At 72.3% G+C, this 115,343-nt stretch carries 98 protein-coding genes and 1 tRNA gene (2 of these 99 running past the window's edge); 54 read left to right on the top strand and 45 right to left on the bottom strand.

Features of this window, described 5'->3' with window-relative positions:
• Together ACIRSU_RS28890 and pepN are read left to right on the top strand one after the other, a co-directional pair.
• Positions 1–158, top strand: partial view of an asparaginase gene (locus tag ACIRSU_RS28890; RefSeq protein WP_403798071.1) — the 3' portion only. It extends 838 nt beyond the left edge of the window; the window shows 158 of its 996 coding nt (coding positions 839–996); its start codon lies off the left edge, out of view; it ends in the stop codon at positions 156–158.
• An 81-nt stretch (positions 159–239) separates the two neighbouring features.
• Positions 240–2,732, top strand: coding sequence for an aminopeptidase N (pepN, locus tag ACIRSU_RS28885; protein WP_403798067.1), 2,493 nt, complete (start codon positions 240–242; stop codon positions 2,730–2,732).
• 16 nt (positions 2,733–2,748) lie between these two features.
• On the opposite strand, the gene ACIRSU_RS28880 is transcribed toward pepN, so the two are convergent.
• Positions 2,749–3,648, bottom strand: a complete 900-nt coding sequence (locus ACIRSU_RS28880; protein WP_403798064.1) for a LysR family transcriptional regulator — start codon at positions 3,646–3,648, stop codon at positions 2,749–2,751.
• Positions 3,649–3,764: 116 nt separating this feature from the next.
• Between ACIRSU_RS28880 and ACIRSU_RS28875 the strand changes: the two genes are divergently transcribed.
• From ACIRSU_RS28875 to ACIRSU_RS28860, 4 genes are all read left to right on the top strand, one after another.
• On the top strand, positions 3,765–4,130 hold the full coding sequence (locus ACIRSU_RS28875; protein WP_403798061.1) for a hypothetical protein: 366 nt from the start codon (positions 3,765–3,767) through the stop codon (positions 4,128–4,130).
• Positions 4,123–5,748, top strand: a complete 1,626-nt coding sequence (locus tag ACIRSU_RS28870; protein ID WP_403798058.1) for a multicopper oxidase family protein — start codon at positions 4,123–4,125, stop codon at positions 5,746–5,748. Before ACIRSU_RS28875 ends, ACIRSU_RS28870 begins: the two co-directional genes overlap by 8 nt.
• Before the next feature lie 143 nt (positions 5,749–5,891).
• Positions 5,892–7,277 carry a pyridoxal phosphate-dependent decarboxylase family protein gene (locus ACIRSU_RS28865; protein WP_403798055.1) on the top strand — a complete coding sequence of 462 codons (1,386 nt, stop codon included), beginning with the start codon at positions 5,892–5,894 and terminating at the stop codon, positions 7,275–7,277.
• The gene (locus tag ACIRSU_RS28860) at positions 7,274–8,734 is read left to right on the top strand and encodes a lysine N(6)-hydroxylase/L-ornithine N(5)-oxygenase family protein (RefSeq protein WP_403798052.1); all 1,461 of its coding nucleotides are present in this window, start codon (positions 7,274–7,276) and stop codon (positions 8,732–8,734) included. The genes ACIRSU_RS28865 and ACIRSU_RS28860 overlap by 4 nt, the downstream gene beginning before the upstream one ends.
• Before the next feature lie 3 nt (positions 8,735–8,737).
• Here the strand turns inward: ACIRSU_RS28860 and ACIRSU_RS28855 are convergent, their stop codons facing one another.
• The gene (locus tag ACIRSU_RS28855) at positions 8,738–10,537 is read right to left on the bottom strand and encodes a bifunctional metallophosphatase/5'-nucleotidase (RefSeq protein WP_403798049.1); all 1,800 of its coding nucleotides are present in this window, start codon (positions 10,535–10,537) and stop codon (positions 8,738–8,740) included.
• A gap of 113 nt (positions 10,538–10,650) precedes the next feature.
• Between ACIRSU_RS28855 and ACIRSU_RS28850 the strand changes: the two genes are divergently transcribed.
• The gene (locus tag ACIRSU_RS28850) at positions 10,651–11,325 is read left to right on the top strand and encodes an SIMPL domain-containing protein (RefSeq protein WP_403798047.1); all 675 of its coding nucleotides are present in this window, start codon (positions 10,651–10,653) and stop codon (positions 11,323–11,325) included.
• A gap of 157 nt (positions 11,326–11,482) precedes the next feature.
• Positions 11,483–12,913 (top strand): pyruvate kinase, encoded by a 1,431-nt coding sequence (gene pyk, locus ACIRSU_RS28845; protein WP_403798045.1) that lies wholly within the window; start codon positions 11,483–11,485, stop codon positions 12,911–12,913.
• Positions 12,914–12,919: 6 nt separating this feature from the next.
• Here the strand turns inward: pyk and ACIRSU_RS28840 are convergent, their stop codons facing one another.
• Positions 12,920–13,708 (bottom strand): helix-turn-helix domain-containing protein, encoded by a 789-nt coding sequence (locus tag ACIRSU_RS28840; protein ID WP_403798042.1) that lies wholly within the window; start codon positions 13,706–13,708, stop codon positions 12,920–12,922.
• 85 nt (positions 13,709–13,793) lie between these two features.
• Positions 13,794–13,876 (bottom strand) — tRNA-Leu (locus ACIRSU_RS28835).
• 95 nt (positions 13,877–13,971) lie between these two features.
• Between ACIRSU_RS28835 and ACIRSU_RS28830 the strand changes: the two genes are divergently transcribed.
• A complete protein-coding gene (locus ACIRSU_RS28830; protein ID WP_403798039.1) occupies positions 13,972–14,634 on the top strand; it encodes an ANTAR domain-containing response regulator in 663 nt (220 codons plus the stop codon).
• Between the two features lie 75 nt (positions 14,635–14,709).
• Here the strand turns inward: ACIRSU_RS28830 and ACIRSU_RS28825 are convergent, their stop codons facing one another.
• From ACIRSU_RS28825 to ACIRSU_RS28780, 10 genes are all read right to left on the bottom strand, one after another.
• Positions 14,710–15,426 carry an ABC transporter ATP-binding protein gene (locus ACIRSU_RS28825; protein ID WP_403798036.1) on the bottom strand — a complete coding sequence of 239 codons (717 nt, stop codon included), beginning with the start codon at positions 15,424–15,426 and terminating at the stop codon, positions 14,710–14,712.
• A complete protein-coding gene (locus ACIRSU_RS28820) occupies positions 15,423–16,568 on the bottom strand; it encodes an ABC transporter ATP-binding protein (RefSeq protein ID WP_403798034.1) in 1,146 nt (381 codons plus the stop codon). Before ACIRSU_RS28820 ends, ACIRSU_RS28825 begins: the two co-directional genes overlap by 4 nt.
• A gap of 5 nt (positions 16,569–16,573) precedes the next feature.
• Positions 16,574–18,328, bottom strand: a complete 1,755-nt coding sequence (locus ACIRSU_RS28815; RefSeq protein ID WP_403798032.1) for a branched-chain amino acid ABC transporter permease — start codon at positions 18,326–18,328, stop codon at positions 16,574–16,576.
• A gap of 5 nt (positions 18,329–18,333) precedes the next feature.
• On the bottom strand, positions 18,334–19,266 hold the full coding sequence (locus ACIRSU_RS28810) for a branched-chain amino acid ABC transporter permease (RefSeq protein WP_403798029.1): 933 nt from the start codon (positions 19,264–19,266) through the stop codon (positions 18,334–18,336).
• A gap of 122 nt (positions 19,267–19,388) precedes the next feature.
• On the bottom strand, positions 19,389–20,624 hold the full coding sequence (locus ACIRSU_RS28805; protein WP_403798026.1) for a branched-chain amino acid ABC transporter substrate-binding protein: 1,236 nt from the start codon (positions 20,622–20,624) through the stop codon (positions 19,389–19,391).
• Positions 20,625–21,073: 449 nt separating this feature from the next.
• Positions 21,074–21,565: a hypothetical protein gene (locus tag ACIRSU_RS28800; protein ID WP_403798023.1), complete on the bottom strand. Its 492-nt coding sequence runs from the start codon at positions 21,563–21,565 to the stop codon at positions 21,074–21,076.
• A complete protein-coding gene (locus tag ACIRSU_RS28795) occupies positions 21,562–22,446 on the bottom strand; it encodes a trypsin-like serine protease (RefSeq protein ID WP_403798021.1) in 885 nt (294 codons plus the stop codon). Before ACIRSU_RS28795 ends, ACIRSU_RS28800 begins: the two co-directional genes overlap by 4 nt.
• Before the next feature lie 274 nt (positions 22,447–22,720).
• Positions 22,721–23,230: a PaaI family thioesterase gene (locus ACIRSU_RS28790; protein WP_403798019.1), complete on the bottom strand. Its 510-nt coding sequence runs from the start codon at positions 23,228–23,230 to the stop codon at positions 22,721–22,723.
• 97 nt (positions 23,231–23,327) lie between these two features.
• Positions 23,328–24,362, bottom strand: a complete 1,035-nt coding sequence (locus tag ACIRSU_RS28785; RefSeq protein WP_403798016.1) for a hypothetical protein — start codon at positions 24,360–24,362, stop codon at positions 23,328–23,330.
• Between the two features lie 280 nt (positions 24,363–24,642).
• A complete protein-coding gene (locus ACIRSU_RS28780; protein WP_403798013.1) occupies positions 24,643–26,928 on the bottom strand; it encodes an FdhF/YdeP family oxidoreductase in 2,286 nt (761 codons plus the stop codon).
• Positions 26,929–27,068: 140 nt separating this feature from the next.
• On the opposite strand from ACIRSU_RS28780, the gene polA reads away from it, so the two are divergent.
• Complete coding sequence (gene polA, locus ACIRSU_RS28775; protein WP_403798010.1) at positions 27,069–29,789, top strand: DNA polymerase I; 2,721 nt, start codon at positions 27,069–27,071, stop codon at positions 29,787–29,789.
• A gap of 310 nt (positions 29,790–30,099) precedes the next feature.
• Here the strand turns inward: polA and ACIRSU_RS28770 are convergent, their stop codons facing one another.
• The gene (locus ACIRSU_RS28770) at positions 30,100–30,981 is read right to left on the bottom strand and encodes a DUF4184 family protein (protein ID WP_403798008.1); all 882 of its coding nucleotides are present in this window, start codon (positions 30,979–30,981) and stop codon (positions 30,100–30,102) included.
• Positions 30,982–31,185: 204 nt separating this feature from the next.
• Between ACIRSU_RS28770 and ACIRSU_RS28765 the strand changes: the two genes are divergently transcribed.
• From ACIRSU_RS28765 to ACIRSU_RS28755, 3 genes are all read left to right on the top strand, one after another.
• Complete coding sequence (locus ACIRSU_RS28765; protein WP_403798006.1) at positions 31,186–32,964, top strand: lytic murein transglycosylase; 1,779 nt, start codon at positions 31,186–31,188, stop codon at positions 32,962–32,964.
• A 219-nt stretch (positions 32,965–33,183) separates the two neighbouring features.
• Positions 33,184–33,324, top strand: a complete 141-nt coding sequence (locus tag ACIRSU_RS28760; protein ID WP_403798003.1) for an SPW_0924 family protein — start codon at positions 33,184–33,186, stop codon at positions 33,322–33,324.
• A 9-nt stretch (positions 33,325–33,333) separates the two neighbouring features.
• Positions 33,334–34,326 (top strand): DUF3068 domain-containing protein, encoded by a 993-nt coding sequence (locus ACIRSU_RS28755; protein ID WP_403798000.1) that lies wholly within the window; start codon positions 33,334–33,336, stop codon positions 34,324–34,326.
• On the opposite strand, the gene hrpB is transcribed toward ACIRSU_RS28755, so the two are convergent.
• Both hrpB and ACIRSU_RS28745 read right to left on the bottom strand, forming a co-directional pair.
• Positions 34,310–36,910 carry an ATP-dependent helicase HrpB gene (hrpB, locus tag ACIRSU_RS28750; RefSeq protein ID WP_403797998.1) on the bottom strand — a complete coding sequence of 867 codons (2,601 nt, stop codon included), beginning with the start codon at positions 36,908–36,910 and terminating at the stop codon, positions 34,310–34,312. The genes ACIRSU_RS28755 and hrpB overlap by 17 nt on opposite strands.
• A 94-nt stretch (positions 36,911–37,004) precedes the next feature.
• Positions 37,005–37,838, bottom strand: a complete 834-nt coding sequence (locus ACIRSU_RS28745) for a class I SAM-dependent methyltransferase (protein WP_403797995.1) — start codon at positions 37,836–37,838, stop codon at positions 37,005–37,007.
• Between the two features lie 361 nt (positions 37,839–38,199).
• Here ACIRSU_RS28745 and rpsA point away from each other — a divergent pair, with 361 nt between their 5' ends.
• From rpsA to ACIRSU_RS28725, 4 genes are all read left to right on the top strand, one after another.
• The gene (rpsA, locus tag ACIRSU_RS28740; RefSeq protein WP_389216473.1) at positions 38,200–39,693 is read left to right on the top strand and encodes a 30S ribosomal protein S1; all 1,494 of its coding nucleotides are present in this window, start codon (positions 38,200–38,202) and stop codon (positions 39,691–39,693) included.
• A gap of 178 nt (positions 39,694–39,871) precedes the next feature.
• Positions 39,872–40,810, top strand: coding sequence for a PAC2 family protein (locus ACIRSU_RS28735; protein ID WP_403797992.1), 939 nt, complete (start codon positions 39,872–39,874; stop codon positions 40,808–40,810).
• A gap of 31 nt (positions 40,811–40,841) precedes the next feature.
• The gene (gene coaE, locus ACIRSU_RS28730; protein ID WP_403797990.1) at positions 40,842–41,447 is read left to right on the top strand and encodes a dephospho-CoA kinase; all 606 of its coding nucleotides are present in this window, start codon (positions 40,842–40,844) and stop codon (positions 41,445–41,447) included.
• Positions 41,448–41,594: 147 nt separating this feature from the next.
• On the top strand, positions 41,595–41,981 hold the full coding sequence (locus tag ACIRSU_RS28725) for a tetratricopeptide repeat protein (RefSeq protein ID WP_403797987.1): 387 nt from the start codon (positions 41,595–41,597) through the stop codon (positions 41,979–41,981).
• A 22-nt stretch (positions 41,982–42,003) separates the two neighbouring features.
• Here the strand turns inward: ACIRSU_RS28725 and ACIRSU_RS28720 are convergent, their stop codons facing one another.
• The gene (locus ACIRSU_RS28720) at positions 42,004–42,303 is read right to left on the bottom strand and encodes a DUF6343 family protein (RefSeq protein WP_403797984.1); all 300 of its coding nucleotides are present in this window, start codon (positions 42,301–42,303) and stop codon (positions 42,004–42,006) included.
• A 145-nt stretch (positions 42,304–42,448) separates the two neighbouring features.
• Here ACIRSU_RS28720 and ACIRSU_RS28715 point away from each other — a divergent pair, with 145 nt between their 5' ends.
• Positions 42,449–43,159 (top strand): class I SAM-dependent methyltransferase, encoded by a 711-nt coding sequence (locus ACIRSU_RS28715; protein WP_403798591.1) that lies wholly within the window; start codon positions 42,449–42,451, stop codon positions 43,157–43,159.
• Here the strand turns inward: ACIRSU_RS28715 and ACIRSU_RS28710 are convergent.
• Positions 43,149–43,484 carry a hypothetical protein gene (locus ACIRSU_RS28710; RefSeq protein WP_403797981.1) on the bottom strand — a complete coding sequence of 112 codons (336 nt, stop codon included), beginning with the start codon at positions 43,482–43,484 and terminating at the stop codon, positions 43,149–43,151. The genes ACIRSU_RS28715 and ACIRSU_RS28710 overlap by 11 nt on opposite strands.
• A gap of 194 nt (positions 43,485–43,678) precedes the next feature.
• On the opposite strand from ACIRSU_RS28710, the gene ACIRSU_RS28705 reads away from it, so the two are divergent.
• From ACIRSU_RS28705 to ACIRSU_RS28690, 4 genes are read left to right on the top strand one after another with little or no spacing between them, the layout of a single operon-like run.
• Positions 43,679–46,663: a DEAD/DEAH box helicase gene (locus tag ACIRSU_RS28705; protein WP_403797978.1), complete on the top strand. Its 2,985-nt coding sequence runs from the start codon at positions 43,679–43,681 to the stop codon at positions 46,661–46,663.
• Positions 46,660–47,955 carry an SWIM zinc finger family protein gene (locus ACIRSU_RS28700; protein WP_403797975.1) on the top strand — a complete coding sequence of 432 codons (1,296 nt, stop codon included), beginning with the start codon at positions 46,660–46,662 and terminating at the stop codon, positions 47,953–47,955. The genes ACIRSU_RS28705 and ACIRSU_RS28700 overlap by 4 nt, the downstream gene beginning before the upstream one ends.
• A 44-nt stretch (positions 47,956–47,999) precedes the next feature.
• Positions 48,000–48,458, top strand: coding sequence for a hypothetical protein (locus ACIRSU_RS28695; protein ID WP_403797972.1), 459 nt, complete (start codon positions 48,000–48,002; stop codon positions 48,456–48,458).
• Positions 48,455–50,566 (top strand): tetratricopeptide repeat protein, encoded by a 2,112-nt coding sequence (locus tag ACIRSU_RS28690; RefSeq protein ID WP_403797969.1) that lies wholly within the window; start codon positions 48,455–48,457, stop codon positions 50,564–50,566. Before ACIRSU_RS28695 ends, ACIRSU_RS28690 begins: the two co-directional genes overlap by 4 nt.
• On the opposite strand, the gene ACIRSU_RS28685 is transcribed toward ACIRSU_RS28690, so the two are convergent.
• Positions 50,563–52,410, bottom strand: a complete 1,848-nt coding sequence (locus ACIRSU_RS28685; protein ID WP_403797966.1) for a hypothetical protein — start codon at positions 52,408–52,410, stop codon at positions 50,563–50,565. The two genes, ACIRSU_RS28690 and ACIRSU_RS28685, sit on opposite strands and share 4 nt — an antisense overlap.
• Positions 52,411–52,607: 197 nt before the next feature.
• Between ACIRSU_RS28685 and ACIRSU_RS28680 the strand changes: the two genes are divergently transcribed.
• A complete protein-coding gene (locus tag ACIRSU_RS28680) occupies positions 52,608–53,381 on the top strand; it encodes a chaplin (RefSeq protein ID WP_403797963.1) in 774 nt (257 codons plus the stop codon).
• A gap of 156 nt (positions 53,382–53,537) precedes the next feature.
• On the opposite strand, the gene ACIRSU_RS28675 is transcribed toward ACIRSU_RS28680, so the two are convergent.
• The 3 genes from ACIRSU_RS28675 to ACIRSU_RS28665 form a co-directional block, all read right to left on the bottom strand.
• Positions 53,538–54,197, bottom strand: a complete 660-nt coding sequence (locus ACIRSU_RS28675; protein WP_403797960.1) for a DUF2293 domain-containing protein — start codon at positions 54,195–54,197, stop codon at positions 53,538–53,540.
• Between the two features lie 90 nt (positions 54,198–54,287).
• Entirely contained in the window at positions 54,288–54,746 is a 459-nt protein-coding gene (locus tag ACIRSU_RS28670) for a hypothetical protein (RefSeq protein WP_403797957.1), read from the bottom strand.
• 85 nt (positions 54,747–54,831) lie between these two features.
• A complete protein-coding gene (locus ACIRSU_RS28665) occupies positions 54,832–56,043 on the bottom strand; it encodes a pyridoxal phosphate-dependent aminotransferase (RefSeq protein ID WP_403797954.1) in 1,212 nt (403 codons plus the stop codon).
• Positions 56,044–56,127: 84 nt separating this feature from the next.
• Between ACIRSU_RS28665 and ACIRSU_RS28660 the strand changes: the two genes are divergently transcribed.
• The gene (locus ACIRSU_RS28660) at positions 56,128–56,796 is read left to right on the top strand and encodes a winged helix-turn-helix transcriptional regulator (RefSeq protein WP_403797952.1); all 669 of its coding nucleotides are present in this window, start codon (positions 56,128–56,130) and stop codon (positions 56,794–56,796) included.
• A gap of 93 nt (positions 56,797–56,889) precedes the next feature.
• Here ACIRSU_RS28660 and ACIRSU_RS28655 read toward each other — a convergent pair whose 3' ends face one another.
• Positions 56,890–57,249 carry a MerR family transcriptional regulator gene (locus ACIRSU_RS28655; RefSeq protein WP_403797950.1) on the bottom strand — a complete coding sequence of 120 codons (360 nt, stop codon included), beginning with the start codon at positions 57,247–57,249 and terminating at the stop codon, positions 56,890–56,892.
• A 26-nt stretch (positions 57,250–57,275) separates the two neighbouring features.
• Positions 57,276–58,040 (bottom strand): SDR family NAD(P)-dependent oxidoreductase, encoded by a 765-nt coding sequence (locus tag ACIRSU_RS28650; RefSeq protein ID WP_403797947.1) that lies wholly within the window; start codon positions 58,038–58,040, stop codon positions 57,276–57,278.
• 153 nt (positions 58,041–58,193) lie between these two features.
• Here ACIRSU_RS28650 and ACIRSU_RS28645 point away from each other — a divergent pair, with 153 nt between their 5' ends.
• Positions 58,194–58,829: a uridine kinase gene (locus ACIRSU_RS28645; RefSeq protein ID WP_403797944.1), complete on the top strand. Its 636-nt coding sequence runs from the start codon at positions 58,194–58,196 to the stop codon at positions 58,827–58,829.
• Here ACIRSU_RS28645 and ACIRSU_RS28640 read toward each other — a convergent pair.
• Genes ACIRSU_RS28640 through ACIRSU_RS28625 form a run of 4 tightly spaced genes read right to left on the bottom strand, consistent with a single transcriptional unit; the run spans position 58,819 to position 62,686 of the window.
• Positions 58,819–59,742 (bottom strand): carbohydrate kinase family protein, encoded by a 924-nt coding sequence (locus tag ACIRSU_RS28640; RefSeq protein WP_403797941.1) that lies wholly within the window; start codon positions 59,740–59,742, stop codon positions 58,819–58,821. The two genes, ACIRSU_RS28645 and ACIRSU_RS28640, sit on opposite strands and share 11 nt — an antisense overlap.
• A complete protein-coding gene (locus tag ACIRSU_RS28635; RefSeq protein ID WP_403797938.1) occupies positions 59,739–60,650 on the bottom strand; it encodes a pseudouridine-5'-phosphate glycosidase in 912 nt (303 codons plus the stop codon). Before ACIRSU_RS28635 ends, ACIRSU_RS28640 begins: the two co-directional genes overlap by 4 nt.
• A 49-nt stretch (positions 60,651–60,699) precedes the next feature.
• Complete coding sequence (locus tag ACIRSU_RS28630) at positions 60,700–61,794, bottom strand: hypothetical protein (protein ID WP_403797935.1); 1,095 nt, start codon at positions 61,792–61,794, stop codon at positions 60,700–60,702.
• Positions 61,795–61,816: 22 nt separating this feature from the next.
• Positions 61,817–62,686 carry a hypothetical protein gene (locus ACIRSU_RS28625; protein ID WP_403797932.1) on the bottom strand — a complete coding sequence of 290 codons (870 nt, stop codon included), beginning with the start codon at positions 62,684–62,686 and terminating at the stop codon, positions 61,817–61,819.
• Positions 62,687–63,148: 462 nt separating this feature from the next.
• Between ACIRSU_RS28625 and ACIRSU_RS28620 the strand changes: the two genes are divergently transcribed.
• A complete protein-coding gene (locus ACIRSU_RS28620; protein WP_403797929.1) occupies positions 63,149–63,505 on the top strand; it encodes a cupin domain-containing protein in 357 nt (118 codons plus the stop codon).
• Between the two features lie 128 nt (positions 63,506–63,633).
• Here the strand turns inward: ACIRSU_RS28620 and ACIRSU_RS28615 are convergent, their stop codons facing one another.
• Entirely contained in the window at positions 63,634–64,932 is a 1,299-nt protein-coding gene (locus ACIRSU_RS28615) for an MFS transporter (protein ID WP_403797926.1), read from the bottom strand.
• Positions 64,933–65,026: 94 nt separating this feature from the next.
• A complete protein-coding gene (locus ACIRSU_RS28610) occupies positions 65,027–65,590 on the bottom strand; it encodes a methylated-DNA--[protein]-cysteine S-methyltransferase (RefSeq protein ID WP_403797923.1) in 564 nt (187 codons plus the stop codon).
• A 156-nt stretch (positions 65,591–65,746) separates the two neighbouring features.
• Between ACIRSU_RS28610 and ACIRSU_RS28605 the strand changes: the two genes are divergently transcribed.
• The 5 genes from ACIRSU_RS28605 (at position 65,747) to ACIRSU_RS28585 (ending at position 72,851) form a co-directional block, all read left to right on the top strand.
• Positions 65,747–66,655: an MHYT domain-containing protein gene (locus ACIRSU_RS28605; protein WP_403797921.1), complete on the top strand. Its 909-nt coding sequence runs from the start codon at positions 65,747–65,749 to the stop codon at positions 66,653–66,655.
• Positions 66,656–66,757: 102 nt separating this feature from the next.
• The gene (gene uvrB / locus ACIRSU_RS28600) at positions 66,758–68,890 is read left to right on the top strand and encodes an excinuclease ABC subunit UvrB (RefSeq protein WP_403797918.1); all 2,133 of its coding nucleotides are present in this window, start codon (positions 66,758–66,760) and stop codon (positions 68,888–68,890) included.
• 148 nt (positions 68,891–69,038) lie between these two features.
• On the top strand, positions 69,039–69,617 hold the full coding sequence (locus tag ACIRSU_RS28595) for a TerD family protein (RefSeq protein ID WP_403797916.1): 579 nt from the start codon (positions 69,039–69,041) through the stop codon (positions 69,615–69,617).
• A 55-nt stretch (positions 69,618–69,672) separates the two neighbouring features.
• On the top strand, positions 69,673–71,631 hold the full coding sequence (locus ACIRSU_RS28590) for a TerD family protein (protein ID WP_403797914.1): 1,959 nt from the start codon (positions 69,673–69,675) through the stop codon (positions 71,629–71,631).
• 233 nt (positions 71,632–71,864) lie between these two features.
• The gene (locus tag ACIRSU_RS28585) at positions 71,865–72,851 is read left to right on the top strand and encodes a TerC family protein (RefSeq protein WP_403797912.1); all 987 of its coding nucleotides are present in this window, start codon (positions 71,865–71,867) and stop codon (positions 72,849–72,851) included.
• 76 nt (positions 72,852–72,927) lie between these two features.
• On the opposite strand, the gene ACIRSU_RS28580 is transcribed toward ACIRSU_RS28585, so the two are convergent.
• From ACIRSU_RS28580 to ACIRSU_RS28570, 3 genes are all read right to left on the bottom strand, one after another.
• The gene (locus ACIRSU_RS28580; protein WP_403797910.1) at positions 72,928–74,214 is read right to left on the bottom strand and encodes an MFS transporter; all 1,287 of its coding nucleotides are present in this window, start codon (positions 74,212–74,214) and stop codon (positions 72,928–72,930) included.
• A 148-nt stretch (positions 74,215–74,362) separates the two neighbouring features.
• Positions 74,363–75,019, bottom strand: coding sequence for an MBL fold metallo-hydrolase (locus ACIRSU_RS28575; protein ID WP_403797907.1), 657 nt, complete (start codon positions 75,017–75,019; stop codon positions 74,363–74,365).
• A 47-nt stretch (positions 75,020–75,066) separates the two neighbouring features.
• The gene (locus tag ACIRSU_RS28570; protein WP_403797905.1) at positions 75,067–75,759 is read right to left on the bottom strand and encodes a maleylpyruvate isomerase family mycothiol-dependent enzyme; all 693 of its coding nucleotides are present in this window, start codon (positions 75,757–75,759) and stop codon (positions 75,067–75,069) included.
• A gap of 213 nt (positions 75,760–75,972) precedes the next feature.
• On the opposite strand from ACIRSU_RS28570, the gene uvrA reads away from it, so the two are divergent.
• Complete coding sequence (gene uvrA / locus ACIRSU_RS28565) at positions 75,973–78,996, top strand: excinuclease ABC subunit UvrA (RefSeq protein ID WP_403797902.1); 3,024 nt, start codon at positions 75,973–75,975, stop codon at positions 78,994–78,996.
• Positions 78,997–79,197: 201 nt separating this feature from the next.
• Here uvrA and ACIRSU_RS28560 read toward each other — a convergent pair whose 3' ends face one another.
• Complete coding sequence (locus ACIRSU_RS28560) at positions 79,198–80,091, bottom strand: carbohydrate kinase (protein WP_403797899.1); 894 nt, start codon at positions 80,089–80,091, stop codon at positions 79,198–79,200.
• A gap of 252 nt (positions 80,092–80,343) precedes the next feature.
• Between ACIRSU_RS28560 and ACIRSU_RS28555 the strand changes: the two genes are divergently transcribed.
• Entirely contained in the window at positions 80,344–80,769 is a 426-nt protein-coding gene (locus ACIRSU_RS28555) for a Rieske (2Fe-2S) protein (protein WP_403797896.1), read from the top strand.
• 151 nt (positions 80,770–80,920) lie between these two features.
• Here ACIRSU_RS28555 and ACIRSU_RS28550 read toward each other — a convergent pair whose 3' ends face one another.
• A complete protein-coding gene (locus ACIRSU_RS28550) occupies positions 80,921–81,847 on the bottom strand; it encodes a hypothetical protein (RefSeq protein WP_403797893.1) in 927 nt (308 codons plus the stop codon).
• Positions 81,848–82,080: 233 nt separating this feature from the next.
• Here ACIRSU_RS28550 and ACIRSU_RS28545 point away from each other — a divergent pair, with 233 nt between their 5' ends.
• Both ACIRSU_RS28545 and ACIRSU_RS28540 read left to right on the top strand, forming a co-directional pair.
• Positions 82,081–82,659, top strand: a complete 579-nt coding sequence (locus ACIRSU_RS28545) for a papain-like cysteine protease family protein (protein WP_403797890.1) — start codon at positions 82,081–82,083, stop codon at positions 82,657–82,659.
• A gap of 16 nt (positions 82,660–82,675) precedes the next feature.
• On the top strand, positions 82,676–83,467 hold the full coding sequence (locus tag ACIRSU_RS28540) for a hypothetical protein (protein ID WP_403797887.1): 792 nt from the start codon (positions 82,676–82,678) through the stop codon (positions 83,465–83,467).
• A gap of 246 nt (positions 83,468–83,713) precedes the next feature.
• Here ACIRSU_RS28540 and ACIRSU_RS28535 read toward each other — a convergent pair whose 3' ends face one another.
• Positions 83,714–84,535 carry an SDR family NAD(P)-dependent oxidoreductase gene (locus tag ACIRSU_RS28535; RefSeq protein ID WP_403797884.1) on the bottom strand — a complete coding sequence of 274 codons (822 nt, stop codon included), beginning with the start codon at positions 84,533–84,535 and terminating at the stop codon, positions 83,714–83,716.
• Here ACIRSU_RS28535 and uvrC point away from each other — a divergent pair.
• The 13 genes from uvrC (at position 84,534) to ACIRSU_RS28470 (ending at position 100,694) form a co-directional block, all read left to right on the top strand.
• Complete coding sequence (gene uvrC, locus ACIRSU_RS28530) at positions 84,534–86,540, top strand: excinuclease ABC subunit UvrC (protein ID WP_403797881.1); 2,007 nt, start codon at positions 84,534–84,536, stop codon at positions 86,538–86,540. The two genes, ACIRSU_RS28535 and uvrC, sit on opposite strands and share 2 nt — an antisense overlap.
• 53 nt (positions 86,541–86,593) lie before the next feature.
• Positions 86,594–87,517 carry an RNase adapter RapZ gene (gene rapZ, locus ACIRSU_RS28525; RefSeq protein WP_403798589.1) on the top strand — a complete coding sequence of 308 codons (924 nt, stop codon included), beginning with the start codon at positions 86,594–86,596 and terminating at the stop codon, positions 87,515–87,517.
• Entirely contained in the window at positions 87,514–88,539 is a 1,026-nt protein-coding gene (gene yvcK, locus ACIRSU_RS28520; protein WP_403797879.1) for a uridine diphosphate-N-acetylglucosamine-binding protein YvcK, read from the top strand. The genes rapZ and yvcK overlap by 4 nt, the downstream gene beginning before the upstream one ends.
• Entirely contained in the window at positions 88,530–89,519 is a 990-nt protein-coding gene (gene whiA / locus ACIRSU_RS28515) for a DNA-binding protein WhiA (protein WP_030205188.1), read from the top strand. The genes yvcK and whiA overlap by 10 nt, the downstream gene beginning before the upstream one ends.
• A 175-nt stretch (positions 89,520–89,694) precedes the next feature.
• Positions 89,695–92,646, top strand: a complete 2,952-nt coding sequence (locus tag ACIRSU_RS28510) for a M14 family zinc carboxypeptidase (RefSeq protein WP_403797876.1) — start codon at positions 89,695–89,697, stop codon at positions 92,644–92,646.
• A gap of 248 nt (positions 92,647–92,894) precedes the next feature.
• Complete coding sequence (gene gap / locus ACIRSU_RS28505) at positions 92,895–93,902, top strand: type I glyceraldehyde-3-phosphate dehydrogenase (RefSeq protein ID WP_403797874.1); 1,008 nt, start codon at positions 92,895–92,897, stop codon at positions 93,900–93,902.
• A 119-nt stretch (positions 93,903–94,021) separates the two neighbouring features.
• Positions 94,022–95,233 (top strand): phosphoglycerate kinase, encoded by a 1,212-nt coding sequence (locus ACIRSU_RS28500; protein ID WP_403797871.1) that lies wholly within the window; start codon positions 94,022–94,024, stop codon positions 95,231–95,233.
• A 7-nt stretch (positions 95,234–95,240) separates the two neighbouring features.
• A complete protein-coding gene (gene tpiA / locus ACIRSU_RS28495) occupies positions 95,241–96,020 on the top strand; it encodes a triose-phosphate isomerase (RefSeq protein WP_403797869.1) in 780 nt (259 codons plus the stop codon).
• A 107-nt stretch (positions 96,021–96,127) separates the two neighbouring features.
• The gene (secG, locus tag ACIRSU_RS28490; RefSeq protein ID WP_030205174.1) at positions 96,128–96,358 is read left to right on the top strand and encodes a preprotein translocase subunit SecG; all 231 of its coding nucleotides are present in this window, start codon (positions 96,128–96,130) and stop codon (positions 96,356–96,358) included.
• Between the two features lie 77 nt (positions 96,359–96,435).
• Complete coding sequence (locus ACIRSU_RS28485) at positions 96,436–96,771, top strand: RNA polymerase-binding protein RbpA (protein WP_362533382.1); 336 nt, start codon at positions 96,436–96,438, stop codon at positions 96,769–96,771.
• Positions 96,772–96,979: 208 nt separating this feature from the next.
• On the top strand, positions 96,980–98,632 hold the full coding sequence (gene pgi, locus ACIRSU_RS28480; protein ID WP_403798586.1) for a glucose-6-phosphate isomerase: 1,653 nt from the start codon (positions 96,980–96,982) through the stop codon (positions 98,630–98,632).
• Positions 98,633–98,637: 5 nt separating this feature from the next.
• The gene (locus tag ACIRSU_RS28475) at positions 98,638–99,150 is read left to right on the top strand and encodes a PH domain-containing protein (RefSeq protein ID WP_403797866.1); all 513 of its coding nucleotides are present in this window, start codon (positions 98,638–98,640) and stop codon (positions 99,148–99,150) included.
• Positions 99,147–100,694 carry a PH domain-containing protein gene (locus ACIRSU_RS28470; RefSeq protein WP_403797864.1) on the top strand — a complete coding sequence of 516 codons (1,548 nt, stop codon included), beginning with the start codon at positions 99,147–99,149 and terminating at the stop codon, positions 100,692–100,694. The genes ACIRSU_RS28475 and ACIRSU_RS28470 overlap by 4 nt, the downstream gene beginning before the upstream one ends.
• A 22-nt stretch (positions 100,695–100,716) precedes the next feature.
• Here the strand turns inward: ACIRSU_RS28470 and pgl are convergent, their stop codons facing one another.
• The 5 genes from pgl to tkt are packed head-to-tail and all read right to left on the bottom strand — an operon-like array spanning position 100,717 to position 107,370.
• On the bottom strand, positions 100,717–101,499 hold the full coding sequence (gene pgl, locus ACIRSU_RS28465; protein WP_403797861.1) for a 6-phosphogluconolactonase: 783 nt from the start codon (positions 101,497–101,499) through the stop codon (positions 100,717–100,719).
• Entirely contained in the window at positions 101,496–102,593 is a 1,098-nt protein-coding gene (opcA, locus tag ACIRSU_RS28460; RefSeq protein ID WP_403797858.1) for a glucose-6-phosphate dehydrogenase assembly protein OpcA, read from the bottom strand. Before opcA ends, pgl begins: the two co-directional genes overlap by 4 nt.
• Positions 102,590–104,122 carry a glucose-6-phosphate dehydrogenase gene (zwf, locus tag ACIRSU_RS28455; RefSeq protein WP_403797856.1) on the bottom strand — a complete coding sequence of 511 codons (1,533 nt, stop codon included), beginning with the start codon at positions 104,120–104,122 and terminating at the stop codon, positions 102,590–102,592. The genes opcA and zwf overlap by 4 nt, the downstream gene beginning before the upstream one ends.
• Positions 104,123–104,127: 5 nt before the next feature.
• A complete protein-coding gene (tal, locus tag ACIRSU_RS28450) occupies positions 104,128–105,246 on the bottom strand; it encodes a transaldolase (protein WP_403797854.1) in 1,119 nt (372 codons plus the stop codon).
• Between the two features lie 36 nt (positions 105,247–105,282).
• The gene (gene tkt / locus ACIRSU_RS28445; protein ID WP_403797851.1) at positions 105,283–107,370 is read right to left on the bottom strand and encodes a transketolase; all 2,088 of its coding nucleotides are present in this window, start codon (positions 107,368–107,370) and stop codon (positions 105,283–105,285) included.
• 351 nt (positions 107,371–107,721) lie between these two features.
• Between tkt and ACIRSU_RS28440 the strand changes: the two genes are divergently transcribed.
• The 3 genes from ACIRSU_RS28440 to ACIRSU_RS28430 all read left to right on the top strand — a co-directional run bounded on the left by ACIRSU_RS28440 (position 107,722) and on the right by ACIRSU_RS28430 (position 110,319).
• Complete coding sequence (locus ACIRSU_RS28440) at positions 107,722–108,675, top strand: heme o synthase (RefSeq protein ID WP_403797848.1); 954 nt, start codon at positions 107,722–107,724, stop codon at positions 108,673–108,675.
• A 93-nt stretch (positions 108,676–108,768) separates the two neighbouring features.
• Positions 108,769–109,089: a hypothetical protein gene (locus ACIRSU_RS28435; protein ID WP_403797845.1), complete on the top strand. Its 321-nt coding sequence runs from the start codon at positions 108,769–108,771 to the stop codon at positions 109,087–109,089.
• A 99-nt stretch (positions 109,090–109,188) separates the two neighbouring features.
• A complete protein-coding gene (locus ACIRSU_RS28430; protein WP_403797842.1) occupies positions 109,189–110,319 on the top strand; it encodes an amidohydrolase family protein in 1,131 nt (376 codons plus the stop codon).
• Here ACIRSU_RS28430 and ACIRSU_RS28425 read toward each other — a convergent pair.
• The 3 genes from ACIRSU_RS28425 to ACIRSU_RS28415 form a co-directional block, all read right to left on the bottom strand.
• Positions 110,316–111,284: a heme A synthase gene (locus tag ACIRSU_RS28425; RefSeq protein WP_403797839.1), complete on the bottom strand. Its 969-nt coding sequence runs from the start codon at positions 111,282–111,284 to the stop codon at positions 110,316–110,318. The genes ACIRSU_RS28430 and ACIRSU_RS28425 overlap by 4 nt on opposite strands.
• 122 nt (positions 111,285–111,406) lie before the next feature.
• Positions 111,407–112,171, bottom strand: a complete 765-nt coding sequence (locus ACIRSU_RS28420) for an ABC transporter permease (RefSeq protein WP_403797836.1) — start codon at positions 112,169–112,171, stop codon at positions 111,407–111,409.
• A gap of 88 nt (positions 112,172–112,259) precedes the next feature.
• Complete coding sequence (locus ACIRSU_RS28415; RefSeq protein WP_403797834.1) at positions 112,260–113,195, bottom strand: ABC transporter ATP-binding protein; 936 nt, start codon at positions 113,193–113,195, stop codon at positions 112,260–112,262.
• A gap of 57 nt (positions 113,196–113,252) precedes the next feature.
• Between ACIRSU_RS28415 and ACIRSU_RS28410 the strand changes: the two genes are divergently transcribed.
• The 3 genes from ACIRSU_RS28410 to sufB form a co-directional block, all read left to right on the top strand.
• Positions 113,253–114,008 carry a DUF72 domain-containing protein gene (locus ACIRSU_RS28410; RefSeq protein ID WP_403797831.1) on the top strand — a complete coding sequence of 252 codons (756 nt, stop codon included), beginning with the start codon at positions 113,253–113,255 and terminating at the stop codon, positions 114,006–114,008.
• Between the two features lie 167 nt (positions 114,009–114,175).
• Positions 114,176–114,913, top strand: a complete 738-nt coding sequence (locus ACIRSU_RS28405; protein WP_403797828.1) for a helix-turn-helix transcriptional regulator — start codon at positions 114,176–114,178, stop codon at positions 114,911–114,913.
• Positions 114,910–115,343 carry the 5' portion of a Fe-S cluster assembly protein SufB gene (sufB, locus tag ACIRSU_RS28400; RefSeq protein ID WP_403797825.1) on the top strand. 982 nt of this gene lie beyond the right edge of the window, so 434 of the gene's 1,416 nt are visible here — the first part of the coding sequence; it begins with the start codon at positions 114,910–114,912; its stop codon lies off the right edge, out of view. Before ACIRSU_RS28405 ends, sufB begins: the two co-directional genes overlap by 4 nt.

The raw sequence follows: 115,343 nt of genomic DNA, 5'->3' as shown, positions 1-115,343 counted from the left end.
TGCACCGCGGCCTCATCCCCGCCGGACCGCTCGCCCCCGCCAAGGCCCGGCTGCTCCTGCACGCCCTGCTCTCCAGCGGCGCCAAGGGACCCGCCGGCTACGACCGGCCGCGGATCACCGCCGCCTTCGCGCACCTGGACGGCGCCGGACTCGCCTGAGACCCTCCCTCGCGGTCCCCGGAAATCGGGCCTGAGCTGTCGGTGAACTCCCCTCCCCCCGGGAGGTGAGCATCGGGCAGCATGGGCCCCATGTCCGTACTGACGCGCGACGAAGCGCAGACCCGTGCCCAGCTCCTCGACGTCCACCACTACGCCGTGGACCTCGACCTCACCACCGGCGACGAGACCTTCGGGTCCACCAGCCTCATCCGGTTCACCGCCCGCACCGCCGGGGACACCTTCGTCGAACTCAAGCCGGAAACCCTGCACTCCGCCGTCCTCGACGGCGAGCCGCTCGACACCGCCCGCCTGGACGGCAACCGGCTCCCGCTCACCCTCACCGAGGGCGAGCACACCCTGCGGATCGCCACCACCATGCGCTACTCGCGAACCGGCGAGGGCATGCACCGCTTCACCGACCCCACGGACGGCGAGGCGTACGTCTACACCCAGCTGTTCATGGAGGACGTCCAGCGCGTCTTCGCCGCCTTCGACCAGCCCGACCTCAAGGCCGTCTTCGACGTCTCCGTCACCGCCCCCGAGGGCTGGACCGTCCTCGCCAACGGCATCACCGAGCAGCAGGCCGACGGGAGTTGGCAGGCCGCCACCACCCCGCTGCTCTCCACCTACTTCGTCTGCGTCGCCGCCGGCCCCTGGCACTCCGTGCGCACCGAGCACGCCGGACTGCCCTTCGCCATCCACTGCCGCCGCTCCCTCGCGCCGCACCTCGACGCCGACGCCGACGAGATCCTCGACATCACCAAGGCGTGCTTCGACCGCTTCCACGAGAAGTTCGACGAGCCGTACCCCTTCGACTCGTACGACCAGGCGTTCGTGCCCGAGTTCAACGCCGGCGCCATGGAGAACCCCGGACTCGTCACCTTCCGCGACGAGTTCGTCTTCCGCTCCGCCGTCACCGACACCGAGCGGATGACCCGCGCCATGGTCATCGCCCACGAGATGGCCCACATGTGGTTCGGCGACCTCGTCACCCTGCGCTGGTGGGACGACATCTGGCTGAACGAGTCCTTCGCCGAGTACATGGGCTACCAGACCGTCAACGAGGCCTGCGCCGACCGCTTCGCCGACACCTGGATCGACTTCGGCGTCACACGGAAGTCCTGGGGCTACGAAGCCGACCAGCGGCCCTCCACCCACCCCGTCGCCCCGGACCCGGACGCCGTCCCCGACACCGCCTCCGCGCTGCTCAACTTCGACGGCATCTCCTACGCCAAGGGCGCCTCCGCGCTGCGGCAGCTCGTCGCCTGGCTCGGCGAGAAGGACTTCCTCGCCGGCATCAACATCCACTTCAAGCGCCACAGGTTCGGCAACGCCACCCTCGCCGACTTCATCGACAACCTCGCCGCCGCCACCGACCGCGACGTGCACGGCTGGGCCGACCAGTGGCTGCGCACCACCGGCGTCGACGTCCTCACCCCGCGCCTGGAAGGCGAAGGACAGCAGTGGCGGCTCACCGTCGACCGCGACGGCAGCCGGCCGCACCGCGTGTCGGTCGGCGTCTACGACCGCGACGCCGCCGGCGACCTGGTGCTCCGCGAGCGCACCTGGGCCGACGTGCCGCAGGCCGCCCCGCTCGACCTGACCGGCCCGCGCCCGGCGCTCGTGGTCCTCAACGAGGACGACCTCACCTACGCCAAGATGCGCTTCGACGAGGTGTCCGAGGAGACCGCGCTGCGCTCCCTCTCCCGGATCCCCGGCGCGCTCACCCGCGCGGTCGTCTGGAACGCGCTGCGCGACATGGTCCGCGACGGGCAGCTCGCACCGCTCGACTACCTGGAGACCGCCGCGGCCCACCTGCCCGGGGAGACCGAACTCGCCGTCGTCCAGGGCGTCCTCGGCTTCGCCCGTACGCAGATCGCCGACCGCTACGTCTCCGAGGCCGACCGTCCCGCCGCCCTCGCCACCCTCTGCGGCATCGCCCGCGACATGCTGCGCCGCACCGAGGACGGCGAGGCCCCCGGCCTGCGCCTCACCGCCGTCCGCACGTACATCGACAGCGCCACCACCCCGGACAAGATCGCCTCCTGGCTGGAGGAGGGCACCGTGCACGGCGGCCCCGAGCTCGACCCCGAGCTGCGCTGGCGGATCCTCGCCCGGCTCGCCGTCCTCGGCGCCACCGACGAGGCCGCCATCGCCGCCGAGCTGGAGCGCGACCCCAGCGCCACCGGCCAGGAGGGCGCGGCCCGCTGCCGTGCCGCGCTGCCGACGCCGGAGGCGAAGGAGGCCGCCTGGGCCGCCATGTTCGACACCGACGACCTGTCGAACTACCTGTTCACGGCCACCGCCTCGGGCTTCTGGAAGCCCGAGCAGGCCGAGCTCGTACGCGACTATGTGGCCCGCTACTACCCGGCGGCCGTCGCCATGGCCGGCCGACGCGGCCCCGCCATGGCCGAGGCGGCCGGCCGCTCGGCCTTCCCGCACCACGCCGTCGACGCCGACTCCCTCGCCCTCGGCGAGCGGCACCTCGCCGAGGACGACATGATCCCCGCGCTGCACCGCAAGCTCGTCGACCAGCTCGACGACCTGCGCCGGGCACTGCGGGTGCGGGGCTGATCCCCTTCCGGGCCGGCTAGACCGGCCCGGCCGTCCAGTCCCAGCCGGTGAGCGTGGCGTGCAGCAGGCGCGCCGCGCTCGTCGGCCGGGTGGAGGCGCCGCGGAGCAGGGTGAGCGTGCGCAGACAGTCCGGGCTGTCGACGCGGAGCCAGGCGACCGGGGCGCGGGTGGCGCTGCGGCGGGCCATGTCCGGGATGAGGGCGATGCCGAGCCCGGCGGCCACCAGGATCGCGGTGGCGCTGGGCTCGTCGCCCTCGCAGACGATCCGCGGGGCGGGCAGGCCGTGCCCGGAGAACAGCCGGTCCAGGAGCCGGCGCTGCCAGTGGCCCGCGCGGGTGGTGACGAACGGCTCGTCGGCGAGGTCGGCGACGGCGACCGGGCCGCGCTCCGCGAGCGGCGCGAGGTGATGGTCGAGCGGGGTGATCACCCACACCGGCTCGTCGAGCAGCCGCACCGCCTCCAGACCGTCGGTCGGCACCGGCTGCGAGGCCACGCACAGGTCCACCTCCTGCGCGCGCAGCCGGCGGGCCATGTCCTCGGCCTCCAGCTGGTGCAGCTCGACCTCGACGGACGGATGGGCCCGCTTGAAGGCCGCCAGCGGACCCGTCAGGGTCAGGAACGTCTCCGACGCGAGCCGTACGGTGCCGAACCCCTCGCCCGCCCGCTCGGCCAGCGTCCGCCGCCCCGCGTCGAGCTCGCCGAGAGCGCGCTCGACATGGCCGAGGAAGAGCCGCCCGGCGTCGTTCAGCCGCAGCCGCCCGGCCCGGTCGAACAGCGGCGTGCCGAGCTCGTGCTCCAGACGCGCGATCGTACGGCTCAACGAGGGCTGCGCGACCCGGAGTTCCTCGGCGGCGTGGCTCAGGTGCTCCAGGCGCGCGACGACGACGAACTGGCGGAGTGCGTGGAGATCCATCATGCCCCCCGAGGCATAGCGCCATAGCAATATTGATCTTGGACAGGATATCGCTCGGCTCATAGCGTCGAGGAGTCCGCAGGGAAGCGCACAAGAGGGGGCGACTCATGGTTCGAGGTGTGTGGCGAGGGGCCGTCACGGCGCACGTGACGGCGATCCTCGCGCAGCCGGTCTTCGCGGGCGTGTACCTGAGCGGTGACTACGACGGCCTGGGCCTGCACGAGACCGGCGCGAACGTCGTCACCTCGCTGTGCCTGGTCCAGCTGGCCGTGGCCACCGTGCTGTGGGTGCGGCTGCGCCGGTCCTGGCCGTTCCTCGTCACCCTCGCCCTTGCGGTGGCCGAGACGGTGCAGTACTTCGCCGGGACGGGCGGCGCGCTCTGGCTGCACATCCCCCTCGGCGTGTTCACCATCGTGGCCGCCGCCCTGCTGTTCGTCGCGGCGTGGGCGCGGCCGCTCGTACGGCAGGAGACCGCCGATGCGTGAAGGCATGAGCCGGCGCCGGATACTCGGCATCGGCGGCGCGCTGGGAGCGATGGCCGTCACCGGTCTGTCGGCCGCGGCCGCGCTGTCCCGCCACCCCGCGGCCACCGGAGCCGAACTCCGCAGCGCCGTACCGCTCCCGCGCCCCTTCCAGGTGCCGCTGCCGCTGCCGTCCGTGCTCGCGCCGGTCAGCCGCGCGGGCGGAGTCGACCGGTACGCGATCACCCAGCGCGAGGTCACGGCGGAGCTCCTGCCCGGCGTCCGGACACCACTGTGGACGTACGGGGGCACCTTCCCCGGTCCGACGATCGAGTCACGCCGGGGCCGGCCCGTCACCGTGACCCACCGCAACGAACTCCCGGTGCCGACGGTCGTCCACCTGCACGGCGGGCGCACCCCGGCGGCGTCCGACGGCTACCCGACGGACCTCGTCGTCCCGAAGGGCTGGCAGGCGGCGGGCATGCACAGGGGCGGCCACGGCACGCCGGGCCACGGGATGCCGGACCACGGCACGAGCATGCACGACCCGCGCGCGGTCACCACCGAGGTCACCCGCGACTACACCTTCCCGCTCGACCAGCGCCCGGCGCTGCTCTGGTACCACGACCACCGGATGGACTTCACCGCCCCCGCGATCTGGCGCGGCCTCGCCGGCCTGCACATCGTGCGCGACGACGCCGAGGACGCCCTCGGCCTCCCCGCCGGCCCCCGCGAACTGCCCCTGATGATCGCCGACCGCGCCTTCGCCGAAGACGGCAGCCTCGACTACCCCTCCCTCGACCCGACCCTGCGGAGGCACCCCGGCGTCCGCGAGCCGTACCTCGCGGGCGTCCTCGGCGACGTCATCCTCGTCAACGGCGCGCCCTGGCCCGTCCACGAGGTCGACGCGGCCCGCTACCGGCTGCGCCTCCTCAACGCGTCGAACGCCCGGCACTACGAGCTCGCCTTCGAAGACGCCGGTGACGGCCGCGCGTACGACTTCGTCCAGATCGGCGCCGACCAGGGCCTCCTGGCAGCCCCGGTCACCCTCCGCACCCTGCCCCTGGCCCCGGCCGAACGCTACGACCTGGTCGTCGACTTCTCCCGCATGCCGGTCGGCACCCTCATCCGGCTCGTCAACCGCCTGGGCTCCGGCCGCACCCGGGACGTCATGGCCTTCCGCATCGCCCGCAAGGCCGCCGACGACAGCCGCGTCCCGCGCGTCCTCTCCACCGACCTGCCCGCCTGGCGCCGCGAAGACGCCGCCCGCGTCCGCGACTTCGCCTTCCGCGCCGGACGCATGGGCGAGGACGGCACCCACGGCTGGCTCATCGGCGGCCGCCCCTTCGACCCCACCCGCACCGACGTCACCGTCCGCCACGGCGACACCGAACTCTGGCGCCTCGTCGCCGACGTCCACCACCCCGTCCACCTCCACCTCACCGGCTTCCGCATCCTCTCCCGCGGCGGCAGACCCCCACTCCCGCACGACGCCGGCCTCAAGGACACCGTCTCCCTGCGCCCCGGCGAATCGGCCGAGATCCTCACCCGCTTCGACGCCTACCGCGGCCGCTACCTCTTCCACTGCCACAACGCGGAACACGAGGACATGGGCATGATGGCGAACCTGGAGGTGACCTGACGCGGGCGCCTGGAAGCGACCTGACCCGCCGCCGTCCGTCACCGGGCCGCACCCGCCCGTCCCGTCCACCCGCCGTCCCTCGTTCGGGTCACAGGACCCGACTCCCCGGACAAGCCCCGACAACCCCCGGCACCCTGTCGTCCATGCGTGCCGAACCCCTCGCCGGAGGCCTCTCCGGGCCCGACGCCCTCCGGTCCCTGCTGCCCGTCGTCCTCGACGCCCTCGCCGCCGGCGCGCAGCAGCGCGGCGGGCCGCTCCCGGCCGGCGGGCCGGAAGGGGTCGCGGGCCAGGTGCGGGAGGCCCTCGGCCCCGTGCTCCCCGACACCGGCACCGGCGCCGAAGAATCCCTCCGCACCCTCGTCCACACCCTCGCCGCCGGCGCCGCCGACCCCGCACACCCCCTGTGCGCCGCACACCTGCACACCCCGCCCCTCGCCCTCTCCGCCGCCGCCGACCTCGCCGCCTCCGCGCTCAACCCCTCCATGGACTCGTGGGACCAGGCCCCGGCGGCCTCCGCCCTCGAAGCGCTCGTGACAGCGACGCTCGCCACCGAGGCCTACCCGGACGCACCCGCACCCGACGCGCTCGTCACCACCGGCGGCACCGAGTCCAACCAGCTCGCCCTGCTCCTCGCACGCGAGCGCCACGCCCACCACGGCACCGTGCAGACCCTCGTCGGCGCCAACGCCCACCACTCCTTCCACCGCGCCGCCTGGCTGCTCGGCCTCCCCGAGCCCGTCGTCGTCCCCGCGCCGGGCGGCGTCATGGACCCGGTCGCCCTCGACGAGGCACTCACCGACCTCCCCGGCCCCCTCCTCGTCGCCGCGACCGCCGGCACCACCGACGCCGGACTGATCGACCCGCTCCCGGAGATCGCCGACCTCTGCGCCGCACACGGCAACGCCGACCTCCACGTCGACGCCGCCTACGGCGGCCCCCTCCTCTTCAGCGACACCCACCGCCGCCTCCTCGCCGGGCTCGACCGGGCCCGCACCGTCACGATCGACCTGCACAAACTGGGCTGGCAGCCGGCCGCCGCGGGACTGCTCGCCGTACGGGACGGCGCCGACCTCGCCGCACTGACCCACACCGCCGACTACCTCAACGCGGACGACGACACCGAGGCCGGCCTCCCCGACCTCCTCGGCCGCTCGCTGCGCACCACCCGCCGCCCCGACGTCCTGAAGACCGCCGTCACCCTCCGCGCCCTCGGCCGCGAGGGGCTCGGCGAGCTCGTCGACGCGTGCATGGACCTCGCCGGACACCTCGCCGACCTGGTCGAAAAAGCCCCCGGCCTGGAGCTCTACGCCCGCCCCACCCTCACGACCGTCCTGTTCCGCCCCTACGACGCACCCGACACCGCCGTCGCCACGATCCGCCGCACCCTGCTCACCCAGGGCCGCGCCGTGCTCGGCCGGGCCGCCGCCGACGGCCGGCTGTGGCTGAAGGCCACCCTGCTCAACCCCCACGCCACCCCCGGCGACCTGGCAGAGATCATCACCCTCGTGGAAGGCAGCACCGACCGATGACGGGCAGCACCGGCACCACCGGCCCCACCGAAGACCACACCACCGCCCCCCAGCGCGACCTCGACCGCCCGTACGACCTGGTGGGCGTCGGCATCGGCCCGTTCAACCTCTCCCTCGCCGCCCTCGCCCACGGCATCCCCGGCGGCCTCGCCACCGCCTTCTACGAGCAGCGGCCCGCCTTCCACTGGCACCCCGGCCTCCTCATCGAGGGCGCCACCCTCCAAGTCCCCTTCCTGGCCGACCTGGTGACCCTCGCCGACCCGGCCAGCCCCTGGAGCTTCCTCAACTACCTCCGCTCCCGCGACCGGCTCTTCCCCTTCTACTTCGCCGAGAAGTTCCACATCCAGCGCGCCGAGTACGACGCCTACTGCCGCTGGGTCAGCGAACTCCTCCCCGGCCTGCACTTCGGCCACCAGGTCGACTCCGTCCGCTGGAACCCCGAACGGCGCCTGTTCGAGGTCGACTTCACCCAGCTCGACGCCGACGGCGAGGCCGCCGCGCTCGGCCGCTCGTACACCCGCAACGTCGTCCTCGGCGTCGGCACCGAGCCCTACGTCCCCGAGCCGCTCCGCCCGCTCGCCGACGTCCCCGGCGTGCCGGTGATCCACTCCGCGGACTACCTCGCGCACCGCGAGACGCTGCTCGCCGCCGACCACGTCACCGTCATCGGCTCCGGGCAGTCCGGCGCCGAGGTCTTCCTCGACCTGCTGCGCGCCCGCCCCGCCGGCAAGGAGCGCATCCACTGGCTGGCCCGCACCGAGGCGTTCGCCCCCATGGAGTACTCCAAGCTCGGCCTGGAGCACTTCACCCCCGACTACACCCGCTACTTCCACGCCCTGCCCGAACGCGTCCGCAGCGAACTCATGCCCCGCCAGTGGCAGCTCCACAAGGGCATCGACGCCGAGACGATGGCCGCGATCCACGACGAGCTCTACCGCCGCAGCATGCACGGCGGCTGGCCCGACGCCGTCCTCACCCCCGGCGTACGGGTCCGCACCGCCGGCCGGGTCGCCACCACACGGATCGAGCTGCACCTCGAACACGTCCAGCAGTCCACCCGCTCCCGCCTGACCACCGACGCCGTCGTCCTCGCCACCGGCTACCGCGAGCGCCCGGTCGACCGGATGCTGGCCGGCCTCGACCCGTACATGCGCCACGACGCCGCCGGCCGGCCCCGCATCGACGCCGACTACCGCCTCGTCCTCGACGACTCCGTCACCGGCGCCGTCCACGTCCAGAACGCCGAGCGCCACACCCACGGCGTCGGCGCCCCCGACCTCGGCCTCGCCGCCTGGCGCAGCGCGGTCATCCTCAACGCGGTCACCGGCAAGGAGCCGTACCCGCTGCCGCGCCGCACCGCCTTCACCAGCTTCGGCCTGAACGAGCACAACGCGCGAGAGGCGCCGAGCATCCCGGCCCAGGACCGGAAGCTGACGCCCCTCACACAGATCGTCTGAGGCCTAGAACACCGGCACGCCGTCCCGGGTCAGCTTCCAGCCCACCGACGCGAAGGTGGACGGGTCGACCGTCCCCTTCGCCTTCACCCAGCCGATGATCGTGTTGCGGATCTCGTCCGAGTTGGACCACAGCTGCTGCGCCTTGGCCACGTGCGGGAACGCGCCGCCGCCGCTCGCCCGGTAGTTGTTCACCGCGAGCACGAACTGCGCCGCCGGGTCGAGCGGCTTGCCCTCGAAGGTCAGGTTCGCGATCCGCCGGCCGGCCGGCTTGGCGATGTCGATGTCATAGGACAGACCCGACACGGCGTCGTAGTTGTAGTCGGGGGTGTTCTCCGCGTTGGTCAGCTTCGCCGTGTCGACGGGCGCGCCCGCCGGCGTCTGGACGTAGTACTTCGCCGAGTACTCCAGGTAGTCCTTCAGCTGCGCGCCCGTCATCAGACGGGCCTCCAGGGTGTTCTCGAAGGGGTAGAGCCCGGCGGCGTCCTTGATGGAGATCTCCCCGGCCGGGATACGGGCGGTCCGCGAGAAGCACGAGGCCTGCGAGAGCACCGGCAGGTTCGCGTAGGCGCCGCCCGCCAGGGCTGCCTTCACCGTCTCGGCCTGGACGACGTTGATCAGGTCGATGATCGGCTCGTCCTTCCACGGCGCGTCGGCCGTGGTCATGGCCGCGGTCGAGGTGCCGATGACCTGGTTGACGTACGCGACGACCTTCTTGTGCTCGTCGGCGAGCAGCCCGGTGATCTCCGGGTCCTCCGCCACCGTGTTGGAGTTGAGGACCTGCGCGCCGACCCGCTCGACGATCCAGCGGCCCTTCTCCCACACCAGGTCGAAGGAGAAGAGGGTGAGCCGCTGGCCCCACTTGAGCGGCTCGGACAGGACGACGTCCCGGCCCGTCTCCTTGTTCTTCACCCGGTACTCGGGGATCTCGGTGTGCGCGTGGCCCACGAGGATCGCGTCGATGCCGGGCACCTGCTCGGCGACGAGCCCGGCCGCGTTCTCGATGTACGGCAGCTGGTCACCGTACGAGGAGGTGCCGCTGGAACCCGAGTGGGCGGCCACGACCACCACGTCGGCACCCATCGAACGCAGCTTCGGCACCCACTTCGCCGCCTGCTCCTCCAGACCGGGGAAGACCATCCTGCCGCTGACGTTGTTCTTGTCCCAGATCGCGATGCCGGGGTTGGTCAGACCCAGCACGGCGACCGTGACGTCCCGGCCGTGCGGGGTACGCAGACAGTGCAGGCTGTACGGCGGGAAGGCCGGCCGCAGCGTCTTCGCGTCGAGCGCGTTGGCGCCGAGCAGCGGGAAGTCGAGCTGCTCCTGGAACTTGCGGAGCACCGGGATGCCGTAGTTGAACTCGTGGTTGCCGAGCGCCGCGGCGTCGTAGCCGATGGCGTTCATGGCCTGGGCCATCGGGTGGACCGGGCCGCCGGCCTGGGTGATCGGGTCGACCTTGGCGTAGTAGTAGGACAGCTGGGTGCCCTGGATGGTGTCGCCGGCGTCGATGAGGAGCGTGTTCTCCTCGCCCTTCTCCGCGCGGACCTGGTTGACCAGGGTGGAGATCTTGGCGAGGCCGACGTCGTTGTGCGCCTTGTCGTCGAACTCCTTGTCGGTGAAGTAGTCCCAGTTGAACACGTTTCCGTGCAGGTCGGTGGTGCCCATCACGGTGAACGAGTACCGCTTGGCCGGCCGGGGGCGGGCTTCACGGGCCTCGGCGGGGGCGGCGACGGCCCCGGTGGCGAGAGCGGCTCCGGCTCCGACGACGACGGAGCTCTCAAGGAAGGCCCGGCGGTTCAGCGGCATGTGTTTCTCCCCTTGGTTCGGCGCCTGCCATGGCGCACAACGCGCGTAGATTCTGGCTCAGACGGCACTGTCGCAACAGCCCTTTCGGGTTACGGAGTGGGAAAGTGTTCGGTATGACACAGCCGCACCCCACCCCCGAGGCGCCCCAGGTCACCGTCCGCGGCGAAGGCCGCCTGGAGGTCGACCCCGAGCTCGCCCGGATCGGCGTGGCGGTACGGGCCCGCGGCACCGACCGGACCACGGTGCTCGCCGCCCTGACGAGCCGTAACGCCGACGCGATCGCCCTGGTCAAGTCGTACGGCGACGCCGTCGCCAACCTGGAGACAGGCGCCCTCTCCGTCACCCCCGAACCGGCCCGGCACGGCCGCGGCGAACGCGTCCGCGGCTACCAGGGCTGGGTCCACCTCTCGGCCGAACTGACCGACTTCACCGCACTCGGCGAGCTCACCACCCGCCTCGCCGACCTGGAGTGGACCCGGGTCGACGGCCCCTGGTGGGCGCTGAGCCCGGACTCCCCGGCGCACGCCGAGGCGCGCCGCCAGGCGGTGAAGGAGGCGGTGCGCCGGGCCCGGGAGTACGCGGAGGCGCTCGGCTCGTCGCTCGTCGCGCTGCTCGAACTCTCCGACACGGGGCTCGCGCCCGGCATGCCGGCGCCGGTCGGCGGAACGCGGATGGCCTTCGCGGCCGAGGCCGTGGAATCACCCGCCCCGTTGGACCTGGAACCGCAGCGGCAGACCGTCACGGCGGAGGTCGCGGCGCGCTTCGTGATGTCCCCGCCCGCACTCTGACCGGAGTCTGAGACGAACTGCTTTTCGGCCCGTAACCCGCTCATTGGAGCAATAGCCCGCACAAATTCAAGTCTTGTCAACAACCTTTCACGGAAAGGTTGTTGAGTCGTCATGCCGGGCCCCTTCGCTACCCGCCGGTAAGCCCTAGTCTCGCCTTATGCGCCGAGCAAAAATCGTCTGTACCCTTGGGCCCGCCACAGAAACATACGACCAGATCAAAGCGTTGATCGAGGCCGGAATGGACGTGGCCCGATTCAACCTCAGCCACGGCGGCTACGCCGAACACGAGGAGCGCTACCGGCACGTCCGCAAGGCCGCCGAGGAAACCGGCCGAAGCGTCGGCGTCCTCGCCGACCTTCAAGGCCCGAAGATCCGCCTCGGCCGCTTCCGCGAAGGTCCCGTACTGCTTGAACGCGGCGACGAGTTCACCATCACCGTCGAGCCCACGCAAGGCGACCGCCACCGCTGCGGCACCACCTACGCCGGACTCGCCGCAGACGTCACCACCGGCGAACGCATCCTCGTCGACGACGGCCGCGTCACCCTCGAAGTGACCGCCGTCGAAGGCCCCCACGTCCACACCCTCGTCATCGAAGGCGGCCTCGTCTCCGACAACAAGGGCCTCAACCTGCCCGGAGTCGCCGTCTCCGTCCCCGCCCTCTCCGAGAAGGACGTCGAAGACCTGCGCTGGGCCCTGCGCACCGGCGCCGACGTCATCGCCCTCTCCTTCGTCCGCAACGCCCGGGACATCGACGACGTCCACCGCATCATGGACGAAGAAGGCCGCCGGATCCCCGTCATCGCCAAGATCGAGAAACCGCAGGCCGTCGAGAACATCGACGAGATCGTCGCCGCCTTCGACGGCATCATGGTCGCCCGCGGCGACCTCGGCGTCGAGATGCCCCTGGAACAGGTACCGATCGTGCAGAAGCGAGCCGTCAAACTCGCCAAGCGGAACGCCAAGCCGGTCATCGTCGCCACCCAGATGCTCGACTCGATGATCGACAACTCCCGCCCCACCCGCGCCGAGGCCAGCGACGTCGCCAACGCCGTCATCGACGGCACCGACGCCGTCATGCTCTCCGGCGAGACCAGCGTCGGCAAGTACCCCATCGAGACCGTGCGCACCATGAGCCGCATCGTCGAAGCCGCAGAGGAAGACATCCTCGCCAAGGGCCTGCCGCCCCTGACCGACCGCAACAAGCCCCGCACCCAGGGCGGCGCCGTGGCCCGCGCAGCCGCCGAGATCGGCGACTTCCTCGGCGCCAAGTTCCTCGTCGCCTTCACCCAGTCCGGCGACACCGTCAAACGCCTCTCCCGCTACCGCTCCCCGATCCCCCTGCTCGCCTTCACCCCCGACCCGGCCACCCGCTCCCAGCTCAACCTCACCTGGGGCGTCGAGACCTTCCTCGGCCCGCACGTCGACTCGACCGACGCCATGGTCGCCCAGGTGGACGAGGAACTCCTGCGACTCGGCCGCTGCCGCAAGGGCGACATCGTGGTCATCACAGCCGGCTCCCCGCCGGGCGTCGCGGGCTCGACGAACCTGGTCCGGGTCCACCACGTCGGGGATCCGGTGACGGGCTGACGGCAGTCAGTACTTGGGGCCGACGTGGGCGTCCATGAGGGCGACGGAGGCTTTGCGGGCGACGGAGATGTTGTACGGCTTCCCGTTCCTGGTGCAGTGCGTCCACTCGACGCCGAGCTGGTCGAGGGTGTCGGTGTAGAGCTGCCGGATGTCGTCGGAGGCGTTGGTGAAGAAGTACCGGGGGTACTCGTAGCGCTTGCGCTCGCCGCCGATGAGCCGGGTCGTCCAGTTCGTGAGCCGGCACCCGTCGGAGTGGATGAGCCCGCGGATGAACTCCCAGGGGTGTGCGTCGACGATCACCTGCTGCCACGGTTCGAGGGCGATGCGCCGTTCGTGTTTCTTGCCGGGCCCGTGCTGTGGGAAGAGACATCGTAGGTGCATGGAGTAGATCTTGACCTCCAGGCACCCCTGCCTCTGGACTTTCGTCACGCGATTGCTGGGCAGGACTGACTGCATGGCTTGCGCGCACGCCTCGATGAGCCCCGGCCAGGTGTCGGTGCAGGAGACGGAGAGGCTTGGGGCCCGCATCGCGCGATGCTGAACGATGTGCCCGTCGCCGAAGTAGAGCCCGAGCAGGTAGGCGTACGCGACTTCGTCGAGCTCGCGCCCGTCGCACCGTGGACACTGAGGCGCCCGCCTTCCCGGGCATTCCCCGCGTTTCGCACGGTCTTCGTGCTTCCAGTAGCCGATGGTCCCAAGCGGAACGTTGAGCTTCCGGGCGACGTCGGCGTTCTTCGCGCCGCCGCGCAGGAGGGTCAGTGCCCGCTGCCGTACTTCTGTTCCATGGAAGTGCATGCGGCCACTCTGCGTGACTATGTGTGGCTACGTGTAGCGAAAAGCGGAGGATCACGCGAACGTGATCCTCCGCTTTCTCTGGCTGTGCCGGGTGCGGGACTCGAACCCGCAAGCCCTCACGGGCAGATGTGTTTGAGACATCCGTGTATGCCATTCCACCAACCCGGCAGGCAAGGCCATCGAAGTCTACCCGGTGCCAGACCCACTGGTCAGCTAGGTAGGCTTTTCCCAGCAGCAGATCTGCCCCGCAAAGAGGAGCCCGCGTGACCGCCCCCGAGTCGCCCCAGCCCGCCGCCGACGTAGACGCCGCGTCCCACGTCCCGCCGCTGACGACCCGTGTCGTCATCGCCGAGGACGAGGCCCTCATTCGCCTCGATCTCAAGGAGATGCTGGAGGAGGAGGGCTACACGGTCGTCGGCGAGGCCGGTGACGGACAGCGGGCCGTGGAGCTGGCCAGGGAGCACCGGCCCGACCTCGTCATCCTCGATGTGAAGATGCCGGTCCTCGACGGCATCTCGGCGGCCGAGCAGATCGCCGCCGAGTCCATCGCCCCGGTCCTCATGCTCACCGCCTTCTCCCAGCGCGAGCTCGTCGAGCGCGCGCGGGACGCCGGTGCCATGGCGTACCTGGTCAAGCCGTTCAGCAAGAGCGACGTCGTGCCGGCCATCGAGATGGCCGTCTCCCGCTTCGCCGAGCTGCGGGCCCTGGAGCAGGAGGTCGCCGACCTCAGCCAGCGCCTGGAGACCCGCAAGCTGGTCGACCGTGCGAAGTCGATCCTGCAGACGCAGTACGGGCTGACTGAGCCGGCCGCGTTCCGCTGGATCCAGAAGACGTCGATGGACCGGCGCCTCTCGATGCAGCAGGTCGCCGAGGCGGTCATCGAGGACGCCGAGGAGAAGAAGGCCGCGAAGGCCAAGGAGCAGTAGGCGTCCGCGTACGCGTACGTACGAGAAGGCCCGCCCCACGTCGTCGTGGGGCGGGCCTTCGTTCTTGGCGGACGCCTACTCCTCGCCGAGGTACGTCTTGCGCACGTCGTCGTTCACGAGCAGGTCCCGGCCGGTGCCGTCCAGCTTGATCTTGCCGACCTCGAGGACGTAGCCGTAGTCCGCGAGGGACAGGGCAGCCTGCGCGTTCTGCTCGATGAGCAGGATCGTCATGCCCTCGGACTTCAGCGTGGCGATGGTCTCCATGATCTTCTGCATCATGATCGGGGAGAGGCCCATCGACGGCTCGTCGAGCATCAGCAGCTTGGGCTGGGACATCAGCGCCCGGCCCATCGCCAGCATCTGCTGCTCACCGCCGGAGAGCGTGCCCGCCGCCTGCTTGCGACGCTCGCCCAGGATCGGGAAGAGGTCGTAGGCCCGCTGTACGTCCCGCTCGATGCCGTCCTTGTCGCTGCGCAGGAAGGCGCCCAGCTGGAGGTTCTCGGCGATGGTGAGCCGGGGGAAGATGTGCCGGCCCTCGGGGGAGTGGGCGAGGCCCCGGGCGACCACCTTGTGGGCGGGGACGTCGTTGATGACCTCGCCGTCGAAGGTGATCTTGCCCGCGGTGGGCTTGATGAGCCCGGACAGGGTCCGCAGGGTGGTGGTCTTGCCGGCGCCGTTGGTGCCGATCAGGGCGACGACCTGGCCGGCCTCGACGGAGAAGGAGATGCCCTTGACGGCCTCGATCTTGCCGTAGGCGACCCTGAGGTCCTCGACTTCGAGGAGTGCGGTCACTTGGAGTCTCCTTCGGGGGTGGTGCTGTCCGCGGTGTCGGCGGCGGCGTCGGCGGCCGGGGCCGCGTCGGCGTCGCCCGCGGGGGTGCTGTCCGCGCCGTCCGCCTCGTCCGAGTCGTCAGCCGGGGTGTCCTCGGACGCGTCGGCCTCGGCCTCCTCGGTCTCGGCGGCGGCGTCCGCCTCAGCGGCGTCCGCCTCCTCGGCGGCCTCGGTCTCGGCCTCCGCGGCGCTCTCGGTGGCCTCCGCCTCCACGGCCGCCTCCTCCGCGTGCTCCGCGGCCGCGTGGGCCTCCGCCGCCTCGACCTCCGCGACCTCGGCCGCGCCGGGCGCGTCCTCGTACGGCGTGCCCAGGTAGGCGGCCACGACGCGCTCGTCGCCCTGGACGACCTCGGCCGTGCCCTCGACGAGCTTCTCGCCCTGGACGAGGACGGCCACCCGGTCGCACAGCTTGAAGATGAACTTCATGTCGTGCTCGATGACCAGGACGGCGATGCCGCGGTCGCGGATCGCGAAGACGAGCTCCTCGGTGGTGCGGGTCTCGGCCTGGTTCATGCCGGCCGTCGGCTCGTCGAGCAGCAGCAGACCGGGGTCGCTGGCGAGCGCGCGGGCGATCTCCAGCTTGCGCTGCTCGCCGTACGGCAGGTTGCGCGCCAGGTGCTCCGCCTTGTTCGCCAGGCCGACGAACTCCAGGAGTTCCATGGCCCGTTCGCGGGAGGCGGCCTCCGCGCGCTTGAAGCCGGGGCCGCGCAGCAGCGCGGACCACAGGCCCTCCTTGGTCCGGGTGTGCCGTCCGACGAGGACGTTCTCCAGGACCGTCATGTTGGAGAAGAGGCGGATGTTCTGGAAGGTACGGGCGATGCCGGCCTGGGTGACCAGGTGCGGCTTGGGCGGGAGGACCGTGCCCTTGTAGGTGACCTGGCCCTCGGTGGGCACGTACAGACCGGTCAGGCAGTTGAAGAAGGTCGTCTTGCCGGCGCCGTTGGGGCCGATCAGACCGACGATCTCGCCCTCGCGGACGGTCAGGTCGACTCCGCGCACGGCGGTCAGGCCGCCGAAGCGCATGGTGACACCGCTGGCGTTGAGGACGGTGGCCGCCGTGGCGGTCTCGGTGCCGCCGGTCTCGGTGGTGGTGGTCGTCGTCATGCCGTTCACGCCCCTGCCTTCGCCGTGCCGGCGGCGGTTGCCGCGTCCGCTTCCGCGGACTGCCGCTGCTCCGGTACGTCGGGCTGTTCGTCGTTCTCGTGGAATTCCAGCCGTGCCCGCTTGTTGGCGATGAGGCCCTCGGGGCGGAAGCGCATCAGCAGGATCAGCGCGATGCCGAAGCCGAGCAGCTGGTAGTCCTGGAGGAACGACAGCTTGGCCGGGATCAGGAAGAGGAGCGCGGAGCCGACGATGGGACCGGTGATCGTGCCCATGCCGCCGAGGATGACGGCCGCGAGCAGGAACGCGGAGTTCGGCGGGACGGGGCCGGCGAACACGTAGTTCTCGGGGACCACGGTGGTGTTGACGTGTGCCTGTACCGTGCCCGCGAGGCCGGCCAGGGACGCGCCGAGGGCGAAGGCGACGAGCTTGACCCGGAAGCCGTTGATGCCCATGGCGGTGGCGGCGGTCTCGTCCTCGCGGATGGCGACCCAGGCCCGGCCGATGCGGCTGTTGCCCGCACGGGAGAAGACGATCACGACCAGCGCCATGATGAGGATCATGAGCAGGTAGTAGTTGGCGTAGGCGCCGAGTTCGATGCCGAACACGGTGTGGGACTCGCCGAAGTTGTATCCGAAGAACTCCAGCTGCGGGATGTTCGGGATGCCGTTCGGGCCGTTGGTGATCTGCGGGCCCGAGGTGCCGTCCAGGTTGCCCATGGCGATGCGGAAGATCTCACCGAAGCCGAGGGTCACGATGGCGAGGTAGTCGCCGCGGAGCCGCAGGGTCGGGGCGCCGATGACGACTCCGAAGACCAGCGAGGCGGCCATGCCGGTGAGGGCCGAGGCCCAGAAGGGGAACTGGACGCCGAAGGCGGAGGAGGTGGCTCCGGAGACCAGGGCCGCGGTGTACGCGCCGACGCCGAGGAAGGCCACGTAACCGAGGTCGAGCAGGCCCGCGAGGCCGACGACGATGTTCAGGCCGAGGGCGACGGTCGCGAAGATCAGGATGTTGACCGCGATCAGCGTGTACGTGTCGCCGCTCTGCTGGAGGAACGGGAAGGCGATCGCCATGACGAGGCTGGCGGTGATCGTGACCTGTCGGTTGCGCGCGGTGATCTGCGAGAGGCGGGTGGTGAGCCCGGACTTGACCAGCGCCGTGGCGGAGAAGCCGACGAGGATCAGGTACGCGACGAAGAGCTGCGGCTCGTTGTCGTCGGTGTCGATGCCGAAGGTGACCACGAGGAGGCCGACGGTGAAGACGGCGACGATGATCAGGATCTCGGCCCAGGACGGCAGCTGCTTGGCGGGGGCCGCCTTGCGGGTGTCGTCGGTCAGCTTGAAGGCGGCGATCGCCGGAACGGCGGCGGCCACGACGGCGACGACGGCACCGGGCTCCAGGTCCACCAGGTGGCCCAGTTCCACGATGATCGCGATCGCCGTGAAGAGGGTGGTGGCGAAGGTGCCGAGGGCGAGGATCCACAGGGGCTTGCGGGCGCCCGTCGGGGTCAGCCAGCCGAGGCCCTTGATGCCCAGCGCGGAGAGCGCGTGCAGGCCGGTGAGTACGGCTCCGACGAGCGTGAGCAGCTGGAGCGGGGCGGGGTTGCCGTAGATCGTGAGGTCGCCGGGGAACTCGGCGGTCCACGTCCAGGCGAGGAAGGCGGAGGCGACGGTCGCGACGGAGCCGGCGACGGTCGTCCAGAGCAGTCCGGTGGCCTTGGCCGGGGTCTCGGCCGCGGGAGCGGTGATGTTCTCGGTCGTCATGCTGCTCACGCCCTGTCCGCGACACGCTCGCCGAGCAGGCCCTGGGGCCGCACGAGGAGGACGACGATGAGGAGGACGAAGGCCCACACGTTGGACCAGGCACCGCCGCCGAGCTGGTGCATGCCGGGTATGTCCTCGATGTAGGCGATCGAGAGGGACTCGGCTATGCCGAGGACCACGCCGCCGACCATGGCGCCGTAGATGTTGCCGATGCCGCCGAGGACGGCTGCGGTGAAGGCCTTGAGGCCGAGGATGAAGCCCATCTCGAAGTTGATCTGGCCCTTGTCGAGGCCGTAGGCGACGGCGGCGACGGCGGCGAACGCGGCACCGATGGCGAAGGCCATGACGATGATGCGGTCGGTGTTGATGCCCATCAGCTTCGCGGTGTCCGGGTCCTGCGCGGTGGCCTGCATGGCGCGGCCGCTGCGGCTCTTGGAGACGAAGAGGCCGAGGGCGAGCATGCACAGCGGGGCGAGGACGAGGACGAAGAGGTCGGCGCGCTGGATCGAGAGGTTCTTGGTGATCTCGAAGGCCTCGCCCGGGAACTCGGGGAAGGAGACGGCCTTCTTGGCGTCGGGGTAGAACTGCCAGACCAGCTGCTGCAGCGCGATGGACAGGCCGATCGCGGTGATCAGCGGGGCGAGCCGGGGCGCGTTGCGCAGCGGCCGGTAGGCGAACCGTTCGGCGGCGGTGGCGACGGCCACGGAGGCGATGGCGCCACCGACGATCATGAGCGGGATCGCCACCAGCAGGGACGTTCCGCTCGGCAGAACGGAGTAGGTGGTGAGGGCGCCGAAGCCCCCGATCATGAAGATCTCGCCGTGGGCGAAGTTGATGAGCTGGACGATGCCGTAGACCATGGTGTACCCGATGGCGATGAGGCCATAGAGGGCACCGAGGGCCAGACCGTTGGCCAGCTGTTGCGGCAGTTCGTTCACCGCGGGCCTCCGATGAGCTTGTCGGATATGACACCGCGCGAGGGCGCTGTTTGCGCCCTCGCGCGGGCTGGTTCAGGTGTTGCGGTCGTGCGGGGTTCCCGGCTCAGGGGCCGGGACGGTGCTTACTGGTTGAAGGTGTCGCTCTTGACGTCGACCCACTTGCCGCCCTGGACCTTGTAGACCGTGAGCTGCTTGTTGGTGGTGTCGCCGTACTCGTCGAAGGAGACCTTGCCGGTCACGCCGTCGAAGGAGACCTTGCCCAGGGCCTCGGTGACCTTGGCGCGGGCGTCGGACGGGAGCTTGCCGCCGTTGGCGGCGACGACGGCCTTGACGGCCTGGATGATGGCCCAGCCGGCGTCGTAGGAGTAGCCGCCGTAGGCCGCGTACGGGTCCTTGAAGCCGGCCGCGTTGTAGTCCTCGATGAACTTCTTGGCGGTCGGGAGCTTCTCGACCGGGTAGCCGATCGAGGTGGCCAGGTCACCGTCGTTGGCCTCGCCCGAGGCGCTGATGAAGGCCGGGTCGTAGATGCCGTCGCCGCCCATGGTGGGGATCTTGGCGCCGGTCTTCTTGATCTGGTCGGAGAGCAGGCCGCCCTCGGGGTACTGGCCGCCGAAGTAGACGGAGTCGGCGCCGGAGGCCTTGACCTTGTCGGCAGTGGAGGAGAAGTCGGTCTCCTTCACGGTGACGTGGTCGGTGCCGACGATCTGGCCGCCGAGGCGCTTGAACTCGTCGGAGAAGATCGTGGCGAGGCCGGCGCCGTAGGTCTGCTTGTCGTCGACGACGAAGACCTTCTTCTTGCCGGCGTCCTTGAAGAGGTACTGGGCGGCGAACTTGCCCTGGACCACGTCGGTGGCGGCGGTACGGAAGTAGGTCTTGAAGGGGCGCTTGAAGTCGCCCTTGCCCCAGTTGTCGCCCTGGGAGAGCGACGGGTTGGTGTTGGCGGGGGAGACCTGCGCCAGGTTGGCGGCGGCGAAGACGCCCTGCATCTGCTGGGAGACGCCGGAGTTCAGCGGGCCGACGACACCGACGACGTCCTTGTTGCCGACCAGCTTGGTGGCGTTGGCCTGGCCGGAGGCCGGGACGGCCTGGTCGTCGAGGCCCTCGATCTTGAAGGTGACGCCCGGGACTTCCTTGTTCTTGTTGGCGGTCTGGACCGCCAGGTCCACGGAGTTCTTGATGCCCTGGCCCAGGGCGGAGAGCGAACCGGTGAGGGGGGCGTCCACACCGATCACGACGGTGGTCGTGCCGCCGGCGTTGTCGCCGCCGCCCTTGCCCTCGTCGCGCGAACCGCAGGCGGTGAGGGTGAGCGCTCCCGTGGTGAGCACGCTGGTGAGGATGAGCAAAGAACGGTGTCGCACGAAAAATCCTTTCCCTGGCGCGGCCCCCTCAGCTGAGGCGGTGCCGTGAAGCTGTGAAGCGAGAGGTGCCGTTTTCGATGCCGGGCCGTACTGGGTCGAGCAGGGCCGTGCAGTGGAAGCGCCCGGCGGCGCGGTGACTGGCCGTGACTCTAGGCGCAGGTGGGGAAGGACTGGGAGCGCGGACGTCAGGATGTGACTGTCTTGTTATGCCGACGGGCAGAGACGGTGTGCAGGCCAGGGGCAAACTCGGGCACAACGGTCGGTAGTGCGGTGTTCACATGCTGAGAACATGCAGTTCCGCTAAGGGGCTTGAGCGGATCACGGTCCTGACCGACCCACGGTGAGGGTGTCCGGTTATCGGACAGTGCCTCATGTGCCAGCGGACGGAAACGCTGACCGGAACGTTCCGTTCCGGAGCGCGTCCCACCACGTGAAAATGTCACGCTGAGTTACGTCGGCGATGGCCGGGAACCGACGCTCGGATTCCTCGTGGTACCCGCGGACGGAGTCCGCGGGAGGGTCTTCTGTTCACCCGGTGGACGCCAGTTCTCCGAGCTGCCCGTCGCCCCCTTCGCCTCCTCACAGCGTCGCCGCGTCTCCCGGTCCGTGTACGCGAAGGCCGCCTCGCGACCGGCCCGCACCTCCTCCGCCCGCGCCCCGACCAGGACCGCGTCATGGATCTCGTACTGCTCGTTCGACATCCCCTTCTGCTCCCAGTCGAGCCCGGCCCACTTGCTGCCCTTGAGGGCCTCCTTCACCCAGTACGACACCAGGTTGGTGCACACGTCGACGGGCGAGCCGGCCTGCGTCGCCTCCGACGAACTGGGCGGCGGCGAAGGGGACTTGGGGGCCTGCTCGCAGCCGGCGGAGAGGACCAGCGCACAACCGGTCAGGGCCGCGCCGAGAGCGGCCCTGACCGGGGCGATCGGCCTGCGGATCACGGCAGGCGGACGTACGGCTTGAGGAAGTCGCGGGCGCCCGGAGTGTCCAGGCGGTACACCACGTTGGTGGCGTAGCAGGGCGTGTCACCGGTGATCGTGGTGGCCACGAGAGTGCGCCGGCCGTCGAGCGTCGCGAAGTTCGGGCCGCCCGAATCCCCGTAGCAGGCACCGCCGTTGCCCTGCGGCGCCGTCATCCCGAGCCGGATCCAGGCGTTGTTGAGGGCGTTGAACGTCACCGGCGCCTTCATCCGCACGCCACCGCCGGGGTGGGTCTGGCCGCCGGGGCCGCGGAGCGCCTCCTGGGTGCCGTATCCGGCGACGAGGAAGCCGGTGCCGTTCAGCCCCTGCGGTCCCAGCGCGTCGAGCGCGCCCGCCGTCGGCAGGCTCGCGGGCGTGAAGCTCCAGCGCTCCTTGACCTTCGCCGCCGGCAGCTCGATCACCGAGATGTCGTGCGGATCGGACGCCGGGCCCGGGTACAGCGGGTGACTGTGCGCGGTCCCCTCGACGGCGACGGCCCGCGCCACGGCGGCCGGATCGCCCGGGTGCTCGGCGGCGGCCCGGTCCAGACCGGACTGCACGTCCTGGTCGAGGGAGACGTAGAAACGCACGTTCTCCGGCCAGTCGGTCGTGCAGTGCGAGGCGGTCAGGAAGGTGTCCGCGTCGATCATGGTGCCGGAGCAGACCCAGTCCACCCGGTCCGGGGTGCCCGGGTCGCCGTCGTCGTCCCAGGTCGCCACCAGGGCGCCCACCTCGGTGCGCTCGGGGGCCGGAGCGGCGTTGTACGAGTTGATCGCCGCGGACGGGATCGCGGTGGCGAGCACGGCGGCGCAGACGGCGGCGGTCACGGCGGTCGCCACGGTGGTGGTGCGTATCGCGGTCACGGAAGTCCCCTCGGTGTGTGAGTGGACCGCCAGTGAAGCCGCTGCCCTCCGGCGCGGACAAGAGCCCGTGGGGAAAAGGGAGTTCAAGAACGCCACGGCCCCGGACGGGGCTTCCGTCCGGGGCCGCGGATGAGGTCGTCGCCCGCCTCGGTGACGTACGGTCCGGGCCGTACGGGTCGGGCGTGGGCCGTACGGGTCAGGCGTGGGCGTACGGGCCGGGCGTGGGCCGTACGGGTCAGGCGTGGGCGTACGGGCCGGGCGTGGGCCTTACGGGTCAGGCGCCGGCGCCGTCGAGGCGGCCGGCCTCCGGGAGGATGTTCGCGTCCTTCGTGCCGACCTCCTTGAGCATGCAGGTCAGCCGCGCCGAGCAGACCCGCTTGCCCTGCTCGTCGGTGATCACGATGTCGTACGTGGCGGTGGACCGGCCCTGGTGCACCGGCGTCGCCACACCCGTCACCAGACCGCTGCGCACCCCGCGGTGGTGCGTGCAGTTCAGGTCCACGCCCACGGCGATCTTGGTGACGCCGGCGTGCAGCATCGAGCCGACCGACCCCAGGGTCTCGGCGAGCACCGCCGAGGCACCGCCGTGCAGCAGCCCGTACGGCTGGGTGTTGCCCTCCACCGGCATCGTCCCGACCACGCGGTCGGCCGACGCCTCCAGGATCTGCACACCCATCCGGTTGCCCAGGTGCCCGGCCGAGAAGAGCGCCGGCAGGTCCACACCGAGCGAGGCGTACTCGTCGATGACCTCCTGCGGGAACTTCACGTGCTGCTGCTCACCCATGGTCGGCTCCGTTCGTCCGTTCGTCTTCGTACGGCTGATCTACCTGAGCAAACGCTTAGGCGAGCTGTGATTCTTCCAGACGGACCCGGAGCCGGCCCTAGCCGCCCCGCATGAAGAGGCGGCAGAGGCGGTCGGCCGCGTACCGCTCCTCGTGACAGGGGGTGAGGCGGTACGGACTGACCTGCACCAGGAAGTACTGGTCGGGCGCCGCGGGCTCCGCCTCCGCCCGGAACGGGGCCGCGCCGTCCCGGATCACGACCTCGCCGCGGGTGCCCGCCGCGTCCCGGTACGCCGCCGCGATCTCCCACGAGCAGCTCTTCTCGCCGACGGTGGCCGCCACCCGCAGACCGCCGGGGGTGCTGCCGCCGCCGAGATCGATTTTCCACCGGTCGAAGTAGTGCTGCCCCTGCCCGTCTCCCTCGTCGGTGACGACCGGAGCGGGACTCGGGCGGCGGAGATCGAAGAGGACTCCGGGATAGGGCGTCGCGCCCTGGGCCGGGTGTCGGAGGACGAAGCGGGCCGTCGACGGTGAGCAGCGCACGTTGACCGCGCGCATGTCGGTGATGGCGAGCTGGGAGGTGCGGTCGCTGAAGAGGTTCAGCTTGAAGGTGGTCGTCGGGCCGTTCGGGACCGGCGCGTCCACCATGTGCGGGGTCGACCCGATGACCCGCGCGCCGAGCGGTCCCAGGATCCGCCAGGCGTCCCGCCCGTAGCCGGTGGGCCCGATCGGCACGGCCTCCAGGGAGCGCTGCTCCCGCGCGGTGAGCGGCCGGTCGAGGACGATCGTCCAGCCGTCTTCGTCAAGAGCGGAGAGATCCGGGTCGGTCGCCGCGGTGAAGGGGGACTCCTCGTGGTCGAGCTGCTTCTGGGCGTCGTCCTCGGCCCGCACTCGGGAGCCCGCGAACAGGGTGTCGTAGACATAGGTGACGGCCTGCCCGAGGACAGCGGTGGCGAGCAGCCCCGCGGCGATCACCAGCAGGCCGCGCACCAGGACGCGGGTCCTGCGGGAGGGCGGCACCTGGGCGCCGGGCGCGACCCGCTCCAGCGCGAGATCGCTCAGGGAGGGGCCCCTGGGTTCCGGCTGCTGCGCGGGTGCCTGCGCCGGGTCCGGGGTGGCGGGTGGTCCGTCCATGGGCGCCGACGGGGGAGGAGTCGTGGGCGGTGGTGGGTTCCGTGGAGCCGGAGGGGCCGGAGGGGGCGCAGGGGCCGGTGGAGCCGGAGCGGTCGACGGAGCGGGCGGAGCAGGCGGGTTCTGCTCCGGCGGCGGCCCGCCGGGGAGTGGTGTCGACAACGGATCCCCCGTGCGGGTTCGGGCGGCGGCCGGCCGCCGCAGTGTGGGAGTGGAGGGTACAAACCTCCAGGGCCGCCCGGGCAGTGCAGAACCGGCCACTGTCCTGACAGCCCACCGGTGATCAGTCGGTCGCCGCCCGCGGAACCAGACGCACGATCACGGACTTGCTGGCGGGGGTGTTGCTGATGTCGGCGGTCGACTCCAGCGGCACCAGCACGTTCGTCTCCGGGTAGTACGCCGCCGCGCAGCCGCGGGCCGTCGGGTAGTGCACCACCCGGAAGCCGGGCGCCCGCCGCTCGCTGCCGTCGGTCCACTCGCTGACCAGATCCGCGTACGAGCCGTCCGCGAAGCCCAGCGCCGCCGCGTCCTCGGGGTGGATCATGACCACCCGGCGGCCGCCCGTGATGCCCCGGTAGCGGTCGTCCAGACCGTAGATCGTGGTGTTGTACTGATCGTGCGAGCGCAGCGTCTGCAGCAGCAGCCTGCCCTCCGGGACCTTCGGGTACTCGACCGGCGCCGCCGTGAAGTTCGCCTTGCCGGTGGCCGTCGGGAAGCGGCGCTCGTCGCGCGGGGCGTGCGGCAGCGCGAAGCCGCCCGGGTTCGCCTTCAGGCGCGCGTTGAAGTCCTCGAAGCCGGGGATCACGCGCGCGATGCGGTCGCGGATCACCGCGTAGTCCGCCTCGAACGCCTCCCACGGCGTCGCCGAGGCCGTGCCGAGCACCGCCCGCGCCATCCGCGCCACGATCGCCGGCTCGGACAGCAGCTGCGGGCTCGCCGGCGGCAGGTTGCCGCGCGAGGCGTGCACCAGGCCCATCGAGTCCTCGACCGTCACCACCTGCTTGCCCGACTTCTGCACGTCCCTGTCCGTGCGGCCCAGCGTCGGCAGGATCAGCGCGCGCGTGCCCGTGACCGCGTGCGAGCGGTTCAGCTTCGTCGACACGTGCACCGTCAGCCGCGCGTTGCGCATCGCCGCCTCGGTGACCTCCGTGTCCGGGGTCGCGCCGACGAAGTTGCCGCCCATCGCGAAGAACACCTTCGCCTCGCCGTCCCGCAGCGCCTCGATCGAGCGCACCACGTCGAAGCCGTGGTGGCGCGGCGAGACGATCCCGAACTCCTTGTCCAGGGCGTCCAGGAAGGCCGCCGACGGCCGCTCGAAGATCCCCATCGTGCGGTCGCCCTGCACGTTGGAGTGACCGCGCACCGGGCACACCCCGGCGCCCGGCCGGCCGATGTTGCCGCGCAGCAGCAGGAAGTTGACCACCTCGCGGATGGTCGGCACCGAGTGCTTGTGCTGGGTCAGGCCCATCGCCCAGCAGACGATCGTCCGCTCGGAGGCGAGCACCATCTCCAGGGCCCGCTCGATCTCCGCCCGGGACAGACCGGTCGCGGCGAGCGTCTCGTCCCAGTCGGCCTCCTTGGCGGCCGCCGCGAACTCCTCGTACCCGTGGGTGTGCGCGGCGACGAACTCCTCGTCCACGGCGCCCGGGGTCTCCAGGACCAGCTTGTTGAGCAGCCGGAACAGTGCCTGGTCGCCGCCGATGCGGATCTGCAGGAAGAGATCGGTGAGCGCGGCGCCCCTGAGCATGCCCTGCGGCGTCTGCGGGTTCTTGAACCGCTCCAGACCCGCCTCCGGCAGCGGGTTCACCGAGATGATCCGCGCGCCCGCGGCCTTCGCCTTCTCCAGGGCCGACAGCATCCGCGGATGGTTCGTGCCCGGATTCTGTCCGGCGACGACGATCAGGTCCGCCCGGTGCAGGTCCTCCAGGGAGACGCTGCCCTTGCCGATGCCGATCGTCTCGTTCAGCGCCGAGCCCGAGGACTCGTGGCACATGTTGGAGCAGTCCGGCAGGTTGTTCGTACCGAACTCGCGGGCGAAGAGCTGCAGCAGGAACGCGGCCTCGTTGCTGGTCCGGCCCGAGGTGTAGAACAGCGCCTCGTCGGGGGAGCCGAGCGCGGTCAGCTCCTCCGCGATGATCGCGAACGCCCGCTCCCAGGAGACCGCCTCGTAGCGGTCGGCGCCCTCGGGCAGATACATCGGCTCGGTGATCCGGCCCTGCTGCCCCAGCCAGTACCCACTGCGGGTCGCCAGGTCCGCGACCGGGTGCGCGGCGAAGAACTCCGGCGTCACCCGGCGCAGCGTCGCCTCCTCGGCGACGGCCTTCGCCCCGTTCTCGCAGAACTCGGCCACATGCCGCTTGTCCTCCTCGGGCCAGGCACAGCCGGGACAGTCGAAGCCGTCCTTCTGGTTGACCTTGAGCAGGGTCTGCGCCGTGCGCCGCACACCCATCTGCGCCTGGGCGATCCTCAGCGTGTGCGCGACGGCCGGCAGGCCGGCGGCGGCGTGCTGCGGCGCCTCGACCCGCGGTGCGTCCTGGACCGGGTCGCCGACGGGCGGCTTGCTGACCATCACGCTCTCCCTTGAGCGGAACCTGTGTCGTACGACTCCGATCCTGTCACGCGCCACCGACAACGGACCACGGGCGGTCCCCGGCCTCCCGCGGCCGGAGGGTGGACGGGAATGTCAGTGGCGCGTGGCAGGATCGTTCCGTGGCCGAGACAGCAGCGAAGAAGACCGATATGACCGAAGAGAACCGTCCGCGCCTGCTCCTCATGGACGGGCACTCCCTGGCGTACCGGGCGTTCTTCGCACTGCCCGCGGAGAACTTCACCACCGCGACCGGGCAGCCGACGAACGCGATCTACGGATTCGCGTCGATGCTGGCGAACACGCTCCGCGACGAGGCGCCCACGCACTTCGCCGTCGCGTTCGACGTGTCCCGCAAGACCTGGCGCTCCGAGGAGTTCCCCGAGTACAAGGCGACCCGCTCCAAGACGCCCGACGAGTTCAAGGGCCAGGTCGAGCTCATCGGCGAGCTGCTCGACGCCATGAACGCCCCGCGCTTCGCCGTCGACGGCTTCGAGGCGGACGACGTCATCGCCACCCTCGCCACCCAGGCCGAGGCCGAGGGCTTCGACGTACTGATCGTCACCGGCGACCGCGACTCCTTCCAGCTGGTCACCGACCGCACCACCGTGCTCTACCCCACCAAGGGCGTCTCCGAGCTGACCCGCTTCACCCCGGAGAAGGTCCAGGAGAAGTACGGGCTCTCGCCCTCGCAGTACCCCGACTTCGCGGCCCTGCGCGGCGACCCGTCGGACAACCTGCCCGGCATCCCCGGCGTCGGCGAGAAGACCGCCGCGAAGTGGATCAACCAGTTCGGCTCCTTCGCCGAGCTGGTGGAGCGCGCCGAGGAAGTCAAGGGCAAGGCGGGCCAGAACCTCCGTGACCATCTGGAGTCGGTGAAGCTCAACCGCCGCCTCACCGAGATGGTCCGCGACGTCGAGCTGCCCAAGGCCGTCCCGGACCTCGCCCGCGAGCCGTACGACCGCAAGGCCCTCGCCCTCCTCCTCGACACCCTGGAGATCCGCAACCCCTCGCTGCGCGAGCGCCTCCTCGCTGTCGACCCCGGCGCCGCCGAGGAGACCGCCCCCGCCCCGGCCCCCGGCGTCGCGCTCGACTTCACCGTCCTCGGCTCCGGCGAGCTCGCCGGCTGGCTCGCCGAGCACGCCGGGCAGCCGCTCGGCATCGCCACCGTCGACAGCTGGGCGCTCGGCACCGGCAACGTCACCGAGATCGCCCTCGCGTCGGGCGAGGGAGCGGCCGCCTGGTTCGACCCGAGCGAGCTCGACGAGGCCGACGAGCAGGCGTGGGCCGCCTGGATCGCCGACCCCGAGCGACCCAAGGTGATGCACAACGCCAAGGGCGCCATGCGGGTCTTCCCCGAGCACGGCTGGAGCGTCGCCGGCGTCACCATGGACACCGCGCTCGCCGCCTACCTGGTCAAGCCCGGCCGCCGCTCCTTCGCCCTCGACGCGCTCTCCCTGGAATACCTCGGCCGCGAGCTCGCCCCCGCCGCGCCCGCCGACGGCCAGCTCGCCTTCGGCGCCGACGACACCGCCGAGGCCGAGGCCCTGATGAGCCAGGCCCGGGCCGTCCTCGACCTCGGCACCGCCTTCGACGAGAAGCTCGCCGAGGTCGGCGCCAAGGAGCTGCTCCACGACGTCGAGCTGCCCACCTCCGTCCTCCTCGCCCGCCTGGAGCGGCACGGCATCGCCGCCGACCGCGACCACCTGGAGGCCCTGGAGCAGCAGTTCGCCGGCGCCGTGGAGCAGGCCGTCAAGGAGGCCCACGCCTCCGTCGGCCACGAGTTCAACCTGGGCTCGCCCAAGCAGCTCCAGGAGGTCTTCTTCGGCGAGCTCAACCTGCCCAAGACCAAGAAGACCAAGACCGGCTACACCACGGACGCCGACGCTCTCGCCTGGCTCGCCGGCCAGACCGAGCACGAGCTCCCGGTCATCATGCTCCGCCACCGCGAGCAGGCCCGGCTCCGCTCAACGGTCGAGGGTCTGATCAAGACCGTCGCCGCCGACGGCCGCATCCACACCACCTTCAGCCAGACCGTCGCCGCCACCGGCCGCCTCTCCTCCACCGACCCGAACCTGCAGAACGTGCCGGTGCGGACGGACGAGGGCCGCGCGATCCGGCACGGCTTCGTCGTCGGCGAGGGCTTCGAGGCCCTCATGACCGCGGACTACAGCCAGATCGAGCTGCGCGTCATGGCCCACCTCTCCGAGGACGAGGGCCTCATCGAGGCCTTCACCTCCGGCGAGGACCTGCACACCACCGTCGCCTCCCAGGTCTTCGGCGTCGAGCGGAGCGCCGTCGACGCCGAGATGCGCCGCAAGATCAAGGCCATGTCGTACGGCCTCGCGTACGGGCTCTCCGCCTTCGGCCTCTCCCAGCAGCTCGGCATCGACCCCGCCGAGGCGCGCGGCCTGATGGACACCTACTTCGAGCGCTTCGGCGGCGTCCGCGACTACCTGCGCCGCGTCGTCGACGAGGCCCGGGCGACCGGCTACACCGAGACCATGCTCGGCCGCCGCCGTTACCTCCCGGACCTCAACAGCGACAACCGCCAGCGTCGCGAGGCCGCCGAGCGCATGGCCCTCAACGCCCCCATCCAGGGCACCGCCGCCGACATCGTCAAGGTCGCCATGCTCAACGTCGACCGCGCCCTCACCACCGCCGGCCTCGCCTCCCGCATGCTCCTCCAGGTCCACGACGAAATCGTCCTGGAACTGGCCCCGGGCGAGCGCGACCAGGTGGAGACCCTGGTCCGCGAACAGATGGCGAACGCGGTCCAACTGCGCGCACCCCTGGACGTCTCGGTAGGCGTAGGCCGCGACTGGGACTCGGCAGCGCACTGAGCGCAGGGGGAGCGGGGCCGCCCCCCCCGTGTGGCTGTGCCCCGCGGGGGCGGCCCCGCTCTACCCCAGCCCGTGCGGGCTGCGCCGCGATGTGCGATGCCCACCCCCGCCCTCCCGTGTGGGCAATCGTCCCGCTGGGGGTCCCCCCAGGGCGAAGCCCTAGGGGGGAGGGACGGGTGGGCACACGGGACGGCGCCCTTGCGGGCGCGTTCCGCTTCTGCGCCTGCGTCCACCACGAGGGCGCTGCGACCTCAATCGGCGTGGGCTGCCGGGGCGTGGCGCGTCACGGGGTGGGGGGCCATGTCCGCGGCTACGAGCGGCCGCGCTCCGGCGCAGGCTCCGCCACCGCGCCGTCCCGGCGGTCCGCCGTCCGGCGCGCCCCCGACCGCGCCCGCAACGCCCCAACCCGCACCCCCGCCCCGTACACCACCACCCCGACGAACAGCCCCGCCCCCGCCCCGAAACAAAGCGTCGGAATGATGTCGAGCGGCGTCTCGATCCGCCCCCAGTACGCGTACCACCGCACCATCCGGTGCACCGCCCCCGCCACCGCACACGCCCCGATCACCGCCACCGCGAGCAGCAGCCCACGCCGTTGCGGCACCGGCACCCCCGCCGGCAGCGCCGTGTCCGCGGGCACGGCGCGCAGCGCCCGTACGGTGAACCAGGCCAGCGCGACGAGGGCCAGCGCCGAACTCCCGTACTGCGTGTACAGATAGAGGGGGAAGCCCGCCACCACCTCGCCGAGCACCGGGATCAGCCGGGTGCCCCACCGGTCGAAGTGGGTGAACGCGTCCCAGACCACATGGGTGGCCGCCCCGATCACCGCCGAGACGACGAACCAGCCGGCCAGCGCCGCCGGCCGCCGCTCCCGCCACGGCCGGCCGCGGACCGCCTCGTACACCCGCCCCCGCAGCCCCCGCGGCAGAAGCGCCACCAGCGGCTCACGCACCATCAGCCACAGCGCGACCAGCACCGCGGTGATGAGCACGTCGACGGTGACGACGCCGAGCGGGGAGTGCGTGACGTCCCCGAAGAACATCGCGTCGGGCACCGCACTCGCCGCGAAATACGTCATGTCGGGCGAGAAGGAACCGGCAACGAGCGCCGAGGCCACCAGGGGCCCCCGCGCTCTGCCACCGCGGCGGATGCCCGGCAGTACCGCGGCGGCATGGCTGAGCGTGAACGGCACGGAAACCCCCCTGGAGCCTGTCCTCGTCCGGTGCGCCCCCAGTATTGATCACCGATCGTGGGCGAAAGCACGGACGGCCAAGTGGTGACGAAACCGTGAAACACGGTCAGGGCCCGGTATCGGCGTGCCCGGAGTTGGCATAGGGTCGGCGGGTCGGACCCGCGCGGGGAGCGCGGAAGCGGGACACGGGGAGGGACCACACACATGGCAGCGCACTTGGGCCGCCGGCTGCGCAGGGGAGCCACCAGCGGTGCGATCGTCGCCGCGACCGTCGCCGCGCTCGCCGCGTCGCAGGCTCCGGGAACCCCGCCGCCGCCCGCCGACAACGCGAGCGGTGACACGCCGATCGGCGCGGGCGACGCGACCACGCCCCCGAACGGCGGCTCGGCCTCCGGCGACACGCAGTACTTCACCGACCTGCCGCCGCTGAACACGCCCAACAAGCCGGGCGCGCCCACCGCCAACGTGCCGGTCGTCACCGGCCCCGCCGAGGCCGGCATCCCCGCGAGCGTCCTCGCCGCCTACCAGCGCGCCGAGCAGTCCATACGTTCCACCGACCCGGGCTGCAACCTGCCCTGGCAGCTCCTCGCCGGCATCGGCAAGGTCGAGTCCGGGCAGGCCCGCGGCGGCAGGGTCGACGCCAACGGCACCACCCTCTCGCCGATCCTCGGCCCCGTCCTCAACGGCGTCGGTTTCGCCAACATCTCGGACACCGACAACGGCGCCTACGACGGCGACCGGGTCCACGACCGGGCGATCGGCCCGATGCAGTTCATCCCGTCGACCTGGGCCACCTGGGGTCAGGACGCCAACGGCGACGGGAAGAAGGACCCGAGCAACATCTACGACGCGGCCCAGGCCGCCGGCCTCTACCTGTGCGCGAACGACCGCAACCTCGCGCTCAAGGCCGACCTGGACCAGGCCGTCCTCAGCTACAACCACTCGACCGAGTACCTGAACACGGTGCTCTCCTGGTTCGAGTACTACAAGCGCGGTTCGCACCAGGTGCCCGACGGCACCGGCGTCCTCCCCGTCCACCGCAGCGACGACCTGGGCCGGGGCGGCACGCCCGGCCGTACCGTCCCGACGCCTCCGGTCACGCCGCCCGCTCCGAAGCCGAAGCCGTCGAAGCCCGTCACCCCGAAGCCGCCCACGCCGCCGAAGACCGACCCGGCGCTCACGGTGGTACGGCTCAAGAACGCCTCCTCCGGCTCCCTCGACGCCACCGCGGGCACCACCTTCACCACCCGCCCGGCCGTCCTGGCGCTCGACACCGCGGGCAAGCCGGTGGCCGGCGTCAAGGTCCGCTTCCGGATCGGCGACGGCACCGACACCCGCTTCGCCCTCGGCGGCGTCCGCGAGATCACCGCCGTCACCGGCAGCAGCGGCAAGGCCGTCGCCCCGAACCTCAAGGCCGGGGAGCGAACCGGTGACTTCACCATCAGCGCCACCGTCGTCGGCCGCAGCCTGAACGCCCTCTCGTTCAAGGCGACCGTCACCGAGCGCCGCGCCGACGCCCTCGCCCGCCTCGACGAGAAGGACCTGACGGCCACCACCGGCGGCTCGTTCGCCGACGAGGTGCGGGTCAAGGCCACCGACGGCGGCGCGATCGCCTCCGGTGTCGCCGTCACCGCCACCTTCGTCACCTCGGCGGACGACCCGAAGCCCGCCACCGACGGCCCCTTCTTCAAGGCCGCCGACGGCACCGCCGTCCGCACCCTCACCGGTCTGAAGACGGGCGCCGACGGTGTCCTGAAGCTCCCGGAGATCTTCGCGGGCGACCAGGCCGGCACCTTCACGCTGAAGCTGACCGCCCCCGGCGGCGGCACGCTGACCGTCCAGCTCAAGGTCACCGCCCCGGCCCCCGATCCGACGCCGACCCCGACCCCCACGACGCCGACTCCCACGCCGACCCCCTCCGGGTCGACCACGCCGTCGGAGCCGTCGTCGACGGGTACCCCGGAGACCAAGCCCAGCGCCTGAGACCCGACGCCTGACGCCTGACGTCCGACGCCTGACGTCCGGTGCCCGGCGTACGCCGCTGCTCGCCGCCCCCGTGTCTTCGCCGGACACGGGGGCGGTGCCTTGTGCGCGCCCTGGCCCGAAGTGCGTTCTGGGTGCGACCTGTTCTCATCTCACGGCCGCGTTGCTACGGTGCCCCCGTCCTGACGATGTATCAGATCGAGCACCGGGAGGCCGACCTTGCGCGCCCTAGCTGCCGCCGCCATCGGACTCGTCCCCGTCCTCCTGTTCATCCTGCTCGTCTCCTTCGTCGATCTGCCGCCCGACGGGCCCACCTCGCCCCAGCCCCTGCTGACCGCCGACCCCGGCCCCCGGAAGTAGGGGGCACCCGTGCGCCGCCGAGCCAGCCTCGTCCTCCTCGCCCTCGCCGTCTTCTTCGCCGCCATGGCCCCCACCCTGCGCTGGTACGCCTTCCCGCGCCTGGCGAAGATCCCGCCGAACCAGTACCAGGTGACCGTCCTGGAGGCGAAGCCCGCCACCCTGCTCAACTACTCGACCCTCAAGTCCGAGAAGGTCGACAAGATCACGATCATCCAGACCCTCAAGGGCAACGTGGAGGAGTCCAGGAAGATCGAGCGAGACGCCGGCCGCGACGTCGTCGTCTGGGACTCGCTCTCCTATGTGACCGGCCCCGACGGCAAGATGGTCTCCAAGATCCCCGAGCGCTACATCTTCGACGCCCACACCCAGGACCCCGTCCACGCCACCGGCGAGATGGTCGACGGCGACCCGGTCCGCCGCGAGGGCATCGAGTTCAAGTGGCCCTTCCTCACCGAGAAGCGGGACTACCAGTACTTCGACGCCCAGACCCGCACCTCGGCCCCCATCCACTACAAGGGCACCCGCACCTTCCGCGGCCTGGACGTCTACTACTTCGAGCAGACCATCCCCTGGACCGAGGTCCCCATGCCCAAGACGATGCCCGTCAAGGGCATCACCCCCGATGTCCTCGCCAAGACCGGCCTCACCCGCTGGTACAGCACCAAGCGCATGTTCTGGGTCGACCCCGTCACCGGCGCCCCCGTCAACGGCGAGGAGATCCACAAGGAGGAGCTCCGCAACGCCCGCGCCCTGATGGGCCAGGACACGATCACCGTCTTCGCGGGCCACGTGAAGATGCGCGAGGACTACATCACCAGCGTCGTCGACCTGGTCAAGTCCAACCGGCTCATGGTGCTCCTGCTCGTCTCCTATCTGCCCTGGACCTTCACCGTCCTCGCCCTCCTCCTGCTCGCCCTCTCCCTCTGGCTCGAAGCCCGCTCCCGCGGCGGACGGGCCCCGGACGCCGACCCCGAGCCGACCCTGGTCACCGCTCCCGTCTGAGCCGGGCGCTGGTGTGCCGGGTGGCCTCCGCCACCGAGGGGTCCTCCGGCCACGGGTGCTTCGGATAGCGGCCCCGCAGTTCCGCCCGCACCCCGCGATAGCCGTCCCGCCAGAACGAGGCCAGATCCGAGGTCACCGCCGCCGGCCGCCCGGCGGGGGAGAGCAGATGCACCACGACCGGCACCCCCGCCACCCGCGGCGTCTCGGCGAGCCCGAACATCTCCTGCAGCTTCACCGCGAGCACCGGCCGCTCCCCGCCGTAGTCCACCCGTATCCGCGAACCGCTCGGCACCTCGATCCGCTCCGGCGCCAGCTCGTCGAGCCGCCCCGCCTCGCCCGACGCCCACGGCAGCAGCCGGCGCAGGCCCTCCCCGGCGTCGATCCGGCCCAGATCCGCCCGCCGCCGCGCCCGGGACAGCTCCGGCTCCAGCCACTCCCCGGCCCGGGCCAGCAGCGCCTCCTCCGCCACGTCCGGCCACGGCTCGCCGAGCTCCCGGTGCAGAAAGGCCAGTCGCTGCCGCAGCTCCGCCCCCTCCCGGCCCCACCGCAGCAGCGCCGTGCCCTCCCGGCGCAGGCCGTCGAGCAGCGCCTCCCGCACCAGGCCGGGACCGGCCTCCCGCAGCGGACGGACCGTCAGCTCCACCGCCCCCAGCCGCTCCACCGACCGGGCCACCACGCCCCCGTCCTCCCAGTGGACCTCCTCGCCCGCCCGCAGCAGATGCCCCGCCGCTCGCCGCGCCACCTCCTCGTCCACCACGGCCGCGAGCCGCACCCGGGCGGTCGCGCTCTGCGCCGTCCGGTCCGCCACCGCGACCGCGAGCCACGCCGGGGACCCGAGCCGCGAGCCCTCCGAGAGCCGCGCCCCCGTCCCCGACGCCATCAGATAGCCGCCCTGCTCCCGCGCCCGCGCCACCCGCTCGGGAAACGCGAGCGCCGTCACCAGCCCCGCCACCGCGTCCTCACCCAAGCCCCCAGAAGCCCCGCCGGCCCGCCCGGCCCCGCCCCCGCCCGCCTTGGCCCCGGCCGTGCCTTCCCCGTCGCCGGTCCCGCCTTGTCCGGTGCCGGCCGCGCGCTCCAGGCGCCGTACTTCCGCCCGCCAGCGCGCCGCGTACCCGTCGCCGCCCCGGCGCGCCTCCCGCCAGGCCGCCGCCAGGTCGTCCCCGTACTCCCGGGGCGGCTCCTCGCTCAGCAGCGCCACCACCTCCGCCGCCCGCCGGACCCCGACGTCGGCGGCGCCGTCGAGCAGTGCCCGGGCCAGTCGCGGATGCAGGCCGAGCCGGGACATCCGTACCCCACGGTCCGTCGCCCGGCCGTCCTCGTCCACGGCGCCCACCGCCGTGAGCACCGCACGGGCCGCCGCCATCGCCCCGGCCGGCGGCGCGTCCAGGAGGGCGAGCCCCGAGGCCGTCGGATCACCCCAGCAGGCCACGCGCAGCGCGAAGTCGGTCAGATCGGCGACCTTGATCTCGGGGGAGGGGAAGCGCACCTGCCGCGCGTCCTCCGCCGCGGACCAGCAGCGGTAGACCGTTCCGAAGCCCTCGCGCCCCGCCCGGCCCGTGCGCTGGGTGGCGACCGCCATTGACACCGGCACCGTGGCGAGCGAGCCCAGGCCCCGGGCATGATCCGTCCGCGGCTCACGGGCGAGCCCGGAGTCCACCACGATCCGTACTCCCGGCACGGTCAGGCTCGACTCCGCCACCGAGGTCGCCAGGACCACCCGTCGCCGGGCGCCCGGCCCGGCGCCCCGCAGCACCGCGTCCTGCACCGCCGCCGGCGCCCGCCCGTGCAGCTGGAGCACCTCGGCGTCCACATCGGCGAGCAGCCCCGCCGTCCGGGCGATCTCGCCCGTCCCGGGCAGGAAGCAGAGCACGTCGCCCTCGTGCCGCTCCAGGGCCTCCCGGACCGTCGCGGCGACATGGCGGAGCAGCGCGGGATCCACCCAGGTGCCGTGCGCGGGCCGCACCCCGGCCGGCGGCGGCGCGAAGTGGATCGCCGAGCCGTGGATCCTTCCCTCGGCCCGCACGACCGGCGCCGGGCCGGTGCCGTCCAGCACCGTCAGCAGATCCGCCCATGCCTTCGCGTCGCTCGTCGCCGACGCGGCGATCAGCTTCAGCTCGGGCCGCAGGGTCGCGCGCACGTCCACGAGGAACGCCAGCGCCGTGTCCGCGTCCAGATGCCGCTCATGGCACTCGTCGAGCAGCACCACGTCCACGCCGGCCAGCTCCGGATCGCGCTGGAGCCGCTGGAGCAGCACGCCCGTGGTCACCACCTCGACCCGGGTCGCGGGCCCGGCCCGCCGTTCCCCGCGCACGGAGAAGCCGACGGCTCCGCCGACCTCCTCGCCCAGCAGCCACGCCATCCGCCGGGCCGCGGCCCGCACCGCCATCCGGCGCGGCTCCGCGACCAGCACCCGGCGCGCCGGCCCGTCTCCTATAAGACCCGCGAGGGCCAGCGGGACCAGCGTGGTCTTGCCGGTCCCGGGCGGGGCGTGCAGCACCGCCGTGCCGCGCTCCTCGAGCGCGGTCAGCAGCTCGGGGACGGCATGGCGGACGGGAAGACGGTCGAGTGCGTCGTTTCGGATCACACGGCAAGTCTCGTACGCCGGGCCGACCCGTCGCGCCGCGTTGTCCACAGGCCCGCCGATCAGTCGTACTAATCCCTGCCGGTCGGTACCGCCGCTACCCGTCGACGCGCTCGCAGACGAAGATCGCGGTGCCCGGGATCAGGTTCCCCCGCAGCGGGGACCAGCCGCCCCACTCCTGGCTGTTCCAGGCCGGCCACTCCGGCTCGACCAGGTCGACCAGCCGGAAACCGCCCGCCACCACGTCCCGCACCCGGTCCCCGATCGTCCGGTGGTGCTCGACGTAGACCGCACGCCCCCGCTCGTCCTGCTCCACGTACGGCGTCCGGTCGAAATACGAGGCCGCGACCGACAGCCCCTCGGGCCCCGGCTCGTCCGGGAACGCCCAGCGGATCGGATGCGTCACCGAGAACACCCACCGGCCGCCCGGCCGCAGCACGCGGTGCACCTCGCGGAAGACGCCTACCGGATCGGCCACGAACGGCACCGCGCCGTACGCCGAGCACGCCATGTCGAAGGAGCCGTCGCGGAACGGCAGCGCCCCCGCGTCGGCCTCCACCAGCGGCACGTCCCCGCCGATCCGCAGCGCGTGCTGGAGCTGCCGGTGCGAGAGGTCGAGCGCCACCGGCCGGGCGCCCTGCGCCGCCAGCCAGCGCGCGCACTGCGCCGCGCCCGCGCCGATCTCCAGGATGTCCAGGCCCTTCAGCGCCGCGACCGGCCCGAGCAGCCCGGCATCCGCCTCGTCGAGACCCTCCGGGCCCCAGACGAACCGGTCGTCGCCCAGGAAGGCTCCGTGCTCGGTCTGGTACTCGTCGGCGTTCCGGTCCCACCAGCCCCGGCTCGCGCGGCTGCTCTCCGCGTCCCCGGCGTCACGCCGGGTGGCCTCCGCGTCTTCCTCGGGAGCGTCTTCGTGTCCGTACTCTTGGTTCATCTCGCCCGTCGATGTAGTTTGCGCTCAGAGCCGCGCGCGTAGAACGACACGGCTTCCCGTGGCCAGGATGGCCTGGGCTGACACGAGTTGTGCCGGGTATGCGGCGATCCGCCCCGGGTGTGCGCTTCGCGCATTGACCCTGTCCGGCCGCCCCCGTATGCTAAAGGTTGCGCTGCGGGCCTGCGCGCCTCAGACGGAGCAGGCCGCGCTCGCATCTGTTGTATGTCCCCTCGGTTTTCGAGGCGTCCCCGGTTTCCCGGGACAGGCGCTTCCTTGGCTGTCCGGCTTCTTCAGCTGCGATACGGGCTCTCGGCGTAGCAGTACCTACGACTTCAATGTCCGTACCGGAGCCCTTTCCCACATGACGAGCAGCACCGAGACCACCGCCACCACCCCGCAGGTTGCGGTCAACGACATCGGTAACGAGGAAGCCTTCCTCGCCGCGATCGACGAGACGATCAAGTACTTCAACGACGGCGACATCGTCGACGGCGTCATCGTGAAGGTCGACCGGGACGAGGTCCTGCTCGACATCGGTTACAAGACCGAAGGTGTCATCCCGAGCCGCGAGCTCTCGATCAAGCACGACGTCGACCCGAACGAGGTCGTCAAGGTCGGCGACGAGATCGAGGCCCTGGTTCTCCAGAAGGAGGACAAGGAAGGCCGCCTGATCCTCTCGAAGAAGCGCGCCCAGTACGAGCGTGCCTGGGGCACCATCGAGAAGATCAAGGAAGAGGACGGCATCGTCACCGGTACCGTCATCGAGGTCGTCAAGGGTGGTCTCATCCTCGACATCGGCCTCCGCGGCTTCCTCCCGGCCTCCCTGGTCGAGATGCGTCGCGTCCGCGACCTCCAGCCCTACGTGGGCAAGGAGCTCGAGGCGAAGATCATCGAGCTGGACAAGAACCGCAACAACGTGGTCCTGTCCCGCCGCGCCTGGCTCGAGCAGACCCAGTCCGAGGTCCGCCAGACCTTCCTCACGACCCTCCAGAAGGGTCAGGTCCGCTCCGGCGTCGTGTCCTCGATCGTCAACTTCGGTGCCTTCGTGGACCTGGGTGGCGTCGACGGTCTGGTTCACGTCTCCGAGCTGTCCTGGAAGCACATCGACCACCCGTCCGAGGTTGTCGAGGTCGGCCAGGAGGTCACCGTCGAGGTTCTCGACGTCGACATGGACCGCGAGCGTGTCTCCCTGTCGCTGAAGGCGACCCAGGAGGACCCGTGGCAGCAGTTCGCCCGTACCCACCAGATCGGCCAGGTCGTTCCGGGTAAGGTCACCAAGCTGGTTCCGTTCGGTGCGTTCGTCCGCGTGGACGAGGGCATCGAGGGTCTGGTCCACATCTCCGAGCTGGCCGAGCGCCACGTGGAGATCCCGGAGCAGGTCGTCCAGGTCAACGACGAGATCTTCGTCAAGGTCATCGACATCGACCTCGAGCGTCGCCGGATCTCGCTGTCCCTGAAGCAGGCCAACGAGTCCTTCGGTGCCGACCCGGCGTCGGTCGAGTTCGACCCGACCCTGTACGGCATGGCCGCGTCCTACGACGACCAGGGCAACTACATCTACCCCGAGGGCTTCGACCCCGAGACCAACGACTGGCTCGAGGGCTACGAGAAGCAGCGCGAGGAGTGGGAGCGCCAGTACGCCGAGGCGCAGCAGCGCTTCGAGCAGCACCAGCAGCAGGTCATCAAGTCCCGCGAGGCCGACGAGGCCGCCGCTGCCGAGGGTGGCGCCGCCGCTCCGGCCGCCGCGCCGACCGGTGGCTCGTACTCCTCGGAGTCGGACGACACCGCCGGCGCCCTGGCGTCGGACGAGGCGCTTGCCGCCCTGCGCGAGAAGCTGGCCGGCGGCCAGAGCTGAAACGGCTCACCGCTGAGCTCCAGTAGCTAGCGTCGAGGCCCGTCTCCCTTCGGGGAGGCGGGCCTCGTGCGTTTGTCCCGGCCACGGCGCGACAGGGGCGGACGGAAATCCCGTGCGCGGGGAATGGCGGTGCGTCAGGCGGTGTTGTCGCTGAAGAACGCGAGGAGGAGCGGAAATCGTGCTTGATCCCCAGGATTTGTACGAATGGGACCAGAAGGGCCTGGCCGTCGTGGACATGGCCCTGGCGCAGGAGTCGGCCGGACTGGTCATGCTCTACCACTTCGACGGGTACATCGACGCAGGTGAGACCGGCGAGCAGATCGTCGACGGGCTGCTCGACACCCTCCCTCACCAGCTGGTGGCCCGCTTCGACCACGACCGCCTCGTGGACTACCGGGCCCGCCGCCCCCTGCTGACCTTCCGCCGCGACCGCTGGACCGCGTACGAGACCCCCTCGATCGAGGTCCGCCTGGTCCAGGACGCCACCGGCGCCCCCTTCCTGCTGCTCTCCGGGCCCGAGCCCGACGTCGAGTGGGAGCGGTTCGCCGCCGCCGTCGGCCAGATCGTCGAGCGTCTCGGCGTCCGCCTCGCCGTCAACTTCCACGGCATCCCGATGGGCGTCCCGCACACCCGCCCGGTCGGCCTCACGCCGCACGGCAGCCGCACGGACCTCATGCCCGGCCACCGCAGCCCCTTCGACGAGGCCCAGGTGCCCGGCAGCGCCGAGTCCCTCATCGAGTTCCGTCTCACCGAGGCCGGGTTCGACACCCTCGGTGTCGCCGCCCACGTCCCGCACTACGTGGCCCGCTCCCCGTACCCGGACGCCGCCCTGACCGCCCTGGAGGCCGTCACCGCGGCCACCGGTCTGGTCCTGCCCGGCGTCGCCCACGCCCTGCGTACGGAGGCCCGGCGCACCCAGACCGAGATCGAGCGCCAGATCGGCGAGGGCGACGAGGAGCTGACGACGCTCGTCCAGGGCCTCGAGCACCAGTACGACGCCATGGCCGGCGCCGAGACCCGCGGCAACCTGGTCGCCGAGCCCGTCGACCTGCCCTCCGCGGACGAGCTGGGCCGCGAGTTCGAGCGCTTCCTCGCGGAACGGGAGGGCGACGCCTAGCCGCCCGGCAGCGGGATCTAAGCTGCCGCTCATGCTGAAGGTGGGCCTGACCGGCGGAATCGGCGCCGGCAAGAGCGAAGTGTCCCGGCTGCTCGTCTCGTACGGAGCGGTCCTCATCGACGCCGACCGGATCGCCCGCGAGGTCGTGGAGCCCGGCACGCCCGGGCTCGCGGCCGTCGTCGAGGAGTTCGGTCCGGAGATCCTCACCCCCGAGGGCACCCTCGACCGGCCGAGGCTCGGCTCGATCGTCTTCGCGGACCCCGAGCGACTCGCCGCACTCAACGCCATCGTCCATCCGCTCGTCGGCGCCCGCTCCGCCGAGCTGGAGGGCCAGGCCGGCCCCGACGACGTCGTCGTCCACGACGTGCCCCTGCTCACCGAGAACGGCCTCGCGCCCCTCTACGACCTGGTCGTCGTCGTGGACGCCGCCCCGGAGACCCAGCTGGACCGCCTGGTCCGGCTGCGCGGCATGACCGAGGACGAGGCCCGGGCCCGGATGGCCGCCCAGGCCACCCGCGCCCAGCGCCGCGCCGTCGCCGACCTCCTGATCGACAACGACGGCCCCCTGGAGGCGCTGGAGCCCCAGGTGCGCAAGGTGTGGGAGGAGCTCCGACAGCGCGCCGCCGGCGACTCCTAGCGGAGCCGGCGGGCTCGGCGCGCTGCGCGAGCCCTCGCGAGCGGGATAGGGCGGGCCCGCGAGGAAATACCCCACCAGGGGACTGCTCCGCGGAATGCGGTCGCCGTGCCCGCGGTTGAACTGCCGGAGCGAGGGAAGGAAGCCGCCGTGCCCGAGAGGAACCCCGAGACCCACGTCATCGACTTCCGCGCCGCCGAGCAGCTGCTCGCCGCGCGGGATCCGAGAGGCGCGGTCAAGCTGCTCGACTCGGTGATCGCCGCCCACCCCGAGAACACCGCGGCCCGGCTGCTGCGCGCCCGCGCCTTCTTCGCCGCCGCGCAACTGCGTCCCGCGCAGCTCGAGTTCGAGCTGGTCCTGGAGCGCGAGCCGGACAACGCGTTCGCCCACTTCGCGCTCGCCCGCACCTATGAGCGCTCCGGCCGCGAGGACCAGGCCACCCGCCACTTCCGGCTCGCCGCCGCGCTCGACCCGAAGCCGGAGTACCTCGAAGCGGCCCGCTTCGGACCGGCCGGCCCCGGGGCGCAGGGGGAGTAGCCCCGGCGCTCGCGGGCCGTGATCACGGCCGGGGGCCCGGTCCCGTACCCGGCCGGCGTCCCCGGCCGCCGTGATCCGGTTCGTACGGAGGGATGTCGCGCCCCGGCTGCCAGTGCGGGCCCTGCCGGAGGTGGCGCGTCACCACGACCAGGTCCACCGCGGCCACCACGAACAGCACCGCGCACGCCGCCGCCCAGCCCGGCCGCTCCACCAGCGAGAAGACGGTCGCGCCGAACGCCGCCCACAGCACGCCCCACAGGCTCAGCCAGAAGCGCATCCGCAGCGCACTGCGCGCGGTCGCCGGTTCACTGCCGGTACGCATGAGATCGACTCTCCCGGGTCAAGGATCCCCCGAGGCACATCCAGCTTCTACCCGCGACGCACCATCCGAAAAGGCCCACGAGGCCCGGCGAGAGGATGTCAGAGGCATGAGCGAAGTCGGAGACAGCGGCGGCGGCAGCGACCCCATGCGTGCCGGCCACGAGGGCACCGGGCCCGGGCCGATCACCCCCGACGGCTGCGCCGTCGAGCTGTACCGGCGGCTGTCGGTCGGCACCGAACCCGACGTCATCGCGGCCGCCGTGCCGGCCGGCGCCGCGCTCCTCGAACTGGGCAGCGGCGCGGGCCGGGTGACCGTGCCCCTCGCCGCACGCGGCTTCGCCGTGACCGCCGTGGACGAGTCGGCGGAGATGCTGGCCGTGGTCGGCGAGCGCGCCCCGGGCGTCGAGACGGTGCGCAGCCCCATCGAGACGCTGGACCTGCCGCGCAGGTTCGACGCGGTCGTGCTCGGTTCGTTCCTCGTGCACACCGCCGACCACCGGACCCGGCAGGCCCTCCTGGAGACCTGCCGGCGCCATGTGAAGGACGACGGCCGCGTCCTGATCCAGCGCGAGGGCGCCGACTGGCACCTGGACGTGCCGCGCGAGCGCCGCGACCCGGGCGGATACACCGTACGGATCGTGTCGGCGCAGCCGGTCGGCGACGGTGTGAACTCGGTCCACGCCGAGTACGTCTTCCCGGACGCGCGCTGGACCCAGACCTTCCTGTCCCGGCCGCTGACGCGCGAGGCGTTTGAGGGCCATCTCGCCGAGGCCGGGCTCGCCGTCGACCGCTATCTGACCGACGACGGCACCTGGGCGCTGGCCCGTCCGCGGCGGGCGCGGGAGGTCAGTGGATGACGCTGTAGCTGCGCCAGGGCAGCGTGCCCGGGGCGATCTCGTCGCCGCTGTTGCTGGGCAGGTAGGTGTTGTGGGGGGCGTCGCAGTTACGGGTCCGGTAGAGCCTCATGTCCACCAGCGTCGAGTTCTCCACCTTCGTCGCGCCCGCCGGTGCCAGCCGGTGGCAGCCCTTCACGGAAGGGCTGGTCACCCTCACCCCGAGCCCGCGCCCGGTCTCGTACGAGACCGTGCCCACCATGCTGCGGCCGAGCCCGGAGCAGCCCGTGACGGCGAGCGAGAGCAGGGCGGCCCCGGTGGCGATGGTGAGACGCCGGTGAACGAACATGGCGGAATCCTCGTCTGTCGGGTCGGGCAGGGCATGGCGGACACGGGCGGGAAGCCTGTTGCCCGCCACGCTTCCCCCTCCCGCACGGCCTGTCACGTAGTGCTGGGCCGCCCGGGGGAACAGCCGCAGAGCGGCATTGTCAGACCTCACCCGTAAGGTCGGAGATCCAGTCGGAATCCGTCGCGGATCGGGAGGTGAGCAGCGCCGTGACCCACACCTGGAGCGCCCTGTGCGGCCTCGCGGCCGTCTTCCTGCCCGCCGACCTGCCCCGCGAGGGCCGGGTCGCCTTCTGGGCCCCCGACGGCGGACCGCTGCCCGGCGCCTGGCCCGTACGGCCTTCCGGGATCGACGGCCGGCCGACGGAGGGCGGCGCGGAGGAGATCCCCGGCTCCGCCGAGCGCGGCGAGCTGACCGTCGTACGGCGCCACGGCACGGGAGTACGCGGCCGGACCGTGCCCGCCGTGATGCTGCCCGTCGCCGACGCCCTGCCCGCCCTGGTCGCCGCCCGCCGGCATCCGGCAGCGCACCCCGCCGCCGCCTGCTGGGGCGCCGCGGCCCTGCACGCGCTCCATCTGATCGCCCGCGCCCGGCTCCTTCCCGGCCTCACCGCCGACGACCACGACGCCTGGCGGGCCGGACCGCTCGACGCCGACGACATCGCCCATCTGCGGGCGATCGCCGCCGCCATGCCGTACGAGGCCCACGCCACGCCCGTGCCCGGCCACGGCCCACTGCGGCTGCCCGAGCCCGAGGCGCTGGTGCGCGCCTTCCTCGACGCCGTCGCCGACACCCTGCCCCGCACCCCCGCCGCGCCGCACGCCGTCGGCGCGCCCTTCGCCGCCCGCGAGCCCCGCCATCTGCCCCGCGCGCGTGCCTGGGCAGCCGAGGCCGCCGCCGGCATGGACGCCGGGGTGCGCGTCTCGCTGCGCCTCGACCTTTCGGCGTACGAGCTCTTCGACACCTCCGACCCGGCGGCCGACGAGGCCGGCGCCGAGACCGCGGACGGCGGCGGCGTCGAGCGGCGGCAGGCCGCTGCCGCCCTCCTCCAGGTGCACAGCCTCGCCGACCCCACCCTCGTCATCGACGCCGCCGCCCTCTGGGCCGGCGAAGGCGACGAACACTTCGGGCCTCGCGCCCGGATCGACGCCGTCCTCGCCCTGCGCCGCGCCGCCCGCGTCTGGCCACCCCTCGGCCGCCTGCTCGAACGGGAGGTGCCCGACGTCCTCGCGCTCTCCGAGGACGAGCTGTACGAGCTGCTCGGCCCCGCCGCCGCCCGGCTCGCCGACGCCGGGGTCGTCGTCCACTGGCCCCGCGACCTCGTCCGCTCGCTGACCGCCTCCGCCGTCGTGCGCCCCGCCCGCACCGCACCCGGCTCCGCGACCGACGGCACCGGCTTCCTCGACAGCGCCGAACTGCTCCGCTTCAACTGGCAGCTCGCCCTCGACGGCGATCCGCTCACCACCCGCGAGATGGACGCACTCGCCGAGGCCCACCGCCCCGTGGTGCGCCTGCGCGACCAGTGGGTGGTGGTCGACCCCGACCTCGTCCGCAAGGCCCGCAAGCGTGAACTCGGACTCCTGCAACCGGCCGACGCGCTCGCCGTCGCCCTCACCGGCACCGCAGACATCGACGGCGAGACCGTCCCCGCCGTCCCCGTCGGCGCCCTCGCCATCCTGCGGGACCGCCTCCTCGCCGGCCCCGAGGACATCCCGCCGCCGCCCGGACTCGACGCCACCCTGCGCGACTACCAGCTGCGCGGCCTCGCCTGGCTCGACCTCATGACCTCCCTCGGACTCGGCGGCTGCCTCGCCGACGACATGGGCCTCGGCAAGACCGTCACCCTCATCGCCCTCCACCTGCGCCGCGCCCACCGCCACCCCACCCTCGTCGTCTGCCCGGCGTCGCTCCTCGGCAACTGGCAGCGCGAGATCCAGCGCTTCGCGCCCGGCGTCCCCGTCCGCCGCTTCCACGGCACCGGCCGCACCCTCGAAGGACTCGACGGCGGCTTCGTCCTCACCACCTACGGCACCCTGCGCACCAGCGCGCCCCGGCTCGCCGAGCAGCAGTGGGGCATGGTCGTCGCCGACGAGGCCCAGCACGTCAAGAACCCCTTCTCGGCGACCGCCAAGGCACTGCGCACCCTCCCCGCCCCCGCCCGGGTCGCACTCACCGGCACCCCCGTGGAGAACAACCTCTCCGAGCTGTGGGCGCTCCTCGACTGGACCACCCCCGGCCTCCTCGGCCCCCTGAAGGCGTTCCGCGCCCGGCACGCCCGCGCCGTCGAGAACAGCGAGGAGCTCGACAACGAGGAGGCGGTCGAGCGCCTCGCCCGCCTGGTCCGGCCGTTCCTGCTGCGCCGCCGCAAGTCCGACCCGGGCATCGTCCCCGAGCTGCCGCCCAAGACCGAGTCCGACCACCCCGTCCCGCTCACCCGCGAGCAGGCGTCCCTCTACGAGGCGGTGGTGCGCGAGACGATGGCACAGATCGAGGGCGCCGAGGGCATCGCCCGACGCGGACTGATCATGAAGCTGCTCACCTCACTCAAGCAGATCTGCAACCACCCCGCCCAGTACCTCAAGGAGCCGACCGCGCAGACCCCGCCGGGCACCCGGGCGGCCGCGACCGGACACCGCACCCCGCGGCTCGCCGGCCGCTCCGGCAAGCTCGCGCTCCTCGACGAGCTGCTCGACACGATCCTGGCCGAGGACGGCTCCGTCCTCGTCTTCACGCAGTACGTGTCGATGGCCCGGCTCCTCGCCGACCACCTCGCCGGTCGGGGCATCCCCGCCCAGCTGCTCCACGGCGGCACGCCCGTCGCCGAGCGCGAACGGATGGTCGACCGCTTCCAGAACGGCGAGGTCCCCGTCTTCCTGCTCTCCCTGAAAGCCGCGGGCACCGGCCTCAACCTCACCCGGGCCGGCCATGTCGTCCACTACGACCGCTGGTGGAACCCGGCCGTCGAGGAACAGGCCACCGACCGTGCCTACCGCATCGGCCAGACCCAGCCCGTCCAGGTCCACCGGCTGATCGCCGAAGGCACGGTGGAGGACAGCATCGCCGAGATGCTCCGCGCCAAGCGGGCCCTCGCCGACGCCGTCCTCGGCTCCGGCGAAGCCGCCCTCACCGAGCTCACCGACCGCGAACTGGCCGACCTGGTGTCCCTGAGGAGGCCCGCATGACGCCCCGCCTCCCCGGCCGCCCCGGCCCCCGGGCCGGCGCCCTGCCCCGCCACGACGACCGGCGCCGCACCTTCCCCCAGCTCCCCCCGCACAGCGCACCCGACGGACGCTTCGCCGCCACCTGGTGGGGCAACGCCTGGGTCGACGCCCTGGAGGACACCGCCCTCGACCCGGCCCGGCTCGCCCGCGGCAAGGCGTACGCCCAGCGCGGCCACGTCGACGCCATCACCGTCACCCCCGGCCGCGTCGTCGCCTACGTCCACGGCAGCCGCCCCCGCCCGTACCGCACCGAGATCCGGCTGCGGACCCTCGGCGACGACGACTGGGAGCGGTTCCTCGACGAGGCCGCCGCCCGGCCCGAGCACATCGCCGCCCTGCTCGACAAGGACGTCCCGCACGCCCTGGAAGCCGTCACCGGACTCCTGCCCGCCCCCGGCGACCTCGTCCCCGACTGCTCCTGCCCCGACGACGGCTACCCCTGCAAACACGCCGCCGCCCTCTGCTACCAGTCCGCCCGCCTCCTCGACGAGGACCCGTTCGTCCTCTTCCTGATGCGCGGCCGCGGCGAACAGGAACTCCTCGCCGCCCTCACCCGCCGCAACGCCGCCCGCGCCGCCGCCGAGCGCACCGGGACCGGCACGGCCGGCCCCGCCCTGCCCAGTCTCCCGGCCCGCACCGTGCTCGCCCCCACCACCGGCCACACCCTCCCGCCCCTGCCGCCGCCGCTGCCCGCCCCCGCGCAGCCCGGCCGCCCCGCCGTCTTCCCGGCCGATCCCGACGCGCCCGACCCGCTCGCCCTCGACCTCCTCGCCACCGAGGCCGCCGCCCGCGCCCATGCCTTCCTCACCACCGGACACGACCCCGTCGCCGCCCTCACCCCCTGGCAGGACGCGGTACGGCTGGCCGCCGCGCACCCCGGCTCCGGACTCACCGCCTCCACCCGCGCCCTCTACCGCGACCTCGCCTACGCCCTCGACCGCACCCCCACCGACCTCGCCCGAGCCGTCGCCGCCTGGCGCCAGGGCGGCCCCGCCGGACTCGCCGTGCTGGAAGAGCCCTGGGACCCGCCCGCCGGCCCCTTCGACCGGGCCAGACCCGCCCTGCTCGCCGCCGACCTCCCCGCCTTCCGCCCCTGGCGCAACCGGCTGTCCACCCGCACCCTCCAGCTCCGCCTCGGCCGCGACGGACTCTGGTACGGGTACGAGTCGGACGCCGACCGCGAGGACTGGTGGCCGCGCGGCACCCCGGACGCCGACCCGGTGGGGGTGATCACCGACCTGCTCGGCAGGTGACCGATAGGCTGGACAGGGACGCACGACGCTTCGAAGGGGGCCTGGTGGAAGCCGAGTTGGTGGCACTGGCGACGACGGGGGCGACCGCCCTCGTACAGCACATGGTGAGCGACGGCTGGGAGCGGGCCCGCACCCGGATCGCGGCGTTTTTCGCCGCGCGCTCCGGAGCCGACGAGGAGGCGGTCGGCGCCGAACTCGAGGCCGCGCGCGACGAACTGATCCGCGCCGAGCGGACCGGCGACGAGGAGACGGCGACCGAGGCCCGGACCGAGGCGCATGTCGAGTGGCGGGCGCGGATGCGGCGCAGCCTGCTGGCCGATCCCGAGTCGGCACGGGAACTCCAGGAGATCCTGGACGAGTTGGCCGGCGACGAGCGCAGTCCGGCCGAGCCGGCCGCCACCGTCACCAACGTCATCAGCGGAGGAGTGCAGCACGGCTCCGTGATCCAGTCCCACACCATCCAGAACCTTCGGATCGGCGGCCAGGACCGCTCCCGCCCATGACCCCCGACCCCGTCGTGCGCAACGACGTCGGCGGCACGGTCCACGGGACCGTCGTCCAGGCCGGGCGGATCGACACGCTCACCGTGGAGGCCGTCGTCCCGGCGATCGTCCCGGGCAGCCCGCCGCCCGGGTTACTCCCACCGCCGACCCGCCACTTCACCGACCGCCGCGACGAACTCGACCGGCTCACCGCCCTGCTGGACGGCGCCGACGACGACCCGGCGCCCCGGGTGGTCGTGCTCACCGGCACCGGCGGCATCGGCAAGTCCGCCACCGCGCTCCACTTCGCGGCCCGCCTCCGCGGCCGCTTCGACGGCGGCCAGCTCCATGCCGACCTGCGCGGCGACGCCACCGCCACGGCCGCCACGCCCTCCACGGTCCTGGCCCGCTTCCTGCGGGCGCTCGGAGTCGCCCCGCAGTACGTGCCGGCCGACGAGCAGGAGCAGATCGACTGGTTCCGCACGCTCACCGCGGACCGCCGCCTGCTCACCGTGCTCGACAACGCCCACTCGGCCGCCCAGGTGCTCCCGCTGCTGCCCACCGGTCCCGGTTCGCTCACCCTGGTCACCAGCCGCCGCCGGCTCGACGGCCTCACCCGCGAGGTCGGCGCCCACCGCCTCGCCCTCGCCCCGCTCGGGCCCGCCGACTCCGCCCTCCTCCTCACCCGGCTGTCCGGCCGCGACGCCTCTCACGCCCACACCGGCGCGCAGGCCGTCGCCCGGCGCTGCGGCGGACTCCCGCTCGCCCTCTGCATGGCCGGCGAGCGCCTCGCCGTACGCACCCATCTCACCTGGCAGCAGCTGGAGCGCGACATGGCCACGTCCGCGGCGGACGACCCCGGCCGCGACGGCCCCGAGGGACGCGACCCCGTCACCGCCACCGCCGACACCTCGTACGAGGACCTCACGTCCGACGCCGCCCGCCTCTACCGGCTCGGCGGGTTGCGCCCCTGGGCCGGACTCACCGCCCCGGCGGCCGCCGCGCTCGCGGAGGTCCCGGTGGAGCGGGCCGCCGCGCTGCTCGAAGAGCTGGCCTCGCTCCACCTCGTGGAGGAGTACGAGTCGGGCCGCTACCGCTACCACGACCTGCTGCGCGCCCACGCCGAGCGCCGCGCGCTCGAAACCGACGGACCGGGCCGGTGCGCCGCGGCGGTCGGGCGGCTCCTGCGCCACCACCTGGCCGCGGCCGCCGCCGCGGACGCCCGCGTCATGCCCGGCCGCTGGCGCCTCGGTCCCGTCTACGCGCACCTGCCGCACGGCCCCGAGGTCCCCACCACGCCCGCCGCCGCGACCGACTGGCAGCTCGCCGAGCGCGAGAACCTCGTCGAGGCCGTGCGCACCGCCGACGCGTACGGACTCGACGACCTCACCTGGCAGTTGTGCGAGGCGCTCTGGAGCCTGTTCTTCCGGCAGGGCTTCCACGAGGAGTGGCTGGCCACCCACCGCCTCGGCATCGCGGCCGTCACCCGCTGCCCCGCGCCGCCCGGCGCCGAGGGCCGCATGCACACCCAGCTCGGCTTCGCCCTCCACGGTCTCGGCCGGTACGACGAGGCCGAGGCGGCGTTCACCGCCGCCGCCGAGGCCGACCGGCGCGCCGCCTTCCGTACGGGAGAGGCGACAGCGGTGGAATCCATCGGCCTGGTACGGCTCGCCCAGGGCCGCCACGACGAGGCCGCCGACTCCTTCCGCACCGCCAGGACCCTCACCGACGACCCCCGGGCCCAGGCCCTGCTCGCTCACCACCTGGGCCGCGCGCTCTCGGGCCAGGGCCGGCACGCGGACGCCGTCGCCACCCTGGAGCGGGCCCGGGAGCTGATGGCCGCACTGCCCGACCCGTACAACGAGGCCCGCGTCCTCACCAGCCTCGGCGAGGCGGCCCTCGCCACCGGCGACCGCGAGCGCGCCGCCGGCCTCCTCGCCGACGCGGCCGGGCGGATGGCCCGCGAGCGGGTCCCGGTCCAGGAGGCGGCCCTCGCGGCGCTGCGCGCCAGGGCCGCGGCGAGCGTGGCGGAGCGCCGGAGCTTCCTGACCGAGGCGATCGAGCGGTACGAACGCCTCGGCGCGCCCCAGGCGGCAGCCCTTCGCGCCGAGCGGGAGGCCCTCGGCTAGCCGTCGCCGCCCGGCACGGCGGCCCGTACCGCGACCCGGTGGCGCACCGAGCCCGTCGCCACGACGAGGACACCGGCGGCGACGAGTGCCGAGAGCGGTCGGCCGCTCGCGCGCCAGGCGTGGACGGCCGAGGCGTACGCGAACGGGTCGCACGGATCGGCGAAGCCGTCCGGGCGGGGGAGCGCGGCCAGTTCGAGGACCGTGCCGTCCCGGTCGCGGACCAGACAGCGACCCGGGCCCGTCGCGACGGCGGCGAGCGCGGCGTACGGGCGCTGGGCCAGGAGCTCCGCGGCGCGCGGGCCGGGAGCGTCGCCGGTCCGGCCGCCGTCGGTGACGACGTCCGCGAGCGCGAGCCGCCCCGCGTCGGCGGTGCCGTCGTCGACGACCGTGTGCGCGTCGTCCGCCGTGGGGATCTCGGGCTCCGCGACCGGATCGGCATAGCGGGTGACCGCCACCTCGGGCGGACCGCCGGGGGAGTCGCGGACCGTGGTGAGGACCCGGACCGGCACGCCGACCTGCGGGGTCTCCGTCCCTGCCGGGGCGGGGGCTGGGGCGGGGGCCGGGGCCGGGACGACCTGTACCGGTACCGGCAGCGACGGCAGCCGGGCCGGACGTACGGGCTCGGGCAGGCCGAGGACGGTGTGGAAAAGCGTCCGCAGCAGCGCCGCCGACGCACCCGGGTCCGAGGTGGCCGCCGCCGCGAACCCGTCGTACCGCCCGGGCACATGGCCGTCGATCACCGCGTCGAGCTGCGCCCGCAACGGCACCCCCGGACGCAGCGCCGGAGCGGCCCGGCCGAGCGCGGCGACGGGCGACGCGGGGTCGAGCTCGTCCTGCGGGAAGGCCCCGAGCAGCACCGGCAGACCGAGCGCCGCCGCGTAGTAGGTGACGGAGCCGTGGTCGCCGATGACGCAGTCGGCCGCCGCGACCGCCTGCCGCCAGTGCTCGACCGGGTCGACGAGGAGGACCCCGGAGCCGGCGGCCCGGCGCAGCCAGGCGCGGATCTGGCCGGGCCCGTGCCCGTACCAGATGTTGGGGTGCAGCACGGCGCACAGCCGGTATTCGTCCATCGGCAGCGTCTCCGTCAACTCCCGCAGGAGAGTGGGGAAGGCGTCCGATCCGGCCAGGGAGGCGCGGCCCCAGGTGGAGTTCAGGACGACGAGCCGGCGCCCGTCACCGGCCCCGAACGCGCGTCGCAGCGCAGGGCGCCGGTGACGGAGCCCGAGCATCCGGTCGAAGCAGGGATCACCGGCGAGGACGGCGGTCTCGGCGGCCTCGGGGCAGGCGCGCCGCAGCCGGTCGAGCTGTTCGGGGTGGGAGAGCACGGTCGCCGCGGCGAGCGGCTTGCCCTCGTGGAGCAGCCACTCCGGGTCCATGCCGAAGACGGGCGCACCGCCGTTCCCGCCCCACGCCCCGAGCCCGGTGTCCGGTGTCCGGTGTCCGGTGTCCGGTGTCGCCAGCCTCTTATTGTATCCGGCACCGTGTGAGAGGATGGCCAACTTCCCCTGAAAGGCCTGGAGTTCCCCGCCGTAGCTCGCGCTGATCGCGAGGTCGACGGCGCCGCCCGCGGCCAGTTCCTTCGCCTGTTCCCACGGCACCACCGGCAGCCCCGCCCGGTCGAGCAGCTCCGGCACCCCGGCCAGGAACGGCGAGGAACCCGTGCAGGTCGCGAGGGTCTGCACGTCGAGGGCGTCGTCGAAGAGCGGCAGCACGTCGAGCAGCCGGGTGGCCGAGGTGACGTTGTGGACGACGAACAGGACCGTACGCGCGGGCTCCCGGGTCCGCCAGCGCGCCGCGTCCCGGCCCACCGGCACCCGCAGCCACTCCCGCCCCACGGTCACCACGCCCCCTCCGGACCCTCTCCGGTCACGTGCGTGTCACCGTAACCCACCGCGAACACCCGACGTCGGGACATGATCCGCCCGGTTCACACTCCCTCGATGGAGTGAAACCCGCCGGGCTTCGGATCCGGGCACCTCGCGGATGGCGTTGTCTCGGGTGCGGGCGAGTGCCCGTGAAGACATCCGGAAGGCAGGAAGCCATGAGGCAGATTCGCCGAAGTGGTCTGGCCACACTGTTGGTCACCGGTGGCGCGCTGGCGCTCTCGGCGGGCGCCGCCCACGCCGACTCCACGGCGCAGGGTGCCGCCGTCGGCTCGCCGGGGGTCGGCTCCGGCAACGCTGTTCAGCTGCCGGTGCATGTCCCCGTGAACGCCTGCGGGAACACCGTCAACGTGGTCGGGCTGCTCAACCCCGCGGCCGGCAACAGCTGTGCCAACCGCTCCGCGGGGTCCGAGGGTTACGGCTCCGAGGACAGCGGCCCGGCCCACAAGGACCTGCCGGGCACCCCGCGCTCCGGCTCCTCCGACAGCGGTGCGCACGGCGGCGGGTCCCACGGCGGTGGCGTGTCCAACGGCGGCGGCGCCACCGCCGAGAGCCACGCCGTGGGCTCCCCGGGCGTGCTCTCCGGCAACGGCCTCCAGCTGCCGATCGACCTCCCCGTCAACCTCAGCGGCAACTCGGTCAACGTCGTCGGCATCGGCAACCCCGCCACCGGCAACACCTCGGTCAACGAGTCCCAGGAGGAGTGCGAGCACCCCGAGACCCCGACCCCGCACCCGCCGACCCCGGCCCACCACGTGCCGCCCGCCCACAGCACCGGCCAGCACCGCCCGGCCCCGCAGTCCGAGCACGTCTCGCTCGCCAGCACCGGCGCGGACTCCCTCGGCTTCGCCGCCCCGGCGAGCGCCGCGCTGCTCCTCGGCGGCGCGCTGCTGTACCGCAGGGCCCGTCGCGCGTCGGCCGACCAGGGCTGAACCGAGGCCCGCACCACTGACGCGCCGGACGTGACCGCTGTACCCGGCTCTACCTAGCCGTACCCGGCCGTACCGAGCCGTACCGAACCGTCACGCGTCGTACGGCTCGCGGGGCGAACCAAGGGCTGAGCTCAGGGCGCCGCGTCGCCGCGCCCCTCAGCCCGCACGCCAGGCCCGGATGACCGCCTCGATGGCGGGCGCGATTCTCGCCCGGGCCTGGTGCCGTGGCACCCCGGCCATGAGCAGGGTGTCGTATTCGGTGTCGACATGCCGTACGGCGGCCCGCACCGCCGCCGTGACCGCGCCCGGGTCGAGGGCCCGGCCGGCGGCCGTGCGCCCCACCCGCCCGCTGCCCCTGGCCGAGGCGTGGGCGGCGATCTCCGCCGCCCGGTCGGCCGGGCAGCCCGGGAAGAGACGCCGGATCTCCGCCTCCAGGGTCGCGGTGATCTCCGCGTCCCGCCCGGCCCGCCGCGCCGCGTCCCTGGCCCGGCGCCGCGCCCGTGCCTCGGCGTCCGCGAGGCACGCCGCCTCCGCCCGGACCAGCGCCGGCTCCTCGACGAGCAGGCCCTGGCGCTCGTACCGGGTGCGCCGGCGGTTGTGCCGTACCACCACCGCCCACAGCGAACTGCCCTCGCGCGCCCGGCGGGTCAGGGCCGTGTCGCCGCGGCGCAGGAAGACGAGATGACCGAGGTCGGCGCAGTCCAGACAGACGGGCGCGTTGAACTCGACGATCATCCGCTCCAGCGGCCCCTGGTGGCACTCCGAGCAGCGGCGCCGTCTGAGCGGTTCGACCACGACGGGGGCGACGAGATCCACGACGGTGTTCTACCCGTACGAGAGGTGCCCGATGCCCCGGAGCGGGCCCGGTACGCGCCGCTCACGCCGGGTGCGTGAGCCGGTTCGCGCTCAGCGCACGCCCGGCGCGGCCGCCGCCACGAACAGGGCGAGGGCCTCCTTCGCCTCGTCCGAGCGCCGCGTGCGCTCGGCGTCGTCGGCGGCCTCGTGCATGCAGTGGGTGACCTCGAACGCGGCCTCGGCGAGCTGTCGGACGCGCGGGTCGTCGCAGACGAGCTGCACCCGGAAGAGCGCCTGCCGGGCGGTGGTGCGCTGCCGGTACGAGGCGTACCGGGACTGCTCCGCCTCCTCCGAGCCCGGCTGGAGGTGAGCCTTGAACCAGCGGTCGTTCTGGCTCTGCCGGTAGTCCACGACCGCGCCCGCGAAGGCGCTGTAGGTCGCGATCCGCTCCTGCCGCAACTGCTCGGTCCTGGCGAGCGCGGCGGTGCGCTCGGTGGCCCGGCCCTGGAACCAGTGCGTGGCGACCACGCCCAGCAGGGTCCCGACGACGGCTATCAGCGCCGCATCCATGACGGATCCGCTCCTCTCTCCTGCGATGAACCGTCAGATCATCGCAGGAAAACGGAACTTCCCCCGAAACCCCGGGCGCAGGCGGCTACTGCCGGTATCCGCCGAGGAATCGGCCGATGCGGCTGATCGCGGCGTCCAGGTCGTCCACGTACGGCAGCGTGAGGATGCGGAAGTGGTCCGGGCGCGGCCAGTTGAAGCCGGTGCCCTGCACGACCTGGATCTTCTCGCGCAGCAGCAGGTCGAGGACGAACTTCTCGTCGTCGTGGATCGGGTACACCGCCGGATCGAGGCGCGGGAAGGCGTAGAGCGCGCCCTTAGGCTTGACGCAGGAGACGCCGGGGATCTCGTTGAGCTTCTCCCAGGCCCGGTCGCGCTGCTCGCGCAGCCGGCCGCCAGGGGCGGTGAGCTCGTGGATGGACTGCCGGCCGCCGAGCGCGGCCTGGATGGCGTACTGCGCGGGCGCGTTGGGGCACAGCCGCATGGAGGCCAGCATGCCCAGGCCCTCCAGATAGCTCTTGGCGTGCTCCTTGGGGCCGGTGACGACGAGCCAGCCGGAGCGGAATCCGGCCACCCGGTAGGTCTTGGACAGGCCGCCGAAGGTGAGCACGACCAGGTCGGGGGCGAGGGAGGCGGCCGGGTAGTGGACGGCGTCGTCGTAGACGATCTGGTCGTAGATCTCGTCGGCGAAGACCATCAGGTTGTGGCGGCGGGCGAGGTCGAGGATGCCCTCGACGATCTCCTTCGGATAGACGGCGCCTGTGGGGTTGTTGGGGTTGATGACGACGACGGCTCGGGTCCGGTCGGTGATCTTCGCCGCCATGTCGTCGAGGTCGGGGTACCAGTCGGCCGACTCGTCGCACAGGTAGTGCACGGGCTTGCCGCCGGCGAGCGTCACCACGGCGGTCCACAGCGGGTAGTCGGGGGCCGGGATCAGGACTTCGTCGCCGTCCTCCAGGAGGGCCTGGGTGGCCATGGAGATCAGTTCCGAGACGCCGTTGCCGAGGTAGATGTCGTCGACGTCGACGTCCGGCAGCCCCATCGACTGGTAGCGCTGGGCCACGGCGCGGCGGGCGGAGAGGATGCCGCGGGAGTCGGTGTAACCGTGGGCCCGCGGGAGCATCCGGATCATGTCCTGGACGATCTCCTCCGGCGCCTCGAAGCCGAAGAGCGCGGGGTTGCCGGTGTTGAGGCGGAGCACGCTGTGGCCCGCCTCCTCCAGGGCGTTGGCGTGCTCGATGACCGGGCCGCGGATCTCGTAGCAGACCTCGCTGAGCTTGCTCGACTGCCGGAACTCCATGTGCCGACCTCCCCAGAAGTGTTGATGCTTGGTTTTACCAAGTTCGAGCTTGGAAAGTCCAACAACATGTCTAGACTGCGTCGCATGCCCGCTCAGTCAGCACCGTCACGTCCGCCGCGGCAGACCCGCCGCCGAAGCTACGACCAGTACTGCGCCGCAGCCCGCGCCCTCGACGCCGTCGGTGACCGCTGGACGCTGCTGATCGTCCGTGAACTCCTCGCCGGACCGCGCCGTTACACCGATCTGCACGCCGACCTCCCCGGCGTCAGCACCGACATGCTCGCCGGCCGGCTCAAGGACATGGAGAGCGCCGAACTCGTCACCCGCCGTCGGCTGCCGCCCCCCGCCTCGGCGTACGTGTACGAGCTCACCGACCGTGGCCGCGAACTGCTCCCGGTGCTGCGCGCCCTCGCCGCCTGGGGCGCGCCCGCCCTCGACGAGCCCCGGCCGACCGACGCCGTGCGCGCCCACTGGTTCGCGATCCCGCTGCTCGGTGCGCTGGAGGGGCTCGGGGCCAAGGTCGTCCAGGTCACCCTGGACGAGGGGGAGTTCCACGTACGGGCCGGGGGCGACGGGCAGGGCGAGTACGGAGGTGCGGCGTACGGGGACGGGCCGGCGGCCGACGCAGAGGTACGGCTGCGGACGGACGCGGCGACCTGCCGGGCGCTGGTGGCGGGCGAACTGACGCTCGCGGAGGCGGTCGAGTCGGGCCGCGTCGAACTCCAGGAGCCGACCGAGATCCACGTCCCCTGAGCGCGTGTCGTGCGGCGCGTGTCGCCCGGCGAGAGTCCAGTGGTACCTGTTGCGCGGCAGCTGTCGTGCAGCGCCTGTCGTGCTCCGCGTGGCCTATCCGCTGCCGACCGCGTGGGAGGCCAGGACGGCGGCGAGCCGCTCCCTGGCCTCCGTCTGCGCCGCGATCCGCGCGTCGAGGACCGCGAGCCGTTCACGGGCGATCGCGAGACCGCGCGGGGAAGGAGCGGTGGCGGGCATGTCGCCGTCGAGGCACGCGGCGAACGCCGCCACGTCCTCCAACGTCAGGCCCGCGCCGAGCAGATACCGGATATTGGATACGCGAACCACGGCGCTCTCGTCGTACACCCGGTACCCGTTGGCCGCGCGCAGCGAGGAGATCAACCCCGCCTGCTCGTAATGGCGCAGGGCGCGTGCCGTCGCCCCGGTCCTCCGGGCCAGTTCACCGATGCGCAAGGCCCCCACCTCCCCGCGCAGTCGTATCACGAGACCAGCGCACCCCCGTCGACCGGCAGCACCGTGCCCGTCAGGTACGCGGCGTCCGGAGCGGCCAGCGCGGCGATCGCCCACGCCACGTCCTCCGGGCGGCCGATCCGGCCCAGCGGGATGTGCGCCAGCTGCCACTCCCGCAGGGCCTTCCGCTGCTCGGGGCCCAGCCCCATGTGGTCGGCGATCGGCGTCTCGATCGCGCCGGGCGCGACCGCCACCACCCGCACGCCGCGCGGGGCGAGCTCCACGGCCCAGCAGCGCGTCAGCGTCTCCAGGGCGCTCTTCGTGGCCGGGTAGAAGGAGCTGTTCGGCCAGCCGCGCTGCCCGATCGTGGTCGTGACGTTGACGACGACGCCCCGGGCGTCCTCCAGCGCCGGCACGGCCGCCTGGGTGAGCAGGACCGGGGCGACGAGGTTCGTCTCCAGGAGCGGGTCGATCACCCTGCGGTCCAGGGTGCCGAGCGGCCCGCCGCCGCCGATCCCCGCGTTGTTGACCAGCACGTCGAGCCGTCCGTACGTGTCCACGGCCGCGCTCACGATCTCCTCGGGGGCGCCGGGCGCGGTGATGTCCGCGACGTGTGGCCGGATGCCCGGAAACCCTGTCGCCGTCTCGTCGAGCGGCTCCGGCCTGCGGCCCACGGCGAGGACGGTGGCGCCCTGCCGCGCGAAGGCCCGCGCGGTGGCGCGGCCGATCCCGGTGCCGGCGCCGGTGACCACGACGACGCGGTTGTTCTTCTGCTCCTGCTTGCTGTCGCTCATGCGCCGATCGTCGAACCCTGCCGTCAGTGACAAGGTCAAATCCTGGATCCAATGTCCTGGATCCAGGACCGTGGAGGTTGGATCCAACATCCAACCTCCAATCTCCAATCTCCAATCTCCAGAGTCCTGGATCCATGCGGCAGGATGGGACGGATGCGATTCCAAGCGATCACCTGGGAGCGGCTCGCCGACACCGTCGCCGACCGCGTCGACCGAGCCGAGCCCGGAGACGGCAGCGACTGGCTCAAGGTCGGCATCGACGGCGCCCCCGCCGCCCAGGGCGCGGAGTTCGCGGAGCGGGTCGCCGAGGTGCTGCGGCTGCGCGGCCGGTCCGTGCTGGTGGTCGGCACCGGCGGGTTTCTGCGGCCGGCGTCGCTGCGGTTCGAGTACGGCAAGCAGGACCCCGACGCGTACTACAGCGGCTGGTTCGACACCGGGGCGCTGTGGCGGGAGGTGTTCGGTCCGCTGGAGCCGGGTGGCAGCGGACGGGTGCTGCCCGACCTGTGGGACCCGGTCAGCGACCGGGCCACGCGCAGCCCTGCCGTACCGCTGCCGTCGGGCGGGGTGCTGGTCGTTCACGGCCCGTTCCTGCTCGGCCACTGGTTCCCGTTCGACCTGAAGGTGCATCTGCGGCTTTCGCCTGGCGCGCTCGCCCGTCGGACCGAACAGCCGTGGACGCTGCCCGCGTTCGTGCGTTACGAGCAGGAGGTCGGCCCGGCCGACACAGCCGACGCCGTCGTGCGCGTCGACGACCCGCGCCGACCCGCCTGGACGGGCTTCAGGGAGTAGCGGGCCGTCCGCCCACCCGGCTCACCGCCAGGGCACCGGCCCGGCAGCCCGAGGCGGCCGCCGCGGCCGGGTCCGCCCCGGCGAGGCGAGCGGCCAGGAAGGCGCCGGTGAAGGCGTCGCCCGCTCCCGTGGAGTCCACCGGACGGGCCTTCGGGGCCGGGACCCGGGCGGTCACGAGGCCGTTCGTCGCGACGACCGCGCCCTCGGCGCCCAGGGTGACCGCGACCAGCGGGAACCGGCGGCTGAGCACCACAGCCGCGTCGGCCGGGTCGGTGCGGCCGGTGAGGAGGCGCGCCTCGTCCGCGTTCGGCAGCAGGCACTCCGCGCCGTCCACGGCCGCGAGGAAGGACTCCGCACCCAGCTCCTTCAGGAAGCCGGCCGAGGCCGGGTCCACGCTCACCGGCACGCCCGCCGCCCGCGCGTCCCGCAGCACCCGCCCCGCCGTCTCCCGGCTCTCGGCGGCGAAGAACAGATACCCGGACAGGTGCACCCGCGCGACCCCGGCCAGCAGTGCCGGCGCCCAGTCGTCCGGCGCGAGCCGCAGCGCCGCCCCGCTGTCCGTCAGGAACGTGCGCTCCGCGTCCGGGCCCACCAGCGCGATCACCGCCGCCGTGGACGCCTCCGGATCCCGGACCAGCAGCGGCCGTACGCCCGCCCGGCGCAGCTCCGCGGAATGCCACGCCAGCGCCTCGGCACCCACCCGCGCCAGGATCCGTACGTCGGCGCAGCCCGAACGCGCCGCCCAGCAGGCGGCGTTCGCCCCGGCACCGCCCGGCAGCGTCCGGATCTCCGCCGCCGTGTCGGTCGCGGGCACGAGCGGCGTACGGTGCCGGGCGACGACGTCCGTGACGACGTCACCGACGACCAGGAGCGCGCCCGGCCCGCCTGCCGGCGCGAGGCCCGGCCCGGTCACGGCAGCTCGCGGTAGGCGGCCGCGATCCGCGCCGCGAGCCACACATTGCCCCGTACCGCCGCCAGATTCGCCTCCAGGGAGGCCCCTTCCGTGTGCACCATCAGGTAGTCCAGCAGGAACGGGGTCACGGCCTGCCCCGTGACGCCCTTCTCGCGCGCCGTCGCGAGCCCCTGCGCGAGCACCCGATCGTGCAGCTGCGGATCCAGCTGCTGATCTGCCGCGACCGGGTTGCCGACGATCAGCGCCGCCCGTGGCCCGCCCAGCTCGTCCCGGGCACGCATCACCCGCGCCACGCCCTGCGGGGTCCGTACCGTCCAGTCCACGGGCTCCCCGGATGACGACAGATAGAAGCCGGGGAACCGGTCCGTGCGGTAGCCGACGACCGTCACCCCCAGCGTCTCCAGGCGCTGCAGAGTCGCCGGCACGTCGAGGATCGACTTCACGCCCGCGCACACCACCGTGATCCCGACCTGGGCGAGCAGCCGCAGGTCCGCGGACTCGTCCTGCGTCTCGGCCCACTCCCGGTGCACTCCGCCGAGGCCGCCGGTCGCGAACACCCGTATGCCGGCCGAGTCGGCGAGCCAGGCCGTCGCCGAGACAGTCGTCGCCCCCGTCGTCCCCGTCGCGAGCGCCGGGGCCAGATCGCGGTGGCCGAGCTTGCGCACCGACGGATCCTCCGCGATGCGGGTCAGCGCCGCCTGGTCGAGGCCGATCCGGGCCGTGCCGTCGATCACCGCGATCGTGGCCGGCACCGCCCCGCCGTCCCGCACCAGGGCCTCCAGCTCGTGCGCCACGGCCAGGTTGCGCGGCCGGGGCAGGCCGTGGGCGATGATCGTCGACTCGAGCGCGACCACGGGACGCCCCTCGTGGAGCGCCTCCCGGACCTCTTCGGACACCTGTGTGGACATGTCCGATGTCTGGCGCACCGGCCCGTCCCGCAAACCTCGCCGACGAACATCAGCCACAGCCGGGCAGCCGGGACAGCCGGGCCGCGTCCACCGCCTGGATCACGGCCCGCGCGTCGGCCGCCTTGGCGTTCCCGAGGCTGTACGCGAGCGCCAGACCGGTCCCGGAGGCCGCGGCGTAGCCGTACGCGGGCGTGATCGCCGTGTAGGCACCCGAGCCGGGGTCGAGCGCGTACGAGGTCTCCGGGGTGCGCCAGACGACCAGGCGTCCGGCGATCCGCAGCTGGTCCATGCCGTCCGCGGCGGGCGAGCCGGTCACGGCGGCCACGGGCCGCGCCTCGCCCGCGCGCCACACCATCAGGCGGGGCGCGCTCTCGCCCGCCACCCACGCCCAGGTGGCGCCGTCGGAGGCGAGAGCGCGCACGTCGCGCAGCGCGGCGATCGGGCCGGGCAGCGCCGCCGGCCGCCCGTCGGCCGCGGAGACGGCCGCCGGGCGGGTGCCGCCGCCCACGGCCTCCCGCCACACCACGAGCCCGCCCGCGGCGAACGGCGTGTCGAGCACTCCCGTGTGCCACGCGCGCGCGTGCCCTCCGCCCGCCGGCGCGGCGAAGAGCGTTGCCTTGCCGGATCCGGTGCCCTGCGCCCACACCACGGTGCCGTCGTGGACGACCGGGCGGGGGAGCGGGCCCGGCAGGCCGGTGTGGGCGAGGCGCCGCGTCCGGCCGGTGGCCGCGTCCCAGCCGTACAGGCTCCACGGGCTGTCCAGCGTCCGGCCCTCCAGGACCACGAACGCGGCCCACCGGCGCCCGTCGAAGTCGGCCGCGAGCAGCTGGTGTTCGACCGGGTCGGCGAAGCGCAGCAAGGTACGGGGAGCCGCCTCGCCCGCCCGGGCGAGGACCGCCCGGCGCCCGTCCGCGCCGCTGAGCTGGAGCGCGGTCCAGCCCGGACCCGCGTCCGCGAGCACCGGACGCGATCCGGCCGGCGGCCGGTACGTGCCCGCGGCGAAGGCCGCGCGCCACGCGGCGGGCAGCGGCACCTCGCAGGCCGGCCGGGCACCCCGCGGTGTCGTCCGTACGGGCGCGGGCGTGCCGTCCGTCGTACAGCCGGTGGCGAGGGCGCCGGTCAGGCCCAGCAGCAGGGCGCCCACGCCACATAGGGAGCGGCGGTATCTACCAGACGTAGCCACGGCCGCCCATGATGGTGGTGAGGGTGTCGGAGGAGATGTGCGCGGACTTCGGCACCGACCCCGCCCATGAGATGACGCTGGTGCTCACCCCGCCGACCGGATCCAGGTAGTTGACCTCCCCGGCCGCCGTGTCGGTGTTGTAGCCGTCGATGGTCACCCAGTGGAAGATCTCGATGTTGGGGTGACCCACGAGATGCGGCCCGCCCGGCACCTCCCAGGCATTGCCCGCGATGGCGTAGTCGTAGTCCGTGTTGTGGGTGATGTGCTGCTTGAAGGCGGTCTTGTCGGTGGCCGTCGGGGTGTAGGGCAGCGCGTTGGGCACGTAGCCGGCGCCCGGCAGGCGGTAGTTGAGCGCGTCCGCCATCGGGTAGCCGGTGGGGCTCGGCACGTTGATGTCGATCCCGTACCACGCGGTGCCCGAGGTGGTGGTCTTGAGCAGCGTCGCCGCGTCCTGCTGGGAGCGGCCGCCGACCTCGTCGTGGGCGGACTGGGTGATGACCAGGGTGGCCGGGCCGCACCAGTACGAGGTCTGCTGCGACTGGTGGATGCCGCCGGACAGCTTGTATCCGGCGAGGACGCCCGACGCGCTCAGGGTGCGTGCGCTCTCGTACGTTCTCGCCGCCTCGGCCTGCTTGGCGGCGGCCAGCCGGCGCTGGGCGGGGGTGAGCCGCTGCGGCCCGAGGGTGTCATGGGCGGCCTTGTACGCGGCGCCCGGCGCGGGACCGGAGGCGGGGACGGTGGTGGCTGTGGCTGTGGCTGTGGCTGTGGCGGTGGGGGCGGCCGTGGCGGCGGTCAGCAGGGCCGCCGCCGTGAGCACGGCGGCGCGGAGCAGGGTGGTGGGGGAGGCCGACATCGCACTCTCCTGTCCGGAGTGGGGGGAGTCGTGGGGGAGTGGCTCGATGGGGAGTGTGACGCTCGCGGGCTCGCGTGTCAGGGGGCATGGCGCCCCTCGGTTGAGCATCATTGGGCCCACCAAAGGCGCCGCGTGCGACCAGCGGCGACTCTCGCGGGCGCCGTCCGCCCGGGCGCGGTTTTCAGCGCGCAGGAGCGGAGAACGCCCCTCCGCTTCCCTCCGCGACGCCGAATGCGCCGGTGCGCGCGTGTGCGCCCGGCGGCTGCGGAATCGGTGCCGCGTGAGTCCTTCGCGCGTCAGTGACCCGCCACTCCCGCCCTAGCCGCGCGGCAAACCCCTGCTGCGGATTCCGTCGCGTTCCCGGGCAGGTGAAGTGCCCTGGTGGGAAGGTGAAACGGAGCTCCCCGTTCCATGCCGTACCCGCCGTGGAACAGCCTCCGCGCCCCGCTACAGTCACCGCCCATGACCACTCACGAGCAGCCCTCCTTCGCCGTCCACATCCCCGACGCCGACCTCGAGGCCGATCCCCTCGACCCCGCCCAGATCGTCTCCGGAACCCCCGAGGTGAGCGGCAAGGTCCTGTGGGAGTCCGCCGACGGCAAGCAGATCCGTGGCATCTGGCAGATCACCCCCGGCGTCGTCACCGACACGGAGGCGAACGAGCTCTTCGTCGTCGTCAGCGGCCGCGCCACGGTCGAGGTCGAGGGCGGCGAGACGCTGGAGATAGGCCCGGGTGACGCGTGCGTGCTGCGTGAGGGCGACCGCACCACCTGGACCGTCCACGAGACGCTGCGGAAGGCGTACCACATCAGCCTCTGAGCGTCCGTCGAGCCGCTTCTCCGGGATATCGGATCCGGGATGTTGGATCCACCATCCCGGACCCAGGCACCCGGATCAGGGATCCAACATCCGACCTCCCGGATGTTGGATCCACGAGCCCGCCCGCCTCAGCTCCGCCGCACGCCCCTCCGCACCGCGAGCAGCGTCATCGGCACCAGCAGGCACGCCGCGACCAGGTTCAGCCAGCCGTAGCCCGCCTGCGAGACGATCAGGCCCGCGGCGAGGCCGCCGAGTCCGGCCGACGTGTTCATGATGAAGTCGGAGAGTCCCTGGACGGCGGCCCGGGCGGCCTGCGGGACGGAGTCGGTGAGGAGTGCCGAGCCCGAGACGAGGCCGGCGGACCAGCCGAGGCCCAGGACGAAGAGGCCGAGCGCGGTCTGGCCGTGGCTGGCGCCGGAGGTGCCGGCGAGGAGCGCGGCCACGGCGATCAGCGCGACCGCGAGGCCGATGACGGAGAGGCGGCCGAGCCGGTCGGAGAGCCAGCCCATGACGGGCGAGAAGGCGTACATGCCGGCGATGTGGCCGCTGATCACCAGGCCGATCATCCGGATGTCCGCGCCGTGGTGGCTGAGCGCGACCGGGGTCATCGACATGATCGACACCATCGCGGTGTGCGAGCCGGCGACGGTCACCAGGGCGAGCCGGGCGCGCGAGGACGCCCGTACGGCCCGCAGGCCGGCCTTGAGGGAACGGCTGTCGGCGGCCGCGGCCTCCTCCGGGCCGGCGAGGGCGCGGGCGGTGAGCAGCGGGTCGGGGCGCAGCAGCAGGGCCACCATGGCCGCGGCGAAGACGAAGACGCCGGACGCCCAGACGAAGGGCCCGGCGGCGACGGGGATGCCGAGACCCGCCACGCTCTCGCCGGCCGGGGCTGCGACGTTGGGGCCGAGGACGGCGCCGATGGTGGTGGCCCAGACGACCGTGGAGATGGCCCGGGCCCGGCGGTCGGGCTCGGCGAGGTCCGCGGCGGCGAACCGCGCCGCGAGGTTGGCCGAGGAGCCCGCACCGAAGCCGACGAGACCCAGCAGGAGCACGGGGAAGCTGTCGACGACGGCGCCGAGCACCGCGACTCCGGCGCCGAGCGCGCCGACCAGATAGGCGAGGACGAGTCCGGCGCGCCTGCCGCGCCGGCCCATCAGCGAGGCGAGCGGCATCGCGAGGAGGGCCGGCCCGGCCACCGTCGCCGTCGACGCGAGACCCGACAGCGCCTCCGTACCGCTGACCTCCTTGGCGAGGACGGCAGCGAGGGCGACGCCGATCGCGATGCCGAGTCCGCCGAGGATCTGGGTGGCGATGAGCACGGCCTGGATGCGGCGCCGCAGCGCCGGGAGCCGCTCGGGGGAGACGGTGGCGGGTGCGGATATCGCGGTCGACAGTACGGCGTCAGGGGCGCTGGAGCTGTTGGTCACTTACGCATAGTGCCAGCGTTCCCACAGTGTGGGAACGCCCGCGCGGCGAAGCGGCTCGGAACAGCGGATGGGAACAGCGGACGAGAACAGCGACTCAGAACAGCGGCTCCGGCAGCACGCCCTCCAGGGCGAGCAGCTTCCGCTTGGTCTCCAGACCGCCGCCGAAGCCCCCGATCCCGCCGTCGCTCTCCACCACCCGGTGGCACGGCACCACCACAGGCAGTGGATTGGATCCCATCGCCGCGCCGACCGCCTGCGCGGCCGACGGCTGCCCGACGCGCCGGGCCAGCTCCCCGTACGCCACCACCGTCCCGTACGGGACGCCGTCCGCCAGCTCGCGCAGCACCTGGCGGTTGAATCCGGTCACCAGCGACCAGTCGAGCTTGACGTCGAAGCTCTGCAGGGTCCCGTCGAAGTACGCCCGGATCTGCCGTATCGGCTCGGCGAGCCGGCCCGTCTCGCACCGCACCAGCTCCACGCCGAGCGCGGCCGCGAGCCGCTCCAGGACGCGCTCCAGCACCCGCCCGTCGGCATGGAAGTTCACGCTCACGAGGCCCCGGTCCGTCGCGGCGAGCAGCAGTGGACCGATGCCGCTCGGCACCACCGTCCACTCCACGCGCCCCACCGGCCGCTCCGCCCCCGGCTTCTCCTGTCCCATGCCGATCACCATACGGCCCGGCACTGACACCGGGGGCGGGCAATTCCCGGACTGCATGGCCGGAGGGCCCCGGCGGGCGCCATAATCCGGTAGCACTACTCAGCGGTACCGACTGTTTTCGGACGACGTTGCACCAGGGGTGGAGGACGGACGCTCATGCAGGGCACGGTCGACGGATTCAGCTACGGCCTGGTCACACCGGTGGCCGCCTTCCTCATGGCCTGCCTCGGCGGCGCGCTCGGACTGCGCTGCACCACCAGATCGCTGCGCCACCGCGACAGCTTCAAGGCCGGCTGGCTGGCGCTCGGCGCCACCTCCATCGGCACCGGCATCTGGACCATGCACTTCATCGCCATGATGGGCTTCTCCGTCCAGCAGGCCCCGATCAGCTACGACCGCCCGATCACCTTCGCCAGCCTCGGCGTCGCCATCCTCATGGTCGGCATCGGCATCTTCATCGTCGGCTACCGTGGCGCGACCCCGCTGACCCTGGTCACCGGCGGCACCATCACCGGCCTCGGCGTCGCCACCATGCACTACCTGGGCATGGCCGGGATGCGGCTGCACGGGCAGATCCAGTACGACACCGTCACCGTCGCCCTCTCCGTGGTCATCGCCGTCGTGGCCGCGACCGCCGCCCTCTGGGCGGCCGTCTCCGTGCACGGCTTCATGGCCAGCCTCGGCGCCAGCCTGGTCATGGGGCTCGCGGTCAGCGGCATGCACTACACCGCCATGGCGGCGGTCCATGTCGAGCTGCACGGCACCCCCGCCACGGGCACCGGCGACAGCGCCACCTCGCTGCTGCTGCCCATGCTCGTCGGCCCCGGCGTCTTCCTGCTGCTTGCCGCCGTCGTGGTGATGTTCGACCCGCTGCTCGTCATGGGCGAGCCGGACTGGCAGCGGCCCACCGCCCGCGGCGGCTACCGCCACGGCGCGCCCGGCGTGTCCGTCCCGCGCCGCGTCGCCGCCTACGGCGAGCCCGCCAACTGGTCCTCCGCCCGCCCCGCCGCCCGTGGCGGCCGCCGGGCCGTGCACCGCGACGCGTACCGCTCCCAGGACTGGTGAGCGAGCGGCCGCCACCGCTCGACCGGCCCCCGCCGGGCCGCCACCGGCCCCCGCCGGGCCGATCACACGCCCGCTGTCAGTGCCGGGTCGTACGGTGGTTGCATGCGGCCAGTCTCCAAGATCGAACGTACGGTGGCGCCCTTCGAGGTCGTCAGCCCCTACCAGCCCAGCGGCGACCAGCCGACGGCCATCGCCGAGCTCGACCGGCGCATCCGCGCCGGCGAGAAGGACGTCGTGCTGCTCGGCGCCACCGGCACGGGCAAGTCGGCCACGACCGCCTGGATGATCGAGAAGCTCCAGCGCCCCACCCTGGTGATGGCGCCGAACAAGACGCTGGCCGCCCAGCTGGCCAACGAGTTCCGCGAGCTCCTGCCGAACAACGCGGTCGAGTACTTCGTCTCGTACTACGACTACTACCAGCCCGAGGCGTACGTCCCGCAGTCGGACACCTACATCGAGAAGGACTCCTCCATCAACGAGGAGGTCGAGCGGCTGCGCCACTCCGCCACCAACTCGCTGCTGACCCGGCGCGACGTGATCGTGGTCGCCTCCGTCTCCTGCATCTACGGTCTCGGCACGCCGCAGGAGTACGTGGACCGGATGGTCTCCCTCAAGGTCGGCGACGAGATCGACCGCGACCAGCTGCTCCGCCGCTTCGTCGACATCCAGTACACCCGCAACGACGTGGCGTTCGCCCGCGGCACCTTCCGGGTGCGCGGCGACACCATCGAGATCTTCCCGGTGTACGAGGAGCTCGCCGTCCGCATCGAGATGTTCGGCGACGAGATCGAGGCGCTCTCCACCCTCCACCCGCTCACCGGCGAGGTCATCAGCGACGACCAGCAGCTGTACGTCTTCCCCGCCAGCCATTACGTCGCCGGACCCGAGCGCATGGAGCGGGCCGTCAACGACATCGAGGCCGAGCTGGAGCAGCGGCTCGCCGAGCTGGAGAAGCAGGGCAAGCTCCTGGAGGCCCAGCGGCTGCGCATGCGCACCACCTACGACATCGAGATGATGCGCCAGATCGGCTCCTGCTCCGGCATCGAGAACTACTCGATGCACTTCGACGGCCGGCAGCCGGGCTCCCCGCCCAACACCCTCCTCGACTACTTCCCCGAGGACTTCCTGCTCGTCATCGACGAGTCGCACGTCACCGTGCCGCAGATCGGCGCCATGTACGAGGGCGACGCCTCCCGCAAGCGCACCCTCGTCGACCACGGCTTCCGGCTGCCCTCGGCGCTCGACAACCGCCCGCTGAAGTGGGAGGAGTTCCAGGAGCGGATCGGCCAGACCGTCTATCTGTCCGCGACCCCCGGCACCTACGAGCTGTCCCGCGGGGACGGCTTCGTCGAGCAGATCATCCGCCCGACCGGACTCGTCGACCCCGAGGTCGTCGTCAAGCCCACCGAGGGCCAGATCGACGACCTGGTGCACGAGATCCGGCTGCGCACCGAGCGCGACGAGCGCGTCCTCGTCACCACGCTCACCAAGAAGATGGCCGAGGACCTCACGGACTACTTCCTCGAACTGGGCATCCAGGTCCGCTATCTGCACAGCGACGTCGACACCCTGCGCCGCATCGAGCTGCTGCGCGAGCTGCGCTCCGGCGAGTACGACGTCCTGGTCGGCATCAACCTGCTCCGCGAGGGCCTCGACCTGCCCGAGGTGTCCCTGGTCGCCATCCTCGACGCCGACAAGCAGGGCTTCCTGCGCTCCGGCACCTCGCTCATCCAGACCATCGGCCGCGCCGCCCGTAACGTCTCCGGCCAGGTCCACATGTACGCCGACACGGTCACCCCCGCGATGGCGCAGGCCATCGACGAGACCAACCGGCGCCGCGAGAAGCAGATCGCCTACAACAAGGCCAACGGCATCGACCCGCAGCCGCTGCGCAAGAAGATCAACGACATCGTCGCGACCATCGCGCGCGAGGAGATCGACACCGAGGAGCTGCTCGGTACGGGCTACCGCAAGTCGAAGGACGGCAAGGGCGCCAAGGCGCCGGTCCCCTCGCTCGCCGCGCACGCGCCGAAGCGGAAGGGCGCCAAGGCGGGCGCGACCATGGAGCTCGGCGACCGCCCGGCGACCGAACTGGCCGGGATCATCGAGGAGATGACCGACCGCATGAGGGCCGCCGCCGCCGAGCTGCAGTTCGAGGTCGCCGCCCGGCTGCGCGACGAGGTGTCCGAACTGAAGAAGGAGCTGCGCCAGATGAAGGAGGCCGGACTGACCTGACGGGCGCTCCAGGGGGATTCCAGGGTGGGCTCCAGGGGGCGGGACGCGGCCCGGTGTGTTGCAAGACCGACACAAAACCGGGCCCGTCCGGGCGGGTTGTCAGTGCCGCTGCGTAGGGTGCTGAACACACCGATGAGAGGGGCAGCGCGTGACGGTCAACATGACCAAGGGACAGGCCATCAGCCTGGAGAAGCAGGGCGGGGGCAGCCTCACCTCCGTGCGGATGGGCCTGGGCTGGCAGGCGGCGCCCCGCCGCGGCCTGTTCGGCTCGCGCACGCGTGAGATCGACCTGGACGCCTCGGCCGTCCTCTTCGCCGACAAGCAGCCCGTGGACGTGGTCTTCTTCCGTCACCTGATCAGCGACGACGGCTCCGTCCGCCACACCGGCGACAACCTGGTGGGCGGCGTCGGCCAGGGCGGCGACGACGAGGCGATCCTGGTGGACCTCCAGCGGGTCCCGGTCCACATCGACCAGATCGTCTTCACGGTGAACTCCTTCACCGGACAGAGCTTCCAGGAGGTGCAGAACGCGTTCTGCCGCCTCGTGGACGAGACCAACGGCCAGGAGCTCGCCCGCTACACGCTCAACGGCGGCGGCCCGTACACGGCGCAGATCATGGCCAAGGTGCACCGCGCCGGTTCCGGCTGGCAGATGACGGCCATCGGCAACCCGGCCAACGGCCGCACCTTCCAGGACCTGATGCCGGCGATCTTCCCGGTCCTGTAAGCAGCGGTCCGGCGAGCGGCCGCAGCGCACACCTGCATACGGAGAGACGGAACAGATGACCGCCGAGCTGGTCCGGGGGCAGAACCACCCCCTGCCCCACACCCGCCTGGAGATCCGGGTCTCGGCCGGTCATCCGGTCGTCGCCGCGGCCACCCTCGCCGACGAGCAGGGCCGGATCGCCGGCCCCGAGGCCGTCGCCCACCCGGGGGCGGCCGCGCTGCCGGGGATCGAGGTGCCCCGGCAGGCCGCGGAGCGGCACCGGCTCGCGGTCGACCTGGAGGCCGTCCGGGACACCGTCCACCGGGTCTCCGTCCTCCTCGCCCTGCCCGTCGGCGCGGGCGGCCCCATCCACTTCGGGGCCACGGCCGCCCCCGTCGTCACCGTCACCGCACCCGACGGCTCCGGCATCGCCGACTACACGATCACCGGCCTCGACCGCGAGTCCGCGCTGATCGCGCTCGAGCTCTACCGCCGCCAGGGCGCCTGGAAGGTCCGGGCCGTCGGCCAGGGGTACGAGGGCGGGCTCGCCGCCCTCCTCGCCGACCAGGGCCTCCCGCGCGCCGGGGAACTGGCCGGCTCGGTCCTGGAGGCCGTCGCCCAGGGCCTCGCCCGCTCGGTCGCCGCCCCGCCGCCGCGCCTCCCCGAGACCGACCGGGCACGCCGGACCACCACGACCCCGACGTCGGCCCCGGCCCCCACCCCGGCTCCCGCTCCCACCTCCGGCCCCGCTCCCACCTCCGGTGCCGGCCCGGCCACGCAGCCGCCCACGAGCACCGGCCCCATCGACTACACCCACCCCGGCCGCCGCCCGGCCCCCGGGCCCGCCGCGGCGCCCCCGCGGCCCCCGCAGGACGCCGAGCCCACCGCGTACCCGACCCCGGTCGCCGGTGACGCCACCGGCTGGACGATGGACGAGCGGCTCTACAACCAGGTGTGGGGCATGTTCGAGGACCTCGCCCGCACCACCGCCGCCTACCGCAGCGCCTGCCAGTTCGCCGAGTCCCGCCTCGACCAGGAGCTCGACCGGGCCCTGTCCGACCCGCACGCGAGGATCGGCGGGGCCGGCGACGCCGCGCGGGCCGAGGCCAGGGCGAAGCACGACGAGCTCACCGCCCGTGCCCGGGAGGCCCTGGACCGCGACCTGGCCCAGCTCACCGCCGAGTCCGAGGTCGTCGAGCCCGCGCTGCCGGCGGCCTACGCCCGCTGGGACAGCCCCGTCTGGCAGGCGTACCGCGTGCCCATGGAGGCGCCCATGGCCGTCCGTCTCGGCGATCTGCACCTCCCCGAGCGGACCGGCTTGCGCATCCCGTTCCTGGCCCGGCTGCCGCTCGCCCGCGGGCTCTGGGTGGACTCGGGGCGCGGCGACTCCCTGGCCGCCGCGCTGCTCGACGAGGCCGAGCTGCGCCGGGCCGCCCTGGAGTGCGCCGTCGCGCACGCCGTCCGGCTGCTCGCCGTGCACCCGGCGCACCGCTTCCGGGTGCGGGTGATCGACGCGGCCGGAGCGGGCGCGGCCGCGTTCGCCCCGCTCGTCGAGGCGGGCGTGATCGAGGGGCCGCCGGCGGCCGGCGCGGCCGGGGTCTCGGCGGTCCTGGCGCAGCTCACCGAGCGGGTCGACCTGCTGCAGATGGCGTTGCGTGCCGAGGCCTCGGAGGACCTGCCGCCCGGTCTGGACACCGCGGAGGAGCTGCTGATCGTGCACGACTTCCCGCACGGTTTCGACGACCGCGCGGTCAACCGGCTGCGCTATCTCGCCGACGAGGGCCCGGCGGTCGGCACCCATCTGATGATGGTCGCGGACCGGGCGGACGCCGCGCCGTACGGACCGGTGCTCGACCCGCTGTGGCGCTCGCTGACACGGCTCACGCCGGTGCCGGACGACCACCTCGCCGACCCGTGGGTCGGACACGCGTGGACGTACGAGCCGCCGGTCTTCCCGGCGGGCAGCGGGGTGCTCCGGCAGGTGCTCGCCCAGGTGGCCGACGGACGTCGGCAATGGGGATCGGAACGACTCTGACCTGCACTTTTGGGTCGACTTTACCCTTCTCTTTACCTTCTCTTGGTTCTTCCGGTACTCTCTTTCCTGCGGAGGGGAGTACTCCCCATGCGCGGCGTACCCGTCAATACGGACAGGTCGGACACCTGATCCCGGGGCGCCGGCCCGTGGCCAGCGGCGATCGGCCGGCCCGGGTGGAAGAGACCTCCGGCAACGAGCAGGCTCCACGCGAGCCGTACGACGCCGGAGGCGCAGTGGACGTTTCGATGACCCTGTGGGTGCTGACCATCCTCGGTCTGGCCGCCCTCATCTCGGTCGACTTCTTCATCGGGCGCAAGCCCCACGACGTGTCGGTCAAGGAGGCCGGCATCTGGACGGTCGTCTGGATCGTCCTCGCCGCACTGTTCGGCCTCGGCCTGATGGTCTTCGGCAACAGTCAGGCGTCCGGCGAGTTCTTCGCGGGATTCATCACGGAGAAGTCGCTCAGTGTCGACAACCTCTTCGTCTTCGTCCTGATCATGGCGAAGTTCTCCGTGCCCTCCCACCTCCAGCAGCGTGTACTGCTCGTGGGCGTGCTGATCGCCCTGGTGCTCCGCGCGATCTTCATCGCCGCCGGCGCCGCGATCATCACCAGCTTCTCCTGGGTCTTCTACCTCTTCGGCGCCTTCCTGATCTACACCGCCTGGAAGCTCATCAAGGAGGCCCGCTCCGACGAGGAGGAAGAGGACTTCGAGGAGAACCGTCTCCTCAAGTCCATCGAGAAGAAGTTCGGCGTCGCCGACCGCTACCACGGCACCAAGCTCTTCATCCGCGCCAACGGCAAGCGGGTGCTGACCCCGCTGATGGTCGTCATGCTGGCGATCGGCACCACCGACGTGCTGTTCGCCCTCGACTCCATCCCGGCGATCTTCGGCCTCACCCAGGACCCGTACATCGTCTTCACCGCCAACGCCTTCGCCCTCATGGGTCTGCGCCAGCTGTACTTCCTGATCGGCGGCCTGCTCAAGAAGCTGGTCCACCTCAGCTACGGCCTGTCGGTGATCCTCGGCTTCATCGGCGTGAAGCTGGTGCTGCACGCCCTGCACGAGTCGGGCGTCCACGTCCCCGAGATCTCGGTCCCGTTCTCGCTCGCCGTCATCTGCGGCGTCCTGATCGTCACCACGATCACCAGCCTCATCGCTTCGAAGAAGCAGGCGAGGCGCGAGGCGGACGAGGCCGAGAAGGACACCGTCACGGCCTGACCCGTACGACCCGTACGACCCGAAGGGGGCCGCTGCGAGCGGTACACCACCGCCCGCACCGGCCCCCTTGCCGTGCTTATACGGGCTCCGGTTCCGGCTCCCGTACGGCCGCCCGGAGCGGCAGCGTCTCCGGGAGCAGCGCGAAGCAGCCCAGGCTCGCCAGCGCCACCACCGTCAGATACGCGGCCACGCCCCACGGCGGGCCCGAGCGGCCCTCCGAGACCGCCGTCGCGACGATCGGGGTGAGCGCGCCGCCGAGGACGCCGGCCAGGTTGTAACCGACGGCCGCGCCCGTGCAGCGCACCCGGGGCTCGTAGAGCTCCGGGAGGTACGCGGCGACCACCGCGAACATCGCGGTGAACGCCAGCAGCGAACCGAGGAAGCCGAGGAACATCAGCAGCGGGCGGCCGGTGTGGAGGAGGGCCACCATCGGGAACATCCACAGCGCCGAGGCCCCGCAGCCCGCCAGGCAGAGGCTCCGGCGCCCGAAGCGGTCGCCGAGGAGCGCCACGAACGGGGTCATCGCGCCCGAGACGGCCACCGCCCCCATCGCGCACCCGAGCATCACCGCGCTGGAGACGCCGAGGCGTTCCGTGCCGTAGGCGAGGGCCCAGGTGGAGACCGTGTAGAAGACGGCGTAGCCGACGGCCAGCGCGCCTGCGGTGAGCAGCACGAGCCGCCAGTGCCCGCGGACCACCTCGGTGAGCGGCGCGTTCGCGCGGCGGCCCTCCGCGGCCAGCGCCTCGAACTGCGGGCTCTCCGCGAGCGAGGAGCGCAGCAGCAGCCCTGCGGCGGCGAGCAGCCCGGCCGCCCAGAACGGCACCCGCCAGCCCCAGGCGCGGAACTCCGCGTCGCTCAGGCCGGCGGTCAGCGCCAGCATCACGCCGTTCGCGAGGAGGAAGCCGACCGGCGGGCCGATCTGCGGGAAGCTCGCCCACAGCGCCCGCCGCCCCGCCGGAGCGTGCTCGGCGGTCAGCAGCACCGCGCCGCCCCACTCCCCGCCGAGGCCGAGGCCCTGGAGGAAGCGCAGGACGAGCAGCAGCACGGGGGCGGCGACGCCGATCGACCCGTACGTGGGAACGCAGCCGACCGCGACCGTGGCGCAGCCGGTCAGCAGCAGCGAGGCGAACAGGACCGGGCGCCGGCCGTGGCGGTCGCCGACATGGCCGAAGACGACCGAGCCGAGCGGCCGGGACACGAAGCCCACCGCGAAGGTGCCGAAGGCGGCGAGGGTACCGGCGACCGGGGAGAAGGACGGGAAGAAGAGCGGGCCGAGGACAAGCGCGGCGGCCGTGCCGTAGACGAAGAAGTCGAAGAACTCGATGGCCGTGCCGACGAGCGAGGCCGCTGCGAGCCGCCCCATGGAGGGCGACCGGCGGGCGGCGGGTGGCGACGGAGAGTGACTGGCGTGCATGTGGCGCCAACTACCCGCGCGCCGTCGCGGTTACGGGGGCGCGCGGGAGTGACCCGAGGGTCACCACCCGCGCACTGTCGTCATGCACGCATGGGCGTCACCAGCCGCGCTCGCGCCACTCCGCCAGGTGCGGGCGCTCGGCGCCCAGGGTGGTGTCGCCGCCGTGGCCGGGGTAGACCCAGGTCTCGTCGGGGAGGGCGTCGAAGAGCTTGGTCTCCACGTCGTGGATGAGGCTCGCGAAGGCCTCGGGGTCCTTCCAGGTGTTTCCGACGCCGCCGGGGAAGAGGCAGTCGCCGGTGAACACGTGCGCGTGGCCGTGCGGGTCGTCGTAGATCAGGGCGATCGAGCCGGGGGTGTGTCCGACCAGGCGGCGGGCGGTCAGCTCGACCCGGCCGACCTTGATCGTGTCGCCGTCCTCGACGCGGACGTCGGTCGGGACGGGGATGCCCTCGGCGTCGTACGCACCCGCGTACGTCGTGGCGCCGGTGGCCTCGACGACCTCCGCCAGGGCCTGCCAGTGGTCGCCGTGCTGGTGGGTGGTGACGACGGCCTTGATGCCGTCGTCACCGATCAGGTTGAGCAGGGTCCGGGGCTCGTTGGCCGCGTCGATGAGGAGCTGCTCGCCGGTCGCCCGGCAGCGCAGCAGATACGCGTTGTTGTCCATCGGGCCGACCGCGACCTTCGAGATCATCAGGTCGGGCAGCTCGTGCACGTCCGCCGGTCCGCCGACCTTCACCGCTCCGCTGTACGTCATGGGCTCAGCCTAGCCCCGGCCACTGACAGGCGGAGCGGCAACTGCGGTCACAGCGGCGGGAGCTCGGGCAGCGGGCCGCCCTTCGTGACCAGGCCCGCACCCCGGTCGCCGCGTCCGGCCAGCCAGCCCAGCAGCTCGCCGAGCGAGCCCTCGACGGTGACCGGGTCGCCCTCGGTGCCGCCCGTGGTACCGAGGTCCCGGCCGTCGGCGGAGCGCAGGGTCACCGGGGGCACGTCCGGGCGGCCGGACCAGCGGTCGGCGAGGAAGTCGATCTCCCGGAGCAGGAACTCCTCCGGCAGGTCCTCGAGCTCGTAGCCGGCGCCCAGGTCGACGTGGTGCAGAGCCACCTCGACCCAGCGCCGGAACGGGACCCGGGAGGCACTGTCGGTGACGCCGTTGCGCAGCTCGACGGTACGGTTCCAGTCCGCGGGCTCCTCGCCCACGGCCTGGAAGCGGTCGGCGGTGGCGCGCAGGTCGGCGATCTGGACGTCGAGCGGCCGGGTGGCGTCGCGTTCGATGTCGGCGTCGCGGGTGGCGCCGTCCTTGTACATCGGCAGGCCCTGGAGGACGTTCACGAGGGCGTCGGCGTTGCGGGCGACGTGGGCCAGGACATGGCCACGGGTCCAGCCCGGAAGCCGTGACGGCTCGGCGAGAGCCGCGTTGTCCCAGGAGGAGACGGCGGCGATGAGCCGGTCGGTCGCCTCGCGCACGGAGGCGAGGTCATGCACATGGTCGATCATGGCGCCGACCCTAGGGGTTTCCGGGCCGGTCCGGCCAGGGCCCCGGGGCTCCGACCTGGGCGAAGGCCGGGGCGCGGCCACTCGTTCGGGTGAAGAAGGTGGCGGGCGGCCAGAAATCGAATGTGCGTGCTATAGGCTCGATGGAAGCATCCGGCATCCTTGGTTGTTGGGTCTTCAGGCACATCCGCTCTCTCAAGAAAGGTGCGGACCGGCGTGGCCGACCGTCTCATCGTCCGTGGCGCTCGCGAGCACAACCTCAAGAACGTCTCGCTCGACCTCCCCCGTGACTCGCTCATCGTCTTCACCGGGCTGTCCGGGTCGGGCAAGTCCTCCCTCGCGTTCGACACGATCTTCGCCGAGGGGCAGCGCCGGTACGTCGAGTCGCTCTCCTCCTACGCCCGTCAGTTCCTCGGCCAGATGGACAAGCCGGACGTCGACTTCATCGAAGGTCTGTCGCCCGCCGTCTCCATCGACCAGAAGTCGACCTCGCGCAACCCGCGCTCGACGGTCGGCACGATCACCGAGGTCTACGACTACCTCCGGCTGCTCTTCGCCCGCATCGGCAAGCCGCACTGTCCCGAGTGCCGCCGGCCGATCTCCCGCCAGTCGCCGCAGGCCATCGTCGACAAGGTCCTGGAGCTGCCCGAGGGCAGCCGCTTCCAGGTGCTCTCGCCGCTGGTCCGCGAGCGCAAGGGCGAGTTCGTCGACCTCTTCGCCGACCTCCAGACCAAGGGCTACAGCCGGGCCCGGGTCGACGGGCAGACGATCCAGCTCAGCGAGCCGCCGACGCTCAAGAAGCAGGAGAAGCACACCATCGAGGTGGTCGTCGACCGCCTCACCGTGAAGGACAGCGCCAAGCGCCGGCTCACCGACTCCGTGGAGACCGCGCTCGGCCTCTCCGGCGGCATGGTCGTGCTCGACTTCGTCGACCTCGCCGAGGACGACCCCGAGCGCGAGCGGATGTACTCGGAGCACCTCTACTGCCCGTACGACGACCTGTCCTTCGAGGAGCTGGAGCCGCGCTCCTTCTCCTTCAACTCGCCCTTCGGCGCCTGCCCGGACTGCACCGGCATCGGCACCCGCATGGAGGTCGACCCCGAGCTGGTCGTCCCCGACGAGGAGAAGTCGCTCGACGAGGGCGCCATCCACCCCTGGTCGCACGGCCACACCAAGGAGTACTTCGGCCGGCTCATCGGCGGCCTCTCCCAGGCCCTGGGCTTCCGCACCGACATCCCGTACGCCGGGCTGCCGCAGCGCGCCAAGAAGGCCCTGATGTACGGCCACAAGACCCAGGTCGAGGTGCGCTACCGCAACCGGTACGGCCGCGAGCGGGCGTACACCACCCCCGCCTTCGAGGGCGCCGTCTCCTTCGTGAAGCGGCGGCACAGCGAGGCCGAGAGCGACTCCAGCCGCGAGCGCTTCGAGGGGTACATGCGCGAGGTGCCCTGCCCCACCTGTGAGGGCACCCGGCTCAAGCCGATCGTCCTCGCCGTCACGGTGATGGAGAAGTCCATCGCCGAGGTCTCGGCGATGTCGATCAGCGACTGCGCCGAGTTCCTCGGCCGGCTCACCCTGAACGCCCGCGACAAGAAGATCGCCGAGCGGGTCCTCAAGGAGGTCAACGAGCGGCTGCGCTTCCTCGTCGACGTCGGCCTCGACTACCTCTCGCTCAACCGGGCCGCCGGCACCCTCTCCGGCGGCGAGGCCCAGCGCATCCGGCTCGCCACCCAGATCGGCTCCGGCCTGGTCGGCGTGCTCTACGTGCTCGACGAGCCGTCCATCGGCCTGCACCAGCGCGACAACCACCGCCTCATCGAGACCCTGGTCCGGCTGCGCGACATGGGCAACACGCTCATCGTGGTCGAGCACGACGAGGACACCATCAAGGTCGCCGACTGGGTCGTCGACATCGGCCCGGGCGCCGGCGAGCACGGCGGCAAGGTCGTCCACTCCGGACCGCTGAAGGAGCTGCTCGCCAACGAGGAGTCGATGACCGGGCAGTACCTGTCCGGCCGCCGGGCGATCGCGACCCCGGACATCCGCCGCCCCGTGGACCCCTCGCGCCGCCTCACCGTGCACGGCGCCCGCGAGAACAACCTGCAGGACATCGACGTCTCCTTCCCGCTCGGCGTCCTCACCGCCGTCACCGGTGTCTCCGGTTCCGGCAAGTCGACCCTGGTCAACGACATCCTCTACACCCACCTGGCGCGCGAGCTGAACGGCGCCAAGTCGGTGCCCGGCCGGCACACCCGGGTGGACGGCGACGACCTCGTCGACAAGGTCGTGCACGTCGACCAGTCGCCCATCGGCCGCACCCCGCGGTCGAACCCGGCGACCTACACCGGCGTCTTCGACCACATCCGCAAGCTCTTCGCGGAGACGATGGAGGCGAAGGTCCGCGGCTATCTGCCCGGCCGCTTCTCCTTCAACGTCAAGGGCGGCCGCTGCGAGAACTGCTCCGGCGACGGCACCATCAAGATCGAGATGAACTTCCTCCCGGACGTCTACGTCCCGTGCGAGGTCTGCCACGGCGACCGGTACAACCGGGAGACCCTGGAGGTCCACTACAAGGGCAAGTCCATCTCCGAGGTCCTGGACATGCCGATCGAGGAGGCCCTGGACTTCTTCGAGGCCGTCCCGACGATCTCCCGCCATCTGCGCACGCTGACCGAGGTCGGCCTGGGGTACGTCCGGCTCGGCCAGTCCGCGCCGACGCTCTCCGGCGGCGAGGCGCAGCGCGTCAAGCTCGCCTCCGAGCTGCAGAAGCGCTCCACGGGCCGCACGGTCTACGTCCTGGACGAGCCGACCACGGGCCTCCACTTCGAGGACATCTCGAAGCTGATCAAGGTCCTGTCCGGCCTGGTCGACAAGGGCAACTCGGTGATCGTCATCGAGCACAACCTGGACGTCATCAAGACCGCGGACTGGCTCATCGACATGGGCCCCGAGGGCGGCAGCGGCGGCGGTCTGGTCGTCGCCGAGGGCACGCCCGAGGAGGTCGCGTCGGTCCCGGCCAGCCACACCGGCAAGTTCCTTCGCGAGATCCTCGGCGACCGCGTCAGCGACGCGGCGGCCACGGTCCCGGCCGCGCGCGGCGCCAAGAAGGCGACGCCGGCGAAGAAGGCCCCGGCGAAGAAGGCCGCGGCCGCCAAGAGCACGGCCAAGAAGGCCGTGCCCGCGCCCGCGAAGAAGACCGCAGCGAAGAAGACGACCGCCGCCCGGGCCCGCAAGGCCTGACGGTCGCGGGATCAGGCCGGTTCGGGCCGCGCCCGGCGGGCTGGGCTGGGCCGGGCTGGGTAAGTCCGGGCCGGTTCGGTCGCCCCGGTTCGGGCCGCGCCGGGCCGGACCGGGTCCCGAGGGGGCGTCCGCCGAAAGGCGGGCGCCCCCTCGGGCATGTCCGGGCCGCAGGAGCTGTCCGGGCCGCAGGACCGGACCTGGTCAGTCGTCGACGAGCTCGTGCCCGTACGGGGGTTCCGCGCCCGCCCTCGTGCAGGTGACCGCCGCCGCGCGGGCCGCGAAGGACAGCAGCTCCCGCCAGTCCTCCGGGCCCAGGGCGGCCGGAGAACGGTCCGCCAGGCCGTGCAGCAGGGCCGCGTTCACCGTGTCGCCCGCGCCGATCGTGTCGACGACCCGCACCCGCACGGACGGCACGGACACCTCGAAGCCGCGCGTGAAGACCGTCAGACCCGCGCCGCCCCGGGTCAGCACCACCGCGTCCGGCCCGGCCGCCAGCCACTCCTCCGGAGACCCGTCCAACCAGTCGGCGTCCTCCTCCGACAGCTTCAGGAGCGAGACGTACGGCAGCCAGCCCGCGAAGCGTTCCCGGTAGGCCGCCGGGTCCGGGAGCAGGCCCGGGCGGATGTTCGGGTCGAGGAGGGTGAGGGCGCCCTGCCAGTACGAGCGCCGCAGCAGCGCCTCGTACGCGCTGGCGCCCGGCTCCAGGGCGAGCGAGCAGGTCCCGAAGGCGACCGCCCGTACGTCCTCCGGCAGCCGCTCGGGCAGCGTGAAGAACCGGTCCGCCGTGCCCTCCACGTAGAAGCCGTAGCGCGCGGAGCCGTCCGGGCCCACCGAGGCCACCGCCAGCGTCGTCGGCTCCGGCCCGCGCTGCACCAGCCCGGTCGCCACGCCCGCCGCCCGCAGCCCCGCGAGCAGCGCCTCCCCGAAGGCGTCCGTCGACACCCGCGAGCAGAAGGCGGCGTCCGCGCCGAGCCGTCCCAGGGCCACGGCCGTGTTGTACGGGCCGCCGCCCGGCCGCGGCAGCAGCGGCGACAGCGGGCCCGGCCCCCCGTCCGGGACCAGGTCGATCAGGGACTCACCGGCGACGACGATCACGTACCGGAACGTAACCCATGTCCTGCCCGGCACGACAGCCACGCGCGACAGTGACGGAGCCGGGGCTGCACACCGTGGCGGCAGCCTGTACGCCGGGCCGCAGGCCCTGCGACGGACCCGGCCCCTCACGCGGGACGCCGACCCGTGCCGGGCCCGGCGACGGATCCGCGACAGACCCGCGCGAAAGGGAGCGAAACTCCGCCGGTATCGTCGGATGCCGGAACCGTCACCCCCGTCCCCCGTGGAGCACTCATGTCCGGCCAGACCCCCCGCCGCACCGTACTGAAAGGCGCCGCCCTCGCCGGGGCCGCCGGGCTGGGTGTCGCCGCCTGCTCCACCGAGTCCAAGCTCGGTCACGCCGAGAACCCGACGCCGACCGCCCCGGTCACGCTCGGCTCGCCCGACGAGGTGCCCGTCGGCGGCGCCAAGCTCTACCGCGAGCAGCGCGTCCTTGTGCACTGCCCGGCCAAGGGCCAGTACAAGGCGTTCAGCGCCCAGTGCACCCACGCCGGCTGCCTCCTCGACCGGATCGAGGACAAGCACGGAAACTGCCCCTGCCACGGCAGCCGTTTCGACGTGGCCACCGGCGAGGCCGTCCGGGGTCCGGCGACCGTGCCGCTGCCCGAGGTCCCGGTGCGCGTCGAGAACGGCCGGCTGATCGCCGGCCCCAAGGCGTAATCCCCCGGGGGGCAACCGACCGAGCGTAATCCGCTGAGGCGCAATCCACCGAGGCGTGATCCACCGAGGTGTACCGACCGAGGCCTGACCGACCAGGTGTACGCCCCGAGACCTCACCAGCAGGGGCAGAAGTCGCAGCGCCCGGCGGGGCTCACGCCCAGTCCCAGTCGATCCCCAGGATCCCCGGGCGCACCCCCTGCTCCACGACGTGCACCGCGCGGTGCCGGCCGCTCAGCGTCAGCTCGGCCCGGCCGCCGCGCGGCGCCCCCGTCGACACCTGCGCGAACCGCCGGCAGCGCACCGGCAGCGCCGCGTCGTCGAAGCGGACCTGGAGCACGTACTGCCCGCCCGCGAAGCTGAACCCGCGCACGTACTCCCGGCTCGGCCCGCCCGTACCGTCCTCGAAGCCGTACGAGAAGAGATACGTGTCCCCGGCCCGCAGCCGGGTGTCGAAGAGCAGCTCGGCGACGACCACCCCGGTCTCCGCGTGCCGCCGCACCCGCCCCGTGCGGCAGTTCTCCGTCGCCCGCACCGCCACCCGCGACACCTCGCAGCCCGGGTCGCCCCGGTGGATCGCCAGATAGCGGTCGACGCCGTCCCGGTGCGCCCGTACCACCTGTTGCGAGTCCCGGCCGAGCAGCTCACGGCCCGCCCCGATCCGCACCCGCTCCTGGTGGCCCACCGTGTGCAGCCCGCCGTCCGCCGGGCACTCCAGCTCCGCGAGCAGCCGCTCCACCGCCCCCGAGGCCTCGACGAGCGAGCGGTACGGGCGGGTGGCCGGGCGCTCCACGTCGGCGCGGGCGGCGGCGTCCTCGAGCAGCCTGATCAGCGAGTTGTCGGGTAGCTGGAGCACCTCCTCCAGGGCCCGCACCGCCTTCATCGACTCGGGCCGCTGCGGGCGGCGGGCACCCTGCTGCCAGTAGCTCAGGCTCGTCACGCCGACCCGGACGCCCCGGTGCGCCAGATGGTGCTGGACCCGCTGGAGCGGCAGCCCGCGCACGGCGAGCGCGGTGCGCAGCGCCAGGTGGAACGGGCCCGTGTGCAGCAACTGCACGAGATCGGCCTCGGATTGGCCCACGAGGACTCCTCAGTGAACGTTCACGGTGGGGGAGGCGGAGCGGCTGCCGCCGACGGTGGGCGGGCAGGTGAGCCGGGGACGGCCGTTCACACCCGGGTCACACCGTTCACAGCGCGCCGTCACCCCGCATTGAAGCGTGTTGACCCGCTCCGGACAACGCCCGATGCTCCTGGCAGCGTCCGGACGCGCTCCTCTCCTCCGACTCCCCACATCCCCACACCGGGAGGAACGCGATGCGCAGAAGCAAGCCGATCCTGGCGGCGCTGGCCGCGACCGCCGCCCTGTCGCTCGTCCCCGCCGCGCCGGCGAGCGCCGAGGACGTCGGCACCCTGTCGTACAAGCGCCTGGACATCACCATGCAGGCGCAGCAGAAGAGCAACTGGTGCTGGGCCGGCGCCGGGAACACCATCGCCACCTGGTACGGCCGCAGCTACACGCAGAACCAGTTCTGCAACGCGGCCTTCAACCGGCAGCAGGGCTACGACTGCCCCAACTGGCAGGCCACCCTCGCCAACGTGCAGAACGGGCTGAGCTGGGCCGGCATCAACCCGGGCTCGTACGTGGACGGATGGCTGCGCTACTCGACCGTGCAGACCGAGATCAACGCCGACCGGCCGGTCGAGACCCGGATCCAGTGGTCCAGCGGCGGCGGCCACATGCACGTCATCTACGGCTACGACGACGCCAACAGCTGGGTCTACTGGGGCGACCCCTGGCCGACCAGCGACCGCTACAACTGGGCCTCGCACGCCTGGTACGTGAACAACGGCTCGTTCTCCTGGACGCACTCGCTCTACCGGATCGGGGCGTGACGACGTGACGACGACGATGAGCGTACGCATACGGGTGGTGGCCCTCGCGGGTCTGCTGGTGGCTCTCGGCGCTGCCCCTGCCGGTGCCGCGCCTCTTCCCAGCGCGGCCACGCCGGAGCAGGCGGCCGCCGCGCCGCAGACCCTCGACACGGTCGCCCGCTTCTTCGCGCGGGACGCCGGGGACGCGCGGGGCGGTGCCCTGGCCCGTGCGGCGGCGAAGCCCCGCATCGAGGGCGCCTCCGTCCCCGTACGGCTCCTGTCGCCCGACTTCGTGGCCGGGAAGCCGGGGGCGCCGGTGGCCCGGGTCGAGTTCTACGCCGGCACGGCGGTCGCCGCAGACGGCCGGACGGCCTCGCTGTGGACCGTGCGCGGCGCGGGCGGCGGCTGGCAGGTGGTCAACATCGCCACCGGCGACGACGAGCGGCGCTACACCGAGCAGGGGCGGCGGGCGCTGCCCGGCGGCCTGGTCTTCCGCGAGCCGCAGATCGACGCGTGGTACGTGCAGAAGGGTACGAAGGTGCTGCCCCTGGACGAGGACGCGACGCGGGCCGTCGGGAAGAACGGCACCACCCTCGCCGCGTACCGGACGCGGGTCGTCCGGGCGTACGGGGACAAGCTGCCGGGCTCCGCGTACGCGAGGAAGGGCGCAGCCGGCGGCTACGACTCCGGGCCCGCCGTGCCCGCCGCCCACAACGAGCCGACCGTCACCGCCACCTCCGCCGCGCTGGGCGCGAGCGCGCTGCTCGCACTGACCCTGGGCGGCGCGCCAGCGCTACGCCGCCGCCGCAACGCAGCACGGACGCCCTGACACCCGGCGGCAGCGGCCACAGAAGGCCGCCACCGCCACCACCTCGCCCGCCCTCCGCCCCGACGGGTCCGGAGGGCGGGCAAGCCCGGCCCGCCAGCCTTGGCCGTCTCCGGCGCGGGGCCAGCCGGCTGTCTTGCGCCCGGGCCGCATCGGTCCCGAGCCTGTTCGGCACGTCGGCACGTCGGCACGTCGGCACGTCGGTACGCCGGCCCGGCGCCCGCCCCCCACGGGCTCACCATCGCCCCCTCACTGCGCCAGATACCCCCCGTCCACCGGCAGCACCGCGCCCGTCACGAACGACGCCTCGTCCGAGGCGAGGAAGAGGATCGCCGCGGCCACCTCCTCCGGGCGGCCGAAGCGGGCCATGGGGTGGGCGCGGGAGACGGTTTCCAGGTATTCGGGGCCGCCGGGTTCGTGCCGGGCGGCGGCTACGCGTTCGGTTTCGATGGTGCCGGGGGCGACCGCGTTGACGCGGATGCCGTGCGGGGCCCACTCCACGGCCAGGTGCTTGGTGAGCCCGGTCGCCACGAACTTGGCCGGGCCGTAGACGGCCTGCCGCGCCTGGCCGGCGACGCCGGAGACGGAGGAGGTGCAGACGATCGCGCCGCCCCCGCTCGTGCGCATCGCCTCGATCGCGTACTTGCAGGTCAGGAACATGCCGCGGCCGTCGACCGCCATCACCCGGTCGAAGTCCGCGGCGCTCGCCTCCACCACGTCGAGCAGCGGGATCACGCCGGCGTTCGCCACCAGGACGTCGAGCCGGCCGAAGCGGTCCACCGCGGTGGTGATCATGCGGCGGGCGTCGGCGTCGTCCGAGACGTCGCCCACCACCGTCACCACGTCGTCGCCGAGCGTGCCGTCGCCGAGCCGCTCCTCGTCCACGTCCGTCGCCACCACCCGCGCGCCCTCCGCCGCGAAGCGCAGCGCCGTCGCGCGGCCGATTCCGCTGGCCGCGCCCGTCACCACGCACACCCGGCCGGCGAGCCGTCCTGAACCCTGGTTCGTCATGCCCGGGCAACGAGCGGAGGCGGCCTGAGTGTCGGTCCCCGCCAGTAGGGTGGGGACCATGGCCGACCCCTCCAGCTACCGCCCCAGGCCGGGAGAGATCCCCGACTCGCCGGGGGTCTACAAGTTCCGCGACGAGCACCGCCGGGTGATCTACGTCGGGAAGGCGAAGTCCCTGCGTCAGCGGCTCGCGAACTACTTCCAGCCGCTCGCGAGCCTGCACCCGCGCACCGCGACGATGGTGACCACGGCCGCCTCCGTGGAGTGGACGGTCGTGTCGACGGAAGTCGAGGCGCTGCAGCTGGAGTACTCCTGGATCAAGGAGTTCGACCCCCGGTTCAACGTCAAGTACCGGGACGACAAGAGCTACCCCTACCTCGCGGTGACCCTGAACGAGGAGATCCCGCGCGTCCAGGTCATGCGCGGCCACAAGAAGAAGGGTGTGCGCTACTTCGGGCCGTACGCGCACGCGTGGGCGATCCGCGAGACCGTCGACCTGATGCTGCGGGTCTTCCCGGTGCGTACGTGCTCCGCGGGCGTGTTCCGCAACGCCGCCTCGGCCGGCCGGCCCTGCCTGCTCGGCTACATCGGCAAGTGCTCGGCGCCCTGCGTCGGCCGGGTCACCCCCGAGGAGCACCGCGAACTGGCCGACGACTTCTGCGACTTCATGGCCGGCCGCACCGGCACGTACCTCCGCCGCCTGGAGAAGCAGATGATGCTCGCGGCCGAGGACATGGAGTACGAGAAGGCCGCCCGGCTGCGCGACGACATAGAGGCGCTGCGCAAGGCCATGGAGAAGAACGCGGTGGTGCTCGCCGACGCCACCGACGCCGACCTGATCGCACTCGCCGAGGACGAGCTGGAGGCCGCCGTCCAGATCTTCCACGTGCGCGGCGGACGCGTGCGCGGCCAGCGCGGCTGGGTCACCGACAAGGTCGAGGCCGTCGACACGGCCGGGCTCGTCGAGCACGCCCTCCAGCAGCTCTACGGCGAGGAGAGCGGCGACGCGGTCCCCAAGGAGGTCCTGGTCCCCGCCCTGCCCGAGGACGACGGGGCCGTCACCGCCTGGCTCTCCGGCCGCCGCGGGTCGAACGTGTCGCTGCGCATACCGCAGCGCGGCGACAAGAAGGCCCTGATGGAGACCGTCGCGCGCAACGCGCAGCAGGCCCTCGTGCTGCACAAGACCAAGCGGGCCAGCGACCTGACCACGCGCTCCCGGGCCCTGGAGGAGATCGCCGAGGCCCTGGACCTGGACTCGGCGCCGCTGCGCATCGAGTGCTTCGACATCTCGCACCTGCAGGGCGAGGACATCGTGGCCTCCATGGTCGTCTTCGAGGACGGGCTGCCGCGCAAGAGCGAGTTCCGCCGCTTCCAGATCAAGGGTCGTGTCGGAGACACGCAGATCTGGCATGGCGAGGGGCAGGACGACGTCCGGTCCATGCACGAGGTGATCAGCCGCCGCTTCAGGCGCTACCTCGCCGAGAAGGAGCGGACGGGGGAGTGGGGCGACGGCGAGGTGCCGGCCGACGCGCCCGAGGACGACGGGCGGCCCAAGCGCTTCGCCTACCCGCCGCAGCTCGTCGTCGTCGACGGCGGCCAGCCGCAGGTCGCCGCCGCCCGGCGCGCCCTGGACGAGCTCGGCATCGACGACGTCGCCGTCTGCGGCCTCGCCAAGCGTCTGGAGGAGGTCTGGCTGCCCGGCGACGACGACCCGGTCGTGCTGCCGCGCTCCTCCGAGGGCCTGTACCTCCTCCAGCGGGTGCGTGACGCGGCTCACGACTTCGCCATCCGCTACCAGCGGTCCAAGCGGAGCAAACGCATCCGCACCAGCCCGCTCGACGCCGTCCCCGGTCTCGGCGAGACACGGAAACAGGCGCTCATCAAGCATTTCGGCTCGGTCAAACGGCTCCGGCAGGCGACAATCGACCAGATCTGCGAGGTCCCCGGCATGGGCCGGAAGACGGCCGAGGCCGTGGCGGTGGCCCTCGCGCAGGCGGCCCCGGCCGCGCCCGCCGTGAACACGGCCACAGGAGAGATCATGGAAGACGACGGGGGCACCACGGCATGACCGAGAACGACCGGCACGACCAGCACATCGAGTACGAAGACGGAGCACCGGACATGGACACGGGCACCCCAGAGCCCGCCGGCGAGAACAACGGCGAGAACAACAACGCCGACGCGGCCATCCCCGAACTGGTGATCATCTCCGGCATGTCCGGCGCCGGCCGGTCCACCGCGGCGAAGTGCCTGGAGGACCTCGGCTGGTTCGTCGTCGACAACCTGCCGCCCGCGCTGATCCCCACCATGGTGGAGCTCGGCGCCCGCTCCCAGGGGAACGTGGCCCGGATCGCGGTCGTCGTCGACGTCCGCGGCCGGCAGTTCTTCGACAACCTGAAGGACTCCCTCGCCGCCCTCGACGCCCAGCAGGTCACCCGCCGGATCGTCTTCCTGGAGTCCTCCGACGAGGCCCTCGTCCGGCGCTTCGAGTCGGTCCGCCGCCCGCACCCGCTCCAGGGCGACGGCCGCATCGTCGACGGCATCGCCGCCGAGCGCGACCTGCTGCGCGAGCTGCGCGGCGACGCCGACCTGGTGATCGACACCTCCAGCCTCAACGTGCACGAACTGCGCGCCAAGATGGACGCCCAGTTCGCCGGCGAGGAGGAGCCCGAGCTGCGGGCCACCGTGATGTCGTTCGGCTTCAAGTACGGCCTGCCGGTCGACGCCGACCTCGTCGTCGACATGCGCTTCCTGCCGAACCCGCACTGGGTCCCCGAGCTGCGCCCCTTCACCGGCCTCAACGAGGAGGTCGCCAACTACGTCTACAACCAGCCCGGCGCCAAGGAGTTCCTGGACCGCTACACCGAGCTGCTCCAGCTGATCGCCGCCGGCTACCGCCGCGAGGGCAAGCGCTACGTGACCATCGCCGTCGGCTGCACCGGCGGCAAGCACCGCTCGGTGGCCACCGCGGAGAAGCTGGCCGCCCGCCTGGCCTCGGAGGGCGTCGAGACCGTCGTCGTCCACCGGGACATGGGGCGCGAGTGAAGCCGTACCGCCGGCGCACGTCCACCCTGTCCGTACGGCGCACGCTGCGCAGACGCGGCGCCCAGCCCAAGGTCGTCGCGCTCGGCGGCGGCATGGGCCTGTCGGCCTCCCTCGCCGCGCTGCGCCGGATCACCGGCGACCTGACCGCCGTGGTCACCGTCGCCGACGACGGCGGCTCCAGCGGCCGGCTCCGTGAGGAGCTCGGCGTGCTGCCGCCCGGCGACCTCCGCAAGGCGCTCGCCGCGCTGTGCGGCGACGACGACTGGGGCCAGACCTGGGCGCGGGTCATCCAGCACCGCTTCCAGTCCGAGGGCGAGATGCACGGCCACGCCGTCGGCAACCTGCTGATCGTCGCCCTCTGGGAGCAGCTCGGTGACCCCGTACAGGCCCTGGACCTGGTCGGCAGGCTGCTCGGGGCACAGGGCCGGGTGCTGCCCATGTCCGCCGTGCCGCTGGAGCTCCAGGCCCTGGTCAGGGGCCACGACCCGGCACGCCCGCAGGACGTCGACACGGTACGGGGCCAGGCCACCGTGGCGCTCACGCCCGGCGAGGTGCAGTCGGTGCACCTGGTGCCGCACGACCCGCCGGCGGTGCCCGAGGCGGTCGCCGCCGTCCTGGACGCGGACTGGGTGGTCCTCGGCCCGGGCTCCTGGTTCTCGTCGGTGATCCCGCACCTCCTGGTGCCCGAACTCCTCGACGCCCTGATGGAGACCAAGGCCCGCCGGGTGCTCTCGCTGAACCTCGCGCCGCAGCCCGGAGAAACCGAGGGCTTCTCCCCGCAGCGTCATTTGGAGGTTTTGGCCCGACACGCCCCTAAACTCGCCCTGGACGTGGTGCTGGCCGACGAGGCCGCCGTGCCCGACCGCGAGTCACTGGCCGACGCCGCCAAGCGGCTCGGCGCCGCGGTCGAGCTGGCGCCGGTGGCCAGGCCCGACGGTGCTCCGAAGCACGACCCGGAGCTGTTGGCCGCCGCGTACGACCGTATTTTTCGGATGCATGGAAGGATCGGCCCATGGCGATGACGGCAGCGGTGAAGGACGAGATCTCCCGGCTTCCCGTCACCCGGACCTGCTGCAGGAAGGCCGAGGTCTCGTCGATCCTGCGGTTCGCGGGCGGGCTGCACCTGGTGAGCGGCCGGATCGTGATCGAGGCGGAGCTGGACACCGCGATGGCGGCCCGCCGGCTCAAGCGGGACATCCTGGAGATCTTCGGACACAGTTCCGAGCTGATCGTGATGGCCCCCGGCGGGCTGCGCCGCGGCTCGCGCTTCGTGGTGCGGGTGGTCGCCGGCGGCGACCAGCTGGCCCGGCAGACCGGTCTGGTGGACGGCCGCGGCCGCCCCATCCGCGGCCTGCCCCCGCAGGTCGTGTCCGGGGCCACCTGTGACGCCGAGGCGGCCTGGCGCGGCGCCTTCCTGGCGCACGGCTCGCTGACCGAGCCGGGCCGCTCCTCCTCCCTGGAGGTCACCTGCCCCGGCCCGGAGGCCGCGCTCGCCCTGGTCGGCGCCGCCCGCCGGCTCTCCATCGCCGCCAAGGCGCGTGAGGTGCGGGGCGTGGACCGGGTCGTGGTCCGCGACGGCGACGCCATCGGCGCCCTGCTGACCCGGCTCGGCGCGCACGAGTCGGTGCTCGCCTGGGAGGAGCGGCGGATGCGGCGGGAGGTCCGCGCCACCGCCAACCGGCTCGCCAACTTCGACGACGCCAACCTGCGCCGCTCCGCCCGCGCCGCCGTGGCCGCCGGTGCCCGCGTCCAGCGTGCCCTGGAGATCCTCGGCGAGGAGGTGCCCGAGCACCTGGCCGCCGCCGGCCGGCTGCGCATGGAGCACAAGCAGGCGTCCCTGGAGGAGCTGGGCGCGCTCGCCGACCCGCCGCTCACCAAGGACGCGGTGGCCGGGCGGATCCGCCGGCTGCTCGCCATGGCCGACAAGCGGGCGCAGGACCTGGGCATCCCCGGGACCGAGTCCAATCTGACGGAGGAGCTGGACGACAGTCTCGTCGGCTGAGCCCCGCGAACCCCGCCGCGGAGCCAACTCCCCACTGCCGGTGCCTTTCTGAGGTGCCGGCAGTTCCGTTTGGCGGGCTTCCGTCGACGCGCCGACCGCACTCTTGACAGGGGTACGAGCCCCCACGAGCCTGGCGTCTGTTCACTTTCGTGGCAGACAACGGCAAGGGGGGCTTATGAGACGCGGAGCGAGATCGATCCTCGCCGCGGCTTCACTGCTGATCGCGGGTCTGGTGGCGGCACCTGTCGCCGGAGCGCAGCCGAACCACGGGAACGACACCGACGCCCTCACCGTCTACCGGGCGACGGTCACCAAGGAGCAGGTGCCGCTCCTGCTCGACGCCGGCACCGACGCGCACGAGCTGACCGAGCAGGTGCCCGCCAGGGGCGCCGCCACCGTCGAGCTCTACCTCACCGCCACGCAGGCCGCGCACCTGCGCCGGGAGGGCGTCGCCCTCGCCGAGCACACGCTGTCCGCGCGGGCCGAGAAGCGCCTCGCGGCCGCGGGCGACGGCGTCTTCCGCCCGTACGGCGGCAAGGGCGGCCTCAAGCAGGAGATCCTGGACACCGCCCGGGCCCACCCCGACCTCACCAAGGTCGTCTCCATCGGCAAGACCCTCAGGGGCCAGGACATCCTCGCGCTCAAACTGACCAGGGACGCGCGGAAGACCAAGGACGGGTCCCGGCCCGCCACCCTGTACATGTCCAACCAGCACGCCCGCGAGTGGATCACCCCGGAGATGACCCGGCGGCTGATGCACTACTACCTCGACGGCTACGGCAAGGACCCCCGGCTCACGAAGATCGTCGACACCACCGAGCTGTGGTTCGTCATCTCCGCCAACCCGGACGGCTACGACTTCACCCACGCCGACCCGGCCAACCGCCAGTGGCGCAAGAACCTGCGCGACAACGACGGCGACGGGAAGATCGGCCCCGGCGACGGCGTCGACCTCAACCGCAACTTCGCCTACAAGTGGGGCTACGACAACGAGGGCTCGTCCCCCGACCCGGCCGACGAGACCTACCGGGGCACCCGCCCCATGTCCGAGCCCGAGACCAGGGCTCTGGACGCCTTCGAGAAGCGCATCGGCTTCCGCTACGCCATCAACTACCACTCCGCCGCGCAGCTCCTGCTGTACGGCGTGGGCTGGCAGGTCGCCACCGACACCCCCGACGACGTGGCCCTCAAGGCGCTCGCCGGGACCCCGCAGCAGCCCGCGATCCCCGGCTACCGCTCGCAGGTCTCCTCCGAGCTCTACATCACCAACGGCGAGGCCGACGGACACGCCGCGAACGTCAACGGGATGCAGATGTTCACCCCGGAGATGTCGACCTGCGCCACCGCCTCCCGGGTGGACCCGAACGACGCCTGGGACCCGGCGGACTGCGCCTCGGTCTTCACCTTCCCGGACGACGAGAAGCTGATCCAGGCCGAGTTCGCGAAGAACATCCCCTTCGCGCTCGCCGTCGCCGAGACCGCCGCCCACCCGGACCGCCCGGTCTCCCCGGTCGGCATCGACGCCCCCGACTTCACCCCGAGCGCCTTCACCGCCTCCTACGCCCGCGGCGCGGACCAGGAGGTGTCCGTCACCGCCCGCAAGTCGCTGCGCGGCAAGACGCTCGACTACCGGATCAACGGCGGCCGCGTCCACCGCGGGAAGCTCGAGGCCTGGCAGGGCGGCCGGACCTACGGCGGCGGGGACAACCTCTACTTCGACGAGTACCGCGGCGTGGTCCAGGGCGCCCGGCCCGGTGACCGGGTCGAGGTCTGGTACACCGCCCGCACCCGCGAGGGCAGGGCGACAGCCTCCACCCCGTTCACGTACACCGTGGCGCAGCGGCCCCGCGCCGACGTCCTCGTCCTCGCCGACGAGGGCGGCACGGGCGCCGCGAAGAACGCCGACACCTATGTGCAGGCGCTCGCCGCCGCCGGCCGGAAGGCGGCCGTCTGGGACGTCGCCACCCAGGGCACCCCGCACCCGCTGGGCGTGCTGAGCCACTTCCGCACCGTCGTCTGGTACAGCGGCGCCGAGCAGCCCTCCGGGGGCACCCTGCTCGCCGTCCGCGCGTACCTCAACGAGGGCGGCAAGCTGATCAACGCCGGCGAGAAGTCCGGCGGGCTCGTCCAGGTCGGCCGGGCCGAGTCCAACGACTTCGCCCAGTACTACCTGGGTGCCTACCACCGCGCCGGCCTGAACGCCCCGCCGTCCTTCAACGGCTCCGGCCGCCTCGGCGGCGCCGGCACCGGCCTCGGGGCCGCGGCCGGCAACCCGCTCGACAACGCGGGCGCCTACACCGTCACCTCCGACACCCTCACGCCGAAGGAGTTCCCGCAGTTCGCCTCCAGCGCCTCCGCGGGCGACTACCCCGGCATCCGCACCCCCTTCGAGCCGTACGAGGGCAGCCGCTTCGCCGCGCTGCGCCACGCCGACGACACCTGGGGCCGGCTCGCCCGGACCGTGGACCTCACCGGCGTCGCCGCCGCCTCGCAGCCGAACCTGACCTTCCAGGTCAGCTACGACACCGAGCCCGGCTACGACAACGTGATCGTCGAGGCCCACACGGTCGGCCAGGACGACTGGACCACGCTGCCCGACGTCAACGGCGGCACCTCCACCGAGCCGCCCACCGACTGCGGCGAGGGCTTCTACGTCCGCGGGCACCCCTTCCTCGCCCACTACCTCACCGTCGGCGCGGACGGCTGCGCGGCCACCGGCACCACCGGCGCGTGGAACGCCTTCACCGGCCCCTCCAACGGCTGGCGGCAGGCCAGGATCGACCTGAGCGCCTACGCGGGCAAGCGGGTCGAGCTGGCGATCTCGTACGTCTCCGACGGCGGCACCGGAGAGATGGGCGCGTTCGTCGACGAGCTCCGGCTGACCGCCGGCGCGACGGCCGACACCGAGGGGTTCGAGTCCGGAATGGGCGCTTGGTCCGTACCGGGAGCGCCGGCCGGAAGTCCCGGCAACGGAAACGACTGGACGATTTCCGGGGCGCTGTTCCATTCACAGGCGGCGGTCACCACCCGTGACACCGTCCTTCTCGGATTCGGTCTGGAACACGTCCCGAATGCGGCGGAACGGGCGGCTCTGCTGAGAAAGGCGCTGAATTCGCTCCGACGCTGAATGGGCTGCTCAGGCGAGCATCGATTTTCGTCACTCTGTGTAGCGGTAGCCCGGGTTCCGGGGCGGTCCATACCTGGCGGTAAGTCCGGGTTGTCGGCCTTTTCCCGGCAGTTTCCGGGCGCATCCGGCCGTACGCGATGTCACTCAAAGGCGTCAGGAGAGGTAGGGTCGTAGGCGGTCGGGGACATCCCAAAAATGAAGCTCGCCGGGCGTCTGAAACCCGGCGTACCTAACGAGGAGATCGGTTCGTGACGATCCGCGTAGGCATCAACGGCTTTGGCCGTATCGGTCGCAACTACTTCCGCGCGCTCCTTGAGCAGGGTGCCGACATCGAGGTCGTGGCCGTCAACGACCTGGGCGACACCGCGACCACCGCGCACCTGCTGAAGTACGACACCATCCTGGGCCGCCTCAAGGCCGAGGTGAGCCACACCGCCGACACCATCACCGTCGACGGCCACACCATCAAGGTGCTGTCCGAGCGCAACCCGGCCGACATCCCGTGGGGCGAGCTCGGCGTCGACATCGTCATCGAGTCCACCGGCATCTTCACCAACCGGGACGACGCCGCCAAGCACCTCGCCGGCGGCGCCAAGAAGGTCCTCATCTCGGCTCCGGCCAAGAACGAGGACATCACCATCGTCATGGGCGTCAACCAGGACAAGTACGACGCGGCCAACCACCACGTCATCTCCAACGCGTCCTGCACCACCAACTGTGTCGCGCCGATGGCCAAGGTCCTCGACGAGAACTTCGGCATCGTCCGCGGTCTGATGACCACGGTCCACGCGTACACCAACGACCAGCGCATCCTGGACTTCCCGCACAAGGACCTGCGCCGCGCCCGCGCCGCCGCGGAGAACATCATCCCGACCACGACGGGTGCCGCCAAGGCCACCGCCCTGGTCCTCCCGCAGCTCAAGGGCAAGCTCGACGGCATGGCCATGCGCGTCCCGGTCCCGACCGGCTCGGTCACCGACCTGGTCGTGGAGCTCTCCCGCGAGGTCACCAAGGACGAGGTCAACGCCGCGTTCAAGAAGGCCGCGGACGGCGAGCTCAAGGGCATCCTGTTCTACACCGAGGACGAGATCGTCTCCTCCGACATCGTGAGCGACCCGGCCTCCTGCACCTTCGACTCGTCGCTGACGATGGTCCAGGAGGGCAACTCGGTCAAGGTCCTCGGCTGGTACGACAACGAGTGGGGCTACTCCAACCGACTCGTCGACCTCACCGTCTTCGTCGGCGGCCAGCTCTAAGCTCTCTAAGCTTCTGAGCGGGCTTTCGATGTGAAGCAGGGCTCGGGCAGTGCGATGGCGCACTGCGCGAGCCCTGTGTCGTGTGCTCCACCGTGCGTACCAAGGAGTCAGAGAAACAGATGAAGACGATCGACGAGCTGCTCGCCGAGGGCGTCACCGGCAAGCGGGTGTTCGTCCGCGCCGACCTCAACGTGCCCCTCGACGGCACCACCATCACCGACGACGGCCGCATCCGCGCCGTCCTCCCGACCGTGAAGGCGCTCGCCGACGCCGGCGCCCGCGTCGTGGTCGCCTCCCACCTGGGCCGTCCCAAGGGCGCCCCGGACCCGCAGTTCTCCCTCGCCCCGGCCGCCAAGCGCCTCGGCGAACTGCTCGGCGCCGACGTCGCCTTCGCGACCGACACGGTCGGCGACTCGGCCAGGGCCACCGTCGCGGGCCTCTCCGACGGCCAGGTCGCCGTCGTCGAGAACCTCCGCTTCAACGCGGGCGAGACCTCGAAGGACGACGCCGAGCGCGCCGCCTTCGCGGGCGAGCTGGCCCAGCTCGCCGACGTCTACGTCGGCGACGGCTTCGGCGCCGTGCACCGCAAGCACGCCTCGGTCTTCGACCTCCCGGGCAAGCTGCCGCACTACGCCGGCTACCTGATCGCCACCGAGGTCGGCGTCCTCAAGAAGCTCACCGAGGACGTCAAGCGCCCCTACGTCGTCGTCCTCGGCGGCGCCAAGGTCTCCGACAAGCTGGGCGTCATCGACAACCTGCTGCAGAAGGCCGACCGCATCCTCATCGGCGGCGGCATGGCCTACACCTTCCTGGCCGCCAAGGGCCACGAGGTCGGCATCTCGCTGCTCCAGGCCGACCAGAAGGGCAAGTGCCTGGAGTACCTGGCCGAGGCGGAGAAGCGCGGCGTCGAGTTCGTGCTCCCCGTCGACGTCCTGGTCTCCGCCGACTTCCCGGACCTGAAGACCAAGGCCCCGGCCAACCCCGACACCGTCGCCTCGGACGCCATCCCGGCGGACAAGGAGGGCCTGGACATCGGCCCGAAGACCCGCGAGCTCTACGCGGCGAAGCTCGCCGACGCGGGCACGGTCTTCTGGAACGGCCCGATGGGCGTCTTCGAGCACCCCGACTACGCGAACGGCACCAAGGCCGTCGCCCAGGGCCTGCTCGACTCGGCGGCCTTCACCGTCGTCGGCGGCGGCGACTCGGCCGCGGCCGTCCGCCAGCTGGGCTTCGACGAGAATGCATTCGGCCACATCTCGACCGGCGGCGGCGCCTCCCTCGAATACCTCGAGGGCAAGACGCTTCCCGGCCTCGCCGCACTGGAGGACTGACCCCCTTATGAGCACCACCCGCACCCCGCTGATGGCGGGCAACTGGAAGATGAACCTCAACCACCTCGAGGCCATCGCCCACGTCCAGAAGCTCGCCTTCGCGCTCACCGACAAGGACCACGACGCCGTCGAGACGGCGGTCCTCGTGCCCTTCACCGACCTGCGCTCCGTGCAGACCCTGGTCGACGGCGACAAGCTGAAGATCAAGTACGGCGCCCAGGACCTCTCGGCGCACGACTCCGGCGCGTACACCGGCGAGATCTCCGGCCCGATGCTGGCCAAGCTGAAGTGCGCCTACGTCGCCGTCGGCCACTCCGAGCGCCGCCAGTACCACGCCGAGAACGACGAGGTCTGCAACGCCAAGGTGAAGGCCGCCTTCAAGCACGGGATCACCCCGATCCTCTGCGTCGGCGAGGAGCTGGACGTCCGCGAGGCCGGAGACGCCGTCGCGCACACCCTGGCCCAGGTCGAGGGCGGCCTCAAGGACGTCCCTGCCGAGCAGGCCGAGACGATCGTGATCGCCTACGAGCCGGTGTGGGCCATCGGCACCGGCAAGGTCTGCGGCGCCGACGACGCGCAGGAGGTCTGCGCGGCGATCCGCGGCAAGCTCGCCGAGCTGTACTCGCAGGAGCTCGCCGACAAGGTCCGCATCCAGTACGGCGGCTCCGTCAAGGCCGGGAACGTCGCCGAGATCATGGCGCAGACCGACATCGACGGCGCCCTGGTCGGCGGTGCCTCGCTCGACGCGGACGAGTTCGTCAAGATCGTCCGCTTCCGCGACCAGTGATGATGTAGAGCGGCGGAGACGATCCGTCGTACCCTTGCGGGGGTCGGGCAGGTACCCTGTCCGGCCCCCGTCCGTACAAGTCCGAGGAAGTTGGTCCAGCCGTGGTTATGGGGTTTTCGATCGCCCTGATCGTCTTCAGTGCGCTGCTGATGCTGCTCGTGCTGATGCACAAGGGCAAGGGCGGCGGCCTCTCCGACATGTTCGGTGGCGGCATGCAGTCCTCCGTCGGCGGCTCCTCGGTCGCCGAGCGCAACCTCGACCGGATCACCGTGGTCGTCGGTCTGCTGTGGTTCGCCTGCATTGTCGTACTTGGTCTGCTGATGAAGTTGGACGGGTAACTCCAATCACTGGACGCGCGTTGGGCCTTACGTAGACTGGGGCATCTTCGAGCACCATCACGCAGGGAGTTACGACCGTGGCAAGTGGCAACGCGATCCGGGGAAGCCGGGTCGGAGCGGGGCCGATGGGGGAGGCCGAGCGGGGCGAGTCCGCACCGCGTCTCCGCATCTCCTTCTGGTGCTCGAACGGGCACGAGACCCAGCCCAGCTTCGCCAGTGACGCAACTGTGCCGGACACCTGGGACTGCCCGCGCTGTGGATTCCCGGCCGGCCAGGACCGGGACAACCCGCCGGACCCGCCGCGCACCGAGCCGTACAAGACGCACCTCGCGTACGTGCGGGAGCGGCGCAGCGACGCGGACGGCGAGGCGATCCTGGCCGAGGCGCTCGCGAAGCTGCGGGGCGAGATCTGAAGACGACTGAACGGGCTCTGTCATACAGGGCCCGTTCGTCATGTCCGGGGCGGTCCGCCCCGCGTACACGTCGATCCGCCGCGCCCGTGTGAGGACCCGGGCCGCCCAGGGCGCTGAACGCGTTTCCGGCGCTCGATCAATTAGGTTGGAGATCAGCGGGGCACACACGCCGTACATGGAGCAGGACGAAGAAATGGGCGAAGTCGAGATGACCAACGCAGGCCGCACCAGGCTCAACCAGCTGCCCGAGTGGGCGGCCCTCGGCAAGCACCGCGAGCAGTTGGGCGACACCCACCTGCGCGAGCTGTTCGCCGCCGACTCCGAGCGTGGTACCGGGTACACGCTGCGCGTCGGCGACCTCTATCTGGACTACTCCAAGCACCTGGTGACCGACGAGACCCTGACGCTGCTGCGCGAGCTGGCCGCCGCCACCGGGGTGGCCGAGCTGCGGGACGCGATGTTCCGCGGCGAGAAGATCAACAACACCGAGCACCGGGCGGTGCTGCACACCGCGCTGCGCGCCCCGCGCGGCGCGGTCGTCGAGGTGGACGGCGTGAACGTCGTCCCCGAGGTGCACGCGGTGCTCGACAAGATGGCCGCCTTCGCGGACCGGGTCCGCGCGGGCGAGTGGACCGGCCACACCGGCAAGCCGATCAAGAACGTGGTGAACATCGGTATCGGCGGGTCCGATCTCGGGCCCGCGATGGCCTTCGAGGTGCTGCGCTCGTACACCAGGCGCGATCTGACGTTCCGTTTCGTCTCCAACGTCGACGGCGCCGACCTGCACGAGGCCGTCCGCGACCTCGACGCCGCCGAGACCCTCTTCGTCGTCGCCTCGAAGACCTTCACCACCATCGAGACGATCACCAACGCCACCTCCGCCCGCAACTGGCTGCTCACCGAGCTGCGGGCCGGTCAGGAGGCCGTCGCCAAGCACTTCGTGGCCCTGTCGACGAACGCCGAGAAGGTCGAGGAGTTCGGCATCGACACGGCGAACATGTTCGAGTTCTGGGACTGGGTCGGCGGCCGGTACTCCTACGACTCCGCCATCGGCCTGTCGCTGATGATCGCCATCGGGCCCGACGCCTTCCGCGAGATGCTCGACGGCTTCCACCTCGTCGACGAGCACTTCCGCACCGCGCCCCCCGCCGAGAACGCCCCGCTCCTGCTCGGCCTCCTCGGCATCTGGTACGGCGCGTTCTTCGACGCCCAGTCGCACGCCGTGCTGCCGTACTCGCACTACCTGTCGAAGTTCACCGCGTACCTCCAGCAGCTCGACATGGAGTCCAACGGCAAGTCCGTGACCCGTGACGGGCAGCCGGTCGACTGGCAGACCGGCCCGGTCGTCTGGGGTACCCCCGGCACCAACGGCCAGCACGCCTATTACCAGTTGATCCACCAGGGCACCAAGGTCATCCCGGCCGACTTCATCGCCTTCGCCCGGCCCGTCGCCGACCTGCAGCCCGGCCTGGTCGCCCAGCACGACCTGCTGATGGCCAACTTCTTCGCGCAGACCCAGGCGCTCGCCTTCGGCAAGACGCCGGAGGAGGTACGGGCCGAGGGCGTCCCGGAGGAGCTGGTCCCGCACAAGACCTTCCAGGGCAACCACCCCACCACCACGATCCTGGCGGACGCGCTCACCCCGTCCGTGCTCGGCCAGCTCATCGCGCTCTACGAGCACAAGGTCTTCGTCCAGGGTGCCGTGTGGAACATCGACTCCTTCGACCAGTGGGGCGTCGAGCTCGGCAAGGTCCTCGCCAAGAAGATCGAGCCCGTGCTGACGGAAGGGACCGGCGGCGAGGGGCTCGACTCCTCCACCGCCGGACTCGTCGCCGTCTACCGCTCGCTGCGCGGACGGTAAAGCCGATGCGGGGGGAGAACGCGGGGGAGAACGCGGTACGGCTGCGCCCGCCGGCGAACGCCGTCGACGGGCGGGCCGTCGGCTGGTGGCGGGCGCACCTGCTGCTCGCCACCGTCGTGCCGGTGGCCGTCCTGGCCGTGCTCGGCCTGCTGATCGAGCCGGCCAGGAGCTGGCTGCTCGGCGCCGCCGCGGCCGTGGCGGTCCTCGGGCTCGCCGCGACCGCGCTCCTCCCCGCCTGGTGGTTCCGGGTGCACCGATGGGAGGTCACCGAGGACGCCGTGTACGTGCGCACCGGGGCGCTCTGGCAGGAGTGGCGGATCGCCCCGATGTCCCGGATCCAGACCGTCGACACCGTACGCGGCCCGCTGGAGCAGACGTTCCGGCTGGCCACCGTCACCGTCACTACCGCCTCCGCCAAGGGGGCCCTGCGGATCGAGGGCCTCGACCACGAGCTCGCCGCGGAGCTCGCCGAACGGCTCACCGCGATCACCCGGGCCACCCCCGGAGACGCCACATGAGCACCAGCCCCGGCCCCGACCAGGAGTGGCGGCGGCTCGCGCCGCGCACCCTGCTCGCCGGGGCCGTCGTCCTGTGCGGTGTCGCCGCCGGCCCGGCCCTGCCCGCCTTCCTCAGCCTCTTCTCCGGCTCCCCGCACGCCTGGTCGGCCTGGGTCCTCACCGGCGCCGTGCTGCTCGTCGGCGGCGGCAGCCTCGCCGACTGGATCCGGCTGCGCCGCACCCGCTACCGCGTCGACGCCGACCGGGTCGACCTCCACACCGGGCTCCTGGTCGTCAAACGGCGCTCCCTGGCCCGCGACCGCATCCGCAGCGTCGACCTCACCGCCGACCCCCTCCAGCGCGTCCTCGGCCTCGTCAAGGTCCGCATCGGCACCGGAGAGCACCACGACCACGAGTCCACGCTCAAACTCGACCTTGTCACCCGCGCCGAGGGCGAACACCTCCGCCGCACCCTGCTCGCCCGCCCCGCCGACGCCCCGGCCGACCCCGCCCACGACGGCGTCCTCGCCACCCTCGACCCGCGCTGGATCCGCTACGCCCCGGTCTCCTTCGTCACCCCGCTGCTCGGCGGCGCGGCCGCCGGCGCCGTCCTCCAGGTCAGCGACTGGTTCGGCGCCCAGGAGCAGGTCATCCACTGGACCCTCAACCGTTTCGAGGGCGTCTCCCCGACCTGGATGATCGCCGGCCTGGTCCTGCTCGCCGCCCTCGCCACCGCCGTCGGCACCCTCGGCGCCCTCGGCCTGTGGATCGAGATGTGGGCCAACTACCGCCTGGAGCGCGAACCCGGCGGCACCCTCCGGGTCCGCCGCGGCCTGTTCACCGCCCGCTCGGTCACCCTGGAGGAGAAGCGCCTGCGCGGGGTCGCGCTGGTCGAACCGCTGGGCGTACGGCTGCTCCGCGGCGCCCGCGTCGACGCCGTCGCCACCGGGCTCGCCAAGGACGACGACGACAAGCACGCCGACCTCAAGAACCTGCTCCCGCCCGCGCCCCGCGCCGTCGCCCACCGGATCGGCGCCCGGATACTGCGCGAGGCCGAACCGCCCACCGCCGCCCCGCTCGCCGCCCACCCGAAGGCCGCCCGCACCCGGCGGCTGCGCCGGGCGCTGTGGGCCGGGCTGGGCCCGGCCGCGCTGCTCGCCGCGCTCGGCGCCTGGCTCACCCCCGTACTGCTCTACCTCGCGGCCGGTGCCGCCCTCGTCCTCACCCCGCTCGCCCTGCTGCTCGCCGGGGACGCCTCCCGCAACCTCGGACACGGTGTCAGCGGCGCCTGTCTGGTGACCCGTTCGGGCGCGCTCCGCCGCACGACCGTCGCGCTCCAGCGCACCGGGGTGATCGGCTGGACCGTGCAGCAGTCCTGGTTCCAGCGGCGCGCCGGAGTGCTCACGCTCCGCGCGACGACGGCCGCCGGGGAGGGCGCGTACGCCGTGTACGACGCGGGCGTCAGCCAGGGCCTGGGCTTCGCCGCCGAGGCCGTACCGGACCTCCTGGCGCCGTTCCTGGAACCCGTACCGGAAAAGCCGGAGGCCCGGCCCACCGAAAGGTGAACCGGGCCTCCTCGCACAGGAATCAGGCGGAAGCCGGCGGATACAGATCGCGCGGCAGCTCCGAGGCCGCCGCCACGTCAAGCAGCCACAGCGTGCGCGAGCGCCCACGGGCGCCCGCCGCCGGGGCCTGCACCTCGCCCGCGCCGGACAGCGCGACGGCCGCGGCCTTCGCCTTGTCCTCGCCCGCCGCGAGCAGCCAGACTTCCTTCGCGGCCCGGATCGCCGGCAGCGTCAGCGAGATCCGGGTCGGCGGCGGCTTGGGCGCGCCGTGCACACCCACCACCGTCCGCTCGGTCTCGTGGACCGCCGGGAACTCCGGGAAGAGCGAGGCCACGTGCGTGTCCGGGCCGACGCCCAGCATCAGCACGTCGAAGGTCGGCACGCCGCCATGGTCGCCGGGGCCGGCGGCCGCCGCGAGCTCGGCCGCGTAGGCCGCGGCCGCCTCGTCGGCGTCGGAGCCGTACGGACCGTCCGAGGCCGGCATCGCGTGCACCCGCGCCGGGTCCAGCGGGACGCTGTCGAGCAGCGCCGCGCGGGCCTGGGTGACATTGCGCTCCGGATCGCCCTCGGGCAGGAACCGCTCGTCGCCCCACCACAGGTCGAGCCGCGACCAGTCGATCGCGTCCCGGGCCGGCGCCGAACTCAGGGCGGCCAGCAGCCCGTTGCCGTTGCGGCCGCCGGTGAGCACCACCGAGGCGGAACCGCGGGCGGCCTGGGCGTCCACGATCTTCGTGATCAGCCGGGCCGCGGCGGCCTCGGCCATCAGCTCCTTGTCGCGGTGCACGACCAGCTGAGGGGTGCTCACTTGGCCGCCGCCTTCTTGGCCGGGGCCTTCTTCGAGGCCGGCTTCGCCGCCGGAGCCCCGCCCTGCGCCTCGGCCTCGGCAGCGACCTCCTCGACCTCCTCCACGGCCTCGACGACCGTCTCGGTGACGGCCGCGGCCTCGACCGGCCGGGACGCGGTCGTCGCCGCCTCCTCCTCCAGTCGCTCCAGGCCGTACCGCAGCGCCGAGGCGTAGGTGTCGTCCGGGTCGAGCCGGCGCAGCTCCTCCGCGATCAGCTCGGCCGTCTCGCGGCGCTTGAGCGCCACGGCACGGTCCGGCTGGCCCTGTATCGACAGTGTGGCGAGCGAGCCGTCCGGCCGGTCCAGCACGATCGGACCGGCGCTGGTCTCCATCCGTACGGAGGTGAGGCCGGGCCCGGCCGACCTGGAGCGCCGCACCGGCACCTTCAGCCGGTCCGCGAGCCACATGGCGAGCAGCTCGACGCTGGGGTTGAACTCCTCGCCCTCGACCTCGGCCGAGGTGACCTCGCAGACCACCTGGTCGAGCGCGGCGGCCAGCATCGACCGCCACGGGGTGATCCGGGACCAGGACAGGTCCGTGTCGCCCGGGGTGTACGCGTCCGCGCGCGCGGTCAGCTCCTGGATGGGCTGCTCGGCGGCGTACGTGTCGGTGACCCGGCGCTGGGCGAGGGCGCCCAGCGGGTCGTTCGCCGGGTCGGACGGCGCGTTCACCGGCCACCAGACGACGACGGGCGCGTCCGGCAGGAGCAGCGGCAGGACCACCGACTGGGCGTGGTCGACGACCTCGCCGTACAGCCGGAGCACCACCGTCTCGCCGGTGCTGGCGTCGGCGCCGAGGCGGACCTCGGCGTCGAGCCGCGCGTTGGCGCGGTCCCGCGGGGTCCGCGAGACCCGCTTGATGACGACGAGGGTCCGCGAGGGGTGCTCGCGGGACGCCTCGTTGGCCGCCTTCAGCGCGTCGTAGGCGTTCTCCTCGTCGGTGACGATGACGAGGGTGAGCACCATGCCGACGGCCGGGGTGCCGATGGCCCGCCGCCCGAGCACCAGCGCCTTGTTGATCTTGGAGGACGTGGTGTCCGTCAGGTCGGTCTTCATGGCCGGCGCCAGCTCCTGCCGTCTCGTGCGAGCATCTCGTCCGCCTCGACCGGGCCCCAGGTCCCGGACTCGTACTGGGCGGGCTTGCCGTTCTTGTCCCAGAACTGCTCGATCGGGTCGAGGATCTTCCAGGACAGCTCGACCTCCTCCACCCGCGGGAAGAGGTTGGAGTCGCCGAGCAGAACGTCGAGGATGAGCCGCTCGTACGCCTCCGGGCTGGACTCGGTGAAGGACTCGCCGTAGGCGAAGTCCATCGACACGTCCCGGATCTCCATCTGCGTGCCCGGCACCTTGGAGCCGAAGCGCACGGTGACGCCCTCGTCCGGCTGGACGCGGATCACGATGGCGTTCCGGCCGAGCTCCTCGGTCGCCGTGTGGTCGAACGGGGAGTGCGGGGCGCGCTGGAAGACCACCGCGATCTCGGTGACGCGGCGGCCCAGCCGCTTGCCGGTGCGCAGATAGAAGGGGACGCCCGCCCAGCGGCGGTTGTCGATGCCCAGCTTGATGGCCGCGTAGGTGTCGGTCTTCGACTGCGGGTCGATGCCGTCTTCCTGCAGATAGCCGACGGCCTTCTCGCCGCCCTGCCACCCGGCCGCGTACTGCCCGCGGACCGTGGACTCGGCCAGGTCCTTCGGCAGCCGCACGGCGCCGAGCACCTTGGTCTTCTCCGCGGCGAGCGCGTCGGCGTCGAAGGAGGCGGGCTCCTCCATCGCGGTCAGCGCGAGCAGCTGGAGCAGGTGGTTCTGGATGACGTCACGGGCGGCGCCGATGCCGTCGTAGTAGCCGGCCCGGCCGCCGATGCCGATGTCCTCGGCCATGGTGATCTGCACGTGGTCGACGTAGGACCGGTTCCAGATCGGCTCGAAGAGGGTGTTGGCGAAGCGGAGCGCCAGGATGTTCTGGACGGTCTCCTTGCCGAGGTAGTGGTCGATGCGGAAGACCGCCTCGGGCGGGAAGACCTCGTGGACGACCTCGTTGAGCTCCTTCGCGGAGGCCAGGTCGTGGCCGAAGGGCTTCTCGATGACCGCCCGGCGCCACGAGCCGTTCTTCTGGTCGGCAAGCCCGTGCTTCTTGAGCTGCTGGACGACCAGGGGGAAGAACTTCGGCGGCACGGAGAGGTAGAACGCGAAGTTGCCGCCGGTGCCCTGCGCCTTGTCCAGCTCCTCGATGGTGGCCTTCAGCTGCTCGAAGGCGTCGTCGTCGTCGAAGTCGCCCTGGACGAAACGCATCCCCTGGATCAGCTGCTGCCACACCTCCTCGCGGAACGGGGTGCGGGCATGCTGCTTGACGGCCTCGTGAACCTCCTGGGCGAAGTCCTCGTTCTCCCACTCGCGGCGGGCGAAACCGACGAGGGAGAAGCCCGGCGGAAGCAGACCCCGGTTGGCGAGGTCGTAGACGGCGGGCATCAGCTTCTTACGGGACAGATCGCCCGTGACACCGAAGATCACCAGACCCGACGGCCCCGCGATGCGCGGGAGCCGTCGGTCTGCGGCGTCACGGAGCGGGTTGGCTCCGGTGACTGCGCTCAAGGTGCTTACGCCTCCGAGGGTGTACGGCGGGCGAGCTCCGCCTCGGTCGACTTGAGCAGGTCGTTCCAGGACGCCTCGAACTTGTCGACGCCCTCGTCCTCCAGGACCTGCACCACATCGTCGTACGAGATGCCCAGCGCCGCCACGTCGTCGAGGACCGAACGGGCCTCGTCGTACGTGCCGTGGATGGTGTCTCCGGTGACCTCGCCGTGGTCGGCGGTGGCCTCCAGGGTGGCCTCCGGCATGGTGTTGACGGTGCCCGGGGCGACCAGGTCCACCACGTAGAGGGTGTCCTTGTACGCCGGGTCCTTCACGCCGGTCGAGGCCCACAGCGGACGCTGCTTGTTGGCCTGCGCCTTGTCGAGGGCGGCCCAGCGCTCGGAGCCGAAGGCCTCCTCGTACGCCTGGTAGGCCAGGCGAGCGTTGGCGAGGGCCGACTTGCCCTTGAGGCCCTTGGCCTCGGGGGTGCCGATGGCCTCCAGGCGGCTGTCGATCTCCGTGTCCACACGGGAGACGAAGAAGGACGCCACGGAGTGGATCTTCGACAGGTCGAGGCCGCGCTCGCGGGCCTTCTCCAGGCCGGCCATGTAGGCGTCCATCACCGCGCGGTAGCGCTCCAGCGAGAAGATCAGCGTCACGTTGACGCTGATGCCGAGGCCGATGACCTCGGTGATCGCCGGCAGACCCGCCTTGGTGGCCGGAATCTTGATGAGCGTGTTGGGCCGGTCCACCAGCCAGGCCAGCTGCTTGGCCTCGGCGATGGTGGCCGCCGTCTCGTGGGCGAGGCGCGGGTCGACCTCGATCGACACCCGGCCGTCCTGGCCGTCGGTCGCGTCGAAGACGGGGCGCAGGATGTCGGCGGCGTCCCTCACGTCTGCCGTCGTGATCATCCGGATGGCCTCGTCCACCGTCACCTTGCGGGTGGCCAGGTCGACGAGCTGCTGCTCGTAACCGTCGCCCGAGGTGATGGCCTTCTGGAAGATGGACGGGTTGGTGGTGACACCCACCACGTGGCTCTGGTCGATGAGCTCGGCCAGGTTGCCGGACGTGATCCGCTTGCGGGACAGGTCGTCCAGCCAGATCGCGACGCCTTCGTCGGAGAGGCGCTTGAGAGCGTCTGTCATGAGAATTGCATCTCCAAAAAGTCGTACGTAATCGCGTCAGCGCGCGACGGCGTCCAGAGATTCCCGCGCGGCGGCGACGATCGCCTCCGGCGTGAACCCGAACTCACGGAAGAGGACCTTGGCGTCCGCCGACGCACCGAAGTGCTCCAGCGAGACGATGCGGCCGGCGTCGCCGACGTACTTGTGCCAGGTCAGGCCGACACCGGCCTCGACCGCCACCCGGGCCTTGACGGACGGCGGCAGGACGGAGTCCTTGTACGCCTGGTCCTGCTCCTCGAACCACTCCACCGACGGCATCGAGACCACGCGGGTCGGGATGCCGGCGGCCTGGAGCTGCTCACGGGCCTCGACGGCCAGGTGCACCTCGGAACCGGTACCGATCAGGACCACCTGGGCGTCGCCGCCTTCGGCCTCGAACAGCACGTAGCCGCCCTTGACCGTGTCCTGGTTCGGCGCGTAGGTCGGCACGCCCTGGCGGGTGAGCGCCAGACCGTGCGGGGCGCCCTTGCCGAAGACCTTGGTGTGGCGCTGCATGATCTCGCGCCAGGCGATCGCCGTCTCGTTGGCGTCGGCCGGGCGGACCACGTTCAGACCCGGGATGGCGCGCAGCGAGGCCAGGTGCTCCACCGGCTGGTGGGTCGGGCCGTCCTCGCCGAGGCCGATCGAGTCGTGCGTCCACACGTACGTCACCGGCAGGTGCATCAGCGCGGACAGGCGGACCGCGTTGCGCATGTAGTCGGAGAACACGAGGAACGTGCCGCCGTAGACGCGGGTGTTGCCGTGCAGGGCGATGCCGTTCATCTCCGCGGCCATGGAGTGCTCGCGGATGCCGAAGTGGATCGTCCGGCCGTACTTGTCCGCCTCGGGCAGCGGGTTGCCCTCCGGCAGGAAGGAGGAGCCCTTGTCGATCGTGGTGTTGTTCGAGCCGGCGAGGTCGGCCGAGCCGCCCCACAGCTCCGGGATCACCGCGCCGAGCGCCTGCAGCACCTTGCCGGACGCGGCACGGGTCGCCACGCTCTTGCCCGCCTCGAAGACCGGGAGCGTGTCGGCCCAGCCCTTCGGCAGCTCGTTGGCCTGGATGCGGTCGAAGTCGGCGGCGCGCTCCGGGTTGGCCGTCCGCCACTCGGCGAGCGACTTCTCCCACGCGGCGCGGGACTCGCGGCCGCGGTCGCCCAGCGACCGGGTGTGCGCGATGACCTCGTCGGAGACCTCGAAGGTCTGCTCCGGGTCGAAGCCGAGGACGCGCTTGGTGGCCGCGACCTCGTCGTCGCCGAGCGCCGAGCCGTGCGCGGCCTCGGTGTTCTGCGCGTTCGGGGCCGGCCAGGCGATGATCGAGCGCATCGCGATGAAGGACGGACGCTCGGTCTCGGCCTCGGCGGCCTTGATCGCGGCGAACAGCGCGGCCGGGTCCAGGTCACCGTTGGCCTGCGGCTCGACGCGCTGGACGTGCCAGCCGTACGCCTCGTACCGCTTCATCGTGTCCTCGGACACGGCCGTCTCGGTGTCGCCCTCGATCGAGATGTGGTTGTCGTCCCACAGCAGGATCAGGTTGCCGAGCTTCTGGTGACCGGCCAGCGAGGACGCCTCCGCGGAGATGCCCTCCTGGAGACAGCCGTCGCCCGCGATCACGTAGATGTGGTGGTCGAAGGGGGAGGTGCCGGCGGCCGCCTCCGGGTCGAACAGGCCGCGCTCGTAGCGGGCGGCCATCGCCATGCCCACCGCGTTCGCGACACCCTGGCCGAGCGGGCCGGTCGTGGTCTCCACGCCCGCCGTGTGGCCGTACTCCGGGTGACCCGGGGTCTTCGAGCCCCAGGTGCGGAAGGACTTCAGGTCGTCGAGCTCCAGCCCGAACCCGCCCAGGTAGAGCTGGGTGTAGAGGGTCAGGGACGAGTGCCCGGCGGAGAGGACGAACCGGTCGCGGCCCACCCACTCCGGGTCGGCGGGGTCGTGCCGCATCACCTTCTGGAAGAGGGTGTACGCGGCGGGCGCAAGGCTCATCGCCGTTCCGGGATGGCCGTTGCCGACCTTCTGTACGGCGTCGGCGGCCAGGATGCGGGCGGTGTCCACGGCCCGCTGGTCCAGTTCGGTCCACTCGAGGTCTGTGGTCGTCGGCTTAGTGCTCACCCTGAGTCAGGGCTCCTCTCCGCATGTCGAGAGCCGGTGACTGAGGGTGTCCCGGCGATGTCGAGCCTACCCCCGGAAATCGCCTCTCTTTTCGTGTCCATGCCCCTCAAATGAGCGCACACAGCCAGACTGCCGGGGCCCGCGCGGATTCGCCTCCCGAGCCACGCCCGACCGCGTGTCCGCAGGTTGGGACGTGCCCGGCGCGAACCCCGGGCGCACCCGCGGGTGAGGGCCGCCAACACGACCCACCCCCGCGAAGATCGGTGTATGGGCAACGTCTACAGTGGCGTGGTACGCGCAAGTTTCATCCCCTCTTCACGCGGGGAGCTTGCTGGGATTTCTCTGTCAGGGGTGTGCGTGACGGCCGTCGAGTCCCGACCCGCCGGGGTCCACTTGACTCCCAGCCCGGGGGGCCATCGGCCGTTCGGGGCCCGCGTCAAGGCATTCGTGGCGCTGACCAAGCCGCGGATCATCGAGCTGCTGCTCATCACCACCGTTCCGGTGATGTTCCTCGCCGAGCAGGGCGTGCCCGACCTGTGGCTGGTGCTCGCCACCTGCTTCGGCGGCTACCTGTCCGCGGGCGGCGCCAACGCGCTCAACATGTACATCGACCGCGACATCGACGCGGTCATGGACCGCACCTCGCAGCGCCCGCTGGTGACCGGCATGGTCTCGCCGCGCGAGTGCCTGGCCTTCGGCATCACCCTCGCGGTGGTCTCCACGCTCTTCTTCGGCCTGCTGGTCAACTGGCTCTCCGCCTGGCTGTCGCTCGGCGCGCTGCTCTTCTACGTCGTCATCTACACGATGATCCTCAAGCGGCGCACCGCGCAGAACATCGTCTGGGGCGGCATCGCCGGCTGCATGCCGGTGCTCATCGGCTGGTCGGCCGTCACGAACTCGATGTCCTGGGCCGCCGTCATCCTCTTCCTCGTCATCTTCTTCTGGACGCCGCCGCACTACTGGCCGCTGTCGATGAAGGTGAAGGACGACTACGCGCGCGCCGGTGTGCCGATGCTCCCGGTGCTCGCCTCCAACAAGGTCGTCGCCAAGCAGATCGTCCTCTACAGCTGGGTGATGGTCGCCGTCTCGCTGCTGCTCACCCCGCTCGGCTACACCGGCTGGTTCTACACGGCCGTGGCGCTCGCCACCGGCGGCTGGTGGCTGTGGGAGGCGCACGCGCTGCTCAACCGCGCGAAGGCGGAGAAGACCGGAGCGAAGCTCAAGGAGATGCGCCTGTTCCACTGGTCCATCACCTACGTGTCGCTGCTCTTCGTGGCGGTCGCGGTGGACCCCTTCCTGCGCTGATCCTCACCTCTCCGGCCGGCGGCCGGGGTGCGTGGCCCACGCCACGTGCCCCGGCCGTCGCCAGTAGATCTACCCGCGAGTACGCTCCTTGTCATGGCAGAAACGAAGCAGGCGGAGCGCAAGGCGGCCAAGCTGGCCAAGGAGATCAAGGCGTTCGCCGGGAAGCACGGCGGCGCCGAGGGCCAGCTCGCCCACATCGGACAGGCGGGCACCCGGATCGTCCTCGTCGGCGAGGACGGCGGCTGGGGCGACCTGGTGGCCCCGACCTACGCGATCGCCCAGGAGGCCGCGGAGAAGGCCGGCCTGACGCTGCACGAGGAGTTCGACGGCGACTTCGCCGCGAAGGTCGTCACCGGTCCGTACGAGTGGACCCGCATGGCCGGCATCCAGCTCGGCGGCCCGGCCAACGGCTGAGCGGCGATCGGGGCCCCTCGGGGCCCCGGAGGCAACAACCTCGCACGGGGCTCACCCGTTAGGAGGGGCGGAAGCCCGTCCACACGTGGGAGCCCCCGAATGATCGACACTCCGAGCCTGGTGGACCAGCACTGTCACGGAGTGCTGCGTACGGAGCTCGGCCTCGGCACCTTCGAGACCCACCTCGGCCCGGCCTCCCCCACGGCTCACTGGGCTCGCGTGGGGGGACCCCCGCCGCCCGCCGCGGGCACCACCTTCTTCGACACCCAGACCGGCTTCGCGGTACGCCGCTGGTGCCCGCCGCTCCTCGGCCTCGAACCGCACTGCCCGCCCGCGCGCTATCTCGCCCGGCGGCGCGAACTCGGCGTCCTGGAATCGGGCCGGCGCCTGCTGCGCGCCTCCGGCATCGCCACGTACCTCGTCGACACCGGGCCGTCCGGCGATCCGACCGGCCCCGCAGATCTGACCGGCCCCGCCGAGCTGGCCGCCACCGGCGCCGCCGCCGCGCACGAGATCGTCCGGCTCGAACCCCTCGCTCAGCGGGTCGCCGACGCCCACGGCACCGTCGACGCGTTCCTGGGCAAGCTCACCGAGGCCGTCCACGGGGCCGCCGGCGGCGCCGTCGCCTTCGCCTCCGCGGCGGGTCTGCGGGGCGGGCTCGCCGCCGTCCCCGAGCCGCCCGGGCCCGGTGAGGTGCGCGGCGCCGCGGGACGCTGGCTGGCCCGGCGCCCGGCCGGCGGCGGGGTCGACGACCCGGTGCTGCTGCGCCATCTGCTGTGGGTCGCGCTGGGCGCCGGCCGGCCGCTCCAGCTGTACGTGGGCGACCGGGACCCGGGCGCCCTGGCCGGCTTCGCCGCCGCCACCGGCGGCCTCGGCGCCGACCTGGTGCTGCTGCACGACTCCCCGTACCACCGCCAGGCCGCCCGGCTCGCCGCGCACTTCCCGCACGTCTACGCGGACCTGGGCCCGGTCGTCACCCGCACCGGCGCCCGCGCGGCCGCCGTCCTCGCCGAGTTCCTGGAGCAGGCCCCCTTCGGCAAACTGCTCTTCTCCAGCGGCGCCCGCGGTCTCCCCGAACTGCACGTGGTGGCCGCGCGCGTCTTCCGCGGGGCGGTCGGCCGGGTGCTCGGCGCATGGGTCGCGGACGGCGCCTGGTCGCGTACGGACGCGCAGCGCGTCGCGGAGATGATCGCGGCGGGCAACGCGCGCAGGGTGTACGGGCTTGGTTAGGCCTTCGCCAGCTCGGGGTCGGCCTGGGCCGGGATCTCCGGGACCGTGACCGGCCGCTCGCGCAGGCTCAGGGCGAGGCGCAGCACCGCGATCCACATCAGCGAGGAGCCGAGCATGTGCACGGCGACGAGCAGCTCCGGCACGCCGGTGAAGTACTGGGCGTAGCCGATGCCGCCCTGCGCCACCACCACGATCAGCAGGTCGCGGGCGCGCGCCCGGGTGTCGTCCGGGGCGTCCACCACACGCAGGACCAGCCACATGGCGACCGCCAGGGCGCAGACCAGCCAGGCGGCGACGGCGTGGAGGTGGGCCGCGTTCGTCCAGTCCCACGGCATGCGGGGGACGTCGCTGCTGTCGCCGGCGTGCTTGCCGGCGCCCGTCACCGTCGTGCCGAGCGCGATGAGCAGCCCGGAGACGCCGACGAGGGCCCAGGACAGCTTGCGCACCGGGCCCGGCACGCGCGGCTTCGGCGTCGTGTCGCCCTCGGTGGTGCGGTGCCAGGTGATGACGGCCACGGTGAGGAGCGAGTTCGCGGCCAGGAAGTGGCCGGCCACCGTCCACGGGTTGAGGCCCATCCACACGGTGATGCCACCGAGGACGGCGTTGCTCAGCACGATCCAGAACTGCGCCCAGGCGAGCCGCGAGAGCCCGCGGCGGCGGAGCTTGGCGGAGCGCGCGGCGACGATCGCCCAGCCGACGGCTGCCGACAGGACGTAGGTCAGCATGCGGTTGCCGAACTCGACGTAACCGTGGAAGCCCTGCTCGGCGGTGACGATCAGGCTGTCGTCCGTGCACTTCGGCCAGGTGTCGCAGCCGAGGCCGGAGCCGGTCAGCCGGACCGCGCCGCCGGTCACGATGATCAGCACGCTCATCACGACGGCGGAGAGCGCGGCGCGCCGGAGCGTCCGGGGGGACGGGGTCCAGCGCTGGGCGATGAAGGCGAGGGGGGTCTGCACGGTCCACATCGTAGGCGGGGGCTTGTGCACGCTTTCACGAGGGGGTGCTTACGGGGCGAGTCACCCCGAAACGTCACCGCACCGCTACTGCCGGCTCCGCTCCGGGGGCTGCTCCGGGCGCACTTCCGGCCCTACTCCCAGCGGAAGAACTTCGCCGCCGCGCCGAGCCCCAGCACCGCCCACACCGCGAGGATCAGCGCGTCGCCCCACGGCATGGCCGCGCCGTGCGTCAGCACCTCCCGCAGCCCGTCGGAGAGCGCCGAGATCGGCAGGAACGCGAGCACGTCGCCCGCCGCGCCGAACTTCTCCAGCGGCACCATCACCCCGCCGCCCACCAGGAGCAGCAGGAAGACCAGGTTCGCGGCGGCCAGCGTCGCCTCCGCCTTCAGCGTGCCGGCCATCAGCAGGCCGAGCCCGGAGAAGGCGGCGGTACCGAGGACGAGCAGCGCGAGCACGGACAGCGGGTTGCCGTGCGGCGACCAGCCCAGGGCCAGTGCGATCACCGTCAGGAGCACCACCTGGAGCGCCTCGGTGACGAGGACGGCCAGCGTCTTGGCGGTCATCAGCGCCCAGCGCGGCAGCGGCGAGGCGCCGAGCCGCTTGAGCACCCCGTACCGGCGCTCGAAGCCGGTGGCGATGGCCTGCCCGGTGAAGGCGGTGGACATCACGGCGAGCGCGAGCACGCCCGGGGCGAGGAAGTCGACGGCCTTGCCCGCGCCCGTGTCGACGATGTCCACCGTCGAGAAGAGCACCAGCAGGAGGGAGGGGATGATCACCGTGAGGAGCAGCTGCTCGCCGTTGCGCAGCAGCATCCGGGTCTCCAGGCCGGTCTGCGCGGCGATCATCCGCCCGACCGGCGCGGCCCCCGGCTTCGGCGCGTACGTACCCGTGCTCATCCGCGCAGCTCCTTGCCGGTCAGCTCAAGGCTGTGCTTTCCCGGGTGCCAACCCCCGGACCCCCGGCAGATCTCGTTGTCGCCCGGGTTCATGACCTCAGCTCCTTGCCGGTCAGCTCAAGAAAGACGTCTTCGAGGGTGTGGCGCTCGACCGAGAGGCGGTCGGGCATCACACCGTGCTGCGCGCACCAGCTGGTGACGGTGGCGAGCAGCTGGGGGTCGACCGTGCCGGTGAGCCGGTAGGTGCCCGGGGTGGTCTCGGCGGCCGCGGTGCCGTCGGGCAGGGCCTTGAGCAGCGAGCCGAGGTCGAGGCCGGGGCGGCCGGTGAAGCGCAGGGTGTTCTCGGCGCCGCCGCGGCACAGCTCCTCGGGGCTGCCCTGGGCGACGACACGGCCGGCGTCCACGATGGCGACGTCGTCGGCGAGCTCCTCGGCCTCGTTCATGAAGTGCGTGGTGAGGACGACGCTGACGCCGTCGGCGCGCAGTTCGCGGACCAGGTCCCAGGTGGCGCGGCGGGCCTGCGGGTCGAGTCCGGCGGTCGGCTCGTCGAGGAAGACCAGCTCGGGGCGGCCGACGACGGCCATGGCGAGCGAGAGACGCTGCTGCTGGCCGCCGGAGAGGCGCCGGTAGGTGGTGCGGCCGCAGGAGCCGAGGCCGAGGCGCTCGACGAGGGCGTCCACGTCCAGCGGGTGGGCGTGCAGCTTCGCCATGTGGCGCAGCATCTCGTCGGCGCGGGCGCCGGAGTAGATGCCGCCGGACTGGAGCATCACGCCGATCCGGGGGCGGAGCGCGGCGGCGTCGGCGACCGGGTCGAGGCCGAGGACGCGGACGGTGCCGGCGTCCGGCCTGCGATAGCCCTCGCAGGTCTCGACGGTGGTGGTCTTGCCGGCCCCGTTCGGCCCGAGGACGGCGGTGACGGTGCCCGCCCGGACGTCGAGGTCGAGGCCGTCGACGGCGGTCTTGGTGCCGTACCGCTTGACCAGGCCCCGTACCCGGACGGCGGGCTCGACGGACTCGTTTCGCATGCCGGGAAGTCTAAGGACTCGCCCGTACGGCTGACCCCGGCGGGGTAGACGCGGTGTATGGCGGTCTTCGTCGGCACCTCCGGATGGCAGTACCGGGACTGGCGGGGCGTGCTCTATCCCGAGGGCGTGCCCCAGCGGCTCTGGCTGGAGGAGTACGCGCGGAGCTTCGCGGCCGTCGAGAACAACAACGCCTTCTACCGGCTGCCCGAGCGCGACACCTTCACCCACTGGCGGGAGCGGACGCCCGAGGGCTTCGTGATGGCGGTGAAGGCCAGCCGTTATCTGACGCACATCAAGCGGCTGAAGGCTCCGGCGGAGCCGGTGGCGCGGCTGATGGGCCGCGCGGAGGCGCTGGGCGACCGGCTCGGGCCCGTACTGCTCCAGCTGCCGCCGAACCTGCGCGCGGACACCGGGCTGCTGGACGCGGCGCTCGCCCGCTTCCCGAAGGGGGTGCGGGTGGCGGTCGAGCCGCGGCACGAGTCGTGGTGGACGGACGGGACCGAGGAGGTGCTCTCGCGCCACGGCGCGGCGCTGTGCTGGGCGGACCGGGGCGGGCGGCCGGTGACCCCGCTGTGGCGGACCGCGGACTGGGGCTATCTGCGGCTGCACGAGGGCCGGGCCAGGCCCTTCCCCTCGTACGGCCGGCGGGCGCTGGCGAGCTGGGCGGAGCGGCTGGCGGAGGGCTGGCCGGACCGGGCGGACGTGTTCGCTTTCTTCAACAACGACGTGGGCGGGGCCGCTGTCCGCAACGCGGAATCTTTCATCCGTTTGGTGGAGTCCTCGGGGCGTTCGGTGCGGGTCCCGGAGGGCTGACCCGGGGAGCTCGGAGCGGCCGGAAACCGCTGGTCACCGGGGTCGTGATTCGTCCTACGAATGATCGTTTCCGCAGGTCAGGTAAGCCTTACCTGTGTGAGGCACCGCACCGTCGCGACCGCCGGCCTCGCTTGTCAGCCCGTGATTAATTACGCAACAATGGCGTTGTGAAAAACGTCGGTGAGGCTCCCACGGAGGAACTCGCGACCGGTGAGCGCTCCACGCGCAACCGGGTCGCGCGCTCCATCCTGGACCACGGTCCCTCGACCGTCGCCGATCTCGCCCAGCGGCTCGGCCTCACCCAGGCCGCCGTCCGTCGCCACCTCGACTCACTGGTGGGCGACAACGTCGTGGAGGCGCGCGAGAAGCGGGTCTACGGGGCCCGCACCCGCGGCCGTCCCGCCAAGGTCTTCTCGCTCACCGACTGCGGCCGGGACGCCTTCGACCAGTCGTACGACAAACTGGCCGTGGAGGCGCTGCGCTGGATCGAGCGGAACGCCGGCGGAGAAGCTGCCGTGGCCGCCTTCGCCCGGGACCGGATCGAGGCCCAGGCGGAGGCGTACCGCGAGGCCGTCGAGTCCGCCGAGCCCGACCGGCGCACCGAGGCGCTGGCCAAGGCGCTGAGTGCCGACGGGTACGCTGCCACCGCGCGTCACGCGCCGGTCGGCGAGCAGCTCTGCCAGCACCACTGCCCGGTCGCCCACGTCGCCGAGCAGTACCCGCAGCTGTGCGAGGCCGAGACGGAGATCTTCTCCCGCCTCCTCGGGACCCACGTCCAGCGCCTGGCCACCATCGCGCATGGTGACGGCGTCTGCACGACGTTCATCCCCGACACCGCGCACGGCACCCCACAGACCACCGAATCCACAGCATCCGCAAGCACGGCCGGGAGGAACCCCGCATGACCACCGAGATCAGCCACCCCGAGCTCGAGGGCCTGGGTCGGTACGAGTACGGCTGGGCCGACTCGGACGCGGCAGGCTCCACCGCCAAGCGCGGTCTCTCCGAGGACGTCGTCCGCGACATCTCGGCCAAGAAGAACGAGCCCGAGTGGATGCTGAAGCTGCGCCTCAAGGGTCTGCGGCTGTTCGGCAAGAAGCCCATGCCGACCTGGGGCTCCGACCTGTCGGGCATCGACTTCGACAACATCAAGTACTTCGTGCGGTCCACCGAGAAGCAGGCCGAGTCCTGGGAGGACCTGCCGGAGGACATCAAGAACACGTACGACAAGCTCGGCATCCCGGAGGCGGAGAAGCAGCGCCTCGTCGCCGGTGTCGCCGCCCAGTACGAGTCCGAGGTCGTCTACCACCAGATCCGCGAGGACCTGGAGGAGCA

It is taken from the genome of Streptomyces sp. NPDC101160 (genome assembly GCF_044768205.1).
GTDB lineage: Bacteria > Actinomycetota > Actinomycetes > Streptomycetales > Streptomycetaceae > Streptomyces.
This window is presented reverse-complemented; position numbering and strand designations above follow the sequence as displayed.

Coding starts and splice junctions, on each gene's coding strand:
- pepN (WP_403798067.1), top strand. CDS start 240: ATGGGCCCCATGTCCGTACTGACGCGCGACGAAGCGCAGACCCGTGCC.
- ACIRSU_RS28880 (WP_403798064.1), bottom strand. CDS start 3,648: ATGATGGATCTCCACGCACTCCGCCAGTTCGTCGTCGTCGCGCGCCTG.
- ACIRSU_RS28870 (WP_403798058.1), top strand. CDS start 4,123: ATGCGTGAAGGCATGAGCCGGCGCCGGATACTCGGCATCGGCGGCGCG.
- ACIRSU_RS28865 (WP_403798055.1), top strand. CDS start 5,892: ATGCGTGCCGAACCCCTCGCCGGAGGCCTCTCCGGGCCCGACGCCCTC.
- ACIRSU_RS28860 (WP_403798052.1), top strand. CDS start 7,274: ATGACGGGCAGCACCGGCACCACCGGCCCCACCGAAGACCACACCACC.
- ACIRSU_RS28855 (WP_403798049.1), bottom strand. CDS start 10,537: ATGCCGCTGAACCGCCGGGCCTTCCTTGAGAGCTCCGTCGTCGTCGGA.
- ACIRSU_RS28850 (WP_403798047.1), top strand. CDS start 10,651: ATGACACAGCCGCACCCCACCCCCGAGGCGCCCCAGGTCACCGTCCGC.
- pyk (WP_403798045.1), top strand. CDS start 11,483: ATGCGCCGAGCAAAAATCGTCTGTACCCTTGGGCCCGCCACAGAAACA.
- ACIRSU_RS28840 (WP_403798042.1), bottom strand. CDS start 13,708: ATGCACTTCCATGGAACAGAAGTACGGCAGCGGGCACTGACCCTCCTG.
- ACIRSU_RS28820 (WP_403798034.1), bottom strand. CDS start 16,568: ATGACGACGACCACCACCACCGAGACCGGCGGCACCGAGACCGCCACG.
- ACIRSU_RS28815 (WP_403798032.1), bottom strand. CDS start 18,328: ATGACGACCGAGAACATCACCGCTCCCGCGGCCGAGACCCCGGCCAAG.
- ACIRSU_RS28790 (WP_403798019.1), bottom strand. CDS start 23,230: ATGGGTGAGCAGCAGCACGTGAAGTTCCCGCAGGAGGTCATCGACGAG.
- ACIRSU_RS28785 (WP_403798016.1), bottom strand. CDS start 24,362: ATGGACGGACCACCCGCCACCCCGGACCCGGCGCAGGCACCCGCGCAG.
- ACIRSU_RS28780 (WP_403798013.1), bottom strand. CDS start 26,928: ATGGTCAGCAAGCCGCCCGTCGGCGACCCGGTCCAGGACGCACCGCGG.
- ACIRSU_RS28765 (WP_403798006.1), top strand. CDS start 31,186: ATGGCAGCGCACTTGGGCCGCCGGCTGCGCAGGGGAGCCACCAGCGGT.
- ACIRSU_RS28745 (WP_403797995.1), bottom strand. CDS start 37,838: ATGAACCAAGAGTACGGACACGAAGACGCTCCCGAGGAAGACGCGGAG.
- rpsA (WP_389216473.1), top strand. CDS start 38,200: ATGACGAGCAGCACCGAGACCACCGCCACCACCCCGCAGGTTGCGGTC.
- coaE (WP_403797990.1), top strand. CDS start 40,842: ATGCTGAAGGTGGGCCTGACCGGCGGAATCGGCGCCGGCAAGAGCGAA.
- ACIRSU_RS28720 (WP_403797984.1), bottom strand. CDS start 42,303: ATGCGTACCGGCAGTGAACCGGCGACCGCGCGCAGTGCGCTGCGGATG.
- ACIRSU_RS28715 (WP_403798591.1), top strand. CDS start 42,449: ATGCGTGCCGGCCACGAGGGCACCGGGCCCGGGCCGATCACCCCCGAC.
- ACIRSU_RS28710 (WP_403797981.1), bottom strand. CDS start 43,484: ATGTTCGTTCACCGGCGTCTCACCATCGCCACCGGGGCCGCCCTGCTC.
- ACIRSU_RS28700 (WP_403797975.1), top strand. CDS start 46,660: ATGACGCCCCGCCTCCCCGGCCGCCCCGGCCCCCGGGCCGGCGCCCTG.
- ACIRSU_RS28690 (WP_403797969.1), top strand. CDS start 48,455: ATGACCCCCGACCCCGTCGTGCGCAACGACGTCGGCGGCACGGTCCAC.
- ACIRSU_RS28680 (WP_403797963.1), top strand. CDS start 52,608: ATGAGGCAGATTCGCCGAAGTGGTCTGGCCACACTGTTGGTCACCGGT.
- ACIRSU_RS28670 (WP_403797957.1), bottom strand. CDS start 54,746: ATGGATGCGGCGCTGATAGCCGTCGTCGGGACCCTGCTGGGCGTGGTC.
- ACIRSU_RS28665 (WP_403797954.1), bottom strand. CDS start 56,043: ATGGAGTTCCGGCAGTCGAGCAAGCTCAGCGAGGTCTGCTACGAGATC.
- ACIRSU_RS28660 (WP_403797952.1), top strand. CDS start 56,128: ATGCCCGCTCAGTCAGCACCGTCACGTCCGCCGCGGCAGACCCGCCGC.
- ACIRSU_RS28650 (WP_403797947.1), bottom strand. CDS start 58,040: ATGAGCGACAGCAAGCAGGAGCAGAAGAACAACCGCGTCGTCGTGGTC.
- ACIRSU_RS28645 (WP_403797944.1), top strand. CDS start 58,194: ATGCGATTCCAAGCGATCACCTGGGAGCGGCTCGCCGACACCGTCGCC.
- ACIRSU_RS28635 (WP_403797938.1), bottom strand. CDS start 60,650: ATGTCCACACAGGTGTCCGAAGAGGTCCGGGAGGCGCTCCACGAGGGG.
- ACIRSU_RS28625 (WP_403797932.1), bottom strand. CDS start 62,686: ATGTCGGCCTCCCCCACCACCCTGCTCCGCGCCGCCGTGCTCACGGCG.
- ACIRSU_RS28620 (WP_403797929.1), top strand. CDS start 63,149: ATGACCACTCACGAGCAGCCCTCCTTCGCCGTCCACATCCCCGACGCC.
- ACIRSU_RS28610 (WP_403797923.1), bottom strand. CDS start 65,590: ATGGGACAGGAGAAGCCGGGGGCGGAGCGGCCGGTGGGGCGCGTGGAG.
- ACIRSU_RS28605 (WP_403797921.1), top strand. CDS start 65,747: ATGCAGGGCACGGTCGACGGATTCAGCTACGGCCTGGTCACACCGGTG.
- uvrB (WP_403797918.1), top strand. CDS start 66,758: ATGCGGCCAGTCTCCAAGATCGAACGTACGGTGGCGCCCTTCGAGGTC.
- ACIRSU_RS28590 (WP_403797914.1), top strand. CDS start 69,673: ATGACCGCCGAGCTGGTCCGGGGGCAGAACCACCCCCTGCCCCACACC.
- ACIRSU_RS28580 (WP_403797910.1), bottom strand. CDS start 74,214: ATGGGGCGGCTCGCAGCGGCCTCGCTCGTCGGCACGGCCATCGAGTTC.
- ACIRSU_RS28575 (WP_403797907.1), bottom strand. CDS start 75,019: ATGACGTACAGCGGAGCGGTGAAGGTCGGCGGACCGGCGGACGTGCAC.
- ACIRSU_RS28570 (WP_403797905.1), bottom strand. CDS start 75,759: ATGATCGACCATGTGCATGACCTCGCCTCCGTGCGCGAGGCGACCGAC.
- ACIRSU_RS28555 (WP_403797896.1), top strand. CDS start 80,344: ATGTCCGGCCAGACCCCCCGCCGCACCGTACTGAAAGGCGCCGCCCTC.
- ACIRSU_RS28545 (WP_403797890.1), top strand. CDS start 82,081: ATGCGCAGAAGCAAGCCGATCCTGGCGGCGCTGGCCGCGACCGCCGCC.
- ACIRSU_RS28540 (WP_403797887.1), top strand. CDS start 82,676: ATGAGCGTACGCATACGGGTGGTGGCCCTCGCGGGTCTGCTGGTGGCT.
- uvrC (WP_403797881.1), top strand. CDS start 84,534: ATGGCCGACCCCTCCAGCTACCGCCCCAGGCCGGGAGAGATCCCCGAC.
- ACIRSU_RS28535 (WP_403797884.1), bottom strand. CDS start 84,535: ATGGTCCCCACCCTACTGGCGGGGACCGACACTCAGGCCGCCTCCGCT.
- rapZ (WP_403798589.1), top strand. CDS start 86,594: ATGGACACGGGCACCCCAGAGCCCGCCGGCGAGAACAACGGCGAGAAC.
- whiA (WP_030205188.1), top strand. CDS start 88,530: ATGGCGATGACGGCAGCGGTGAAGGACGAGATCTCCCGGCTTCCCGTC.
- ACIRSU_RS28510 (WP_403797876.1), top strand. CDS start 89,695: ATGAGACGCGGAGCGAGATCGATCCTCGCCGCGGCTTCACTGCTGATC.
- ACIRSU_RS28500 (WP_403797871.1), top strand. CDS start 94,022: ATGAAGACGATCGACGAGCTGCTCGCCGAGGGCGTCACCGGCAAGCGG.
- tpiA (WP_403797869.1), top strand. CDS start 95,241: ATGAGCACCACCCGCACCCCGCTGATGGCGGGCAACTGGAAGATGAAC.
- secG (WP_030205174.1), top strand. CDS start 96,128: ATGGGGTTTTCGATCGCCCTGATCGTCTTCAGTGCGCTGCTGATGCTG.
- pgi (WP_403798586.1), top strand. CDS start 96,980: ATGACCAACGCAGGCCGCACCAGGCTCAACCAGCTGCCCGAGTGGGCG.
- ACIRSU_RS28475 (WP_403797866.1), top strand. CDS start 98,638: ATGCGGGGGGAGAACGCGGGGGAGAACGCGGTACGGCTGCGCCCGCCG.
- ACIRSU_RS28470 (WP_403797864.1), top strand. CDS start 99,147: ATGAGCACCAGCCCCGGCCCCGACCAGGAGTGGCGGCGGCTCGCGCCG.
- opcA (WP_403797858.1), bottom strand. CDS start 102,593: ATGAAGACCGACCTGACGGACACCACGTCCTCCAAGATCAACAAGGCG.
- tal (WP_403797854.1), bottom strand. CDS start 105,246: ATGACAGACGCTCTCAAGCGCCTCTCCGACGAAGGCGTCGCGATCTGG.
- ACIRSU_RS28435 (WP_403797845.1), top strand. CDS start 108,769: ATGGCAGAAACGAAGCAGGCGGAGCGCAAGGCGGCCAAGCTGGCCAAG.
- ACIRSU_RS28430 (WP_403797842.1), top strand. CDS start 109,189: ATGATCGACACTCCGAGCCTGGTGGACCAGCACTGTCACGGAGTGCTG.
- ACIRSU_RS28425 (WP_403797839.1), bottom strand. CDS start 111,284: ATGTGGACCGTGCAGACCCCCCTCGCCTTCATCGCCCAGCGCTGGACC.
- ACIRSU_RS28420 (WP_403797836.1), bottom strand. CDS start 112,171: ATGAGCACGGGTACGTACGCGCCGAAGCCGGGGGCCGCGCCGGTCGGG.
- ACIRSU_RS28415 (WP_403797834.1), bottom strand. CDS start 113,195: ATGCGAAACGAGTCCGTCGAGCCCGCCGTCCGGGTACGGGGCCTGGTC.
- ACIRSU_RS28410 (WP_403797831.1), top strand. CDS start 113,253: ATGGCGGTCTTCGTCGGCACCTCCGGATGGCAGTACCGGGACTGGCGG.